The following is a 115,343-nucleotide window of genomic DNA, read 5'->3' as shown; positions in this document are numbered from 1 at the left end:
GGATACGGGCCGCCGGGAACATCGGGAAAATTCCCGCCCCATCTTCACTACGGCATGTATAAAGACAATGGAAGAACCGAATGGTCTTTTGACCCTTATCCTCATTTAAGGGCATGGGAACGGAAGGAGCTTCGAAAGAAAAAATAAAAGACATCCCTATTTCAAAAGAATAGGGATGTCTTGCTTTAAGAGGTTAGCCGGCCTGGCTTTTCTTGCTTTTCACAACCGCATTGATAATGCTTGCGGCCAATCCTCCCCAAATAATGACGATGCCGATCACCATCATTGCTATAGATGCGCCGTTCATGAGGAAACCTCCTTGTCATGTTGAAATGGCGTATAATTCAGTTCGTTCTTCCATTTTGAAAGCGAAAGGATAAATCCGGCTGCGATCGCTCCAAAAGCGACGCACCATCCCCATTTCAGGAGAAACTCTACCGGCAGATCACCGTAGGCTGTTGTGATATTCGTCTTGATATTATCAAACATCATATACCCCAGAACAATCGGGGTGACGACGCTCAGGCAGATTCTCCACCAGGCGCCGAGCTGAATGTCGGAAACCGAATTGGCGTGAGCCTGCAGAGCTTTCAGTTCTTTCGCAAACCATGCAATCGCAACGACTTCGATCAATCCGGCAAGCGCCACTCCGAAATTGTTGATAAAGTAATCTGCCGCATCGAGAAAGAACAGCCCGCCTTTCGTCGCAAATACGAGCGAACACAATGCAGCAGCCCCTCCGCCGAACAGAACGGCTTTCCGCCGCGGAACGTTGAATTTATCCTGAATCGCGGCAACATATGTTTCAGAGATAGAAATGAGAGATGTCAGACCTGCCAAAACGAGCGAGCCAAAGAATAAAAATCCGAAAAACGCATTAAACGCCGGAAACTCATTGATGATTTGCGGGAAGACGACGAACGCCAAACCGATTCCCGAAGAGACGACTTCTTTGACTGGAACGCCTTGCTGCGCCGCCATAAAGCCCAGCGCACTGAATACCCCGATTCCGGCCAGCAGTTCAAATGACGAGTTCCCAAAGCCGGTGATAAACGCATTGTTTGTAATATCCGATTTCTTCGGCAAATAGCTGGAATACGTAATCATGATGGCAAACGCAATCGACAGACTGAAGAAAATTTGGCCGTAGGCCGCCACCCACACTTTTCCGTTTGTAATCTGGCTCCAATCAGGCGTGAAAAAGGCATTCAGTCCTTGTGCAGCCCCGTCAAGTGTTATCGAATAAATGACAATGATTAAGAATAAGACCACAAGCAGCGGAATGAAAATGCGGTTCGCGATTTCGATTCCTTTTTTGACTCCGGCAAATAAAATCCCCAATGAAACAATCCAGACAATTGCGAGCGGAATCAGGACGCCCGGCACGAAGCCGCCGAATTGGCCGATGGCTCCTCCCCCGATATCAATTCTGTTTAAATATTCATTCATTAGGAAATTTTCTGTATTTTTCCCCCAGCCTAAATTGAAAGAAAAGACAGTGTAAGAAATGGCCCATGCCACGATAACGGCATAATACGTCGAGATGACAAATGAGATGGCGACCTGCCACCAGCCGATCCATTCCTTCCCTTTCCCCATCCGGGCATAGGACAGCGGGGCTGAGCCTCTGTATTTATGACCGATTGTAAATTCCATGATGAGAAGAGGGATTCCTGCTGTCAAGAGCGCGAACAAATATGGCAGAAAAAACGCGCCTCCTCCGTTTTCATAAGCTACAGCCGGGAACCTCCAAATATTCCCCAAACCGATCGCAGAACCGACAGCTGCTAAAATAAAACCCGCTCTTGTTCCCCATTGCGGACGATTATCCATAAGCTTCCTCCTTTATCTTTTCGAAACATCTGAAAACAGTGAATTTTCTAATAATTATTATTATTGAATAGTATATACAGTCTTTTTGCCTAAGTCAAAGTATTTTTTTAAGAAAATAGACGCATGCCGTTTCTAAGCCATGAAAAAAAGCATTCTGCCTGATGTTTGCAGAACGCCTGGAAATCATTGCTTATTTTGTTCCTTTTTTTGCTCTGTTTTTTCATCCTTTGAAGGAATTTGAATCGATGGCGCCGTCTGGCTGCCGCTGCCGCTGTAGAAGTCGGGTACTTCGCCGTGCACGGCTTGAATCGTTGCCGGAATCGTATTTTTGACAACCGCCGTTTTTGTCGCAAACGGTATGACGACACGGACCTTGACTTCGACAAGCACACCGACATTAATTAAAGCATTATTAATTCCATATGGTTCGACACTATGCTTAAAATCTGTAAAGACATCCCCCACAACATTAAGCCGTACAGGTATTTTCGGCCCTAGGTTTCCAAGAAGCGTGTTTCCAGTTGCCTGACCTAGTGGAATATTATAGATTACACCATCATTCTTACCTTCGGGAGTTTTCGCAGAAGAATTAAATTCTTCGGTTTCTGTTTCCTTCAGCTTTTCGTGAAGTTGTTTCGTAATTTTCGAATGCATACCACGAAGACCATGAGAGTTGAAATCAATTGTTGTTACTTTTCCATTTTCATTCGTCTTCATTTCTACTAGATTTTGCACATTTTCATCTTGGCTCATATAATCCTCGACGGCTTCCTGGATGACGTGCGTCGCAATCCGGTTCGTTTCCATTTCAGCAATGTTCAGAAGCGTCGGTTTGATGGATGAGTTGATGATCAACAGACTGACGGCCGTTGAAAAAATAAAAAATACAAACGAAAGCAGCATGACATATCGAAAAGGCAAAGGTCCTCTTTTTGACAGAGGGCCGCGAAATCTTCGCAAGCAAAATCCCCCCTTACATCACAAGTGTATGCTTGTAAGAGGGGATCTACGATTCAATCAGACAACTTTATTTCACCATTTTTAAAAGGGCTTCTTTTCCGCTCATTCCGGGATGGATGCCGAGCTCTCCGGCCGCATCGGTTACAGATTCGAGCGGGGCTTCGAGAAGCTGATCGATCGTCCGCACGCCGACGGCTCTGGCGGCGACGATCTTCCGTTCTTTTAATTTATCGTTCAGCAGGGCGACGTCAAGCGCTCCGCACATAATATATCCATGGTCATTGGTTACCGCCATAAAGTTCGTTTTCGGCAGTTTGACCGTTACAGCCGTAAACGGCTGATCTTCTATCATAATCGGAGTTAAATTTACCATCGCGATCCCTCCTTTACCATTAATGTATGATAAAGCGGGAGACATGTTCCGGTTTGCCCCGAATCTTAAACCATCTGTATTAGAACCGGTTTGCTTTTTTAAGCTTCCAGGCGAGCAGATCGCGCAGGAATTCAGGCATAAAGTACTCGATATCTTCCGCATCGCGGATCGCCGGAAACAGCGTTCCGAGTGTAAACATATCAATCGTGGCGATCGTGTAGAACACATCATCTTCAATGTCCGCTCCGTTGACAGAGAGCTTTTCCGGGTCAAGGCCGGCATACAGCATTTTTCCCATCACTTCGCCGCGAAAACCGAGCCCTTTAATGCGCAGTTTCTCGGTTTCTTCCGATGATGCATGAAGGATGACCTCTTTCAGCTCACGTCCCGTCAGCTTCAGTTTGACCGGATTAATCGGATGCGGACAGATGCGGTGAACATCCGCTTTCGTCACCGCGCCTTGTGAAAGAGATTCCAGTACAATGCCTGAGTTGACCATTCCGATTTCCGCCTCACACCATTCCTTTAAGGCGTCTGCCAGCATTTGCGGAAGGGCGCTTCTGCGGAACCAGGCGGTTTCAAGGGTGTTGTCCAATGTCGCAATTTCTTCTTCAAGGAGATGTCCGGCTTCTTTCTCTTTTTCCTTCAGAAAACGAATCGTCTCCTCTGATTCTTCGTTCCACTCTGCCGTCTTCATAACGGTTGCTGTGATGTTCTCAAGCGTTCCGTTATACGTCAGTTCAACATGACCGACATAGTTCCCATATTTTTCGGCGCAGGCCAGCATAACACCGTCTATCATCATCCCTTCTTCAAGCAGGTGATGGGTATGCGAGCCGAGGATCAGGTCGATTTCGGGAAAAGCCTCCGCGACGCGCTGATCATCCAAAATGCCGAGGTGTGAAAGAAGGATGACAGTATCGGCTTTTCCTTTGATTTCACTGAGCATCTCGCCGATGCTTTCAAATGCGTCTGCAACCGTCCAGCCAAGCTGTCGATAGATCGGATAATACGGGACTGTCACACCGAGAATGGCAAGAGTCGCGCCGTTCTTCACCTTTTTGAGCACATACGGCGCTGCCCAGCCGGGCCTCTTCCCTTTTTCGTCAAATAAATTGGAAACAACGACAGGAAACTGAGCGTTGTCATAAAGTGTATCCAGCTCCTGATGCGGCAGTGTAATTCCTTCATTATTTCCGATCGTTGCAGCATCATACTGCAGACGGTTCAACAGCTCCACATTCGCTTTTCCGAAGGTGGCCTCAGATATCGGATGGAATCTGTCGACATGATCGCCGAGGTCGAACAAAAGCACTTCCTCCCCCTGCTCTTCATGTTTTTGTCTTTGTGTCTGAATATAATCGACGATTTTCGGCCAGTTTTCAAAATGGCTGTGCAAATCGTTCGTATGGTAAATATGGAGCTTTTCCGTCATGCAAATCTCTCCCTAACGTTTAACTAAACACGCCTTGATAGATTAATCTGATTCCGATGATGATCAATACGAACCTCATGATCAATACGATCGTCTTTGTTTGCATCTTTTTATTAATGTAGGCGCCGAGCTGTCCGCCAAACCAGGCGCCCGGGATCAATGCGAGCGCATAAAGCCAGTTGACATGGCCCGCGATGACATGGCCGGCAGAGCCCGCGACAGATGAAAGGAAAATAATAAACATCGATGTCGCAACGGCGACCCTTGTCGGAAATAAAAACAGAAGAATCATCGCCGGCACCATCAGCGAGCCGCCCCCGATGCCGAAAAGCCCGCCGAGGAAGCCGACGACAAAGGCGATCGCGATTCCGGCTAAAGGATGATATGAATACGTATATTCCTGTCCTTCATCCCCTGTGAACGTTCTGATAACGCCCGTATGCTTTTTCTCGGCAGGTTTCACCCTTTTCTTTATCATTAAGGAAAGGGAAATGAGAATCATAAAAATCCCGAACCATAGAGAAAACGAGTCTGAGCTGAAATATGTCGATATATGGGCACCTGCGATGCTGCCCGGCCCCGAGCCGATGAAAAAAATAAGACCGCTTTTATAATCTACGGTTTTATACTTCATATACGCAATCGTTGAAGAAAGCCCTGTGAATATGATGACAACCAGCGACGTGCCGACCGCCATTTGCGGTGTCACATGGTCAAAGAGCGTCGGCAGCCCCGCCAGAAAAAGGAGCGAGGGAACGATGACGATCCCTCCGCCGAGCCCGACAAGACTGCCGATGGTTCCCGCGATAAATCCGAGTATGATCAAAATAAGATATTCCATAAAATAAGTCCTCTTTTCTAGCTGAATAAATCGAGCTGCCTTGGCGTAAGCCCTTTGTATTCAATATCAAGCAGCTCCTTCATTTGCTTTCCGTTTTGAGCCGCATCACCGCCTGAATTGTTATTAAACAGCACGTAAACGTTTTTCGACTGCTGTTCAAGCAGCTCAAGGTTTTTCTTCCAGTCTTTTAATTCTTGTTCATTATATAAATATAAATATCTGACCTCACGCCAATTTTGCCCGGAGGACGGCCTTAACCAGCCTTCCTTGTTGCGGCCGTGAAAACGGACGAGCGTTTTCCTGCTGTCAGTCGCATGAAGAACCGTCGGTATGCTGCCTTCGCCCGCCTGGGGTTCATCGCAAATGCTGTGAATCCATTGCTGTTCCTCCATAAAAGCGAGCGTTTTGTCGTAAAACTGGGGCATAAACCATGACCGATGCCTGAATTCAAGCGCACACGGTATATCTCCCATTTTCTCTTTTACCCATCTTAAATAATTGACGTTTTCTTTTTTGCAATCAAACCATGGCGGAAACTGAAAGAGGACCATCGCCAGCTTGCCCGCTTTTATGTATGGCGTTAACGAAAGCTTAAAAGCAGCAAACATGTCGTCTTTCGTTTCAAAGGGGATTTCCCCGCGCTGATGCCCCGTCATTCCCTGATATGCCTTAATGATAAACTGAAAGGTTTCCGGCGTCTCCTTCACCCATTTTTCATTGTTCCGCTCGGGCTGAATCGCGTAAAAGCTCGCATCAAGCTCGACGATCGGAAAATGCGCCGAATAGTGGATCAGCTTGTTTTGACTGCTTGTTTTGGGCGGATACAGGCTGTCATGATCCCCCCATCCTGTTAATCCAATATAAATCAATGCAGTTCACCTCTTCCTTTAGTTTATCACAGGTTTTTTTCGAAAACTTGATCCAGGTCTGCTTGTAGCATTTCCTTTTTCAGCGGCGGAATACTTGAACATGAAAAAGAAGCCGGATGTCCGGCTTCTTTTAACGGGCTTTCTTCGGAAAAAGGGTAAAGCTGAAACTGTACAGAAAATCGATGGCAAGGATGATCGACCATAAAGAAGCGATGTGGATTAACGGTTCCGTTCTTTCCGGGTCGCCGATGAACAGATGCATCCCGGCCAGCAGCGCCGCCCCGATCAGCCATGCGATAAAATGCCGCAACCAGCCTTTGCGCTCTTTTTTGGCGTGTTCCTTGCCGTACTGCGGGCCTTTGTCAGGCTTCGGACCGCCGGCAAAGCGATAGGCGAACCTTTCATCCGCCCATTTGATCATGCGGCTTCCGAACGCAATGCTGACGCCGATATAAACGGCGGCGAGGCCGTGCAAAACATCCGCTTGCGCCCCATTGTACAGATCAAGCGCCGTTGCAGCCAAAAGCAGCAAATCCAAAACCGGTGTGCATGCAAACATGATCAAACCAGCCTTTTTCCAGCCTGCCATATAGCGAAAAATAAGGCCAAGCAGAATAAAAATCCAAAAACCGATCTCACAAGCTATAATCAATAAACCAATCACCTTTTATCCGCCTCTCTTTTTAACACATTTGTACTAAAAAATTATAACACATATGTATTAAATAATACACCCGTGTTATAATGTGTGTATGCCAAAAATAGTTGATCACGAAAAACAAAAAGAAAAAATTGCCGAAGCGGTGTGGAATGTGATTCACAGAGATGGACTTGAACATTGCACCGTCAGAAATGTCGCTAAAGAAGCCGGACTTTCGGCCGGATCGATGCGCCATTATTTTCCCCAACAGTCTGAGCTTTTCATTTATTCAATGAGGCTTGTGGCAAACCGGGTCAAAACGCGGATTGAGAGCATGACATTTAACGGTACACCGGCTGAGAACGTCAAACAGCTTCTTTTTCAGCTTATGCCTCTTGATGAGGAGCGAAAACTGGAAATGGAGGCATGGTATGCATTTACGGCCAAATCGCTCAGCGATCCGGAGCTCAAACCGTTAAGAAAGGAGATGAATGAAGGCATTTATTCAGCCTGTAAATCGGCTGTTGAAATGCTGGTGAATACCGGTGCCAAACCGGGGATCGATGTTCTAAAGGAAACCGAGCACCTGTACGCCCTTGTCGACGGGCTGGCGCTTCATTTGATCATGGCCCCTGAAAGGCTGACGGCTGAAATGATCGATTCTGTATTGGCCGGTTATTTAAGATCGTTGGAATAGACACAGATCGATCGGATTGCACCAAAAGAGACTTACACAAAACCACGGAAAAGCAGGCCTCTCAGCCTGCTTTTTTTGATTAATTCTCTTGTTTTAGATTCTCACGGATGTCGCAAAATTGTTTTTTTCTGGTCATCCCACAAAAAACAGCCTGATCACAGGCTGCTTTTTGCGCTTCAGTGAACCGCTTTTGCTTCTCTTTCGTCTGCCTTAAAAATGTATTGACGCACTGCCGTCAAGCACGCCCAGCACAGCAATCAGCCCGCCGACGCCGATATCAGTTTTCCTTACGCCTTCCAGGCACACGACGGAAGCGCCTTTCAAAAGCAAGTCAAACGTTTTCATGAGATTAGCCTACTCATGATAGAAATCCAGAGCCGTCTGAAGCGCATTTCCCGGCGATACTGAAGCACCTGTGCGAATGAGAACCGCTTCGAGAGCAGCCAATGTAAAAAGAACATTTTCTTTTCGGCAGCTGTACCCCATTGTCCCGATTCTCCATATCTTTCCGGCCAGCGGTCCGAAAGAGCTGGCGATTTCGACGCAGAAGTCGTCAAGCATCATCTTCCTGACAAGGTCCGCGTCAACCCGATCAGGCACTTTCACACAAGTGACGGTCGGCAGCTTTTTCCGGCCTTCCGTAAACAATTCGAGACCCATCGCTTTGATGCCCTTGATTAGCGCTGCTTCATGCAGCCGGTGTCTTGAGAACCGCTCGCGGAGCCCCTCCTCAAGAACGACCCGCGCTCCTTCACGCAAACCGTACAGCATCGAAGTCGCTTCTGTATGATGATTGAGGCGCCTCGGGCTCCAATAATCCATCAGCATGCCGAGGTCAAAATAATTGCTGGAAATCGGCAAGCGTCCCGATTCAAGCTCAATATCTTCTCTTGTGGCGATGCCCCGTTCCACCTTTTTCCTTTCATTGATGCGCTTTTCTACCCGGCTGTTAAATGTGATCGGCGCCATACCGGAAGGAACGGATAAACACTTTTGCGTACCTCCGACGACCGCGTCAAGGCACCATTCATCCGTATTGACATCCGTGCCGCCGATTGTAGCCACCGCATCGACTACACAAAGCACATCAAGCTCCCGGCAGGCCCGGCCGATTTCTTCGAGCGGTTGAATGCATCCCGTCGATGTCTCACCGTGCACAACCGCAACAATCTCCGGTTTCGTCCGTTTGATTTCGGAGATGATCTCTTTTGGTTCAAAAACGTCTCCCCATGGGCATTCCATTGTATAAACATCAGCCCGGTACCGTTCACAAATCTCGGCAAGCAGATAGCCGAACCGTCCGAAAATGGGAATGAGCACCCGGTCCCCCGGTTTGATGAGACTGGCAAGGACGGCTTCAAGCCCGGCCCGCGATGTCCCGTCTATCGGAAATGCCCATTTATTTGTCGTCTTAAAAATTTGCCTGAGCAGCGCCATGACGTCGTTCATCATGTCTGTAAATGCAGGATCGAATTGTCCCAGTACAGGTGAGGAAAGCGCCCTCAGCACTCTCGGATGAACCTCGACAGGACCGGGAGTCATAATTGTCCGTTTCGGAATATTCATTTCGCCAATTGTCATGTGAAGAAACTTCCTTTCTTTTTTCTTGTTATATTTCTTTACAACTCTCTATATAAATACAAGTTTACTGGTAACATGAAAAATAAACATCGGCATAAATGTCACAAATCCGCTCATTTTTTGTTGATAATGACTAAAATGACAAAGGAGGTCTGTACAGATCAATGAATATCTATGACATGATGAAACTCCCCGTGTTTAAAGGCGCAACGCTTGCCGCCGGAAAAACGGGAGGGACCCGGAACATCGAACACATCAATATGATGGATGCGCCAGATATTGCCGATTATCTGCATCACGGCGAGCTCCTCGTCACGACCGCATACCATTTAAAGGACCGGCCTTTTTTATTGAAGGAATTGATTGAAAGGATGATCAGGCGGGGCTGCGCCGGACTCGGCATCAAAACGCGCTTTTTGCAGAAAATACCCGACGAGGTGATCAAGCTTGCCGACGAGCGGTCATTTCCGATCATCGAGCTAAATAAAGATGTCCGCCTCGGTGATATTGTCAATCATACACTGAGCCATATTTTGGACAAACGGACGGCAGAACTCGAACAGGCCATTACCGCCCAAAAAAAGTTCACAACCCATATTATGAGCGGAAAAAGCATTCAATCGCTCTTGCATAACGTCTCTGCTGTTTTGAAGCTTCCCGTTCTTCTTTTCAATCAGCATCTCAAGCCGATCGCCTCCTCAAAAGCGGATGCCGCCGGGACGCTGTCGCATTATGAAGGAATATTTCAAAAAGGAAACAGGACAGGGCTCACCTGTTTTTCAACGCTTCCCGACCAACAAACCTATTCGGTATTTCCGATCTATACTCATGAAAAAAAATGCGGCTTCCTCGTTGTCTGCGGGTTGATTTCCCCTTCAGACAAAGGCTTGCTGTTAACCCTCGAACAAGCCGCCAATGTCATCGCCTTTGAGCTGCTGAAGGAAAATGCGCTCAAACAATATTTGCGAAGAGCGCGGAACGAGTTTTTCAGCAATTTTTTGGACGGCGCCTTTTCCTCTGCTGAAGAAATTAAAAACCGGGCCAAAGAATTTCAGCTCAAGTGGGATCAAAAATATGTGTGCATTGCGGGCAAATTGGACCGGCGCGAAAAATCGCTCAGCTTCACGGAAAATCAGCTTGAATCAGATTCCGTGTTCGAACGCCTGGAAGAAGAGCTGGTTGACTTTCCGTTCCCTCCGCACCTTTTCACAAAGGGAAACGTCTGCTTCCTGCTGGCCGAAGCGACGGACAGCTGGGCTGAACTGAATGCAGACGTCGGCGGATTTTTAAAGACGTTTCAGCGTCATACAGCGGAGCACTTTCAGCGGACAATCTCTTTCGGAATCAGCAACCTCAGCCATCAGCTAAGCGACGTTCCGCACATTTGCAAAGAAGCCGTCGACGCGCTCCACTCCGGCCATTTGTCCGGCAGCACCGAGTTCATCCAGACGTACCATATGAAAGACGTCTCTGAGCTTTTACGCATGATTCCGGCTGATGATTTGAAGACATTTTACACGCATGCACTGCATCAGCTTGCCAGCCTGCCGAAGGATGACCAGGGGCTCCTGCAAACATTGTCCGTCTATCTGGAAACGCACTGTCAGATTTCTGAAACGGCCAAGCGCCTGTATGTCCACAGAAACACAGTCATCTACAGGCTTGAAAAATGCGAAGAATTGCTCGGGAAAAGCCTGAAAGATGCGGACACAACCCTGCGCTTGAGACTGGCGCTCAGAATTCAAATGCTGCTTGGATTGTGAGAAACTCCAACAGCAGCAACCGGAGAAAGTTAAGCCATACCGGCATTGCTGATGATTTGAAATTCACCATAGAAAAAAGCCGGCATATGTGCCGGCTCCCTTATACTTTTTCGGGAATTGCGCGCGTCTGCTGCTTCCGCCCCCAGCTGACTGCCGCCAAAAAGCTGAGCACGAGAACGACCGCACCAAAAATATATGGAATTTCCACGTTCACATCGAATAACAGACCGGCCACCGTCGGTCCGACAATGTTGGCAAGGCTCATAAACGCATTGTTCATGCCTGCGGCAAAGCCCTGTTCATCACCGGCCATTTTTGAAATCAGCGTATTAATCGCCGGACGGAGGATGGACGTCAGCATGAAGAAAACAATTGTTGCACCGAAAACGAGCCAGTACGAACCGGCAATCGAGCAGACGGCAAGCGCTGCGGCTGAACCGATCAGCGTCATGTTCATCAGCTTTTTTTCGCCGAAGCGGTTCGTCAGCATCCCGAGGGCCACCGCCTGGACGAACACGCCGATCAAGCTTGCCGCTGTAATGACAAAGGCAATGTCTCCCGGTGTAAAGCCGTGCTTATGATCGACATAAAGGCTGAATACCGCCTCAAAATTCATGATCCCGAAGTTCAGGATGAACACGAGGACAAACAGAAAAGCATACGGCGATCGCAGCGCGCGCGCCATTTGCTTAGGAAGCGGTTCGCGCTTTTGAGCGGAGCGGCGCTTTTCAAGCATCTTTTCTTGACTGAGCGTTTCCGGGAGGACAAAAAGCGATAAAACCGTCGCCAAGCCGGCTAATCCGGCTGACACGTAAAACGGAAAAGTGAGCCCGTACGCAGCCAAATATCCGCCGGCTCCCGGACCGATGACAAAGCCGAGAGACATCGCGGCGCTGATCAGCCCCATCCCTTTGCTTCGATCCTTTTCCGATGTGATGTCGGCGATGTAGGCAAACATGGCCGGCACCAAAAACGCCGCTCCCGCTCCGCCGAGAAGGCGGGAAACAAACAGCAGCCACATCTGGCTCGCCAAGGCGAAAAGCAACTGGGAAACCGCAAACGCACCGATGCCTAAAATGATCATTTTCCGTCTTCCGTATTTATCGGTCATTTCCCCGGCAACGGGCGAAAACAGCAGCTGGGTAATACCCGAAGCCGCAATCAGCAACCCGAGCGTGCTGCCTGACGCGCCGAATTCTTCTATAAACGTAGGCATGAGTGGAATAATCAAGCCTATACCAAGCATAACGATGAACACGTTCAGCATGAGAATATACAATCTGGCCATTTTTTTCATCCGCGGATACCTTCCTTAAAGCCCGATAATACCGGACAATCTTAAATTCGATCAATTACTAAATTAGTATATCCACAGATAGGTTCAAAGTCTAGTTTTTTCATATTTATGCATATTTTTTCTTCTGAAGGAATGATGGGAAATTAAAAAAGCGGAGGATTCCCCCGCCTTTTTATCCATTTACGACCAGCCGACAGCGTTAGCAAACATCAGGAAAAGCACGGCCGCTCCCATCCAGAGGCAAAACAGCGGAAGGATGAATCGCAGCCACTTGTTCCAGGCAATCCGGCTGATCGCAAGCGTCGCCATAAAGTAACCCGATGTCGGAAAGACGATGTTTGAAAAACCGTCGCCGAATTGGAAAGCCAGAATCGCCGTCTGCCGCGTAATTCCGACAATATCAGCCAAAGGCGCCATAATCGGCATCATTATTAAAGCCTGTCCGCTTCCGCTTGGAACAAAAAAGTTAAACAGCATCTGTGTGAAAAGCATCGCCGTAACCGTTAAATAAGAAGGAAGCTGTGAGACCGCATGAGACAAGCCGTAAACAATCGTATCCATGATCTGTCCGTCGGCCATAACGACCGCAGCAGCTCTTGCAATGCCGCAAATCATCGCCCCGACGAGCACTTCTTTAAAGCCCTCATTAAAGGACTCGGCAATGTCTCTCGAGCTCATGCCGGCAATGTAAGCAGGAATGATGCCGAGCGCGAGGAAATAGCCCGCCATTGTCAGCATATCCCACCTGAAATAAATGACACAGCCAATCAAGCCGGCAAACAACCCAAGCGCCGCGATACCGGCCCATTTCACCCGTCTGCCTGCTTTAAAAGCAGGCACCGCTTCTACTGCTTCTTTCCCCGTCAGGCTTTTTTCAGGATGCGCCCTGACCTTTTCCGCATATTTGAGCACATATACAGCGGCAATCGCCGTAATGACAACAAAGATGACCGCCCTGTACCCCATCCCTGAATAAAGCGGGAGACCGGAAATCATTTGTGAGGTTCCTACGGTAAAAGGGTTTGTCAAAGCGCTCGTAAAGCCGGCGATCGTCCCGCACAACGCAATTGCTGCTGCTGTCATCCGGTCATATCCGAAAGACAGCAGCAGAGGAAGAATGACAGGGACGTAAACGATGGAAAGCTCAGGCGTCCCGATAAAACAGGAAATGCCGGAAAAAACGAATATTAAGACAGGTGTAACGAAAACCGGTTTGTTCCTGAACTGATCCGCCAGCAGACGGACACCGAGCTCAATGACAGACGCTTTCCGCAGAACGGCAAAAGCGCCGCCAATCACAAATGTAAACACGATAATCGGGGCCGCTTCTGTCATCCCTTTCGGAACAGCCGTAAGCAACCCCAAGATATCAACCGGCGTCTGTTCGATCCGTTTGTAGGACGCCGGATCAATCATTTCCCTGCCGTCCGGACTTTCCACCCGTTCATATTCGCCTGCCGGAATCACATATGTCATAAGCGCCATTAGACCAATCATGACAGCCAGAATGACATAAATATGCGGAAATTCCTTTTTGCTTTTTTCTTTCTTGTTCACGTCTTCTGTTTTGTAAGCCGGCATTCCCATTTTCGATCATCCCCTTTTCCATGTTAACTTTTTTAACATATTAAATGATTACAGCATTAATCGCATTGAAAAACCCTCTAAATTTCAGCATGTTTTCAGTTAAAATACCTAAATCTACACGGCCAATCCAGAAAATCGTCATATTTTCTATCAAGTATTAAGCCGACAATCTCGACTGTTCCTTTTCTGCATTTTCATGTAAAGTCATAAGAAAGATCAGCATGTAAAGGAGAGAGTTCACATTGCAACAGTGGATTAAAGAAGTCGCAAGAGGAAAAAGGGGCGCCCGCGATTTAACTTATGAAGAGGCCAAACAGGCTGCAGAAGCGATCGTTACGGGAAATGCCAGCCCCGTCCAGACCGCCGCATTCTTAATAGCGGAGCGGATGAAAACAGAGTCCCCTGAGGAATTGCTCGCGTTTACCGAAGCATTGCGGAACAGCTCGAAAACACTGAACCTTTCCAAAGCTGTAAAAGATGCGGTCATCGATTTTGCGGGACCTTACACAGGAAGACATTCTTTTTTAGCAACCATTCCCGCCTCGCTCCTTCTCGCAGGAAACGGAGTCCCCGTGTTTCTCCACGGCAGTGATGCATTGCCGCCCAAATATGGAACGAGTGTAAAAAATGTCCTAGACAAACTCGGAATCCCCTCTGAGACTGATCCTGCGCAAATGGCACACTCACTGGAAGAGGCCTCAATCGGATTCGCAGCCGCCGAAACATTTTGCAAACCGTTTGTTCGGATGAGGAAAATTCGCGAAGAGATCGGCATCCGCACCGTGCTGAATACAGCTGAAAAACTGGTCAACTTCTCTGATGCCGACAAGCTCATGATGGGCGCGGTTCACCGGACGGCCATTCAGAAAATGCATCCCGTTTTTCAGCACTTGACGTACAAAGAAGTGTTCATTGTCCAGGGGGCGGAAGGCTCGGAAGACGTACCGATCCACAGAGGCAGCTTTGTGTTTACGATAAAAAACGGCGTGATCGATTCCTTTATATTAAAGCCGGAAAAATTCGGGCTTTACGCAGATGAAGCAAAGCTCAACAAACCGCTGTCTGCTGAGGAACAGGCGGAAAAAATAACGGCCGTTCTCGCCGGAGATGAATCGGCCGATACCGAATACGAAAGAAAACAAGTCATCATGAATACCGCATTGCGCTATTATTTGTTCGGACACTGCGCGGCCATTGAAGAAGGCGTCCGAACGGCGGAAAAACAGCTGAAAGAAAAAGCCGGCCTGGAAGCCCTCGAGAGGTGGAAAGCTTCATTTACAAGACCGTAAGAAAACCGTAACCAAAATGATATTTCCTTTTCATGAAAAGATTGGATAATGGAAGAAATGAAAAGGAGGGAATCGAAAGATGAACCGAAAGTGTCTCATACCGTTTATTTTGATGCTGTCAGCGATGTGCGCGCCCACCCAAAACGCAGAAGCCTTCCAGTTGTTTTCCTTACACGTCCAGCCCCATCAGTCCTCGGCTCCGGCGGATTACTATGAACAGGCGCAAGGCAAAACAGGCGAAGCTTTAAAACAAGCGCTTCACGACACAATCGACGATCATAGAGAGCTTTCTTACAGCGAGGTATGGGAAGCGCTGAAAGCAACGGACGAAGATCCGGCCAATCGAAATAACGTGATTCTCTTATATTCCAGAGAGTCGCGCTCTAAACAGGCGAACGGGGGGCAAACTGGCGATTGGAACCGCGAGCACGTATGGGCAAAATCGCACGGTGATTTCGGAACAAGCAAAGGACCCGGAACAGATTTGCATCATCTCAGGCCCAGCGATGTGCAAGTAAACGCCGCCCGCGGAAACCTTGATTTCGACGAAGGCGGCAGCCCCTATCCCGGTTCTCCCGGAAACCGCTATGACGGCGATTCCTGGGAACCTGACAAAAGCATTAAAGGCGATGTCGCCAGAATGATTTTCTATATGGCGGTCCGCTATGAAGGGGACGACGGCCAGCCGGATCTTGAAATGAACGACACAACGAACAACGGATCTAAACCGTACCACGGAAAAATGTCGGTTTTATTGAAATGGCACCATGAAGATCCTGTCGATGCCCTTGAAAGAAAGCGGAACGACATCATCTATCAGCAATACCAGCATAACCGCAATCCATTCATTGATCACCCTGAATGGGCGGAGGATATTTGGGGCTCAGGCGTTTTGAATTGAACAAAAAAAGCGCCTGCCCGGCGCTCTTTTTTTAAACCTCTCTTTTTTTGTTCAGCACACCGATTTTAGGGCCAGTTCAAATTCATGGTATCCCGCGCGCCTGCAAATATTGGATTCAAACGCTTGTCAAAACGTCTCCTTTTTCAGCATGTCGAGAATGTCAAACAGCGTATGTTTGATGACAAATTTGCGATACTCAGCGGAACCCTGCGCATCGTCCAAAACAGGGCCGGGAAAGCGGCTGATCGCCTTTTCCACCCTTTGATCTACAGGGAGCGATTCGTCATTCAACGCAGATTCCACTTCTGATGAACGAAACGGAAAAGGGCAGACACCGCTAAATGCACAGCGGACGCGTCCGTCTATTTCAAGAGCTGAAATCGTCGCCAAAGGATATCCCGTATCCCATTGCTGCCTCACTTTTATGCTTGCAAAAGGCTGATGAAGATAGCGTTCTTCAATCAAAAGGAAAATGAGGATTTCTCCCTTGTTCAGCTTCAGCTGCTGATCGAATACGTCGTGAATCAAATAGCGCTTTTCCCCCTTGTCTCCGATCGTCACCACTTTGCTGTCGGTTAATAAAAAAGGCAGCACTGCTTCGCGGTAAAAGATCTGCCCGCAAATATTGCCGCCAAGCGTAATCTTATTGCGCGCCGTATGGTCGGCCACTTCCCTTACCGCTTTGCTCAACAATGGAAAGCCGCCGTTTTCCGTGATCTCTGTCAATGTTAATGCTGAGCCTAAAGCGAGGTGGCGCCGTTCAAATTGCAGAGTTCTGCACTCAGGTATGTCTTTAATATCGATAACGGCATTTGGATGAATCACCCTCAGCCGTCCTGGTATTAAATGTTCTGTTCCGCCGGAAAAATAAGCCGGCTTTTTCCCCTTGCGCTCCAAGCTTTGAAAGAGCTTTACCGCTTCCTGCGCAGATTGGGGCCTGTAATACTCAAAGTCAAACTGGATCATGGCGACCCTCCTTTTACTTTCCAAATTTGTTCGGGAATCAGAGGCGGCCGATTGAACCGAACACCTGCCGTTCAAAAAAACCGGCATGCACTACGAAGAAAGTCATATGGTTTTCTCAAAATTTTCCTCCATGGATTTATATTGAAAAATTTTCTATTTTAAAACTGTAAACAAGAAAAAAGTTCACTCTAGCTTCGAGTGAACTTTTTTTTGCAACATGATTCAACTTTCAAGCGCGCCGGCCGGATCATATAAAGCGATATCAAGCTCAGGCTCTTCTCCCAAGGCGAGCCTTGCCAATTCCGCGCCAAGGTAAGGACCTGACGTGAGCCCTGAAGCGCCAAGGCCGTTGGCAACAAGCAGCCCGCAAATGTTCGGCAATGAGCCGATCACGGGGAGAAAGCCTGGTGTAAACGGCCTGAATCCTACACGCGTCTCAAGCAGCTCACTCAATTCCAAACCCGGCGCAACAGCAAGCGCCTTTGAGAAAATTTCGTGAAGGCCGCCAGCCGTTACCCGAAGATCATCAAGCTCCGCTTCATTTTCGTGAGTAGCGCCGGCAACGATCCGGCCGTCTTCAAATGCCAATATGTATTGGTCATTCGGAGGCATCACAACAGGCCAGCTGCCGGTATCCGCCTCCGGAAGACGAAGATGAACAATCTGCGCTTTTTGGTGGCTGACTGAAAAACGCACGCCGAGCGGCTTCAAAAGCTCGGCCGCCCAAGCGCCCGCTGTGACCAGCACCTGATCAGCGTATATTTTTTTGTCCGCTGTGGAGATCCCTGTTACCCGGTTTCCTTCATAGAGCAATGAAGCGTTTCCGGCAACAACTGAAGCTCCGTATTTCTGTGCGGCATTCACAAGTGAGCGGCGGAGCAAATTTCCGTTTACGCGCGCGGCGCCGCTGATATGAACCGAGCCGTACCCCTCTGCCAAAGGCGGAAATAAACGCTTCGTTTCCTCATGGGATAAACGGGTGATCTCGCCGATTTCAGGGGCATCCTTGCGCCTGAGATGCGCCCGTTCTTCCATTTTCTCCAGCTTTCGCTCGTCTGTATGCAAGCTGATAGCGCCTGTCCGTTTATACCCCGTATCCGATTCTCCGTCAGCTTCAAGCTGCTTGATTAAATCGGCGTAGTACGCCGCTCCGCCTTTTGCAAGCTTGTACCATGCCTGGTTTCTGCGCTGCGAAAGCCAGGGGCAGACGATACCCGCCGCGGCATCTGTAGCCCTTCCCCGCTCTCCGCGGTCAATCAAGGTCACTTCCGCGCCCTTTTTTGCAAGATGATAAGCGGCAGAAGCGCCGAGGACGCCCGCTCCGACTACAATAAAAGATTTCATGATTAACACCTTTTTCATTTCTGTTTATTTACAAATATAACGGATCACATCGATGGAACACAACCTAACCAACGGCTACCGATATCACGCCAAGCACCATAAAGACAGCCGCGACAATTCTAAGCCGTCCGAAACCTTCAGACAAAAGAACCGCCCCCATCACCGTTCCGATTAAAATGCTGATTTCCCGAACCGGTGCCACATAGCTGACCGGAGCAAATACCATGACACTCAGCGCCAAAATATAAGCCAAAGAGTTAAAAACCCCCACCCCGACAGCTTCCATCCGGTGATGCTTCCACTCAAAGCGGACTTCGCTCCAGCTTTTCGCGGCAAAAGGAGTCAATATGATCAGACGGCCGAGCGTATTGCAATAATCAAGCAGCAACGGCGGAATGAGAAACCGGCTGACCGCTGCTTTATCAAGGAGGGTATATGCGGCAATAATACCGCCGACCGCCAGCCCGTAAAGAACCGGTGTGAGCGAGCCTGATTCTTTTAACCGCTTGACTCCCCCTGTGAAAAAAAGAATGCTGATCACAATCAAAAGAATCCCTGTTATTGCGGGCAGCGTCAATGATTCGCCAAAAAAGGCGACCGCCAGCACACAGGTGAGCAGCGGGCCAGTTCCTCTCGCAATAGGGTAGACGAGGGAAAGGTCGCCCTTTTTGTACCCTTTTTGAAGAACAAGAAAAAAGCCCAAGTGTGCAAGGATGCTCGCCATGATAATGGCAAGCTGCCAGATGCCGATCTCAGGCTTTTCATATATGACAACACCTATGGCCAACGGCGTGTAGACAACGGCTGCAATCGCTGTGAACAGCCAGATAAATGGAACGCCTCCATCGGCTTTTTTTGAAAGGTAGTTCCATGATGCATGGATAAATGCAGAACATAATAATACACAAAAACCCACGGCAGTCATTACACAGCCCTCCGTTCATCATAATGGAGCTCAATGTTTGATGACAATGTAGCGCTTCAATTCCCCGTGCCATTTCTTCCCTTTGACGGCATCCACCCAGACGTCATACTTGCCCGGTTTCAGCTTTTTCGTCGGGAAGCTCACCCGAAAATGAGGTTTTCCGCGTGTTAAATGAACATCTCGATAGATCAGGACAGTTCCTTTTTTATTGATCAGCCTGACGGCAATCATCGTCCCCGTAACAGGACTTTTTCCCGTCACAACGATCGAAGTGGCTGATTTCGTATATGTATTGGCATCCGTCCTGAATTTCACCGCCCCTTTGGAAGGCATAGCAAAGGCTTCTGTACTCCCTGCAAATGCGGCCAGCAAGAAAATAACGGCTGTCAACACAGCCTTTTTCAACATTTTCACTGGTCATATCCTTTCTTATACAGTATGAATGTCACATGATATACTCTTCATTATACATGACAATATGATCTAATAAAGATATTTGACAAGAAGATCCTGTTCTTTTTTAATGGACAAATACCGTATAAGTGGGTGAAAGGGGATGATTTAAATGTATGAAGCTTAGGTAAAAAGATTAAGACAGGTATAAAAATTGTTGATGAAGATGGGTATTTTCATGATGATCTTTTTCTCGCAGGCAACCTTGTGGTAATGCTCGTCGATCGAATAGCAGCCCGATTTTTTTAACAAATTTGCTTTTGCCTGGAACACAAGGCGCGCTTCATTTTATACCCATTAAATGACAATATATTAAAGAAAAAAGTAATTTAATAATGTATTGCTAGTTCAAGTCGTGAATTCCAATAAAATAAAGCCCTTCTAGCAAAATGAGAAGGGCTGTTTTGACATGCTAATTTGCTGGAATGCGCACTGAATTTATATCAAAATTATTACATCAATAATCAGAGAGTGCTTAGGATTGTAGTCTATCAGCGACTTTAAATGTAGCGTTATCTGATTGTGCAACAGAAACACCTACTATACCTATAGTCCCTATAAACAAAACAACACAAAGCAATATTTTAGCCTTCATTTGCTATCCCACTCCTTTGAATTTGTCGTCTCGCATCATATGCAATACGGTAGAACTCAAGAGCGTCGTAAATCTTTTCTCTTTTCGTTAAAGCTTCAGCCACTATAACCCCGTAATCTTCCATATCTGCATACATGCCATTTTCCCTGAAAAACTTGAATGAATCTCTGATTAAATCTAAATCGAACGATAGGTATAACCCTTTAATCATTTCCAGCTTTGCAAGGATATCAAAATTCCTATTATTCTCAGCTACTTCCTTCCCTTCAAGGTATGCGTCTTCTGCGTTACCCAATTTACGAAGTTTTGCCATAACATAGGACAAATTAAACAGTGTTTTAGGCAAGAAACTCAGATATCCATCCCTATATAGATTCAGGGCTTCCTTCAAATGATTGGATGACTTTTCAAGTTCTTCAAGCTGATTATAACATATTCCGAGATTCAAATGCGATGAGCCAATTAAATGATCAGCACCGAGATTATTGGATTCCTCAAGCGCTTTATGTAAATTGACTAAGGCTTTTTCTGGATACATTTTGTCAATTAAATTCCCTGTAAGAATAAACTGACATTGAACTCTTCTCTCCCCATAAGTGTCATATTTTTTATATATGTTATATGCACGGTTCGCGTAATTCATCGAAAAGAATGTTTGTTTCATATGATAGTAAACTTCTGATGCCTTGAAATAAAATTCTGCTTTTTCCAACTCATCACAATCAAAAGAATCAAGCTGTTTCTCGGCATTCCTGTAAAAATTCAACGCAAGTATCAATTCTTTTTGTCTGAAATGATACATACCTGCGAAGAATTGATAGTAATATTCCAACATTCCTTCAAGGCTGTTCTGATCTCGAATTTTTTTGAACTCATCAAATCGACTCGCTAAATTACCTCCAGCATCAGAATACATATAATCAAATTGAAGGTTGTGCCGAAACAACAATAAGTTATAATAGACAATCACATCTTGATTTTGCTCCATTTGTTCTAATTCTCTTTCAACTTCTTTCCTAGTATCTTCTGCCTTGCCAGGCCAATTGTTTTTTAGGGCGGTGTACCAAAAATTCATTTTCGTCGCAACCAAATCATATGGTATTACGCTCACTTATCCTCTTCCTTTCTCGTAAGATTATAATTTTTCAGAAATATCAGCAGGTTTTTCCTTTTTCTTCATAGTAATCATTTTACATAAAAGAATAATTTTTCACAACAACATTCTAAGAAGTCTTTAAAAATTAGAGGTTTTTTGACCTAATCAATTTGATTCATTTTTCCTGTTGAATTTTAGGATTATAAAATTGGGATCAGAAAAGTAGTAGGATTATATATATCTGTTGGTATGATAAAAGGTAGTATAAAATGCGGTTTCTTTTGTTGAAACGTATCGTCACAGAATCGTTAAGAGAATATAAAATTGAGTCAGAGTTCTGACCGCACTTATCAAACCAGTGTTCCTCCGAACCGTATGATATTATAACTCAAAATTGAAACCGGCAAGCCGAAAAAAAACCGTAGATATACCCCCATCTTGTCAATAAAAATTGAAGACAGGCAATAGTTTATATCTACGGTGCACAAACACATAAAATGATGACGGGTAAACAAATCGAAATCTGCTATAACCGATGGACGACCCTACCACCTTGTTTAAAGTTGCTTAAAATAGTCTTAACCACAAATATTAGTCGCTCTGCTAATTAAGCTCCAAATCCGCGGAATAATTTGGTTTATCTTATTATAATCCGGACCTGCGACAACCACAATTTCATAAAATCGATATTGATCAATTCTTAAATGCATAATCACAACTGTGTGATCATCGGTTAAGCAGGTAACTGCACGGGCATGATTCACTACATTTGAGTAGTAATACCTTAACTCATTTGCTATGCATTCCTTGTGTCGTGCAATGTCTGAATAACTGTTGATGTTGGCTGAATAATTGACCGATGGATAAGCCATTTAATTTTCCCCCTCAGAAAATTTCCGAAAGTTATTATTTTCCAGTCATCAATTATATGCCTACTGCAAGTTAATTGTTACTTCTAAGAAATAAGTTATTCTCCCTGTTGTTGAATAAAAAAAGCAGGGTTTCCCCTGCCAATCCCCACTGTTGTAGAGAGATCAAACAAATACTTAGAAAAAAAGAAGAAGACGAACTTCAAAAGTTCGCCTCAACATTTTTTATATATTAACCAATAGACCCTTCCATTTCGAACTTGATCAAACGGTTCATCTCAACCGCGTATTCCATCGGCAGTTCTTTTGTGAACGGCTCGATGAAGCCCATGACGATCATTTCTGTTGCTTCTTCTTCAGAAATGCCACGGCTCATCAAGTAGAAGAGCTGCTCTTCAGATACTTTTGATACTTTCGCTTCGTGCTCCAATGAAATGTTGTCGTTCAAAATTTCATTGTATGGGATTGTATCAGAAGTTGATTTGTTGTCCATGATCAACGTGTCGCATTCGATGTTTGAGCGGGCGCCTTCGGCTTTGCGTCCGAAGTGGACGATTCCGCGGTATGTGACTTTTCCGCCTTGTTTTGAGATCGATTTTGAAACGATTGTGGATGACGTATTTGGTGCAAGGTGAATCATTTTCGCACCGGCATCCTGATGCTGTCCTTTTCCTGCGAGAGCGATAGAAAGCGTCATTCCGCGCGCGCCTTCGCCTTTCAGGATAACGGCAGGATATTTCATTGTCAGCTTGGAGCCGATGTTTCCGTCGATCCATTCCATTGTCGCGTTTTCTTCACAGACCGCACGCTTTGTCACAAGGTTGAAGACGTTGTTCGCCCAGTTTTGAATCGTTGTATAACGGCAGTATCCGCCTTTTTTAACGATGATCTCAACAACCGCGCTGTGAAGGGAGTTTGTTGTATAAACAGGTGCTGTACATCCCTCTACATAGTGAACGTGAGCGCCTTCGTCGACGATGATCAGCGTCCGTTCGAACTGTCCCATATTTTCTGAGTTGATGCGGAAGTATGCTTGCAGCGGAGTATCAACTTTTACGCCTTTTGGCACGTAGATGAATGATCCGCCGGACCATACCGCAGAGTTCAAGGCCGCAAACTTGTTGTCAGTCGGCGGGATGACTTTTGCCCAATGCTCGCGGAAAATGTCTTCATTTTCTTTGAGGGCGCTGTCTGTGTCTTTGAAGACGATCCCTTGAGACTCAAGGTCTTCTTTCATGTTATGGTAAACGACTTCTGACTCATATTGCGCGGATACACCGGCCAAATATTTTTGCTCAGCTTCTGGGATTCCGAGCTTGTCAAATGTCTGTTTGATTTCCTCAGGCACTTCGTCCCATGATCTTTCTGAACGCTCAGAAGGCTTTACATAGTATGTGATTTCATCAAAGTTTAATGAGTTTAAATCTCCGCCCCATTGCGGCATTGGCATATTGTAGAAGTGTTCAAGAGATTTCAAGCGAAAGTCGAGCATCCACTGTGGCTCTTCTTTCATGCGTGAAATTTCTTCAACGATTTCTTTTGTCAATCCCCGCTCTGAACGGAAAATGGAAACGTCTTTGTCGGCAAAACCGTATTTATATTCGCCGATATCCGGCATTTTCTTAGCCATCCATTTTCACTCCAATCTTTATTCGTTATCGCTGTTTTCTTTGGAAACGCCTTTTTCGAGGGCTTTCCATGACAATGTTGCGCATTTAATTCGGGCCGGAAATTTTGAAACGCCTTGCAGAGCTTCAATATCTCCTAAATCAATCGAATCGTCGTAGTCTTTGCCCTGCATCATATCTGAAAAGATCCGTGACATTTGAAGGGCGGTCTCCACGTCTTTCCCTTTGATCGCCTGTGTCATCATAGACGCAGAAGCCATTGAGATTGAGCATCCTTCGCCTTCAAATTTTGCATCTTCTACTTTACCGTCCGTTATCTTCATCGTCAGCCTGATCCGGTCACCGCATGTCGGGTTGTTCATGTCAACGACGATGCTGTCATTCAAAACCCCTTTATTTCTCGGGTTTTTATAGTGATCCATAATCACCTGGCGATACAGTGTATCCAAGTTCACATTAAAAGACATTTGTGAAATACTCCTTTGTCTTCTGAAGAGCTTCAATCAGTTTGTCGATGTCTTCTTCCGTATTATACAGATAAAAGCTCGCTCTTGCAGTGGCGGAGACGTTCAGCCATTTCATTAAAGGCTGCGCGCAGTGATGGCCGGCTCTGACGGCGACCCCTTCTGCATCCAGCACGGTTGCCACATCGTGCGGATGAACGTCTTCAAGGTTGAACGTCACGAGTCCTGCACGTTCGGCCGGACCATAGACAACAGCGCCTTCAAGCTCTTTAAAGCGCTCCAGCGCGTATGCCGCCAAACGGTGTTCATGCGCTAATATTTCATCAAGTCCGATGTCTTCAAGGAAGTCAATCGCCGCTCCCAATCCGATCGCGCCGGCAATGATCGGTGTGCCGGCTTCGAATTTCCAAGGCAGCTCCTTCCAAGTCGATTCGTAAAGACCGACAAAATCGATCATTTCTCCGCCGAATTCTGCGGGTTCCATGTTTTCAAGCAATGCTCTTTTTCCATACAATACCCCGATCCCGGTCGGACCACACATTTTGTGGGCTGAAAACGTGTAGAAATCGCAGTCCAAATCCTGGACGTCAATTTTCATGTGAGGCGTGCTTTGCGCACCGTCTACGACCATAACCGCGCCGTTGTCATGCGCGATTTTGGCTATTTCCTTAATCGGGTTGATTGTACCGAGAACGTTTGAAACATGCGCAGCCGAGACGATTTTTGTATTTTCCGTCACCGTTTCCCTGACATCGTCCAAGGAAATGGTTCCGTCTTCCTGAAGCGGAATGTACTTCAGCGTGGCGCCGGTTGCTTTGACAGCCTGCTGCCACGGAATAATATTCGCATGGTGCTCCATCGGTGTAATGACGATTTCATCACCGGGCTTGAGGTTTGCGCGGGCATAGCTGAGCGCAATCGTGTTCAGGGCCGTTGTCGTACCCCTTGTAAAAATAATTTCCTGCATCGATTTCGCGTTTATAAACTTCCTGACCTTCTCACGTGCTCCTTCATATCCATCCGTTGCTTTCGTTCCTAATGTATGGACGCCGCGATGGACATTGGAATTGTAAGAGTTGTAATACTCATCAAGCGTCTCAATGACGACGCGCGGCTTTTGCGAGGTGGCCGCGCTGTCCAAATAAACGAGATCGTGTCCGTTGACCTGTTGGCTGAGAATCGGAAACTGTTCGCGAATATCTTTAGCATTCATTATTTTACTTTCCTTTCAATCACAGAGACCAGCTGCTTCTTCACGCCTTCAATCGGAAGTTCATTGACAACCGGTGCGAGGAAGCCGTAAATGACGAGGCGCTCTGCTTCTTCTTTAGGAATTCCGCGGCTCATCAAATAGTAGAGCTGAACCGGATCGACGCGGCCGACAGATGCAGCGTGTCCTGCCGTTACATCGTCTTCATCGATTAATAGGATCGGGTTTGCGTCGCCGCGCGCTTTTTCACTCAGCATAAGAACGCGTGACTCCTGCTCTGCATTTGATTTTGACGCGCCGTGCTCGATTTTTCCGATACCGTTGAAGATCGAAGATGCGGAATCTTTCATAACGCCGTGTTTTAAAATATAGCCTTCTGAATGCTTTCCGTGATGAATGATTTGCGTTGTAAAGTTTTGAGTCTGTTCTCCTCTGCCGACGACAACCGTTTTCGTATCGCCGAATGTGCCGTCTCCATGCAGATTTGTCGTGTTTTCAGAAACGGTGTCTCCGTCATTCATCAAACCGAGCGCCCATTCAATTTTGCTGTCGCGTCCGAGTGCAGTTCCGCGGCGGCTGACATAAGCCGTCACCCCTGCGGAAAGGTTGTCGACCGCACCGTATTGCACGCGGGCATTCGCGCCTGTGATCACTTCTGACACGATGTTAAAGACCGCTTCCTTAGGGTTCACAGTGCTGATGTAGTTTTCTACATATGTGACTGCACTGTTGTCATCAGCAACAACAAGTACATGGTTGAAAAGCGTTGTATCATTGCTTTCATGGACATAAACAGCTTGCACAGGCGCTTCCAGTTCGACGTTTTTCGGAACGTAAAGGAAGGCTCCGCCGTTCAGGAGGGCTGCATGCAATGCCGTTAATTTATGCTCATCGACTTTAACGCCGTCTTTCATAAAGTATTTTTTGACTAGCTCGCCGTGTTCGCGGAACGCAGTATGAATATCTGTAAAGATGACGCCTTTATCCTGCAGCTCCTTTGAAAGAGAAAGGTAAGCCGGCGTCTGGTCTCTTTGGACATAAAGCGTTTTGTCTTCATTTCCAAGATCGATCAGCGATTTGACCTCATCTGAAAGATCATCCAAAGAATCAAGCGGTTTATTTTCTACAGTATGCTTATCAAACCGTGTAAAATTCCAATTTGTAATTTTCGTTTTATCAGGTTTCGGCAGCGGCAGATCTTCGGCTTTTTCAAGCGCTTCTAAGCGTAGATCTTGCAGCCATGCCGGTTCCTGGTGCTTCTCAGAGAAGCTTTTGACATATTCCCGATCTACAGATAGTTTTGTTTCCAATGTCATGTTTATCCCCCTAACGCTTACGCTTCTTGACCGACAGTTTCGTCTTCGATTCCAAGCTCATGCTTAATCCAGTCATATCCTTCAGCCTCAAGGCGCTGCGCCAGCTCAGGTCCGCCGGATTTCACAACGCGGCCCTGCATCATGACGTGCACGTGGTCAGGCGTAATGTAGTTCAAGAGGCGCTGATAGTGCGTGATGATCAGGCAGCCGAAGTCCTCGCCGCGCATTTTGTTGATTCCTTTTGAAACGACTTTAAGGGCGTCGATATCCAAACCTGAATCGATTTCGTCAAGAATCGCGATTTTCGGTTCGATCATCATCAGCTGAAGAATTTCGTTGCGTTTTTTCTCACCGCCTGAGAAACCTTCGTTCAGGTAGCGCTGCGCCATATCAGGGTCCATTTCAAGAAATTCCATGTTTTCGTCCATTTTGCGGATGAATTTCATTAAAGAAATCTCGTCGCCTTCTTCTCTGCGCGCGTTGATCGCTGAACGGAGAAAATCGGCGTTTGTAACACCGCTGATTTCACTCGGATACTGCATAGCCAAAAACAGGCCGGCCTGAGCGCGCTCGTCCACTTCCATTTCCAGAACGTCCTTGCCGTCAAGCGTGATGCTTCCTTTTGTTACTTCGTATTTAGGATGACCCATAATCGCCGCGGATAAAGTTGATTTACCCGTTCCGTTCGGTCCCATTACAGCGTGGAATTCCCCGCCTTTTATTTCAAGGTTTACACCTTTTAAAATCTCTTTTCCTTCAATCTCAACGTGAAGATCTTTGATTGTTAATGTCGAAGCAGCCATGAAATATACCTCCAATATATATAATCATCATTCTCAATTTATTCTCATTCTAATTTTATAACAAATGAAAAGTGAATACAACAATAGTCTTCCTATCTTTTCGTGTACATGTTCTCAAGTTTAACAAAAAACGTTTTGTTCTTAAAGAGATTGGGGTAAGAAAACTTCCCGGACGAGAGATGCGCACCTTGCAATCAACAAGCTATCGACAAACAGCGCGAATTACGAGCGGGAACGATTTGATCCCAGGCTGCACGATTCATGACGGGAACAGCGCTCCCCTTCTATTTGGACCGTCACATGCTCCACGTTGCATTCTTTCCTTAGATATTTTGATACTTGTTTTAAGATTCTATCCCTGTCACTGTTTTCGTCTGCCACGATATGGCAGCTTAATGACGGCATATCAGATGAGATCGACCAAATGTGGAGATCGTGAACCTCCTTTACTGACGGAATGGAAAGCAAGCCGTTTTTAAGCGCTTCCGCATCAATGTCTTTCGGTTTTCCTTCCATTAATATGTGCACCGAGTCTTTCGTCACCCGCCACCCGCTAACAAGAACCAAAGCCGCGACGGCGGTGCTTGCGATTGGATCGGCGATATTCCAATTGAAGAAAATCATGAGGAGGCCTGCGATAATCGCGCCGAAAGATCCCAGCATATCGCCGATGACGTGCAATAAAGCGCTCCGCATGTTTAAATTCCCGCTTGTGTCGCCTTTCATTAATATCCAGGCTGCAGCAATGTTGATGAACAGACCAACCGTTGCAATTGCGAGCATGCCACTGCCGGCGACTTCCGGCGGGCTGAAAAAGCGGTTGTACGCTTCCCAAAAAATATAAAGTGAAATCAAAAGCAAGGTGATCCCATTGATAAACGCAGCCAAAATTTCAAAGCGCCTGTAGCCGAATGTTTTGCTCGCAGTTGCAGCCTTTTCCCCAATTTTAAACGCCAAGAGGCTGAATCCAAGCGCTGCAGCGTCGCTGAGCATATGTCCCGCATCTGACAACAAAGCGAGGCTGTTCGTCAATATCCCGCCTATCACTTCAATTATCATAAAAGTAAAAATCAAACCGAAGCTGATGAACAGCGCTTTTTGATTTGCTGATCGGCTGCCATGGTGGCTGTGACCTGTATGTCCGTGAGAATGAGCCATTTTAAATCCCCCTCTTAAATCAGTATATGATCATGTATTCATATTTAAATTTTACCTTTTCCTTTAATTATGGTCAAGCGGCTTTTAAGAACATGGAGAAGGACGGATCGACACATCCGCCCCCCTCGCGTTTTATCCGATCATGGGTAAGTCTGATACGATCTGCTTGCTTTTTTGATACTGCTTTTCACGTCTTTTCTCAACTTCAAGCCGGTTCACATGGCTTCTGCTGTACTCTTCGTACCCCATTCCATGCGACTTGTGCATCGCTTTTTCCATTTCGGCCGTGAATTCAAGGTCAAGCTGATCTTGGCTTGAACAAATAATGAATCATCCTTTCAGAGATTTTCTTACATAGTACCAGTTATATACAAACTCTGCAAAAATGTGTGTGCTTTCAATATGCTTTCACGGACGAAAAATCAATGCTTCATTTGCTGGAATTCTTCCATCGCCTGCAGAACGAGTGTGACAGCTTGGCTCATGGCCGCGCCTCCGCCAAATGCCGCAGTTACGCCGACTGCTTCAAGAATTTCTTCCTCCGACGCTCCGCAATCCAGGCAGCCCTTGATATGATAAATAATGCAATATTCATCCTGAGTATTCACACTGATGCCCAGTGCGATCAGCTGCTTATCCTTTTCGCTGAGCGCGCCTTTTTTAAAGCATTCCTCGGTAAATTCGTTGTATTTGGCGGCAATTCCGGGCATTTTTTCGGAAAAGATGCCGATCCCTGCTTTATATTCATGCAGTGCAGATTCGATAATGCTTTCTGATTCATGCTGATTCACGTTTTGTTCCTCCATTTTCAGTTGGTAGTCTTTTTTTATTATGAGCCTCTTTTCAAAAAATACGCGAAAAAACCCCGGTTTTCTTCGAAACCGGGGTGTTCTTTCATTTACTCAGAAACAGAAATGACAGAGCCTTCATATTTTTTGTCGATGAACTTTTTGATGTCATCAGAGCGCAATACGTCCATCAGAGCTTTCACTTTGTCAGAATCTTCGTCGCCTTTTCGGACGGCGATGATGTTAGCGTAAGGATTGTCTTTTGGAGACTCAAGTTCGATTGAATCAGTTTTCGGATTCAGCTTGTTTTGGATCGCGTAGTTCACATTGATGAACACTGCGTCAGCTTCATTGGCTTCGTATGCTTTTGCTGTCATTTCAGGCGCCACATCATTTTTGATTTTGAGGTTTTTCTTATTTTCTGCAATGTCTTTTACTGTCGCATCCACTTTTTCAATGCCTGATTTCAGCTTGATCAGTCCGGCATTTTCAAGCATTGCAAGCATGCGGCCCTGTTCAGCCGCGTTGTTGCTCATAATAATTTTTGCACCGTCAGGAAGGTCTTTTAAAGATTTATACTTTTTAGAGTAAATGCCGAATGGCTCAAGGTGTACCGCGCCGACGTTAACAAGATCATAATCTTTATTTTCTTTCATTTCCTGTTCAAGATACGGGACGTGCTGGAAATAGTTCGCATCGAGATCTTTCGTTGCAAGCGCTTTGTTGATCAGTTTGTAGTCCGTGAAATTTTTGATTTTAAGCTCATAGCCTTTTTCTTTCAAAAGCGGCTTTGCTTCTTCAAGGATTTCAGCGTGAGGCGTCGGCGTCGCTCCGACTGTGATGACTTTGCTGTCTTTATCCCCTTCGCTGCTGGAAGATCCGCAAGCGGCCAAAACGCCTGCAAAAATGATGAATAAAGCTGTTAATAAACCTTTTTTCATGTTGATGTCCTCCCTAACGTTTGTCTAATTTATTTGTTATAAAATCCCCGATAAACTGGATGATGAACACAATAGCTAAGATGAAAATAGTGGCGATCAGTATAATATCGGGATTGTTCATCTGAAAGCCGTTTACATAGGCAAGGTTCCCGAGTCCGCCTGAACCGATTGCTCCGGCCATCGCCGTCGAACCGATCAGTGCAATCGCCGTAACCGTAATGCCAGAGATCAAGGCCGGCATCGATTCGGGCAGGAGCACTTTAAATATGATCGTCGATGTTTTGGCTCCCATCGATTTCGCCGCTTCAATCACGCCCTTATCAACTTCGCGCAAAGCGATTTCAACCAGGCGGGCATAGAAGGGAGCGGATGCGATAATCAAAGCCGGAAGTGCGGCATTCGGTCCCAGGATCGTGTTCATTAAAAACTTTGTGAAACCGAGCAGCAAAATAATCAATATGATAAAAGGAATAGACCTGAACACATTGACGATTGCCGAGATGACACCGTTCACGACCCGATTCTGCCAAATGTTTCCTTTTGAAGTCAAATACAGCAGCATACCGAGAATCACTCCGATGATAAAAGCAAACAATAGGGAAATTCCTGTCATATATATCGTTTCATACGTAGCTTCCCACAGCTGCTCCATATCTACGTTTGGAAACAGTTTTTCAAACATTCGTGATCACCTCTGCTTCTACTTGGCGGCTCTTGATGAAATCGACCACATCATTGACCTCGTTTTCATGTCCGTCGACATGAATGAACAATGAACCGTATGCGCCGTCCTGAGTTTGCGAGATTTTGCCTTGAAGGATGTTGACTTCAACATCGAACTTCCGAATGATCTGTGTGATCAGCGGCGATTCGGCCGCTTCACCGACGAAGGTGAGCTTGATCGTCCGCCCGGATGTCGTTTCTTCGAGGAAATGCTTCAGCGTTTCCTGTGTTTCCACCGGTTCTGTTACCTGCTGAACAAAGCGCTTTGTCATTTCTTCCTTCGGCTTGAGGAATACGTTCAGCACATCGCCTTCTTCCACGACTTTTCCGTTTTCCATGACGGCCACTCTGTGGCAGATTTTCCTGATGACATGCATTTCATGAGTGATCAGGACAATGGTCAGTCCGAGCCTTTCATTGATATCAGACAGAAGACCCAGGATCGAGTCAGTCGTCTGCGGATCAAGCGCTGATGTCGCTTCATCGCATAAGAGAACTTTCGGATTGTTTGCGAGCGCCCGCGCGATGCCGACGCGCTGCTTTTGGCCTCCGCTAAGCTGTGAAGGATAGGCGTTTTCCTTGCCTTCAAGACCGACAAGCTTTATCAGTTCAGCGACTCTTTTCAGACGTTTTGCTTTGCTGACACCGGCGATCTCCAGCGGAAACGCAATATTGTCGCGGACCGTTCTTGACCACAATAGGTTGAAATGCTGGAAAATCATGCTGATTTCCTGCCTTGCATTCCTCAACTTCTTCCCTTTGATCTCACTGATTGTTCTGCCGGCTACTTCAACCGTGCCTGAAGTCGGCTGTTCAAGTCCGTTCAAAAGACGGATCAAGGAGCTTTTTCCAGCTCCGCTATATCCAATAATTCCGAAGATTTCACCTTTTTTAATCGTAAGGGTGACATCCTGGACAGCATTGACATCTCCATGCTTTGACCGATAAATCTTTGAAACATTTTGAAGATTTATCAAAAGCCATCACCTGCTTTCTTGCTCAATTCTCATAGTTGTCTAAATTCCTGATCAAACAATGAAAAAAGCCTTTCTGCACACATGAGCAGAAAGGCTTTTGAATAGTCTGGGCCTTTCTCTCATCTTTCAAAGCATAACGCTTCGCGTGAATTGGCACCATTTCAACACGTGTTGATGGTTGCCGGGTTTCATAGGGCACTTCCCTCCACCTCTCTGGATAAGAGAAACATATATTTATTTTTTGATTATTATGATCGGAATTCTTAAAGTAGGATATCATGCGAAAAAATAGTTGTCAACTATTTTTCGTAAGACAATCGGCCTACGGCGAAAAGAGACGAACGTAAACGCCCGTCCCTGTCTGACTTATACACGGAATGTGCCGATTTTTCAAATTTTTAAAATGTCTCTGAATAAAGATCGCTGTTTTTAAAAAAGCCGTCCGTCAGCCATAAAATCGCTTCAAGCTTCAATAAAGCTCTGAAAGAGCCTTTTACTTGAACAGTGCCGCGCTGTACGAGATGCTGCAATGAAATATCGCCGTGAAGAAGGTCAATAATCTCGCTTTGCTCTCCAAAAAAGGTCAAATGAGCTTTTTCTGCAAGAGAAGATTTCTCCATTTCCCCTTTTTCGTTGATCGCTAACGTAAAAGCTTCTTTCTCGCCTTGAAACGTAATCAGCAAAGCCGTTGTAGATAATAGAGGTTTTAAAAAAAGAGCCTTGTCCTCTCTTTCTATCAATCCCATTTTCTCCAACTGTATAACCTCCTGTAAATTGGTCATACTTACAGATTCTCTGTCTTCCGCAGGAGTTCCTTTAGGAATTGCTCGACAAGTTTTTGCTGGTTATTTCCCGAGAAATATGTCAAAACCGCCCTTAATCCACAACATTTTGTTTAATCGTATCGTATAAGTAGGAAACGGAGTGAAAAGCGTATTCTTTTTTGACGACTTGCCCGTTTTTGTAAAGGATAAAGCACGGAACGCTTTCTATTTCCTGCTGCTTGGCAAATGCCGGGGAATAATTGAGATTGTTTTTATAAAAAGGAATGTCCTTTATCATTTCATCAACGACTTCCAGCATTCTTCCGGCCAGCTGACACGTTCCGCAGAACGGCGTGTATACATATAGAAGACAGGTCTCATGTTCAAGCCGTGTCAGCTCTTTTTCTTGAAGTTCTTGCATCTGTTAAACCGCACCTCAATACGTTTTATAATAAATATTTTGTATGTACCCGGATGTTTGAACGAAATAATACTTCTGCAACATGCTGACTCGGGGCGGAAGCGACTTCTTTGTATACCCTATCGATGTATAGATGCGAAGCTTGGGGGAGCTCCCTCATCAGCTGACGGCGGAGCTTTTCCCCTGATTCATCGGCATCCACCAGGATATAAACGTCTTTATCAAACAGCGTCTCGGCGAATTCATCGAGTTTTGCCTGGCTGATCGTTCCGTTTGTGCAAATGATGTCCACGGGCTCTTCGATGACATGCTTCACTTTTTGCTTATCTGATTTCCCTTCGACGATCATGACTTTTTCATTTTCCGGCATATGATCACCTTTAATGATTTACTTGTAAAAAAAGGCAGTGAATATTCACCGCCTGACTCGATTAACACCAGCCTTGGTGGTCATCACAGTCTACATATTTAGCATCCGGACCGCTTACGGTATCCGCCGTTTTGTAAAATCTTTCGTCTTGGAATGAATATCCAGATTTCAACTCGTATTGATCCTTGCCGGTCATTCGGCCGATCAGCTCATTCTCATGGTACAGCTGCATTCCGCCGTTTTTCAATCGGCTTTCCACATGTTCTGTAATATCAATACGTTCTTTTTTCAGCGTCAATTTGGACACCCCCTCTTGATATAGAGTATCCAAACGACACATGGCTATCCTGAATAATCCTTAGTCTTCTTTTATCATGTCCTCATATTGCTCGGCTGTCATCAGATTTTCGATTTCAGAAGCATCGGACGGCTCGACGATAATCATCCAAGCCTTTTCATACGGAGACTCGTTGACGAATTCAGGGCTGTCTTCCAGATCTTCGTTCACTTCGACCACTTTTCCGTTGATCGGGGCATACAGCTCAGAAACGGTCTTTACGGATTCAACGCTGCCAAAAGGCTCGTCCGCTTTGATTTCGTCTCCCACTTCAGGAAGCTCGACAAATACGATGTCTCCAAGTTCGGATTGGGCGAAGTCTGTAATGCCGATTCTGACTTTATCTCCTTCTGTTTTCACCCATTCGTGTTCTTCTGAATAACGCAACTCTTTCGGTGTGCTCATGCTAACCCCTCCATAAAGTGTTTTAATCGATCCTACATTGAAGATATCATATTTTGATGGGTTATAACCAGTATGTCTTAAACTGATCTTCTTTAAAACCGACCGTTACTTTACTGCCGTCTGTCGCAATCGGGCGTTTGATCAGCATACCGTCCGAAGCCAGCAGTTCCAGCTGCTCATCTTCAGACATGTTTTGCAGCTTGTCTTTTAAGCCGAGTTCACGGTATTTTTGTCCGCTCGTGTTGAAAAACTTCTTCAATTCAAGCCCGCTTTTCTCGTAGAGCTCTTTCAGTTTTTCCTTGCTTGGCGGCTCTTCTGCGATATGTATCCCATTGATTTCTTTGCCATGGTCTTCAAGCCATTTTTTCGCTTTACGGCATGTCCCGCATTTCGGATACCAGTAAAAATCCAAAGCCATACATACACACCCCTCTCATTTAATCGAGGTAATTTTAACACAGATCGAATGAAAAACCTAAAACCGTGCTCCATTCTATAACAGCTAAAAACCCCGCCTAAGCAGGGCTTTTCGTTTAAACGATATATTTCTCAGCTTCAAAGACTCCCTTGGCTGCCTGGCGCTTTTTCTCAATGACATTGACAGGCGTAAAGCGCGTCAATTTGCGGAGCGCGGACAGCATCATCCGCAGCGAATCACCTGATTCCATCGCAATGAGCGATTCCTTGGCATGGCTTTCAATTTCCTGAAAGGCAACTTGTGCAAAAATCTGCGTATAAAGAATTTTCTGGGCGTTTTTGTCTTCCCCGGTTGCCTGGATGGCTTTTTCAGTACGCAAAATAGCTGCTTCCATCGCGTAGACCTGGCTGACAATGTCGGCGATGTTAACGAGGATTTCCTGCTCATGGTCGAGCGCTTTTCCGTATTTTTGCGCGGCGAGTCCCGCGATCATGAGCGCGGTCTTTTTGGCGTTTCTCAGCAGATACTTTTCCTGTTCGAGAACGCCGTCACCTGGTTCTTCAGGCATGAGCATCATCAGTTCTTCCTGAAGCGCCTTTGCTTTCCCAAACAGAGGAAGCTCGCCTTTCATCGCTTTTTTCAAGTAGGTGCCCGGGACGATGAGACGATTGATTTCGTTTGTGCCTTCAAAAATCCGGTTGATCCGTGAATCGCGGTAAGCCCGCTCCACTTCGTATTCCTGCATGAATCCGTAACCGCCATGGATTTGGACGCCTTCATCAACGATATAATCAAGCGTTTCAGATCCGAATACTTTGTTAAGGGAGCATTCGATTGCATATTCAGCGATCGATTTTGCGACCTGGCGCCCGTCTTTTTGCTCTTCTTCGCTCAAGGTGCCCATTTTGTCTTCAAACAGCCCGACCGTACGATAGACAGAGCTTTCCATCGCATAAAGTTTGGCTGACATATTGGCGATTTTTTCCCCGATTAAGCTGAACTTTGAGATCGGCGTCTTAAATTGCTGGCGCTGATTGGCGTATGAAGCGGACAGCTCGATGACCCGTTTGGAAGCGCCGATTGTCCCGACAGCGAGCTTATAGCGGCCGATATTTAAAATATTGAAGGCGATGACATGCCCTTTTCCCGGTTCGCCTAAAAGGTTTTCTTTCGGAACTTGAACCTGGTCTAAGATGAGCGTGCGGGTCGAAGAGCCTTTGATGCCCATCTTTTTCTCTTCAGGCCCTGTGGAAACACCTGCGTAATCTTTTTCCACAATGAAGGCCGAAAAATGTTCGCCGTCTATTTTCGCATAGACGATGAAAACATCGGCAAAAGCTGAGTTTGTAATCCATTGCTTTTCACCGTTTAATATATAGTGGGTTCCCGCCTCATTCAAAACGGCCGTTGTTTTTGCCCCTAATGCATCAGATCCGGAGCCCGGCTCTGTTAAGGCATAGGCTGCAAATTTTTCCCCTGTTGCAAGGGACGGCAGATACTTTTTCTTTTGCTCCTCGGTTCCGAAAAATACGATAGGAAGCGTGCCGATCCCGACGTGCGCCCCGTACGATAACGAAAAGCTTCCCGCTCTTGAGAATTTTTCGGTGATCAGCGCCGAGCTGATTTTATCGAGCCCGAGTCCGCCATACTCTTCAGGAACGTCAGCACCGAGAAGCCCGAGTTCGCCGGCTTTTTTCAGAAGCCTGACAGAGTGTTCGAAATTGTGCTCTTCAATTTCGTCGATGTATGGCAAAACATCTCCGAGAATATAATCTTCAGTCGTTTTGGCGATCATTTTATGTTCATCCGTGAAATCTTCCGGTGTAAACAGCTGATCAGCCGTCACCTCTTCGATCAGAAAGGCTCCGCCTTTTTTCATATGATCTTTTGTTTGTTCCATTGTTCCATCCCCCTTGTGATTAAACTAATTCGAATACCCCTGCTGCTCCCATGCCTCCGCCGATGCACATCGTCACAACGCCGAATTGCTCGCTTCTCCGCCGCATTTCGTGGATCAATGTCAGCGTCAGCTTTGTTCCCGTGCAGCCGAGCGGATGTCCGAGCGCAATCGCTCCGCCGTTGACATTGACTTTCTCTTCATCGATTCCAAGCGACCTGATAACCTGGATCGCTTGCGATGCAAACGCCTCATTTAATTCGAATAAACCGATATCCGAGAGCTCAAGTCCCGCCATCTTCAGCGCCCTTGGGACAGCTTCAACAGGACCGATGCCCATCACCTCCGGCGGAACGCCGCCGACTGCGAACGAACGGAACCTTGCCAGAGGCTTTAACCCGAGCGCATCCGCTTTTTCTCTGTCCATGATCATCACTGCAGCCGCCCCGTCGCTCGTCTGCGAGGAATTCCCTGCCGTAACAGAACCGTCCGCCGAAAACGCCGGTTTTAACGTTGACAGAACGTCTTTAGTTGTCCCCGGGCGCACACCTTCATCGGCGGAGAAAGTAAACGTCCGCTCCTTCAGCTTGTGATGTTCATCCACTTCTCTGACGGTGACGTCCACCGGGACGATTTCATCTTCGAACTTTCCTTCCGCGACCGCTTTGGCGGCTTTTTGATGGCTGCTGACGGCAAATGCATCCTGATCCTCCCTGGAAACGCCGTATTTAACGGCAACCTGTTCAGCCGTATGGCCCATCCCCATATAATATTCAGGAGCTGTTTCCGCGAGGGCCGCGTTCGGTCTGACGATATGCCCCATCATCGGCACGATGCTCATCGATTCAGCGCCGCCGGCAATGATCGTGTCGGCAGCTCCAAGCATGATTTTTTCGGCCCCGTAAGCGATTGATTGAAGTCCTGAAGAACAATATCTGTTGATCGTAACGGCCGGAACTGTGTGCGGCAGACCGGCAAGCGCCCCGATATTGCGCGCCATATTCAACCCTTGTTCGGCTTCCGGCGTAGCGCAGCCGATGATTAAATCATCGATATTCCCTTCATAACCGCCAGCTCTTTTCAGCGTCTCTCTCACGGCATATGCGCCTAAATCATCGGGACGGACAGTCCTCAATGAGCCTTTTTTTGCTTTTCCGATCGGGGTTCTCGCCCCCGATACAATAACTGCCTCTTTCATTATTTTCCCTCCTTAATTACGCAAAGGTTTGCCTTTTACAAGCATATGCTGCATTCTCGCCTGCGTTTTCGGTTCGCTCACAAGGCTCAGGAAAGCTTCTCTTTCCAAATTGAGCAAGTATTCTTCCGTTACTTCAGCGCCGAATGGAACCCTCCCGCCCGCGATGACAAACGCCAGCTTTTTCGCTATCTTCATGTCGTGTTCAGAGATGGCGCCGGACAGCTTTAACGATTCCGCACCGAGCAGGAGCGCCGCATAGCCGGTTTCGCCCGTCACTGGAACTTTCTTTTTAACCGGCGGACGGTAGCCGCTTTCGGAAAGCGTCAGGACGAGTTTTTTAGCATCGTATAACAAGTGATCCTGGTTGATGCTGATTTGATCCTCTGCGGTTAAGATGTTCAGCTCTTTCGCTTCTTGAGCCGAAGTCGACGTTTTTGCAAGGGCAATTGTCTCAAACGTCTTGATGGCGGCCTCCTGGATATCCGGTTTAACGCCTTCAGGCAGCCCCTTCAAGTAGTTTAAATAAAGCTCTTTATTGCCTCCGCCGCCCGGAATCAGACCGACGCCTGTTTCAACAAGGCCCATGTATGATTCACTTGAAGCTTGAACACGGGCTGCAGGCAGGCAAAGCTCAGTCCCCCCGCCAAGCGTCATCCCGAACGGAGCGGCGACGACCGGCTTGGTACTGTATTTCACTTTCATCATCGTCTCCTGGAACTGACGGATGATCATGTCAATTTCCATATAGTTGTCGTCTTGGGCTTCCATCAGCATCATCGCAAGATTGGCTCCGACGCAGAAATTTTTGCCCTGGTTGCCGATCACAAGTCCTTTATAATTGGCGTCTACTTCCTCTAGAGCGAATTTCAGCATTTGGATGATGTCGAGTCCGATTGCATTGCTTTTCGAATGAAATTCGAGCAGGGCGACATCGTCGCCTAAATCGATCAAACTTGCCCCGCTGTTTTTCTTGATAACGCCTTTTGTTTCTTTGAGTGACGACAAATGGATCGTTTTTTTGTTTTCTTGAAGCGCCCTGTATTCGCCGCTTTCAAAACAGTAGCAGAACGTCTTTCCGTTTTCCTTAAGGTAGAAGGTCTCATGTCCTTTTGCGAGCATTTCCTTCACCCAGTCCGCGACTTTCCAGCCCTCTGCTTCAAGCTTTTGCACCGCGTTTTTCACACCGATGCTGTCCCACATTTCAAACGGCCCTTCCGACCAGCCGAACCCCCATTTCATCGCCTGATCAATCGCCGATATGCTGTCAGCGATTTCCCCTGTCAGCTCAGCCGAATAGACAAGCGTCGGAGCTGTCATGTTCCAAAGAAGGCTTCCCGCTCTGTCATCTGAATAAATAAGCGCTTTCAATCTCGCTCCTGCGCCTTTCATTTGCTTGGCCGCTTCAAGTCCCGATGTTTTTAATGTTTGGCGTTTGCTGTAGGTCATCGTCATCGGATCAAGCTCAAGGATGTCTTTTCCTTCTTTTTTGTAAAAACCTTGTTTCGCTTTGCTTCCGATCCAGCCTCTTTCGAGCATTTGTTCAATAAATTCAGGCAGCCGGAAAACGTTTTTTTCTTCACCAGTGACTTGGTTATAGACATTTTTGGCAACGTGCGAAAATGTATCAAGCCCGACGACATCGAGCGTTCTGAAAGTTGCGCTTTTCGGGCGCCCGATCAGCGGACCTGTAATCGAATCGACTTCGCCTATCGTGTAGCCGCCTTTCAGCATTTCCTGAACCGTCACAAGCAAGCCGTATGTTCCGATGCGGTTGGCGATAAAGTTTGGCGTGTCTTTCGCTTCAACAACCCCTTTGCCAAGTACGTCTTCGCCGAATTTCTTCATAAAGTCCAGCACCCCGGGATCCGTTTCATCAATCGGAATCACCTCAAGCAGCTTTAAATAGCGGGCCGGGTTAAAAAAGTGCGTTCCTAAAAAGTGCTTTTTAAAATCAGCGGACCTTCCCTCCGCCATCTGCCTGACGGAGATGCCTGATGTATTGCTGCTGACGATGCTTCCGTGTTTTCTGTATTGATCGACTTTTGAAAACACTTGCTTCTTGATCTCCAGGTTTTCGACAACAACTTCAATAATCCAGTCGGCATCTTTAATTTTTTCAAAATCGTCTTCTGTGTTCCCTGTGGTGATACGGCTGATATTCTTCTTCGAAGTAAGCGGAGCCGGTTTTTGCTTTAGCAGCTTTTGTACGGCTGACTGTGCCAGCCGGTTGCGCACATCCGGGTCTTCAAGGGTGCGGCTTTTTTTTCTTTCCTCATCTGTTAATTCACGCGGCACCATATCGAGCAGTAACACAGGAATCCCGATATTGGCTAAGTGAGCCGCGATTCCGGAACCCATTACACCGGAACCGATAACGGCGGCTTTACGAATATGCTTGACCATGAAAGATCCTCCCCCACTTTGAATGAATACTCATTCATTTTTGCTCCAAAAAAATAAACTCTCCTGTCTTCTTTCATCTTAAAAGATTTTGGAAGCGAGTTCAATAACTTGGTGCAAAATTTCTGAAATTTTTTCAGCGGGTATTTTGCCGCGGTTACATGTTTCCCCGCTTTTGGGACAAACCAATAGAGAGGAGGTGAAGGCCTTGGTACGTGAAAGAAAAAATCCATCTTCAGCCGCAGTCAGCGCCGCAAGCATAAAAGGCAATGCAGGTCCGGATTATAAAAAGGCGGATGCGGGCGGAAAACGGACAAGCCAAAACCAGCAATATAAAAAGCATAATATGGATGTTCCTGAAGATCACTAAGCCCCCTTTAAGCATCCGGTATAAATTTCCGATGTGTTAGGAAATCTAAAACTAAACGCTAAAAGGAGGCAGACGCATGCAGCAACAGCAAGAAATGACAACACCGCCGCCGGTCATTTCAACAAAGGATCATCTGTATTTGACGGATATGCTGAACTGGAACTTGCTCGCGATGAAAAAAGCACATTTTATGGCGGACCAGTGCCAGGATCAGTCTCTTAAAACAGAACTCGACAGGGTCGGACAAATGCACCATCACCATTACAATGTGATATTGGAGCAGCTTCGTCAAAATCAAACGCAAAACCCGTCAGCATACATGCAATAGGAGGTCAATGATGAATCAGCAAAACCAACAGAAAATCGGCAATCAGGAAACTCCTGTCCCGAAAACGAGCGCGATGAATGACAGGGATTTTGTCAACGAACTGCTGACAACCGAAAAATACATGACGGCAGCATACTCGACAGCGCTTAATGAATTAAGCCATGAGTCGCTTTACCAGGCCGTTCAGCCGCTGTTTAACGAGGCGCAAAACGTACAGCGCAGATTGTATCAGGTGATGTTTCAAAACGGATGGTACAAGGTGGAGGCAGAAGATGCCCAGAAAATCCAGCAGTCCTATCAACAGTTCCATTCTACATTGCAAGACCAGTCGCCATATCAGCAAAACCAATAAACAAAAAATAAGCAGAGGAGTCTCCCTGCTTATTTTTTTTGATTAGCCGCTCGGTGCGCTTCATTTCGTTCTTTAATCTGGCGGATCACTTCTTTTATCTCCTGCTTCGCATCCGGATACGCTCCGTTCCAATGCTTGGCGAGAGGCGGCATGCTTTTGGCGATATGGCTGTAGATGATCCACATCTTCACCTGTTCTTTCAGTTCTTCGTCCGTTTCACCTAAAAGCAGCTCCGTATATTTCTCAACAAGTCCATCCAGCTGCTCCTTTAGTTTTTCCACTCACGACACCCTTTCTTTACGTTTATTTCTCGGGCATGTCCTGCATTTGACGCCGTTGTTGTCTGTTGCATAATACAGACAGCAAGTCGTGCGTGTCCGATCCTCCGCATGCTGTCCGGGATAAAACCTTTTGAGAGGATTTTCGTCCGCCCCTTCTTCAAAAAGGCCTGGCTCAGCTTCAAAAAGAAGAAAATGAAAATCTTGCGCCGCCCGCGCCTTGAGTTTCGGATCTTCCAGAAGCGTGTCATACATCCAATACAGATAAACGGCAATATTTTCCCAAAGAATATGCTTTGAAATCGAAAATACCCGCCGACAGGCCGCGATCAGGCCGCCAAGGTGGCACCTGAAGATATCCTCAGTCAATCTTTTCAGTTCTTCGGTGCGATCCGCTTCGATAAGCTCAGCACCTTTGTGAAAATAAAACGACGGCGTCCACCCTCGATCATCGGCTTCTATCTCCCATGACACGGAAGCAGGAGCGGTTGGCAAGCGCTTTCCCCAAACCGTAAACAGATAGAAATGCAGCGCAGCCAGCATCCCGCTGCGCTTGACGAGCATTGAAGCCGCAACTTTTTGATTCGGAGCGTTCAGCCTGTCTTTAATATCTTCTACATAACGTTCTAAAAAATCCTCATCAAGGAGCTTGTTTCCTTTAACAGAGAATAAGGAGCCGGTCTGCTTCGTTCCAAGGCGAAAACGAAGCAATGACTCAAGCTCCTCTTTTGTTAAATTAAGCATGGGACTGAACCACCTGCTGGACGATGCATCTTCCTCTTCCGTACGGAATGCAGTGCGGCGTGCCGAAAAGCGGATCTTTCGTCACTTCGCAGTCCATTTCAAAAACGTCCTGCACAAGCTTGCAGTTGATAATGGATTCAGGCCGGCCTTCGGCATATATCTTTTTATCTTTAATCGCGACGAGGTGGTGAGCGTAGCGGCAGGCAAGGTTCAAATCGTGCAGCACCATCACGATCGTGCGCTTTTCGTGTTCATTTAATTCAAACAAAAGGTCCAGAATTTCAATTTGATGCGTCATATCCAAGTATGTCGTCGGTTCATCCAGTAATATGATATCCGTTTCCTGGGCGAGCGTCATCGCGATCCAGGCGCGCTGCCGCTGGCCTCCTGACAAGGAATCGACTGTGCGCTCGGCCAGTTCTTCCATTCTTGTCGCTTTCAAAGCCTTTTGCACAGCCTCTTCATCTTCCGCCGACCATTGCTTCAGCCAGTTTTGGTAAGGGTACCGCCCCTGCTTAACGAGCTGGAGAACGGTCAGGCCTTCCGGAGCCGAAGGGCCTTGAGGCAGAATGGCCAGCTCCTTTGCCACTTCTTTCGTGGGAAGTTTGGCGATGGAGCTGCCTTCGAGAAGCACTGAACCGCCCTTTGGCTTCATCAAACGTGCGAGAGACCGAAGGAGAGTCGACTTACCGCAGCCGTTGCTGCCGATAAATACGGTGATTTCACCTTTTGGGATCGTTAAGTTTAACTCATCAATAATGATTGTTTCTCCATAACCTAAGCTTAACGTTTCTGTTGAAATGGCACTCATAAATGAAATCTCTCCTTTTATTGGTTTCTGCTTTTATACAGCAAGTAGATAAAGTAAGGGGCGCCGATCGCTGCAGTAAACACACCGGCAGGCACTTCAACGGGAGAAAAAAGCGTGCGTCCGATGATGTCGGCAATCAGCACAAGCAATCCTCCGATCAGCGCTGCAACCGGCAAGAGGGCGCCGAATGATGAACCGACAAGCCTTCTTGCGATATGCGGGGCCATCAAACCGACAAATCCGACGGTTCCGGCAAAGGCAACGGCAATTCCGGCAAAAGCCGTGCTCAGCAGAAGGAGCAAAAAGCGGTTCCGCTGAACCGAGCTGCCCGCTCCTGTCGCCAGTTCTTCACCAAGCGTCTGAATGTTGACGTTTCTGGCGGCGGCTGCGGATATCAGCAAAAGGACAAGCGCAGCCGGCATTAAAATATTCACATCCTGCCAGTTCGATCCATATACTGATCCGGTAATCCAGACGTTCGCCTGAGACATTCTGTATATCGGTCCTTTTATCATAAACAATGTCGTCAGCGACTGGGCAAGCATCGAAAATCCGATTCCGATCAAAACGAGCCTGAAAGTCGAAGAGCCGTTTTTATATGAAAGAAAATAAACGAGCATTCCGGCGAGAGCCGCGCCGATAAATGCGGCAACCGGGAGCCAGCTGATGCTGACCGTAAGCGCATTGTTTTTATTGGAAAACAGCATTAAAAACAAGACAACGGCGACTGAAGCCCCGCCGGTCACACCGATAATATCCGGCGAAGCGAGCGGATTGCGGATCAGACCCTGAAGGATCGATCCGGCTGCCGCCAGACAGATTCCGGCAAACAGAGCGACCAAAATCCGCGGCATCCTGAAGGACATGATGATCAGGTCATCGCCCGGATCCCCCATGCCCAAAAACGTTTTCGCGACGGCGCCCGGAGAAATAAAACGTTCACCGATGCCGGCGCTGAGGATGACTGCACAAGCCGTCAACACCAATAGGATCACGAACGAAAACAGTGCTTTTCTGCCGATCAACAATGAAATGCCGCCTTTTCCGATTCTCAGCGTGCGGTAATTTTTCATTTTTGGAACCCCCTTCTCGCGATATAGACAAAAATGGGTGTCCCAATGATGGCTGTCATGACGCCGACAGGCACTTCTTCAGGCATAATCAGGTACCTTGCGCCAATATCTGCGGTTACAAGCAGGATGGCTCCCAGCACGGCACAGTACGGAAGAACCCAGCGATGGTCGTGGCCGACGATAAATTTTGCAAAATGCGGGATAACAATACCGATAAAACCGATCGGCCCGGCGACGGCGACAGATCCCCCGGCAAGCAGGATAATCGAAACCGCCATCAACGCTTTGATCAGCCACGTTTTCTGGCCGAGGCTTTTTGCCACTTCCTCCCCCATCGTTAAGACATTGATTTTCGACCCGAGTAAAAAGCTGATGATGAATGCCGGCACGATATATGGAAGGACGGAGACCAAGAGGCTGAGGTCGCGCCCCTGGACAGAGCCCGCAAGCCAAAACAGCGCCTGCTCAAGAGCTGCTTCATTAACGGAAAGCATGCCTTGCGTCAATGATGAGAACAGCGCTGACATCGCCGCCCCTGCAAGCGTCAGCTTGACCGGCGTCAGCCCTTCCCTTCCGAGAGAGCCGACAAAATAGACGACAAGCGCGGCAAACGCTGCACCAAAAAACGAGATCCATGCAATCGTCTGAAGCGAACTGACGTGATAGAAAAACAGCGCTCCAACAACAAAGAAACCGGCACCCGCGTTCACGCCGAAAATTCCCGGGGAAGCAAGCGGGTTTTTTGTCATCGCCTGCATTAAAGCGCCGGCAACTCCGAGGGAAGCGCCGACAGTTGCAGCAATCAGCGCGCGCGGCAAACGCACGTTTTTGATGACAAGATGTTCATTAGAGCCGCTGAAGCCCGTAAAAGCCTTGTAGGCCATCGACCATGACGTATTCGTATAACCGTATACGATACTAGCGCAAACGGCGGCAACCAGCACCAAAATAAAAGACAGTAGTGCGATTGTTCTATATTTATTCGTTCTTAAGAGCATAAATTAAAATTCTCCTAGTTTGACTGAAACATCTACTGGTTATTGTATCAGATAACATTGATCTTGAAAATCATTTTCAATTAACAATTGACAAAATTCTGATCAAAAATTATGATCAGGATGAATGACTTACATACCTAAGGAGGACACACATGAAGAGATGGTCAATTGTTGGATTTATCGCTTTGTTAGCGATTTCAATTCTTGCAGCCTGCGGCGGAGGCAAGGATGACTCTGCAAAGGGCGGAGAGAATAAAGATACGATCACCGTTAAACACGCAATGGGTACGGAAGAACGAGTGCCTGCAGACCCAAAAAGAGTCGTCGTCCTGACAAATGAAGGAACCGAAGCGCTTTTGGAACTCGGAATCAAACCTGTGGGTGCAGTCAAATCCTGGACAGGCGATCCTTGGTATAAGCATATTCAAGCCGATATGAAAGGCGTTAAGCAAGTCGGGCTCGAAGGCGAACCGAATATCGAAGCGATAGCCGAGCTAAAGCCTGATTTAATCATCGGGAATAAAATGAGACATGAAAAAATCTACGACAAGCTTGAAAAAATTGCTCCGACTGTCTTCTCTGAAACGCTGCGCGGCGAATGGAAAGACAACTTCTCCCTCTACGCGAAAGCGGTAAACAAAGAGGAAAAGGGCAAAGAAGTTTTAGAAGATTTCGATAAAAAAGTCAGCGAATTAAGCGACAAGCTCGGCGACCAGAAAAAGAAACGGGTGTCGGTTGTCAGATTTATGGCCGGCCAATCAAGGATTTACTATAAAGATTCTTTCCCGGGAATCATCTTGGATCAGCTCGGTTTTAAGTATCCGGAAAAACAGGAAAAACTGTTTGAAAAACAAGACGACAAATTTGTTTTTATGACGGAAAATAAAGAATCGATCCCTGAAATGGATGGGGATGTCCTGTTCTATTTCACATATAAACCTGCCGAAAGCAAAACAGAGGCCGAAACATGGCAAAACGATTGGACAAGCGATCCGCTTTGGAAAAAATTGAACGCTGTCAAAACCGGAAACGCCCACGAAGTCGACGATGCGATCTGGACGACGGCCGGCGGTGTCAAAGCAGCGTATCTGTTCCTTGATGACATCGAAAAATACTTTTTAAAATCGTAAGCAAAAAAGAGCATTTCCGCCGTTGGAAATGCTCTTTTGTTTATTTTCCGTGATAGATTCTTGACGTACCATCCGGCCATTTCACCCGCAGATGAAACAGGTCATATCGCTCATCAAGATTGAAAGCCTCGAGCACATTGCTGATCACGTCCTGCTTTGAATCGGATTTGGCGATCGAAAGCTCGCTTAAAACCATTTTCATTTCGTTTAAAGCTTCTTCCCCTTCGCGGTCCGCTCCGTTCAGGTGGTCTTTAATCGATGCTTCTTCCCGCTCCTGTTTGTCGTATACGGCTGTAAACGAATTGTGCTTTCCACGGCCATAGTTCACTTCCAATGCAAATGCAGCGTAAGGCACGCTTTCCACATCTGAAACAGGAGCGTTATCGGGAACGGCCTCCTTGCCTTCGGCATGTTCTTCCGCTATTGAACGGCAGCCGGTCATCAGGATCATGACGAGAGCGATAACGGCCATCCGAAATAGGTTCATACCGTTCATCTCCTCTATGCACATTATCCTTAGCTATGTCCACTTTGCGGAAACTCATTCAATCTCTCAGCGGAAGCCTTTATATCATCTCTAACAATGCTTCTGCATCACGGACAGCCGGCTGAATGGCCGCTTCCCAGAAATCCCGCTTCGTCAGATCGGCGCCGAGATGCTTCATCGCCAGTTCCTCAACAGACATGGAGGCTGTATCTTTTAAGAGCGCGATATATTTTTCTTCAAACGCCGCCCCCTCTTTCAGCGCTTGCGCGTAAATGCCAAGCGAAAACAAGTAGCCGAACGTATAAGGAAAATTGTAGAACGGGACAGACGTAATATAAAAATGAAGCTTTGATGCCCAAAAATACGGATGATACTCGCCAAGCGCGCCGCAAAACGCTTCTTTCTGAGCTTCTTCCATCAGCTCGTTCAGTCTTCCGGCGGATACGACGCCGTTTTTTCGTTCATCGTAAAAGCGGGTTTCAAATAGAAACCTCGCGTGAATGTTCATAAAAAAGGCGACGCTTCGCTGGACTTTATCTTCCAGAAGGACGAGTTTTTCTTCGTCTGAACCGGCTTGTTTTAATGCCGCATCAGCCACGATCATTTCTGCAAAAGTAGACGCGGTTTCCGCCACGTTCATCGCGTACGCCCTGTTTAGCGGTCTGACGTCCAGCATGGATTCCTGATGAAAGGCATGGCCAAGCTCATGCGCCAGCGTGGAAACGTTTGACTGGCTTCCTGCAAATGTCATAAATATTCTCGATTCCCCGCTGTCAGGAAAATTGGCGCAAAAGCCGCCCGGGCGTTTGCCTCCCCTGTCCTCAGCTTCAACCCATCTGTCTCTGAGCGCTTTTTCAGCAAAGGAGGAGAGCTTTTCTCCAAACGTTTTAAACTGCCCGGTAATAAAAGCGGCTGCCTCTTGATACGAATATTCCTTTGCCGCTGAACCGATCGGCGCTTCGACGTCATACCAGCTCAGTTTATCCAGCTCAAAGATAGACGCCTTCCGGGAAAGATAGTCTGCAAACGGCTTTTTATGATCAATAATGACCTGCCACATGACATCAAGGGTTTCCTGCTTCATGCGATTGATGTCCAGGGGTTCTTTTAATACATTGTCCCAGCCTCTCGCCTCATAGACGTTCAGTCTGAAACCGGCGAGGTGATTCAGCGTGCTGCTGAGCAAATCAGCGTGCTGTTCCCAGCCGTGGTCCAAATTTTCCGATACGGAGCGGCGGATCTTTCTGTCAGGTTTAGATGTCAGGTTCTGCGCCTGTCCGACAGACAGAATTTTCGTCTCGCCATCTTCTTCATACGGGATTTGAATTTGGTCGACGATGCTGTCGTACATATCGCCCCAAGCATGATATCCGTCAACAGACAAACCTTGAATCAATGTTTCCTGTTCGGAACCAAGCTTTTCCGTTACCCGCTCCCTTCTCTCATTCAAAATATAAGCGATATTGGAAATGCCTTCTTCTTGAAGGATCGCTTCCCATTCTTCATTTGAGACAACGGCAAATTTGCTGTCAAGCACGACCAGCGCCTTCTGAGCATCGGCAGCGAGCTGGGTGACCTCAAAATTAAGGGCATTCGCCTTTAAATCCGCAGTGTCCTGCGCTTGGAGACATCCGACAAAAGCGTCTGCTTCGCGGATTTTAACATCAATTGTTTCAAAAAGCGCCAGTGTTTCCTTCAATTCATCAAGACCGCTTTTTGAGACGGTAAGAGCCTCGGCAGAGCGTTTAAAAGTTGAAAGCAGTGCTTTAATTTCATTTAAATATTGACGGAACTCGACGGAGCCGCTCCCGCCTTTAAAGAAAACCTCGAGATCCCACGTATCTTTAAGTTGATGAAATGTCATTGTTCCCGTCCCCTTTCATTGGCTTGTTTCCATTATAAGATAAATTTGGCTTTTCAGGGCAAATAAAAAACGGCCGGCTTGTGAGCCGGCACGCCTCTTCCCTGATCATATTACAGCTGCCTCATCCGTTTGACCGCATAGCTGGCCGTCAATAAACCGATTAGGCCGAACACAAATAAATACAATCCGCCTTTACTTTGCGGCGGGCCTTGAACAGCATCTGTGCCGCTTGATATTTCCGCGCTGAATGGTTCTGCGATTTGCAGGGCCTGAAGCAGCCTGCCGTCCTCTCCTTTAATGTTCAGAATTCCGTCGCTGTCTACATTTTCACTCAGGGCTTCGCCTTTCTTTTTCGTCACGTATAAAGGGTTTTTCAGTTCATGGCTTGTCCCGTTCTGGTCGGTAAACGCCTCTCCCTTTTTGAGTTCTTGTGTCTCGTAATTGTGAAATCCTTCATCCAGAAGCGTTTTTGTATCGCTGTACATCATTTTCTTGCTATCGGCCTTCATGATGACGGCGATTAAATTAAGGCTGCCCCGTGTTGCCGTTGTGACAAGGGTATGCTTTGATTCATCCACAAATCCTGTTTTGCCGCCGGTTATTCCTTTGTAAGGAATCTCACCTGTCAGCATTCGGTGATGGTTTTTCAGCGTCGTGTCCCACGTCTGTCCGTGCCATGACGTTTGCTTTTCCGAAAAAAGCGCTCGAAACGTTTTGTTTTTCATTGCGTACTCGGTAATTCTCGCCATGTCAGCGGACGTCGTATAATGATTTTTGTCAAACAGTCCGTGAGGATTCACAAAATGAGTGTCATGCACTCCGGCATGCTCAGCAATAAACGCGTTCAAATCATCCGCAAACTGTTTCACGCTTCCGCTGACATGTTCGGCGATCGCCGTTCCGGCGTCATTTCCCGAATTCATCAGCAGCCCTTGGAGCAGCCGTTTTAATGGAACCGACTCCCCCGCTTCCAGATATACGCTTGATCCTTCCGTTTGAGCAGCATTTTTGCTGACTTTCACACGATCTTCTAGATCTCCGTTTTCTATTGCATAAATCGCCGTGGCAATTTTTGTAATGCTGGCCGGGTACATTTTTTTGCGGCTGTTTTTTTCATAGAGGACCTGCCCCGATTTCCCATCGATCAATATGGCGGAAACGCTTTTAATTTCCGGTTTATTTTTTTCTCCTGCTTGAGCCGAGCTATGAAAAAACAGCGTCAGACATAGTACAATAATGAACAGGAGGGATCGTTTAACATTCATCGTGTCACCCTGCCTTCTTTCTCTCTTGCGTTTTTTTATAAAAAAATAGGTCTTTTAGCACTTTTTAAATTTTATCAATGATAAACTGCCGCTGACAAGCCTTTTTTTGTCAACAAGCCAAAATTTTGAATGGAGGAAACTCATTGAATAATAAAATCGCCATCGTAACAGGCGCGACGAGCGGGTTTGGTTTATTGACCGCTTTAAAACTCGCCGGCACTCATTTCGTCATCGCAACGGCGCGCCATACAGAAAAAGCTGAAGCTTTGCGGAACCGCATAGCGGAGCTTTCGATCGATTCATCGATTGCCGTCGCCGAACTAGATGTCACAAACGAACAATCGATTTCATCATTTACCGAAGAGCTGAAACGGTACGGACAGATAGACGTTCTCGTCAATAATGCAGGAACGGCATACGGCGGATTTGCTGAAGAGCTTTCTCTTGACGACTACAGAAAACAGTATGAGACAAATGTTTTCGGCCTGATGGCGGTAACGAAAGCGATCCTTCCTTATATGAAGAAACACAGCGGCGCCAAAATCATCAATCTGAGCAGCATCAGCGGGCGGATCGCTTTCCCCGCTTTTTCGGCATATGCTTCATCAAAGCATGCGGTTGAAGGCTTTTCAGAAAGCCTCCGCCTCGAACTCCGTCCATTCGGGATCGATGTGGCCGTCGTCCAGCCGGGTTCGTATCAGACGGCGATTTGGGAGACATCGTTTGCCGCCCAGGTCACTGCACCTGAAGCCGAATCACGGTACAGTACATATTTTGAGCGGATCTCCGCCTACATTGCGGCGAGCCGCCAACATTACGGAAACCCTGATGATGTGGCTGAACTGATCTGCCGCCTCGCGGTAAAAAAGCGGCTGAACAGGCTGCGCTATCCGATCGGCAGGGGCGTCCGCCTCCTGATTCTCCTCCACAACGCCCTGCCATGGCGGATTTGGGAACGCGCGGTCATAAAAAATTTGTTTAAATAAGGTTATTTAAAATAATTATAATTTAGTATTGATTTTAATTTTATATTTGTTATAATATAATTAACAAATGAAAACACGAGGAGGAAATATCACATGATCTCTCAACAATTAAAACAGCAAAATCCTGTACTTGAAAACTCAATGAATACGAATTTGTCCAACTGGTTCATTCTCTACACGAAGCTTCACCGTTTTCACTGGTATGTAAAAGGGCCGCAGTTCTTTACCCTTCATGAAAAATTCGAAGAGCTTTACAACCATGCCGCAGAAACGGCAGATGTGGTCGCGGAACGCTTGCTGGCCATCGGCGGACAGCCGCTTGCCACAATGAAAGAATACCTTGACCACGGCACAATCGAGGAAAACGGATCCGAAAAAACGGCCGAAGAAATGGTTTCCGCACTTGTCAGCGATTACCGTCAAATCCGCGATGAAATTCAGCATACCATAGAACTGGCGGAAGAAAAATCAGACCATTCTACCGCTGACCTTTATATCGCCCTGACAGAGGAAATTGATAAGCAAATTTGGATGCTTAGTTCATTTTTGGACAAGTAATATGAAAAAGCCATGGCAGACGCCATGGCTTCAGATTGTTGACAAAATCCCAAAACTAAAAGCCGTTTTGGGATTTTGTCATACTTTCAGCGTGACCCTCAACCCTTGCAGTCTAGGAAAGCCGAGCATCGGAAGCTGACTTTCACAGGATGTGATGACGGCGGCGTTTAGGCAGGACGCCTAGGCGGTTAGCCGCCGATCCTTCCTCTATTCGTGAGCACCGACGCGCAGGCTTGACAACGAATGCGAGGGTTTGGCGACACGCTGAAAGCCATGGCAGACGCCATGGCTTTTATTTATGATTTGCTTTTCGCAAGCTTTGCTTTCATTGTTGTTTGCTTTCCGTTTCTCAGCACCTCAAATGTGACGGTATCTCCTGCTTTTGCTTCAGTATAAAGAATTTTTCTGAGATCTGAAGTGGTTTCGACGTTTTTGCCGTTCATTTTGGTGATGACGTCGCCGGCTTTCATACCCGCGTCTGCCGCAGGCGATTTCGGCGATACTTTATCGATGTACACGCCTTTATTAAGCTGGTCTCCGAATAGGCCGAGCGTATTTTGCTGGTACTGTTCAGGCACCTGCTGCATATCGATCATTTGCACGCCGAGGAAAGGCCGTTCCACTTTCCCTTTTTCCAAAAGCTCGTCAACGATCGGCTGAACATCGTTGCTCGGAATCGCGAAGCCAAGCGATTCAACACCGCTTTGGCTGATCTTCAGGCTGTTGATGCCGATGACCTGCCCGCTGCTGTTAATCAGAGGCCCGCCGCTGTTTCCAGGGTTGATCGCCGCATCTGTCTGAAGGACGTTCATATCCCAATTCCCTTCAGATGTTGAGACTTCAATCGTCCGGTTGACACCGCTGATGATGCCTTCTGTAACCGTTCTTGAAAATTGAAGGCCGAGAGGGTTCCCGATCGCAATTACTTTTTCGCCGGCGCGCAGTTTTGCGGAGTCTCCGAAACTTGCAACCTTATCAACGCCTTTGCTGCTGATCTCTAAAACAGCCAGATCAGTCAAAGCGTCGCTGCCGATAATCTTGGCATCCGCGGTCTTTCCGTTGTATAAGGAGATGGTCACCTTCGAGGCGCCTTCAACGACATGGTTGTTTGTGATAATGTAGGCCTTGCCGCCGTCTTTCTTAAAGATGACGCCTGATCCCGTGCCGCTCTCCTCCACGTCGTCTTCAGAGAAGCCGAAGCTCGTTTGAATATTTGAAACTCCGACGATCGCAGGCTCCAAATCTTCCACCATATCAGGTACGTTATCTGCGTTTGTGACAGGTTTTGTGGTGAAATTCTGCGACTGCTTTGGCTCTGTCTGTCCGGTTCCGGCAGTTTCGCTCGGATGATCGCCCGGCAGATACGGGGAGATTCCAAGCACCAAGCCGCCTCCGATGATCCCGCCCAAAATCGGGCTCAGCCACGAAGCCTTGCGCCGCTTTTCTTTTGCCGCTCTCGTTTCCCTGGCATCTTCCAGGGCTGCAGCGGTTTCTTTATTCGTAAGATCTGACTGATCGTCTGTATCCTTCTTTAAAATCAGCTCGGGCTCCTTTGCCGGCTGTTCTGACTGCTGCTCCTCAGAACCTGCCGTTTGCGGCGTCTGCGCTTCTTCGTGAAACTGCTCTTCATTTGCATGTTTTTGTTCGTCATCGCGTCTAAAATCCATAAGCGTACACTTCCTTTATTTTTCTTGTCTTCAACTATCGCAAATGGCATTAAAGCTTTAACATCCACAAAAAAAGAGACCCGGCCATCGTTCACTCTGTTTTCATTCCCTTTCTTCCCTGATGAATATGTTACGAAAACATTGTGGGATAAAAATGAAAAGAATATGTGAAATTATGAAAATTGACCAGACTTATGTTAAAACTAGTATAATGACGTAGAAAGGATGTGAACCGCCCTTGTCATACTCCATTTATCTAGTTGAAGATGAAGAGAATTTAAATGAATTGCTGACAAAATACTTAGAGAGTGAAGGCTGGCACGTCACTTCTTTTCTAAACGGTGAAAGCGCCAGGCAAAAAATAGGCCAGTCACCTCATTTATGGATTCTCGATATCATGTTACCAGATATCGACGGGTATACGCTAATAAAAGAAATAAAAAATCAAGATCCGGAAGTCCCCGTCATTTTTATTTCTGCGCGCGATGCCGACATTGACAGAGTGCTGGGGCTTGAACTGGGCAGCAGCGACTATATATCTAAGCCGTTTCTCCCCAGGGAGCTGATCATCCGCGTGCAAAAGCTGCTCAAGCTGATTTATAAAGAAGAACCGCCTGAGAAGAAAAAAGGAACGCCGGTTTCCTGCTATGAAGTCTATGAAGACTTGAGAGAAGTCTATGAAAATGGCAGCATGATCAATTTGACGTCAAAGGAATTTGATCTTCTGCTTCTATTTATAAACAACCAGGGCCGCGCCTTTTCAAGGGAGGATATTCTCACCAGCGTCTGGGGAGACGATTACTTCGGAACCGACCGCGTCGTCGACGATCTTGTCAGAAGGCTGCGCAAGAAAATGCCCGAACTGAAAGTGGAAACCATCTACGGGTTTGGCTACAGGATGTTGAAATCATGAAGAACAGGTCGCTCGCCTTTCAAATTTGGAGTGTCATTTGCGGCATCCTGTTAACGGTCTCGATTTTGCTGACGTTTCTATTCTCGACGACACTGCAGAACTTTTTCACTGATGAAATTTATACAAACATTGAAAATGAGCAGCATGTTCTGACGGAATACGGATTTTCCGATTCACCGGAAAGAGGCTTCGGCGGAAGCAGCGGCTCGCGAAGCACAAACCGCCACGTTCAGCACGTCCTGCTGCCTGAGAAAGGAACCGTCTATCAGAGCCCGCAGATTCTCCCCGATTCATTTATCGAGAAGGTGCAGAAGCTCGGGAAAAGGCAGGACGAGTCATCGAAAAGGTATTCGGAGAATGTCAACGGAGAGCACGTTTTCTTTGTGCTCAAAAAAATCCAGACCCAGGACCAGACGTTTCTGTTGTTATCCTATGCGCTTGATTCATACAGGGACGATTTGTCTCATACGCTGTTTAAGCAGCTGCTGTTTATTTTGATCGTCGTCATTTTGCTGAGCTGGATTCCTTCTATTTGGCTGGCGAAATATTTATCAAGACCGCTCGTCACGCTTGAAAAGCACGTCAAACAAATCTCTAAACAGGATTGGGATGATCCCGTGATTGTCGACAGGGAAGACGAAATCGGCAAGCTGGGGCACACCATTGAAGACATGCGGCAAAAGCTCATCCAGAAAGATGAGACAGAACGCACGCTCCTGCAAAACATCTCCCACGACCTGAAAACGCCGGTCATGGTCATCCGCGGGTATACCCAGTCGATCAAAGACGGCATCTACCCTAAAGGAGATTTGGAAAACACGATTGAAGTCATTGAAGGCGAAGCTGAAAAACTTGAAAAGAAAATCAAGGATCTTCTTTATCTGACAAAGCTTGATTATTTGCTGAGACAAGAAAGACAGTACGGAACTTTTGATATACAAGAGGTCATTAAAGAAGTTGTTGAACGCTTGAGATGGTCCAAAAAAGAATTGAACTGGAAGATTGATCTTGAAGAGGAAACAATGTTGACGGGCGATCAAGAACAATGGAGCAAGCTGTTGGAAAACGTTCTTGAAAACCAGATCCGCTATGCGGAGACATTCATTGACATCAGCGTCAGGTCGACGAAAGAACATACGTTGATCACCATTAAAAATGACGGACCGCACATTGAAGAAGAGATGCTTTCCAGCCTGTATGAGCCTTTTAATAAAGGGAAGAAAGGCGAATTCGGCATTGGACTCAGCATCGTTAAACGAATCTTAACGCTCCACCATGCTGACATGACCATTCGGAATGATCAAACCGGTGTGTGCTACTCAATATCCGTTCCGAGAAATTAGACTGTAGACGCTGCAGTCTTTTTTCATATAAACGAATAGCCGTTGAAATCCCGGTAGCTCGGCTTCACTGTGTTTTTTGGCTTTTTCATCCATTTCTTTTCGCACAGGACGTGCTTTGGATATTTAACTTTGTCCACCTTAATTCCCCTGCTGCGCAGGCGCCTGATCATGTCATCGATTTCTTTCATCAACCTTCACCCTTTCTCCGCAAATTTTGACCACTCGGTCACCTTACTTTATAATATAAATAATATCAAACAAAAAAACAAGTTACAATCTAGTTAAAAATATAACGGAGCAAAAAAAGTGACCCGCCAGTCACCCCGGTCCGCCGAAAGCCGCTTTTGGGTTCGATCTTTCAGGAAGGTGAAAGCTATGAAACAAAAAGAGAAAGTCATTATTGAAACAGCCATCAAACTTTTCGCTAAAAAAGGATACAGTTCTACTTCAGTTCAAGAGATTGCAAAAGAGTGCCAAATGTCAAAAGGCGCTTTCTACATTTATTTTAAATCAAAAGAAGCGCTCCTCCTTTCAGTCCTTCACTACTACTATGAAAGAATCTTTACCCGAATCCAGAAAATCAAAACGGAGCATGACCATCCGCGCGATGTGTACCGGATGCAGCTCGTCGTTTTTTTCGAAAACATTTTGGAGCATAAAGAGTTTATCACGATGCAGTTTAATGAGCGGTCGATGCCGATCAATGAAGAAATTGAGGCGTTTGCGAAAAAAATGCGGAGAACCACGCTCAGGCTGCACATCGAAAACATCCAGAACATTTACGGCAAAGACATTGAACCGTACAGCGCCGAACTGTGCTTTATGATCAACGGAATGAGCGATGTCTACCTTGAGCTGATGATTTTGCTGCACCATTCGTTCGACCTGCAGTCTCTCGCCGACCACATGCTGAACCGCCTCGACGATTTGGCGAAGGGGATGATCAAGCGCAATGACCAGCCGCTGATCCCATTCGAAAAAGCAGACGAGTGGTTCGGCCCATTTTACACATTTGATCCGCTGAAGGACGCCCTGCTCAATGAAATGCGCGTCAAAGCGAACAAGCAGTACAACGGCGCTCCTCCTGCAGACCTTGCCGAAAGCCTGGATATTCTGGAGAAAGAGCTGAGAAAAGAAAAACGCAAAAACGCCATTATCAAAGGCATGATAGCCAACTTGAAGGAATATCCCGCGATTCGAAAAGAAACGGACAAACTCGCCGAATTGCTCAAAAAAGACATGCACCATCCGCACGGATGATCCGCAAAACAAAACCGGCTGCAATGCATGCAGCCGGTTTGTTGATTATGCTTTCGGTTTCACCATTTCTTCAGGTTTAACAACTTCGTCGAACTGCTCCTCTGTCAAAAGGTTCAGCTTGAGAGCCGCTTCTTTCAGCGTCAGCCCCTCTTTATGAGCCAGCTTCGCGATTTTCGCAGCATTTTCGTATCCGATATGCGGGTTTAGAGCCGTAACCAGCATGAGAGAGTTGGTCAGGTTCTTCTCAATTGTTTCCCGATTAGGTTCGATTCCTACAGCACACTTGTCATGGAATGAATTCATGCCGTCGGCAAGAAGCTGAACGGATTGGAGGAAGTTGTAAATAATCACAGGTTTAAAGACGTTCAGTTCAAAGTTCCCCTGGCTCGCGGCAAAGCCGATCGTTGCGTCATTCCCCATGATCTGGGATGCGACCATTGTCAGCGCTTCGCTTTGCGTAGGGTTTACTTTTCCAGGCATGATCGAGCTTCCCGGCTCATTTTCCGGGATAAGCAGCTCGCCGATTCCGCAGCGAGGTCCGCTCGCAAGCCATCTGACATCATTGGCGATTTTCATGAGATCTGCCGCAAGCGCTTTAAGCGCCCCATGCACGTGTGTCAGTTCATCATGGCTTGTCAGCGCATGAAACTTATTAGGCGAGCTTTTGAATGTCTGCCCGGTCAGAGCGCTGATCTCTTCGGCAACGGTGCTGCCGAATTCAGGGTGGGCATTAATGCCTGTTCCGACGGCAGTTCCGCCGATGGCAAGATCGCGGATTTTTTCAGCAGCTTCAAGAATCATCTCTTTAGAGCGGTCCAGCATGTATACCCAGCCGCTGATTTCCTGTCCCAATGTCAGCGGTGTCGCATCCTGCAAATGAGTGCGGCCGATTTTGACAATGTCTTTGAAAGCTTCAGCTTTTTCATGCAGCGTGCTTCTCAACCGGTCAATCGCCGGAATCAGTTTATCGTGAATCGCGAGGACAGCTGCCACGTGCATAGCTGTCGGGAATGTGTCGTTAGAGCTTTGGCTGCGGTTGACATCATCATTCGGGTGGATTTTCAGGCTTGATCCTTTTTCCTGCAAATAAGCCGTTCCCCTGTTTGCCACAACTTCATTCATATTCATGTTGCTCTGTGTTCCGCTGCCGGTCTGCCAGACGACCAGCGGAAAATGGCTGTCATACTTTCCTTCTAAAATATCATCGCATACGGAAACAATCGCTTCCTTTTTTTCCGCCTCAAGATTTCCAAGCTTTTCATTGGCAATCGCAGCGCTTCTTTTCAAGATTGCAAACGCATACACAATTTCCTGCGGCATTTTCTCGGAACCGATTTTAAAGTTCTCCTTGCTTCTTTGGGTTTGAGCTCCCCAAAACTTATCGGCGGGAACCTTGACTTCACCCATCGTATCTTTTTCAATTCTGTAATCCACTTTCGAATCCCTTCCTTCTCTCAATCTGCAATAATCTATATTTCGATAAAAATCGATAAAACCCTTCCATTTAAATTTTATCTTTATTTTAATTTTAGCTCAATATAAACCCGGGTATCTTTTGCATATTTATATTTCGGATTTGATTTACCGTATTCTTTCGATACATATGAAACCTCATAATGCTTAGAAAAAGATTGAATAATGCGTTCAATCTCCTCCGGTTTCCCCGTAAGCCTGATTTGCGCCAACTTTCTCACTCCGTCTCTGTTCAATGAAAATTTCGCCAAACACTACTGTAACACAGTATATTGTTTTTTTAACAGGAAAAGATAACCTATACAACTCCAGAAACACCAGGGCAGGTGACGATCATGACTCAATCGGAATTCAAGGAACACATCCATGAAAATCTCGCAATGCTCCTTCCCCATCTCGAGCATAACGATGATCTGATTCAAAATAAAAAAATGCTGAAAAACGGAATCATTTTTTACTTTTTGTACTTTAAAGATTTGAATGATGACAAGAAAATCCAGAAGGCTGCGAAATTGCTTGTCTCCGATGACAGCTCCTATTCATTGGAGGATGTCCGGCTCCGCTTAAACAAGCTGAATGCGGAACCCGTTACAGCAAAAAAGGACGCGATTAACGCAATCTTCAAAGGAAAATGTCTGCTGTTGATCAACGGTTTGAATACTGTATTTGCACTGCCGACAGCTGAGAAAAAGAAAAGAAGCCTTGGAGAAGTGAATACAGAAAACGTCGTCAGAGGCCCGAAAGTCGGTTTTATCGAGGATGTCGATACAAATGTGGCTCTAGTCAGGCAGCGTGTCCCGGATAAAGAACTGACCGTGGAAAAAATCCCGCTCGGCAAGAGCAAGTTTAAAGACGCGACCATTCTCTATATCCAGGGCAAAGCGGACGATTCGATCATCAAAGATCTTAAAAAGCGCCTGAAAAAAGTTCAGCTGGATGATATTCAAGATACCGGCGTTCTTGAAGAATTAATCGAAGATAATAAGTACTCGCCGTTTCCGCAGATCCAGAATACCGAAAGACCTGACAAGGTTTCTTCAGCGCTGTTTAATGGACGGATCGCAATTTTTGTTGATTACTCGCCATTTGCCCTGATCGTGCCGGCTTCTTTCGGAATGGTGATGCAGTCCCCGGACGATTTTTACGAAAGATGGATCGCCACGACCTTGATCAGATTTCTTCGGTTCAGTTCGATTTTCATCACCCTGTTCCTATCGGCGTTTTATATTTCGCTTGTATCTTTTCATCAAGGCATGCTGCCGACGGCTCTCGCTGTTACGATTGCGAGCACGCGCGAAAATGTGCCGTTTCCGCCGCTCCTTGAAGCGCTGATTATGGAAGTGACGATCGAGCTCTTACGGGAAGCGGGACTGCGGCTTCCCAGCCCGCTAGGCCAGACGATCGGCCTCGTGGGAGGCGTCGTCATCGGCCAGGCGGCGGTCGAAGCAAATATCGTCAGCTCTGTGATGGTGATCATCGTCAGCATTATCGCCCTTGCTTCATTTACTGTGCCGCAGTACGGCATGGGCCTGTCGTTTCGCGTGCTTCGTTTTATTTCCATGGTGGCTGCAGCCGTGTTCGGGCTTTACGGGATCATATTGTGCATGCTCGCCATCTTCACCCATTTGGCTAGGCAAAGAAGCTTCGGCATCCCGTATTTTAACCCGAACCATTTATTCAGCTTAAAACATACGGATGAAGCCATTATTCGTCTGCCAACAAAAGCTCGGGAGGTGAACCGTAAAAATGGATCCAAAAAATCAGCACGATCGGATTAGCACGTATGAAGCCGCTTCGATCATAACCAGCACAATGCTCGGCGCAGGCCTGCTGACGCTGCCCAGGGCGCTGACGCAAAAAACGCTGTCGCCGGACGGATGGATCGTATTAATCTTTGAGGGGCTTGTCTTTTTTCTCATTATCTACATCAATGCAAAAATCGTTAAAAAACACAACGTCCTGTCTTTTTTTGATTACACAAGAGAAGGCTGCGGCTTTATAATCGGGAATATTCTCAACCTGTTAATCGTTTTATACTTCATGGGCGTGGCCAGCTTTGAAGCCAGGTCGATGGCTGAAATGGCAAAGTTTTTCCTTCTTCAGTTCACGCCGATGAGCGTGACGATTTTCGCTTTTATCGTCTGTGCAATTTATTTGGTTGTCGGGGGTATCAGCGATATGTCAAAGATATTCCCGTTCTTCCTGTCCGTTACCATTGTCATTCTTCTGATCGTCTGCGGACTGAGCCTGAATATGTTTCAGCTGAACCATTTGCGGCCGGTTCTCGGCCTTGGTTTGGAGCCGGTCAGCAGAGCTTTGACGGTCGTTTCCATTTCATTTTTAGGGGTGGAGCTGATGATGTTTCTGCCGAAATACGTCAAAAACAAAGAAAAGCTTTTTAAGGCATCGGCGATTGGATTTGGGATACCGCTCTTCTTATATATCCTCACCTTTGCGGTCGTTGTCGGGGCGCTGACCGCGACTGAGGTCATGACGTTGACATGGCCGACGATCTCGTTGTTTCAGTCTTTTGAGATAAGAGGGATTTTCATCGAAAGGTTCGAATCGTTTTTGCTCGTCATTTGGACGATCCAGTTTTTCACAACGTTTGTCGTCTATACGTACTTTGCCGCTTCAGGACTTGAAAACGTATTCGGATGGCCTGTGAAAAAAAACGTCCTCTTCATCGGCGTTGTCATCTATCTAGCATCCCTTGTCCCGCGGGACGCCAACCAGGTCAGCGCCTTCAGCGACTACCTTGGATATATCTTTATCGTTGTCTTCTGTGCACTTCCGCTTATGATCTTTTTGCTCGTGTCCATCAAAAGGAGGTTTACTTCTTCATGAAAAAAAAGGGAATGTTAGCAGCCCTTTCTCTGCTTCTCCTTTTAACAGGCTGCTGGGACAGCAGGCAGATCGAAAAGCTTAGCATCGCCATCGGCCTTGCCCTCGATAAAGGCGAGGACGATAAAAACGTGAAATTGACGTATCAGTTTCTTGTTCCTAAAAAGATCGGACAAGACGGCAGCGCTCAGGATCCGCCTAAAGTGGTGTCCACCTCCGGAAACACGGTCCATCAAACCATCCGTTCCACCGCTTTGAAAAATTTCCCGGTATTCTCGCAGCATCTGCAAGTCCTGATTTTCTCAGAGGAGCTTGTATCCGATATTTCTCTGGAAGCATTGATCAATCAATTTATTAGGGACAACAGCATCAGAAGGAGCAGCGAGGTCTATATGACGCCCGGAGCTGCCGACAGCATACTGAAGGTTGATGGTGCAAGTGACCCTGCGTCCGACGTGATCCACAGCATCTCTGAAAACAGAGCTTCGACGATCAAGCTGCTCAAGCCCGTCACATTGAACGATATTTCGATTAAAATGCAGTCTGATTTATCTTATATCATGCCGAAGGTTGTGATCGAAAAAGGACAGCTTCAGCTTGAAGGCGGCGCCGTGATCAAAAACAACAAATACCATGCAAACCTTTCGCCGTCTCAGATCGAAGCGCTGAATTTATTAACTGGCAATGCCATCGGCGGAGTGATCGACTCAAGGCATGATGGACATTTGTTCTCGTATGAAGTGTTTTCGATGACCCACCGCGTGCGGGCGATGAGGCAGAACGGAAAGTACAAATTCGTCGTAAATGCCAATATTAAAGGAAGGCTGTCAGAGGACTGGTATCTTGGAGAGGATTCTTTTAATGACCAATATATAAAAAACATAGAGAAATCGGTTCAAAAAGACATCAAAAAGCGGGTTGAGCAGCTGATCCATGTCCTGCAGCACGATATCAAAACGGACGTCACCGATTTTTCCGACAATGCGCGGATCAATTTTCCGAAGGAGTGGGAAAAAGACAGATTCAATTGGGACAAACACTTCAGCGAAGCCTATATCGACTATCATATTAAAGCGACGATTCAGGACTTTGGAACAAAAGGTGCGACAAAAAGCAGATAGCGCCCCGTTTTTCTGATAGAATGTGTTTGAAAGGGTGATGAGCTTGAAGCGGATATTGCACATGACAGGCATTTTTTTGATTGCAGCGGCAGTCATTCTGTCCGGATTCATTATCAGTGATGTCGCCTATGATCCGTTTATGGAGGATTCGCAGTCGATGCTTTTCTTCACGATCGGCACATACCTCACCACTCCGTTTTTTTGCTTCATCGGCGGATTCATTTTGCTAGGCATCGGCAAGTTGATCGACTTGCAGGAGAAACACAATGCCATAGTGGCCGAGCGGCTCGACATCATTTGCCAAAACGGTACAGCGGGCGAACATGCACGCGAAGAAAACGAGGCCGCCCAACTTACCGCCCGCACGGTTGAAACAGATTCATTCACTCTTCCTGCAGCCGAGGATCGAAAATATTGGAACGGCTGAAAAACGGCTTTCTTGAGAAAGCTGTTTTTTGTTTGATCAGTCGACAAGTTTGTTTCGGTGGGCGTAGATTGCGGCTTGTGTCCGGTCGTCGACTTCAAGCTTGGAAAGGATGTTCGTCACATGCGTTTTAACTGTTTTAATGGTGATATATAATTCTTCGGCAATACCTTTGTTTGTCTTGCCCTCTGCTACAAGTTTGAGGATTTCCAATTCTCTTGCTGTCAGCGATTGATGAAGGGGCTGTTCGCCGGCTGAATGTCTCAGCTTGGACAACACTTTTCCTGCGACTTTGGCTTCAAGCTTTGGTTCTCCGACGCTCGCAGCCCTGATCGCATCGGCGATTTCACTCGCTTTCGACGTTTTCAGCAAATAGCTGAGCGCTCCGGCTTCGATGACCGGATAGACCTTGTCATCATCAACGAAGCTCGTCAGAACGATGATTTTCGGATCGGCAAGCTGCCGGCATATTTGTTTCGTGGCCTCAATTCCGTCCATCCCTTCCATCACAAGATCCATCAAAATCACGTCGGGTTTGGTTTCAAGCGCCAATTCAACGCCGCGCTTTCCGTCTGATGCCTCCCCAATCACTTCAATATCAGGCTGGGATTCCAGGAAAGCGGCCAGCCCCATTCTCACCATTTCATGATCATCAATTAACAATACTCGAATCACCTTTTAAGCCTCTCCTTTTTGTTGTTCAAAAATCGGAACCTTTACATCAACCTGTGTTCCTTTTCCCGTAAATGAAATGATTTCTGCCACTCCGCCGACTTCGCTGGCTCTTTCCTTGATCGAGTTCAGCCCGTACGAAGATGTTTTGACGGCATCCATCTTAAATCCTTCGCCATTGTCAATGACTTTCAACTGGAGCTGTTTGTTCCTGAGCAGCAGTCTGACGGTGACTTTTGTCGCTTTTGAATGCCGGAACACGTTTGAGAGCGCTTCTTGAACGATCCTGAACAGGTGGTCTTCCACACCTTTCGGAAGTTTGCCCGCATCCTCAATCTCCCAATCGATGTCGATCGACTGTTTCGCTTTAAATTCTTTCAAAAGGTCTGCAAGCCCTTCTTGTAGACCTTTCCCTTCAAGGGTAACAGGTCGTAAATGCAAAAGCAGCGCCCTCATTTCATTCTGGGCATCGGCCGCCATTTTTTCGACCATTTTCAGCCTTTGAGCGAGCTTTTCATCAGCCGCAGCATCGATTCCCTCCAAAACAGCTGAAGTCATCATGGAAATCGCAAACAGCTGCTGGCTCACCGCATCATGCAATTCGCGCGCGAGACGCTGCCGCTCTTCGGAGATCACCGATTTTTTCATTTGATCCTGCCATTCCGCTCTCTCATTGGACAGCTTTTGCAAAGAGGCAACCTGTCTTTCGATCCGTTCGGCCATCTCATTGAGCTGGTCGGCGGCCAGCCCGATCTCATCGTCTCCAAGCGATGGAATCCGGTAGGCAAAGTTGCCGTTTTCGTACTTTAGAATAGACTCGATCAGCTTTTCAAGCCGTTTTTTCAGCTGATTGCCGAACATATAGCCTGAGCCGAACCCGACAGCTGTGCTGATCAATGCGAGAAGTGCGATAAACGGAATCCCGAACCACCTGGAAACGATGAGCACCCTCGGATCCAGCTGGTAATAAAACAGCATAAAGCCCAATACAGCAAGAAAAATCGTAAAGCTGACACCAAGGGATAAGCGGACGGCGCGCCATTGAATGTTTGCAAGCCTGTTCGTTCTCATATGAACCGCACATCCACATCGCCGATAAACAGCGAAATCGAAATTTTGACCCGTCGTGCCGACTGCTCGTAATTCTCTGTCTCGGTATAGATTTGATTGCCGATGCCGCTTTTTCGGCCGCCGATAACGTCAATGTCTCCAATGAACGCAGAGGAGCTGATGGACACTTCAAGGTCGGACGGGATGTAAATATCGACATCTCCGATCAACCCCGTGATGACGATGGTGTTTTCTCCCTCTGAAATAATCGCTTTTGACAAATCGATTTTCACGTCACCGATAAACCCGGAGATATTCAATTCATTTAAGTCAAAAGGTGTTTTCATCAATTTTACATCACCGAAAAAGAAGCTGCGCTGTCCCGGGCTGTTCTTCTCCTGAAGCGGCTTGGAATCCGTCTTTTCCTTCTCCCTGCCTTTCGGCTTATGGCGGTCAAATACCGGCTGGTTTGTCACCAGCCGGTATCCCGCATAAATTAAGAAAGCGGCAAAGAAGAAGCCGAACAGGCTGAATGTAATGCTGAAGATGTCTTTCAGCAGCAGAAAGCCTGCAAAAATATACATGACAGACCCGAGCCAGCGGCGGGAATATTTGTGGAGAAAATACCCGGCAAAAAGAAAAGCGAGCGGCCAGAATAACGCGTCTCCAAGCCCGCTGTTTTGCAAAAATATGCTGATTCCGAAGAGTACGATGATCAGTCCGATCAGCTGGTTTTTTGTAAGACGCATGCTGACTCGAGCCCCCTTTCTTCTTGTCGATTACTCAATTGAGACATTCCCGCTCGTAATTGAGATGTCGATTTTATTTTTTCCATTTCCTTTTTTTCCAGTCAGCGTCCGCTTCTCATTGGCGACTTGGTCAAATGAATAGGAATGACTGATGTTTCCGCTTGTCGACTCGGCTTCAAGCCTGATGTCGGCATCATCGGGCAGGCTGAGCTTGGTGTTTCCGGATGTCTGTTTGATGCTCAGAGAATCGTTGATCTCTGTAAAGGAAGCGCGCAAATTGCCCGAAGTCTGTTTGATGCTGAGTTTGCCGGTGACATTTTCAAGTTTTGTATTACCGGATGTGGAGCGGATATCAGCAGCTGCCGTTTGAACGTTTTCCAGCCTGACCGATCCTGACGTCCCTTTTACAGAAAGGTCTTCCGCCTGAAGGTCATCGGCCTTGAGGCTGCCGCTTCCCGACTTTAAGGCTACATTTCGCAAATGCAGACCGCCGCCGGACAGTTTGACATTTCCGCTTCCAGAAGAAATCGACAGATCATCTTTATATTCAGAAGGGATCTTGACAATCAGCTCATTTTTCTTCCAGAAAAACGGCCAAAAGCCTTTCGAATGAGCGGAAAGCTGAAGAGTACGCCCCTGTTCGGACGAATCAAGCCGGACGTTTTTTCCTGAAATCTCGGCTTTTATATCATCGCGGTTTTCAGCTTGAATGTTGACTGTTATACTCTTTGCATCAATGTCAATTTTATCGATGTCTTCCGCCTGTGCATGATATGTGCGGGCTGACTCTTCATCGAAGCCGAAGAAAGAAAAGCCTTCACGCCCATTAAACATCATGCCTGCAAGGATGAGAATGCCGGCGATGATCAGCAGTTTTCCAACCGTTTTTTTCATTTAGAAAACCCTTTCGGCTAGTAAGTGTATGCTCCTTATTATAAGGAAAATGGTCTTTGAAAGAAATCAAAAATTGCATAAGGGGCTGTGAGAGCCCCTATTCGTTTATGCATTTCCCGCAGGTGTCTGCTTTTCCAAGCCTGTCTTTTTAGCCCTCATTTTTTCCAGCTCTTCTTCCACTTCTTTTGCATATTCAAGGCGGCCGAATGGGCTGCTTGATGAAGCTGATAATTCAGCATAGCTGTTCACCCTTGTTTCCATCTCTTCAATCCGGTTTTCCATTCTCATAAATTCCCGGTAGGCGCTTTCGCTGTCGATTTTATTAAATGATGCATTCATATGTTCTTTCGCTTTCACCGCGTTTGCCCTGGCGATCAGCGCATGCTTGCGGTCTTTGATATCGCGCAGTTTAACCTCAAGTGTCTCCAGCTGTTCCTTTAATTCAGCAAGCTGCTTTTTCGCGTGCTGGTGAGCGTCCTTGTATTCAGCAGCTTTTTCTTCAAAATACTTCATTTCTGAGAGCGCCTTTTTAGCAAGTTCTTCTTCACCCGCATCAAAAGCGAGCTGAGCCTGGTTTCTTCGCTTGACAGCAAGCTTTTCGGCTTCTTCCACTTTTCCTTTAAAACTATGTTCAATTGTCTGCTGCTTGACGATGGTATGCTTCGCCTTGGCGATATCGCTTTCCATGTCGCGTACGTATTGATTCAGCATCACCCGTGGGTTCTCCAGTTTATCCAATCCTTCATTTACTGATGCGACAAACATGTCTCTGATTCTTTTTAAAGCCATGATCTCGTCCTCCTAAAATATTATTTATTCTTTTTCAAAAAGTCTTCCCACTCTGCATCAAAGCCTGTGTCATATGAAGCTGCGGAAGGCTCCGTTTTCTCTGAATAAAGGATGTCATCCTGTTTGTCATCTTGCTTCATCATTTTCCATCCGAAATAAACCATGGCTGCAGCAACCGCGATGCCGATCAGAAACGGCAATGACCCTCCCAAAAACATGATGCCGAAGATCGCGGCCAGTACCGCGGCAAACTGGCGTCCTTCCTTCCATTTTTTCACGGAATAGAATAGAAGCAATGCTCCAATAGCACCTGTAACCAATCCGCCGAAATGGCCTCCGCCGAAGAACAGGGAGACGCCAAAAAGGATTAGAAAAAAGCCGATGATGGACTTCCCATTTATATTCATATTTGCTCCTCCTTTCTCGTTCATGTCTTTACTATAGTCAATTTCAGGCTTCGACAAAACGAGTCACAGATTGATTTTGCCGTACGACCAGGGTCGTATGGCACATCGGACCCGCTCGCATAAAAAGACCGCTCATCTCAGCGAGAGAGCGGTCTTTCTGCAGGTTGCCTTGCTATGATTCAACTTTAGGATTCCAGCCGTCCAATACGTTTTCAATTGTCCATTTCTCAGCCTCATGATCGGCAAGCTGCCTTCGGGCCTCATGCGAAATCGCACCCGGACCCGTATTCCCGTATTCGTACAATCTGGCATCGGCCGCAGAAAAGCCCGACATATCCGTCCATCCTTCAGGCTTGATGTGTGCGCCTAAATCGCAGCGGTGATATAGCACACTGGCGATGGCGTCGGGGTCTCCTCCCGGATGCCATGGGCGCCCGAGGTATACCGTTCCATCTGCGGCATCGCTTGTCACTCTGCAGTTTGTTATCAATAAACCGAACGGCTTTGCGATATGCGTGCTCGCAGCTGTCACATAACCGTTGTTTGTAGCGGACCCGCGGTCAGCGCTATGGATCTGGCACTCTTCAAACACAGCTCTTGCTCCTCCGAAAATGAAATCGACATCGCCTTCTATATAGCATTGATAAAAATATTGTGTACCGTCATTGACAAACAGTGTATCTTGTCTGCCTATAAACCTGACATATTTGAACGTCATCCTGTTTCCTTTCGCATAAACCGCCACCGCTTGCGTATCGGTCGTGTCGACTTTCGTGCGGTCGAACGAGTTTTCAAACGTCAAATTTTCGGCTTCAACATGATCCGCATAAATAAACACGCTTGAACTTCCGGTCGTGCCGTATTTCCCTCCTCCTTCCTTTTCTTTTCCGGCATAGTTGTCATACGTAATCACAGTCTCGTAACGATTTTCGCCGATCAGCTTCACAAACGGCTTTGTAGCCGGAATATGAACGACTTCTTTGTAAACTCCTTTTTTGATGAATATCACTTTCTGTTCCCGACTGTACTCAGGCAAAGCATCGATCGCCTCTTGAACGGTTTGAAATTCGCCGTCTCCATCCTTCGAAACCGTCAGCCGTATAGCAGCTGCCTCCCGATTGACCACTTGAACACTCCCTCTATTTGAAAACGCTTACTTAAAATTTACGACAAAAAGCCGTTTTCCCCTGCCGGAAAACGGCTTGATTTGATCAATCGGCCCCTTTTCTGTTCGATCACGATTGGTGGATGGCTCAATCATGATTTTTTCTTTGTCCGGAATACATCAGCGCTTCGTTCATATTCGACATCCACTTCCCCGAGCCGGTGGTTGACAATGCGCGCCGCCGCAAATAAATAATCGGACAGCCGGTTGACGTATGGCAGCGCAAGCGGCGGAATGTCTTCTTCTTTGGCCAAAGCGACAATCTTTCGTTCAGCTCTTCTGATGACCGTTCTCGCCGCATGCAAAAATGATGCCGGTTCTGTTCCGCCCGGAAGAATAAACTTGGTCAGCCGCGGCGCTTCCTCGACATAGGCATCAATTCGTTTTTCAAGAATCGTGATCGATTCAGCCTTGAGCTTGCCTTCTTCCTGAACATTGACATGCGCCAAATCAGTGCCGCAGTCGAACAGCTCATGCTGGATGGCGGTCAACTCTGACAGAACATCTCGAAACAGCGCTTCTTCCGCTTTTAAATAAGACTGGGCCAGCCCGATGAAACTGTTTGCTGCATCCAATGTGCCGTACGCTTCCACTCTAAGATGATCTTTATCCGCCTTTCCGCCAATTAAACTCGTTTTTCCCTTATCGCCTGTTTTTGTGTATAGTTTCATTTCATTCTCCCTTCTTTATTACTTGTTTCTATAGTATACCCTGTTTCTAACTACTGCAGGAATTGTTCCATTATGAAACAAAAAAACGAATAGCAATCATCAAAATAAAGTTTTGTTGAATAAAGAAACACTCAATTTTATAATAGACATGAAAACGGTTTTATTCAAAGACAGGTGGGATGAGGATGGAATTGAATCAGCAAACGGCGATTATTACCGGTGCAAGCCGCGGCATCGGCAAAGCTGTTGCAGAGACGCTTGCGGATAAAGGGGCAAATGTCGTCATCAACGGGACAAACGAAGAATTGCTCAAGTCCCTGTGCACACAATTGAATACTGAGAGAAAGCGCGCTTCTTATGTTGCAGGTGATGCCAGTTTGCCAGAAACAGCCTCGCACCTCATAGCTGAAGCAAAACAGCAGTTTGGGCGGATCGATATTTTGGTCAACAATGCGGGCATTAATTTGCGGAAAACGACCATTGATACATCGCTTGAAGAGTGGAAAAGAGTGATAGATTTAAATTTAACCGGCACCTTTCTCATGTGTCAGGCTGTCATCCCGGAGATGATCATGCAGGGCGGCGGAAAAATTGTAAACATGAGCTCAACGACGAGCAAAACACCGCATCACAATGCCTCTCCTGCTTACGGTGCATCGAAAGCAGGCATCAACTATTTAACGATGCATTTGGCAAAGGAGCTCGCTGCACACCGCATTTATGTCAACGCCGTCTGCCCGGGACCGATTGAAACGGATATGAGCAAGCAGTGGAGCGAGGAGTATCGCGCAGCTGTCATGGAGCGGATTCCGCTGAAAATGATCGGCTCACCCGAGCATGTCGCAAACGTTGTCGCCTTCCTAGCCTCTGATCAATCTGATTTTATAACGGGCGAAACCATTAATATTAACGGCGGCACCTACATGAACTAAAAAGAAGAGCCTCCTTAACTGGAAGGCTCTTCTTTTATATATATGCCGCTCAAGCGTACCGGACGGACAGCACGATTGCTTGTCTCACTGCTTCTTCTAAACTCGCAGGATCAGCTTTGCCGGTTCCCTCATTATCAAAGGCTGTTCCATGGTCAACACTCGTACGGATCATCGGCAGGCCGACTGTAATGCTCACACCGGCTTTAAGGCCAAGCGGACCGAATGCCTGCGTTCAACGCTAGGAACAATTTTCTCTTCTCCTTCTCCATGTCCAAACAAACCATTCTCACTGCCATGGGGGGTAATACCGCATACGGCGATTTTCGGCTGCGGAATGCCTGCGCGAATGAGCGTGTCATACGCCAATTGAATTGTCGTGTACACCCGTTTCACATCACGAGGGAGTCCCTTCAAACGATTGGGACAGCCTCTCGAACTTAAATCATAAATGATATACCCTTCATTCCATCAAGTGCCGCGCGCTCAAACGGCTTTATTCTTGGCTGGCAAAGGCCCATGTTTGCGGAACACGTACATATTTAATCGCCTGACGGTAGTACGTAAAGGCAATATGCAGATCACCGTCTTTCCCCTGCTTGATCGACGGATAGGAAAATTCGCGGTTGAGCTTGTCTTTTGAGTTGTTCGTCATCGCATAACCATCGCCGACTTCGATGTTTCTTTTGACAGGCCATGTGATGCCGCCGTCCTGTGAAAGGGCCAATGTCATCGGCGCCCTCGGAGCTCCCCAAAAGGCAGGCCGCGCTTCTGTGTCAACACCTGTTTTTGTATCATCATCCTCCTCAATTTCATCGTATAAAGATGCTCTTCTTTCGGTCGTTTCATTCGCATTCATATGATTGTATACGAGAGCAAGCGTCCCATCTTGAAGCGCTGTAAATTGAATGGAGGAGTTGTTGTTCGGCAGCTCCGTCGGCTCAGGCTCTGACCAGGTGCGGCCGTTATCAATAGAGCGGCTCAAATAAATCGAGTCTGCAAAACGGCTTCTAAACAGCGCAAGCAATGTGCCGTCGCGCAGTTTTTCAATATTCATATGAACACAGCCCGTACTGCCCGGCACCTTCACTTCCTCCCACGTCTTGCCTTTATCAGACGAAATTTTCACCGCGCTGATGTCACGGTTTCCAGTCCATTTCACGCCCGGCAAGGTGATGCAGTAAAAGACAGGCAGCAGCCAATCGCCGTTATCCAGAACAATGAGCGGCTGGCGGATAAAAGTCCCGGCTTCGGCAAACAATGTGTCAATCTTACTCCATGTCCGGCCTCTATCGTCTGAAGTCCGGTATCTGACAATCGCTGTATCCTGATTGCCGGAAAGCTGTGCCGTATACATAAGCCAAAGCCGGCCGTCAGGCTCTTGAAAAAGCACAGGATTTTGTTCGGAGCGGGAAGGATCATCTGACAGCTTTTCTGCCTGTATCCACTCATCGCTTCCTCTTTCAAGCCTTGACATGTAAATCGATATATCAGGGATGCCTTCCTGCGTTCCCCCAAACCAGACGCACAACAGATCACCATTATCCAGCTCCAGCAGGTTGGCTGCATGGTTTTGCGGGCAGTCTGTCGGCAAAAACGCATCCTTTCTGGCCGGGTCAGTTTTATTTTCTCTGATGCGCCCATCTATCGGCAGGGAAGTTTCACTTTGTTTCATCACAATTCCTCCTCCACATTTGACTCTTTTTTCGCAGGCGAGCTGATCAGACGGTTTAATACGAGCACAATAAACGGGACAATGATGGCGATGTACATGTTATCGATGCCAAACGGATTGTCCAGCAAATACCATACCGTCGTCGTAATACCTGAAAGCGTCAGACCAATTGTTGCTCCGCGGTTTGAATTGAAATATGGCAAATAAAAGCCCATCGCCGCCACAACGGCAATTGATGTCCGAAGCGCCCTCGTAAAGAAAGAAAGCGTTAACAATTCAGGCGCCAGCGCAACGCCGAGCAGCGGAATAAAACCGATGATAATCGAAACATATCTCGTGATTTTCATGCGCTGTTCCGGTGTCGGGTTTGCTTTCGGCACATAAAAATCATCAATGATCAGCGTCGTTGTCGCCAGCGCAACCGTCGAAACGCCGACGAAAATAGACGCCACAAGGGATGTCGCCACAACCGCGCTCAGCACAGGATTCATGTGCTGCATAAACACCGGGAATGCGTAAATTGGATCAATATCCGGGTACAAATACCGTGCAGCAACGCCGATGACTCCAATGGCAATCGCAAGCGGCAGACAAAGCAGCGCTGCATACAGCGTCGACTTCTTTGCATCTTTCTCACTTTTCGATGATGTAATAGCCTGTATAATAAACTGAGTCGCGAAAATCGCCCCCATGTTGCCGATAAACCAGGCGCCGATTGTCCCCCATCCGATGCTGCCGTCCCAAGTGAAGAAATGCTCCGGCAACTGCTGCGTCATCGGCTCCCAGCCTTTTGTCAAATAGAGGGCAACCCCTAAAGTGATCAGAACCCCAGCATATTTAACAAGAGAATGCAAAATCGTCACCCAGGCAACGCCCTTCATTCCGCCAAACGTAAAATAAAAGGTGCTGACAATCGCTGTAATGATCGCACACGTCATCAGCGGCAAACCTAAAATAGACGAAATTGCCGCCGATCCGCTTAAATAGTTTCCAAGATTCACAAGTAAAAGGGCTACAATCATAATGATAGAAACGACTAGCTTGGTCGAACGGCCAAACTTTTCACTAATAATGCCGGAGATCGTATATTGGCCTGTTTTATAAAATTTCCCGGCTAAGAAGTAGGAAAAAATAAAAAATGCAATCGAGACCGTTACAATCGACCATGAAGCCGCCAAACCATGTGTATAAGCTGATTCAGCGGTCCCAATTGTCGATTTGGTGCCGATGAATTCACTCATCAGCAGAATGCCGACAACAATCGCCGGCAGCGTTTTGGCAGCATTGTTGAATTCCGAACTTGATTTACTGCGAAACCGCATCGTCAGCCACGTCGTAAAAAGAATGTAAACCACAATCACTGCCAAAATAAACGTTATGATCGAACCGCTTAAGACATCCACCCAAACTCCCCCTTTGTTTGTGAGCCATATACAGGCTCATGGTGAAAACCATGTACAGATCCCGGCACCTACATATCCAGCAATTTCAAATAGACGGCTTCAATCTCCGCAATGGACATCGGCTTTGGATTGTTATCCATGAGCCGTTTGACGTCGGCTGCCGCCTCTGCAAGCGATGGAACATCCTCTTTTGATACCCCGAATGTCTTTAAATTTTGCGGAATGTTCAAATCAGCGGTCCACTCTTCAATTTTCCGTATGACCCGCTCTGCTTGACTTGCCTTCGAACCCTTTGGTTCAATTCCAATCACGCCAGCCACATCCGAAAGACGGTCAATCACATGATCCGCATTGAAGGCCGTTACATGCGGAAGCAGCATTGAATTGGCCACCCCGTGCGAAATTTTGTATTTTCCCCCGAGCGGGTAAGCCATCGCATGAACCGCCGCTGTTCCTGCGCTTGTCAAGGCCATTCCGCCATACATGGCGCCAATGAGCATTTTTTCTCTCGCTTCCAGATTATCTCCATGATGGTAGGCCTCCTGAATACTGGAGGAAATCAGTCTCATAGATTCAAGCGCAAACATGTCGCTGAATGGGTTTGCTTTGTTGGAAATATAGGATTCGAGTGCGTGTGTAAATGCATCCATTCCAGTTGCAGCTGTGATCGCTTTTGGAAGACCGGTCGTCAAAACCGGATCTAAAATCACAACCGACGGCAGCAGATAGGGAATGACCATACCAATCTTTAATTCTTTCTCCGGGAACGTCACAATCGCATTCGGCGTCACCTCTGACCCTGTTCCGGATGTTGTCGGAATCAGCACAAGCGGAACGCCGGGCTTTTCAACAAGATTCGTGCCAATCAAAGCAGAAATCGGTTTTTCATTTGTTTTCAGAACAGAGAGGATTTTAGCCGCATCTAGCACACTGCCTCCGCCAATTCCTAGAATCGCGTCATGGCCTCCTTCAGAAAAAAGCTGAAAAACCTCTTCGATATTTTGTTCCGTCGGCTCCGGCTGTATATCGGTGTTAATTTCACTTGAGATGCCTTTTTCGGCCAGCACCTCTTTCATTTGGTCTGCATAGCCGAGAGAAACGATCGACGGCTGAGTTAAAATAAACACCGAACGAATCTGATTCAAGCCGGTCTGATCTAAGTGATCGCCAAGCAAATTGAGTGAATGTGCACCAGCCTCAATTCGGGCGGCCGTTTGAAAATGATAAAGCGTCTTCATAACCTCACTGCTCCTTTGCCATTTTTACTTCAATTCCGTAGCCTTCGAGCATCTTTTTTACTTTTAGCAGCGGCTCTCCCGACAGCTCTGCAATCGGACTTTTAGGCGGCCCGACGGCAATGCCGGCAAGCTCTGCTGCTTTTTTTAGCGGTGCCGGCAGTGAACCGAGTGAAAACGTATCACGAAGCGGTTGCAGCTGCTGTTGATAGCGCTCGCTCTCTTCAATGTTTCCTTGTTTAAAAGATTCATAGATTGAAACAACGGTTTGCGGAAGCACATTGGCTGTGGCAGCTACAGCACCTGTTCCACCCGCCTTCAATGTGTCTAAAATCAATGAATCAGTTCCTGCCAGGACGGAAAAGGACTGTTCTTTTGTACGCTCAAGATACGCCTTAATATTGGCGAAGCTGCCGCTGCTGTCCTTAATGCCGATAATGTTCGGCAATGCCGCAAGCCTTTCAACCGTTTCGGGCTCCAATGATACGCCTGTTCTCGACGGAATGTTGTAGAGCAGGACAGGAAGCGTGACATTTTCAGAGACCGTGCGGAAGTGCTGATACAATTCCTCCTGCGAAGGTGCGACAAAGTATGGCGTAATAATCGAAAGAACATCCGCTCCGATATCCGCCATTTGATTGGATAAGGAAATGGTCGCCTCAGTACTGTTTTCTCCTGCCCCGATGAAAACAGGCACTCGTTTATTAACCGCTTTTACAACTGTTTCAGCAATTTGAAGCTTTTCCTCTTGCGAGAATAAATGAAATTCGCCATTTGTCCCTAAAGCAAAAATGCCATGGACGCCTGAATCAATAAGATCATTCACCAGCTTTTCGGCTGCGCCCGCATGAAAAGCCTGTTCTTTTGTAAGCGGTGTCAGTATGGCAGGGATAATCCCCTCTACTTTCAAGTGATCTCGCCTCCTCTGTTGCATTTTTAAACATTTAAATAGTAAAACGCTTTCACAAATTTTATTATAAAGGTGTTATGATTCATTTAACAACACATTTTTTCGAATTCGGGACAAAAGAATGAAACCTCACCTTCAGCTGATGCGTTTTAAAACAATAAAAAAACCTGTCCAAAGACAGGCCCAAATCTAACCTTTTAAAACTTTCACACAAGCCGCTGTTTTATTTTGAATTTCTGTAAAAAAGGCAGTTTGATACGCTGACCGGCCGGATTGAGTGGCCGCTACAAGCACATCGCTGCACGGAATATGGTGCTCGGCTGCGGCATTTGCTGCAGCACTTATCGCCGTTACAAATTGACCATCTTGCAAACAGCCGTCAACTAACACCCATATGATCAAACGCCCCGCCGTATCTTTCATACCGACGATGCAAAGATCACCCTTTTCCGACACAATATGACAGTCAGCCAATTCAGCATCATGTTGGATAAACAGCGTTTCCTGTTCATAGGCTGACAGGTCATGCGGCAATCCAGAGTTGTTTCCGCTTGCGAAGACAAGCTTTCGTCTCCATGCAAAGCCTGTTTCAGAGGACAGAAGACGCAGCGGGCGGTCTGCCGAAAATGCGATGCCATGCGGCAAATATTGTTCAATCCGCTCTTTTAAAAAGAGGGGCTCGGTTTTCTCCGGGATGGTTTTCGCCTTGATCGTAAACTGCGGATTTGCACGCTGAGGATGGTCCAGCGCTGTGATGCCCGTATCATACACTCTTCCGATACCCTCGGCAGAAAGGGCGGCTTCCGGGCGGTCAAGAACTTCCGCCTTTCCATCTTTCAACAACAGCAGGCGGTCACAGTATAAACTCGCAATATTCACATCATGAAACACCCCGACCACTGCGAGTTTGGATGCAGCCGTTTCTTGTTTCATTAAATCAAGCAGACTCTTTTGAAATGACAAATCGAGAAAACTCGTCGGTTCATCAAGCAGCAAATATTCGGGTTCCTGGGCAAGTGCCTGTGCTAAATACACCCGCTGCTGCTCTCCGCCGCTCAGCTCATGAATGGATTTTTGAGCGAAACGAAGCGTGTCTGTCTGCTTCATCACCCTCTTCACGATATCATGGTCTTCCGCTGTCAGCTGCCGAAAAAGGCCTGATTGATACGCGTAGCGGCCAAACTGTACCGTTTCCTCCACCGTAAAGGAAAAGGCCTGCTCCGTTTTTTGAGGAAGGACCGCCATTTTGCGAGCGAGCTCTTTCGTTTGGTACGCCCCGACTGAACGGTATTCAAGCAGCACCTCGCCGCTTCGAGGCGCGATTGTTCCCGACAACATTTTCAGCAAAGTAGTTTTTCCGCTGCCGTTCGGACCAAGAATTCCTAAAAATTCACCCGGCTTTACAGCAAAGCTGATGTCCTGTAAGACATCCGTTTTTCCGTAGCCGCCGGACACACGGATGACATCAATCATGAATTCGCCCTCCCCGGTAGCGCCGAATCAAAATAAACCCGAAAACAGGCGCTCCTATCAGTGCGGTAATAATACCGATCGGCAGCTCGGACGGCTCAATGATGGTTCTCGACAAAAGATCTGACAGCACAAGGAACGAAGCACCGTTCAGCATCGAGAGCGGCAGAAGATGACGGTGATCCGTAATAGAGAAAAGCCGGATAAAATGCGGAATGACGAGACCGACAAAGCCAATGGTTCCAGACACAGCAACCGCACTGCCAGTTAAAATAGCTCCCGCCAACAGAACGACATACTTACTTCGCTTCACATTCACACCGAGGAGCCTCGCTTTTTCCTCGCCATAAGTCATCACATTCAGTTCTCTCCCGCTGATCAAAAGCGCGGCAGCACCAACCGCAAAAAAGGGCAGAAACAGCGCGATATAACCCCAGCCTCTCATCGATACACTGCCGAGCAGCCAGTGGACGATCGGTTTTAAATCATCGCCGGTCAATGCGATCATGAGAGAAATAAGCGCACCCAAAAAAGAACTGAAGATGATTCCTGTCAAAATCAAAGCAGACAGGGTCAATGAAGGGTGTACGAGCCGCGCAAAGAACAAAACCAAAAAAATCACGACAACGGCCGCGGCAACGCTTAAAAACGGCAGTGTAAAACTTCCGATCACCGGCAGCTGAATCCCAAAAAACAGCGTGACCACTGCACCGACGGCCGCGCCTGACGAAATGCCGAGCGTATACGGATCTGCGAGCGGGTTTTTCAAGAGCCCCTGAAACCCGGCTCCCGCAGCAGCAAGCCCCGCGCCGACAAGAGCGGCCAGCACCACCCTCGGCAGTCTGATTTTCATGATGATGTTCGCCTCTGTCGTATCGGGATTTAACCCTTGAATACCAAACCATTCGTTCAAAAAAACCTTGATAATAGAAGGAATGGGAATCTCCAAAGATCCGATAGAGATTCCCATAAGAACAGATGCCGACAGAAACATCAGGCTGAAGGCATATGCCGCGAAGCGGTTATTTTTTAAAAACGTCAGGGTAAATATGTTCAGCAAGCTCTTCGACCCCTTTGATCAATCGCGGCCCCGGACGGGTCACGAGGTCAGGGTCCACGTCGTATACTTCGTTATTTTTGACCGCTTTTACACCGTTCCAGCCGCTTCGTTTTTTAATTTCGCTGACTGCGGATTTACCGTTTGTCGTCACGATCGCATCGGGATTCAGCTTGACGATCGCTTCTTCCGTTATTTTGGTCCAGCCTTTCTGCGCGGAAGCGGCATTTTCCGCATGGATCGCTTCAAGCATTTCATCCATAAAGGTGCCTTTTCCGGTCGTATAAATGTCCGGAGCCGGAGACACTTCGACAAATACTTTCTTTTGATCGTCTTTAGATATGCCGGCAGCTTTTTCTTTTATGTCAGCCAGGTCAGATTTCATGCCCTTGATCAGGCTTGCCGCTTGATCCTCTGCACCGGCAGCTTTTCCGATCATTTCGATGGACTGGTACGCCTCTTTAAAAGAGGCCGCATCATTCACGGTCACCACCGTAATTCCTGCATCCTCCAGCTGCTTTAGCCCTTCTTTGGCACTCTGCATGCTCGATGCGTGGGCCAAGACCAAGTCGGGATTTAACGAAATGATTTTTTCTGTGTTGAATTCCATGCCCCCGATTTTTTCAACGTTTTTCACTTCTTTTGGATATGTATCAAAATCCGTCACGCCGACGACTTTCTTCCCCAGGCCAAGGGCGTATGTAATTTCGGTATTGCTCGGCATCAGAGAGACGATTTTCTTCGGTTCTTTTTCAATTTTGACCTCTTGTCCTGAAGCATCTTTTATGGTGACCGGAAACGCTTCAGCCGCCTTCTCCTGTTTTTGCTGTTCTACCGGCTTTTGCGCTTGACCGCAGCCGCTAAGAACCCCGGCGGCCAACAGCAGTGACAGCAATAAAAGCCCTAACTTCTTCATTCTGCTTCCTCCTCGGGATAAAATAAAAACATCTCTACTCAGTAAAGATGCAGTAAACCAGGAACGTACAAAAAAAGAGCACATCGCTTATACCGCATCTGTCTTCGCAGATAACGCGGTCATCATCCAGGCGGTTATTCCGGCTTGCGGTTGATCGCTCCCGGCCCGCCGAACTGCTCGCGGGGGGCTCTCTCGCCGGCTCCCCTATTAGCCGCTTCTGGGCAGCGCCTTTCTGACTCATTCGTGTCCTAATTTCGGAATTATTATACTATAATCGACACAGGTCTGTATATGAGATTCTGAAAAGGAGATTTTCAACTGAAAAACGTTGTTTTTGCTAAAGTATTTACGATATATTGCATATAGAGAAAGGGTGGTTTTATGCCGATACCGAAAAACTATACGCCGCAGGTCAGACTTTCAGCAAAGGAAAAAGCGTTTCATCAATTGCAGCGCTGGATTGTCGACGGAACCCTTGAACCCGGCGAAAAAGTCACGGACGTCGATCTGGCCGAAGCGCTCGGCGTCAGCCGCACACCGGTCAGAGAAGCGCTTCAGCTCCTCGAATCTCAAGGTTTTGTGGAAATGAAGCCGGGAAAAGAAACAAAGATCACGCTTATTCATCCCGATGATGCGCTGGCCGTCTATCCCCCGCTCGCACATCTTCAGGCTCTGGCGGCAGAACTGGCAACGCCGCTTTTGACTGAAGAAGAGATCGCCGAGCTCAAAAAACTCGCGGCTCAATACGAAGCCGCTTTTAAAGAGGAGCGGAACCACGATGCAGCTGAACTGGACGAACAGTTCCACCATTTGATTATAGAAGCGGCTAAAAACCCGTATGTTCTTCAGTTTTCCGCCGTTCTGCAGCTTCATGTCAGACGGATGAAGTATGTGTTTTTCAATCGGCCGTCTGCTCCGAAACTGCAGTCCGCCGCCGAGCATTGGGAAATCATCGCCGCTTTTGAAAAAAACGATCCGAAATTGGCGGCTGAAGTGATGAAAAAGAATTGGCTCCGTCCGATGGAAGATATTCATAAGATTTTAAAAGACAAGGAACAATAAAACGACAAGCACGATTTTCGACCGAGGTATCCAGCTGCGATATACTGTTCATTAGATGTTTTTTCATCTTAACTCTTAAAACAAGGATTGATGGCATATGGATTTACAGCTGAAAGACAAACTCGTACTCGTGACAGGTTCTACTGCAGGTATTGGAAAAGCAACGGCGGAAGCCTTCTTGGCGGAAGGGGCCGAAGTCATCGTGAACGGACGGACAGAAGAAAAAGTCCAGTCAGTCGTTGAGGAACTTTCCCGGCACGGAAACGTTCACGGCATTGCCGCTGATTTATCCGCTCCTGAAGAAAGCATGGCATTGGTCGAAAAAACCGCTAAAATCGGGGAGCTTGATGTCCTCGTCAATAATATGGGCTTCTTTGAAGTGAAGGATTTCACAGAGGTGACAGACGAAGAGTGGCTCAAATATTTTGAAGTAAACGTTTTAAGTGCAGTCAGGCTTTGCCGCGCGTTTCTGCCGGCCATGCTGAAGCGTAATAAGGGAAGGATTCTCAATTTGGCAAGCGAAGCCGGCATCAAACCGCTTCCGCAGATGATCCCTTATTCAATGACGAAAACCGCTCTGATCAGTTTATCAAGAGGTTTGGCCGAAATGACGAAAGGGACAAATGTGACGGTCAACTCCGTCCTTCCGGGACCTACCTGGACGGAAGGCGTCGCCAATTATATGGAGGGTGCCGCAGCTCAGGAGAAAACCGATTTAGACACTTTTGTCAAAGACTATTTCAAAGTGAATGAGCCGACTTCTTTGATTCAGCGCTATGCAAAACCGGAAGAAGTGGCGAGTACGATCGTCTATCTCGCTTCCGAAAAAGCTGCGGCCATCAACGGTTCCGCTCAAAGAGTGGAAGGCGGAATTATCCGCTCCATTTAACAGAAATCCTCTGCCGATCGGCAGAGGATTTTTTCCTTTTGGGTTAAGATCTCTTCTCCAGACCTCCCGTCAGCCTTTCGCGGTCATCCGGCTCAAAACCGTTAAGCCGCTTTAAACATGATGCCCGCCAATTTGCCGACAGTTCCTCCACCTCGAGAAGTTTTTTGATGCCCTCAATATTGTTCTTTTCATGATGCTTGATGCGATTTGCGTAAGAAATCGTGATGCCTTTAGGGTGGCGTGAGATTCGTTTCAGACCACGATCCTTACAGACGAACCCTTCTTTCAGCACGCGAAAGTAAAAACCCGTAAATCCGGTGTTCTGTACCTTCAGTATCATATCGGGCATACCGTACCTTACGGTTAGTTTATAGCAAGGCTGCCTTGGCTGGCTCACCTGTACAACAGCTTCACCCAGCTGAAAGATATCGCCGATATGAACGTCATCCTCCAGCAGACCCTTGATCGTTAAATTTTCGCCAAATGCTCCGTATTCCAGCTTTCTTTGCAGTTCCTTTTCCCAAAAGAGATAATGTTCATACGGATAGACACACACTGCTTTTTCCGCGCCACCATGATGAACGAGATCCCCCTGCCCGTCCCCCGCAAAATTAGTAGATGACAGGAAGATAGGGCCGCTTGCCGGCTTCTTGTATATTCCGGTAGACACAGCTTTATTTTGAAACTGAATTGCCTCTGGCTTCCCTACATTGATCGAAAGGATATCGGCATATTCCATTCATATCACCTCTTACATTCAAATGTCCTGCAGACGGCAGCGGCCGAACAGCAACGCTGCACATCTCTTTTGAGATTTAAGTATAATCGACCTCTTATCATAAAACCATTCAATCGTTATTATAAAAACAATAGGTTAAACCTATCGTTGAGTTTCGTCTGTTTTTTATAATGGAGAGAGGGAAAAAGCATTGGAGCTAAAGCAATTGGAATATTTCATGGCATTGTGCCGGGAGCTTCATTTTACCCGTGCTGCCGAAAAACTGAATATCGCTCAGCCCTCGCTGAGCCAGCAAATCCGTTTGCTTGAACATGAAATCGGAACGCCTTTGTTTAATCGTTCAGGCAAACGCACCGTAATGACGGAAGCGGGAAAGATTCTGCTTCAGCACTGTTACAATATCTTTCATGAACTGTCACAGGCGCAAGACGCAATCAGCGAGCTCCAAGGTTTAAAGAGGGGAACGCTAAAAATCGGGGCGCTGTTGACCGTGGTTAATTATTTGCTTCCCCGGACCGTGATCGACTTTCACCGCAGCTACCCCAATATTGAATTGTCTGTTTTAGGGCTGAGAACCGGAGATATTTACGACCGGCTGCTGCAAAATGAGCTCGACTTGGGCATTGTAGCCCAGCGGGTGGAACACAGTGATCTGGAAACCGTTCCATTCCTTACCCAGCAGCTCGCCCTCGCAGTGCCTATTGACAATCCGGTTGCAAAACGGCAGTTTGTCACACTTGACGTGTTAAGGGAGATTCCATCTATCTTGCTGCCTGAGACGTATTTTTTGCGGCAGCTGATCAACGAAAAGTGCCGCACGTTTGGATTCGAACCTCGGCCGGTCATGGAAATGACAACGATGGAATCGATCATGAACATGGTTGGTAAAGGCATTGGCGCCACCATTTTGCCGAAAGGCTATCTCGATGATATTGGAAATAAATCCATTCAGACGATTCCGATTCAAATGCCGGATTTGACGACGGAAATCAGCATCGTTTACCGTAAAAACAAGCATATGTGCGCTGCAAGCCGGGTGTTTATGGAACTGCTGATTTCCTCGGTCAAAAACGAAACCGCTGATGCGCCGCTGCGTTAAAAGAAAGATCCTCTGCATGTCTGCAGAGGATCTCTGTTTAGACTTCGTGTGAATCATAGCGTTTTCCGTTAATATACAGATTCGAAAAAACAGGGTCTTTCACATGTTTCAGTTCCATCGGAATATCGACGCCGTCGATCTCGGAATCAGTCACTTTCAGACCGGTGACTGGAGAATGATCGTACGCCAGCACCCTGATCCCGTATTGTCCGCCCATGCTTTTCAGCTGCTCAACATCAATGTTGCGGACGACGGGCTTGAAATCTCCGGCGTCCCCTTCTTCATATTCCATATCGATGGCGATCACTTCGCGCTTCAAGCTTTTGACCGTATTTTTGTGAAAGTAGATGTTTTCAAGAACACCGCCGCGCACCGAATTCGTTTTAATGCGGAGGGCTCTGTCCAAGTTCGGGCTGTCCATGAGGTTTCCCTCGGCGATGACATTCTTCACGCCGCCGGAAATTTCGCTTCCGATCGTGACCCCTCCATGCCCGTCTTTCATTTCGTTATGTTCAATGACAATGTTCTCCGATGGCATGTTGATCCTTCGGCCGTCGGCGTTCCTTCCCGATTTGACGGCGATGCAGTCATCTCCATTATCAAAATGGCAGCCCTTGATCACCACGTTTTTGCACGATTCCGGGTTGACTCCGTCGGTATTCGGACCGTGTCCGATGACCTTGATTCCGTCCACTGTCACATTCTCGCAAAGCACGGGATGAACTTGCCACATCGGCGAATTCAAAACGGTGACACCTTGAATCAAAATATCTTTGCAGCGATACGGCTGAATGAAGTTCGGCCGCAAATAATGCCCTTTTCCAAACTGCCGCTCAGTGACCGGGACACCGCGCTCAGCCATTTCAAACAAAGCATTTCGGTCTTTTTCCTGTGAAGACTGGCCGTTCGTTCCCCTTTTCCACGGCCACCAATGTTCGTCATCACCTTGGCCGTCAAGCGTGCCCTTTCCGGTTATTGCAATATTTTCGGCTTCGTAAGCATAGATGAGCGGTGAATAATTATAAAGCTCGACGCCTTCGAACCTCGTCAGCACAACGGGGAGATAATCTTCCGGGTTCTGACTGAATTTGATCACCGCTCCTTGTGCAAGATGAAGCTCCACATTGCTTTTCAGTCTGAGTGCACCGGAAAGAAACACGCCTTCAGGAACTGCTACTCTTCCACCGCCTGCTTTGTGGGCTTGATCAATCGCCTTTTGTATCGCTCCCGTCGCATCCTTTTTTCCGCTTCCGTCAGCCCCAAACGCTGTAACATCAAATGATCGATCAGGAAATACCGGAACCTTCAGCGTCTTTAGAATCTCGTCTTTTATTTTCTGCATACTCACGTTACCTCCCCCTTTACAATGTAACGCCTGTTTTAAATATCGCAAGCTCCCTGAAATCGTTTATCTCATTGTTTAGCTGCCTGCCGCCCGCGACTTCGATCAAATATGCTGTCAGCTCTTTCAAAACGTCATCTTCTGACTGATTTTCGAGCACCCTTCCCGCATTAAAATCGATCCAGTGGCGCTTCGCCTCATAAATCGCTGTATTTGTCGAAATTTTCATCGTCGGCACAAAGGTGCCAAAAGGCGTGCCCCGCCCTGTCGTAAATAAAACGATTTGACACCCTGCAGCGGCCAGTGCGGATGAAGCAACAAGGTCATTTCCCGGAGCGCTCAGCAGGTTCAACCCGTTCTTTTTCAAAACGCCCCCGTATTCCAGAACATCCGTCACCTTTGAAGTGCCGGCTTTTTGCGTACAACCGAGCGACTTATCTTCCAATGTCGTAATGCCGCCTGCTTTGTTGCCCGGAGACGGGTTTTCATAGACAGGCTGCCTGTGATCGATAAAGTACTGTTTAAAATCGTTGATTAAGCGGACGATTTTATGAAACACTTCCTCATTTTCAGCCCGCTCCATCAAAAGCGTTTCCGCTCCAAACATTTCAGGCACTTCTGTCAAAACCGCCGTTCCCCCTTGGGCGATCAGAAAATCGGAGAGCCGGCCGAGCAGCGGATTCGCGGTAATGCCGGAAAATCCATCAGATCCGCCGCACTTCAAACCAATTTTCAGTTCAGAAAGCGGAACATCTTCACGCCGGTCACCTTTTGCATACTCGTAAATTTCTTTTAACAGTTTGACGCCTTCCGTGACTTCGTCTGATACTTCTTGGGAAAGCAGGAACTTGACCCGGCTGTGATCATAATCGCCGAGCGCTTCGCGGAATTCATGGATGCTGTTGTTTTCACAGCCGAGTCCCAGCACAAGGACACCGCCTGCATTCGGGTGTTTGACGGCATTCGCCAAAATCGTTCTCGTGTTGATATGATCATCGCCAAGCTGTGAACAGCCGTACTGGTGCTTTAATACGTGAACGCTTTCAAAAGGGGCGATAGAGCCGACCTCAGCTTTAAATTCTTTGATGATCAGCTCTGCAATGCCATTTACACAGCCGACAGTCGGTACGATCCACAGCTCGTTTCTGATTCCCGTTTTTCCGTCTTTTCGTTTAAAGCCTTTAAATGTGAGCGGTTCTTTTTGATAGCGGTTTTCCGTAAATTTCGGCTTGTAGCTGTATTCTTCGACACCGCCCAAATTCGTTTTCACATTTTTTGTATGCACCCACTCCCCCGTCTGAATCATGTCAGTCGCGTGCCCGATCGGAAAGCCGTATTTGATGACGTCTTCATTTTCAGCGATGTCTTTTAAAGCAAACTTATGGCCTTTCAAAATCGTTTCCTTGATCACGATGGTCCGTTCTCCTGCAGTGACCGTTTCACCGGTCTGCAATTCTCTTAACGCAATGCCGACATTATCTTGAGGATTGATCATCAAGCAGTCTTTCATCACATGTCCCCCAGCTCAGCCATTTGGCTGTTCATCATTTTTTTCAGCGCCTTTCTCATTCCCGTTTGTTTCATGTCCCTTAAATATTCGGTCGTCTTGTCCGTCAATCCGGGCATGTCGTTCAGGTTTTGCCCCCATACTTTTTCAAACCCGAGAACATGGAACGCGATGTTCGAAACGTCTGTCACTTCTGTCCAGAGCCGTTTGAGGAAAGCCAGCACCTCATCGTCGTCAGACAGCGGAATGGCCTCATCTTCCCGTTTTCCTTGGTAAAAATAAATTAAAGCGCTTAAAGCAAATACGGTTCGAGCCGGAAGTTTGCCAGTTCGTTCCGCATATTCCATTAAGACGGGCAAATTTCTGACTTTGAATTTTGCAAAGGAATTTAAGGAAATATCGATCAGCTTGTGACGGATAAACGGGTTTTTAAAGCGGTCGAGAATCTCTTCCGCATAGGCGTCAAGCTCATTGCCGGGCATATCGATCGTCTCGAGCACTTCCCGCTGAATCAGCTCTTTCACAAATGATCCGATAAGCTCGTCTTCAGCCGCTTCACGAACCGTCTCAAGGCCTGCCAAATAAGCGACCGGCGTCATCGCGGTATGGGCGCCGTTTAAGATTCTCACTTTTCTCACCCTGTACGGTGTCACATCTTTGACAAACTCGACATTCAGACCGGCCTCATGAAGCGGAAGCTCGTCTGGAAGCCATTTCGGCCCTTCAATCACGAACAAATGATACGGCTCCGCTGTCACCATCAGGGAATCGCGATAGCCGGCCGCCTCTTCAAGCCGGTGTGCATTTTCTTGCGGGAATCCCGGTACGATCCTGTCCACAAGCGTATTGCAAAACACATTCGCCTCCTCAAGCCAATCGATGAACCCTTGTTCAAGCGCCCATTCGTTCGTATAGCGCATCACAATGTCTTTCAATTTTTTTCCGTTATCTTCAAGCAGCTCACACGGGAGGATGACCAGACCTTTTTCCTTGCTTCCCTGAAAAGTCAGATATCGTCTGTATAACAGTGCAGTCAGCTTCCCCGGATAGCTTTTCTGCGGACGGTCGGACAGCCGGTCTTCCTCGATATAAATGATGCCGGCCTCTGTCGTATTTGAAAAGACAAAGCGCAAATCCGGCAGATCGGCCAGCTCCATAAATTCATCATAGTGTTCATAGCTGCTGACGACTCTGCTGATTGTTGTAATGACAGCAGAATCGCGAACCTCCCGTCCTTCCCGGAAACCTTCAAGATAAAGCGTGTAAAGCCCATCCTGCTCTTGAAAGGCCGTTACTGAACCGCGGCGCGGAGGCACGACGACGGCGCTGCCGTTAAAATCGGTTTCTTCATTCAATCTATGAATCTGCCAGTCAATAAACCCCCTCATAAAATTACCTTCCCCGATTTGCAAAATCCGTTCGGGACGGCTCGGCTTAGACCTTATCCGTTTGGACAGCCTCTCCATTTCAATTCCCTCCTCATTTTTGCACACGTTCACATTTTATAGCGCATCAAAAATGATGCTATAGATGCTTAACTGAATTGCGAATGATCAGCTCCGTGCCGATGAGCGTCTGCCTGCCTTCTACCTGCGGATTTTCGATCAGTGACAACAGGCTTTCCGCACCAAGCATGCTGATTTTTTCCGTCGGTTTTTTTACCGTCGTCAATGACGGTGTCGTATACGCCGAAAATCCGCTATCGTCAAAACCGATGATCGACATATCGTCAGGACAGCGTTTCCCGTTTGCATAAAGGGCGTTCATCGCGCCGATCGCCATATCATCATTGGCGCAAAACAGGGCTGTCGGAGGGTTCTTCAGTTTCAGCAGCGTTTCAGCCGCGCGAAAGCCGCTTTGCATCGTATAATCACCTTGAACGAGGTATTCGCCGGGCATGTCAAGATTTGAGTCGCGAAGCGCGCGAAGAAAGCCTCCTTTTCTTTCTTGAGACGATTTAAAACCTTCTTTCCCCTGCACCATGGCGATCCGTCTGTGGCCGTTTTTGATCAAGTATGAAGCAGCGAGGAAAGCGCCCTCGTGTTCATTCGCCAAAATATTGACGACGGAGTGCCCTTCGATTTTTCTGTTCAGCACGACGACCGGAATATTCTGTTTGAGGACATGCTCAATAAAAGCCTGGTCCTGTTCGCTTTGGCTGATTAAAATCATGCCGTCATAGCGGTTGCGGTGAATGGATGACAAATCATGATAATCGTCAATCCCCCTGACAACCATATTATAGTTTTCATCGATCACCTTGTTGACGCCGCGCAAGATGTCTGCAAAGAAGCTCGAAGACGTCCCGTCTGTCAGGCTTGTTAAAAACAGGCCGATCGTAAAAGACTTTTGCGTAACAAGGCTTTTCGCATTAAAATTCGGTTTATAATTCATTTCGGCTGCGATGTCGAGTATTTTCTTTTTCGTGTTCTCTTTTATCAGCGGACTGTTGTTCAGCGCTCTAGATACTGTGGTGTGCGATACATTCGCCAGCCTGGCGATATCTTTAATCGTTACTGACATTGTTTTTTTACCCGCCTTTTCCTGCTGTTGTTACCATCAGTTTACCATATCAAAAGCGCTTTTTAGAAAGTGAAATTCCGCTATGGTCTCGCTTCGATTTCCGCGATCATTTCGGCGTGCTTCTGATCTGTCAGACGGTACAGGTAGCCGAGAACAAGAATGGCCGCCGTCAGCGCCGCTGCTGGATACAAAAGGAGTATTGCTTTAATGCCGAGCAGCGTCCCCGCTTTTTGGGTCGCATTCGGCACATAGCCGATAATGCTGAGACCGATCCCTGACAGGAAGCCGGAGAGCGACTGAGCCAGCTTTCTCGAAAAGTTAAACAGCGAGTATACCGTTCCTTCTTTCCGTTCCCCTGTTCTCCACTCGCCGTAATCGATCGCGTCTGATACGAATGCCCAGGTGATACCGTTCGGAATGCTGATGTCGATGAAGGCGATGCTTGCGAGAATCGTAAAAACAAAGACATTGCCCGGTACGAAAAAATTGATCAGATCCGCACAGACAGAAACCGCGAGCCCCAAAATAGCGGTATGCTTTTTCCCGAACAGCTTCACGAGCTTCGGCAGCATGATGACGCCGATAAAGGATGAGCCGATGATGATAAAGTTCATGTAGGCCATCAGTTCGGCGTTGCCGAGGTTATACTGCGCGAAATAAATCAGCATCGCGGATTTAAGGTTATAGGCTGAAATCGTAAAAATGGTCATGAATATAAGCGTAAGGAGCGGTTTATTCGTAAAAAACGTCTTTGATATTGCTTTGAATGTCACTTTTTCCTGTTTGTACTTCTCATCTTTTACGACAATCCGTTCCTGGCAGTTTCTATAGCAAATGTAGAAAAACAACACACCGAGAAAAGACATCAGCCCCATGACGACCGGATAGGCAACCGCAGGATTGTCAAACCTGACGATCATCGGAATGACAACAATGCTCGTCACAAACAGGGCGCCCAGTGAGCCGGCCTGTCGAAAGGAAGCAAGTGAAGTTCTTTCCACCGAGTTTTGCGTCATGGCCGCCCCGAGCGAGCCATAAGGGATGTTGACAAAGGAATAGCCGAGGCCCCAAAGCATGTATGACGCATAAGCGTATATGAGTTTGCCCGTCGGTGACAGATTCGGCGAGATGAAAGTCAATATCGTCAAAATCGCGAGCACAAAGCTTCCGTAAAGCAAATACGGCCTGAATTTGCCTTTCGGCCCGATATTCTTCCTGTAGTCGATCGATGTTCCCACAATCGGATCGACAAAAGCGGCGAAAAGTTTGCTCACAAGAAAAATGCCTCCGGCTGCCGCCGCCGGAATACCGGCAACATCCGTAAAAAACTTCAGAAGATAGAGCTGTCCAAGGTCAAACATAAATCCGTTCCCAAAATCTCCAAAACCGTAAGAAATCTTTTCTTTTAAACTTAATTTCTCTTGAGTGACGGCGACTGTTTCGGTTTGTTTGTTCGTCGATATTTCCATGAAAAAGCAGCTCCTCTGCTAGCCAATTTGTGAATCTAAGCTTTCAAACGATCTTTCACTTCAAACTGGAAATAGTGTTTTGCATTTTCGTAGCAGATCCCTTTGACGATCCGGCCCAGCAGCTCGATATCATCCGGCGCTTCGCCGTTTTCAACCCATGTGCCGATGACATCGCAGAGCAGGCGCCTGAAATATTCATGTCTTGTGTAGGAAAGAAAGCTGCGCGAATCAGTCAGCATACCGATAAAACGGCTCAATAGTCCGATGTTGGCGAGCGATTTCATTTGTTCGAGCATGCCGTCTTTCGTATCGTTGAACCACCAGGCGGTGCCATGCTGGATTTTCCCCGGTATCCGGCCGTCCTGGAAGCTTCCGCAAAGGCTTGAAATCACGACGTTGTCTCGCGGATTTAAAGAATACAAGATCGTTTTTGGCAGCGCGTCTTTTCGGTCAAGAGAATCGAGAAAGCTGCACAAAGGCTTTGCGATGTCCTGATCATTAATCGCATCATATCCCGTATCAGGCCCGAGCTTCAGGTACATTTTGCTGCTGTTGTTTCGGAGGGTGTTAATGTGAAGCTGCATCGCCCAGCCCTTCTCCGCATAGCATGTTCCCAAATAGTGCAGGGTGAAGGATTTAAATTTGCACTCTTCCTCAGGCGAGGCGGCTTCTCCGTTCATCACCTTTGCAAAAATCGGGCGCACTTCGCTTTCATCTGTTTCCGTGTACATCATTTGATTGATGGCATGATCCGATATCCGTCCGCCTGCTTCATGGAAAAAGTCAATTCTGTTTTTAAGCGCTTTCAAAAAATCGTCGTAATTTCCTATCTTCATAGCGCTTGCTGCTTCAAGCTTGCTCACCCAGGCGGCAAAGCCTTCTTGATTGATTTCCAGCGCCTTGTCTGGCCTAAATCCGGGTAAAACGCTTACATTAAAGTCTTCATCTTTCAGCTTCACATGATATTCAAGACTGTCTGCCGGGTCATCTGTCGTGACAACCGTTTCAACGTTTGATTTTTCAATCAAGTCTCTGGCGCCGAATCCTTCTCCGGTCAGCTGTTCGTTCACCCGCTCCCAAATATGCGGCGCGCTCTTTTCGTCAAGCCGTTCATCGATGCCGAAAAACCTCCTCAGTTCCAAATGGGTCCAATGATAAAGCGGGTTTCCGATCGTCATCGGAACCGTTCTTGCCCAGGCGCTGAATTTCTCTTCGTCTGATGCATCTCCTGTAATAAACTCTTCGGATATTCCATTGGCCCGCATTGCTCTCCACTTGTAATGATCCCCGTACAGCCACACTTCGGTCAGGTTTTTAAACGTTTTGTTTTCGTAAATTTCCTTTGGACTCAAGTGGCAGTGGTAGTCGATGATCGGCATCCCTTTAGCATACTGGTGGTACAACACTTTCGACGTTTCATTCGTTAAAAGAAAATCGTCATTCAAAAACGGCTTCATAAAATCCCCACCTTTCTTTATTTAATGTTAACGTTAACATTTTCATTGGCAAATATGATGTGAACGTTAACATTTAATCTTATTTTATACTAACCTCGCCTTCTTTTCCATTATTTTCTCAACATAAAAGAAGCCTAAAGGCAATAACCTTTGGCTTCTTCTTTTTCATACCGCTTATTTTGCGGCTTTAGGGTTTTTCTTAAATTCCATCGTAATTTCCGTCCCGCGTCCTGTCCGGCTGTCAACTGCGATGCAGCCGTCGTGCAGGTGAACAAGTTCCAAAGAAATGGCAAGGCCGAGACCGCTTCCTTCTGTCGCATCTTTTGTATGCGTTCCCCTGTAGTAGCGGTTGAATAAATTTGAGACGGTTTCAGAGTCCATGCCTCTTCCGTTGTCTTGAATTTTAAGAATAATATATTGCTTGGTTTCTTCAAGGATCACCTTGATGTCAGTGCCTTTTTTGTTATGCTTGACGGCGTTGGCGAGGAGGTTTTCCAAGACTCTTCTGAACCAGCCTCTGTCTATCGCAAACTCGGTATCTTCTTGCGTATATTCAAAAGAAACGTTGTACCCTTCCGAAAACGAATGGCGCTTAAACTCCTCAACGAAGCTTTTTAAAAACGGCACGAGCCTCACTGTCTGGCGTTTAATCGGCAAGGCGTCGTTTTTCAGCCTGTACGTCAAGTTCAAGTCTTCGATTAGCTGTGACATGTAGTCCGACTTTTCTTTCATCGCCTGGCCGATTTCGCGGATTTCCTCTTTTGACCACTCATAGTTTGGAGACTCCAGCATCATGCTGTAGCCGTAAATCGTGCTGAGCGGCGTTTTTAAGTCATGGGAGAGCCCTGCGATCCATTCCTCCCGGGTCGTTTGGATTTTCTTGCGGTTTTGCTCGTCTTTTTTCAGCGTTTCCGTCAGCTGCTCCATCGATTCAAACACTTCTGTGAACAGCCGGTACGGCTGTTTTCGCTTCCCTTTTTTGTTCCGGCTTCGCGGGCGGCCTTTCCGGTTTCTCGGTTCTTCAAATCGCCCTTTTGAAAGGTTGACGATCCATTTAATCGTATGGATGATCGGCATGCCGAATCTGAAAGAATACCAAATGGTCATAGAAGACATCAGTAAGATCAGAACGCCGATCACGATGAGAACGATTTTTAAAGCGAGCCCGATCATCGTCCTGTTGAACTCATGATCCGGATTAAAAATCGGGTTCGGCGTAGCGGCGATCAGCCATTCTGTCGCGCTTAATCGCCTGTATGAAAACTCGTGCTCGTAGTTCCACGGCTTTGATCCGTATTTTAAAAGCTCCAGCTCAGTGATGCCCTGGCTGTAATCTATGTCCTGATAGAGCGAGTTCAACATTTTCCCTTTTTCGCTGAACAGATAAACCGATCCTTTGTTTTTCTTAATGAAATCAAGCGTGCTTTTTTTATAGGAAGAAAGGTCCGCCATATCCTTTTCTTCCTTTTCCAAATAGGACAGGATCGTATCGCTTTTCGATTCCCAGCCGAATAAAATCACATAGTCTTCATCATTGAAATTGGCAGACCAGAAATTGACTTGATATTTTTTGATTCTTTTTTTGTCAAAAACTGATACGAGGTCTTCCCTGTGGTACTGCCTCTGAATTTCCGGAGGAAGACGGTAGGAATAAACGGTCTTCTCCTTGCCGTCTAATATTTGAAGCCAGCCTCCCTGTTTGTCGATCGCCGATTTCAAGATATCTTCAATCTGCCAATTGTTATTGTCATCCACACTGACCCAGCTTTCAAACGTGTCTGATGTGGCTTTTGCCAAGCCTGTATCCGCCTCGCTCTCGCTTAACCGGAGAGCGAAAAAGATGAAGGATAACAGCAGCGTGGCAAGGACAAGACCGAGAATCAGGAAAATCTGGCTGACAAAATGGAGGACGAGCTTTCCTCTCAGCTTCATCCTTCGCTCTCTTTTCTTGCAGGATTGGGAACGAACTTATAGCCAAGACCGCGAATCGTGACGATATATTCGGGGCTGCTCGGGTCTTTTTCGATTTTCTCCCTCAGTTTTCTGATATGTACCATAACGGTGTTGCTGTCTCCGTAAGATGGAACGCCCCACACTTTTTCATAAATTTGGTCCTTGGAAAGCACCCTGTTCGGATGATCGCAAAAATATTGCAGAAGCTGGAGAAGCTGCGCGGAGCAGCTGACCGTTTCTCCGTCCACGATCAGCTCCGCAAAATCGGGATGAAATGTAAACCGTTCATATTCGTAGGCTGAAGATACCGAAGCAGCCGCGACTTCTTTATGTATATACGTTCTTTTTAAATGCGCTTTAATCCTGGCGATTAATTCCAGAGGATTAAAAGGTTTTGTAATATAATCATCGGCTCCGTAGGCAAAACCTGACAGTTTATCGAGGTCGGATGTCTTCGCCGTCAAAAAGAAGATCGGGGCGTTGGTGTGCCGCCTGATTTCAGGGGATACGTCAAATCCTGTCTGTCCCGGCATCATGACATCGAGAAGTATTAAGTGCACGGTATCCTTTTTCACGATGTCGAGCGCTTCTTCTGCGCTGCTCGCGGTCAGTACTTCTGAAAATCCTTCCTTCGTGAGGACGCGCTTGACCATTTGAACAATGGCGTCTTCGTCATCCACAATCAAAATTGTCGCATTTTCCAAAATCCTTCTTTCCTTTCTGTCTATATCATGTTTTGATATCCTCATCTTACCATCTATTATATCTTTATCGGCACCAGTTTTCTGATTTTAAAGTAAAAATAAACTTTTTTAGAAATGATTTTTTACTTTACGAAATCATGGAATAAAAAAACAGACATCGTCTGATGTCTGTCAGCCGGTTGCCAGCCTCTGATCCTCTTCTTTTTTCAATAGATCATAAGTCAGGCACACCGGTTTTCCTGTTCGCGGGTCTAAAATAATTTCAGCATCAATCTGAAACACCTTTTTCAATACCTCTGATGTCATGACTTCATGAGGAGCGCCCTCTTTGACAATCGCACCGGAGTTCAGCGCCACCATGTGATGGGCAAAGCGGGAGGCATGGTTGAGGTCGTGAATGACCATCAAAATCGTTCGGCCTTCTTCTTTGTTGAGCTTTTCCAGCAGTTGCAGAATTTCAAGCTGGTGCGCCAAATCCAAATAGGTTGTCGGTTCGTCGAGCAGCAAGAGCTCCGTTTCCTGGGCAAGAGCCATCGCAATCCAGACGCGCTGGCGCTGTCCCCCGGAAAGGGCTTCGATCGGCCGGTCATAAAAAGGCAGCATACCTGTCACTTCGAGAGACCATTCAACCATGCGGCGGTCATCGGCCGAGAGCCTGCCCATTCCCTTTTGATGAGGAAAACGGCCGTAAGAAACGAGCTCATATACGGTCAGACCGCCTGGCGCCTCAGGGGTCTGCGGAAGAATCGCCATCTGTTTGGCTATATCTTTCGTCGACATTTGGTGGATCGCTTTGCCGTTTAAATAAACGGCGCCCGTTCTCGAACGCTGTATGCGTGCCATCGTTTTTAATATGGTTGACTTGCCGCACCCGTTCGGACCGATCATGGTCGTCACTTTTCCTTTTGGTATGTGGAGGTTTAAGTTTTCGACTATCATCTGTTCTCCGTAGCCGATCCCCAGGTTGTTTGTTGAAAGAGACACCTTGCACCCTTCCCTTCTTTAATTTGTTTTCATGAGCAAATAGATAAAGTACGGCGCGCCTAAAGCGGCAATGACTAACCCTACGGGAATTTCCGAAGGCGCCAGTATCATTCTTCCGATTAAGTCCGCCAGCAAAAAGAGCAATGCTCCGGTCAACGCGGAAGCCGGGATTAAAAGCTGATGCTTCGGCCCGACAAGCCTTCTGGCAATATGCGGAGCCACAAGACCGAGAAACGTAATATTCCCTCCAGCCGCTACACACGCGCCGCTCAGCGCCGCTGCCGACAGAAGCAGTGTGCGCCGCTCCTTTTCAACTGCCGTTCCAAGCCCTGTTGCGAGCTGATCGCCGAGACTCAGCACGTTTAAATAGCGCGCTTTGTAAAGGATAAAAGGAAGCAGCACGACAATCCAGGGCAGCACGGCCGAGACAAAACTCCAGTTCGAACTCCATATATTTCCTGACAGCCAAACAGCCGCCTGCATAAAGTCATTCGGGTCCATTTTCAGCTGCAGCATTAAGATGGCCGCCGAGAAAGCCGCATTCACTCCGATGCCGACCAGAACGAGGCGTATGGGACTCAAGCCTTTTTTCCACGCCAGCAAATAGATGGAAACGACTGCAAAGCAGGCTCCCAAAAATGCGAAAATCGGCAGGGAAAAAACGAATCCTTTTTGCAGATTGCCAACATCTCCCTGAAAATAGAAGATGAACAGCACAACGGCAAAACCTGCTCCCGTATTGATGCCCAATATCCCCGGATCGGCCAGGTCATTCCGCGATATCCCCTGCCAGACGGCTCCGGAGACAGCAACTCCCGCACCGATCAGCATGGCGAGGACCATGCGCGGCAAACGGAATTCAAATAATACAAGTTCATCCTGCGGCGTTCCGAAGCCGAACAGTGTTTTCAATGTATCAAGCGGGGCGATGCGGATTTCTCCCATGTTCATGCTTAGTAAAAACACGGCGACCGTCAGCACGGCCATGACGAGCATCACCGCAGCCGCCCGTCTGTTGTTTTTCTTGAGCATTACAGTCCACTCCTTTCCCTGCGGGCCAGATAGAGAAAGAATGGTACGCCGACAAGCGCCGTGACTGCTCCGACAGGTGTTTCGAACGGCGGGTTGACCAGCCTCGCCGCAATATCCGCATAGATCAGCAGGACGGCGCCAAGCACCGCTGAGCATGGAATGATCCAGCGGTAATCAACCCCGACCAGAAAGCGGGTAATATGCGGAATGATCAATCCGATAAAACCGATTGCCCCGGCAACGGACACAGCGGCACCCGTCAGCAGAACAACCGACACGATTCCGATCGCTTTAACCGTCTTCGTATATTGACCGAGCCCTTTCGCCAGCTCCTCTCCCAAGCTTAGAACCGTAATGGAACGGGCGATGACAAAAACGACGGCCAAACCGAGCGCTGCCGCCGGAACCAACAACTGAATGCTGATCCATTTCGTGCCAGCGACACCTCCGGCATACCAAAAACTGACGTCGCGCGCCACATCAAAATGGATCGCGATGCTCGTAGAAAGAGCGCTCAGAAACGTGCCGACAGCCGTACCGGCCAAAGCCAGCTTTACAGGCGTAAGACCGCCTTTTGAAAACATTCCGATCGCAAAAACGAGCCCCGCTCCAAGACCCGCTCCGGCAAACGACCAGATCATCAGCCCGACCGATGAGGTTCCCGGAAAAAAAGCAAACGCGACAGCAATTGCGAAAGCTGACCCGTGCGTGACGCTCATAATTTCCGGCGATGCGAGTGGGTTTCTCGTCATCCCCTGCATCACGGCTCCGGAAACCGCCAAGCAGGCGCCCACAAGAGCCGCACTTACCGTCCTTGGCAGTCTGAGTTCCTGAATAATTTGATGGGCCGTATTTTTCGCATCAAAATGAAAAATGGCGTCCCAAACAGTTCCAAGCTTTATATCAGCCGCACCGAGCGCAATCGATAATGCGGCGCCAAACAGCAGCAGCATGATTCCGCCGGCCAGGACAAAAACAGCTCCGAGCGGACGGCTGATCGGTCTCTGTTCCTCATCACGGCCATCCGTGCTGTTGATACGATGTATGTTTTTGTAAGAACTCACTCGATGCCATTCCTTTCGATCTTTTTAACCGATAACGATTATCATTTTCATTTTATAGTATAACAGGCCTAAGCGGAAATTTTAATCAAAAATTTCGGCGGGAATCAAAAAGCCAGCCGATCTTCTGCTAAAAGACCCGACTGGCAAAGAACTTTATCACACTTGATTATTTTTGAACTTTTTGTAGACGAACGGGTATATCGCAAGACCGACGAAAAACAGCCCGATTCCCAAGATAAAGGTGGTCAAGTCAGAGGTACCTGAAACGATGACCCATAAAGAATACGCCAGAGCAGCCAAAGCGATGATGCCGTCCCCTGTTCTTGAACCTTTCAGTTCGCCGTATGTCTCCCCTTTGAGGATGAGCTTCAAGCTGAAAACAGCCGCCACAAGATAAGGCACAAGGTAAGCGAGCGTCGCCGACGTTGTTAAAAACGTAAAGGCCTCGCTGATCGTTCCCGAAACCGTTGAGAAAATAAAGATCTGCGACATCACGTTTGTGACGATCAATGAATTGACCGGGCTTCCCTTTTTGTTCGTTTTCGCAAAGAAAGCAGGAAAATCACCGGCCTTTGCCGCCTGATACGGAACCTCTGCGCCGATTAAAATCCAGCCGAGCATCGATCCGAACAAAGAAACGATTGCCAAGACCGCCATAATCACGCTGCCAAAGCTGCCGATGATCACGTGCAGCACATCAACGAACGGTTTATCCGATGCCTGGAGCTGATCGTGCGGGATGACGCCCATCGTTATTAAAGTGATGACCATATAAATGCCGAGCGCAATTAACAGTCCGGTAATCGTCGCGCGTTTGACATCGCGCTGGGATGATGCGCGCCCTGATAAGATCACCGCAGACTCGATGCCGACAAACGCCCACAGCGTTGAAATCGCCGCATTGTGAACCTGTCCGCCCAGCCCAATACTTTTGCCTTCTGATTCGATAGGAAAATAAAATGATTCGAATAAAGCCGTCTGAAAAACGAACAAACCTGCAACAATAAACAGGACAAACCCAAGCACTTTGGAAAAAGTCGCTAAAAAGTTCAGTTTGCCCGCTCCATTTATGCTGGAGACTAAGATGAAATGCGTCCCCCATAACAAAATTGTACATACGATAAATGTCAAGAGCTGGCCGAGTGTAACGGGGTGGCCGCCGAGTTCAATCAGCTCGCGTCCGTCAGTTAAGATCGGCAGGAAAGTCGTCAAATAGCCTGCAAGGCTTGTAATGATGGCGACGTTGCTGATCCAGCTTGCCACCCAATACCCCCATACCATTGTAAAACCTGCCGCATTCCCTTTTTTAGGGGCTGAGAATAAAGCTCTTGCATAGCTTTGCGGACCTGCTTTAAGATCCGGGCGGCGAATGGATAAATGACCGAATACAAGGGCGATCATCAGCACCCCCGCACCCGTCACCAGCCATGCCGCCGTTACGCCGAACGGGCTTGCCGTCTGGGCGAGTGTGCTGGGGAGCATAAAAATCCCTGAGCCGACCATATTGCCGACAACAAAAGCGGTAAGAAGCCAGAAGCCCCATTTTTTTGTCTGTTCCATAAGATATAACCTCCGAGCATTTTATAAAAAATATGCCGGACCAGACCGTGAGATCATTCAAAATAAAAAAAGCATGAACAAAAGTCCATGCTTTGGTTAAACATACACTCTTGATCTCCGGATAGCCCTCCGCGGGAAAACCCGCGGCAGTCCTGCACTTATTCAATGCAGACCCAGCATAAAGAATGAATGGCTTCCTTATGCTTCGGCGCTGATGCCTTTTGCATATGATCATCGGCCCCATCAGCCTCACACATGCGACTCATCATCCGCGCAACCTCTACCTCACTAAGAGTTAAGAGTGAGGATTTATCACATATTCTGAAAAGAGGTTACCAGAGAAATTTTAATCTGTCAAAGGGAAGTGATGGAAAAACGGACAGCCGCGCCAAAAGGCCGCCTGTTTCGGCAGCCTTCTGCAGAATGGAAGACGGCGCTTCCATCTGTCATTTATCGGTTGTTTTTCTTTTTGTTGACCGCCTCTTGCAAAGGGTCTCCTTTCAGCGCTTGTCCTGCATCTTCAAGCGCCCCCCGAACGGCGTTTTGGTCCTTTTCCTTATTTCCTCTATCTTTATTGAAGAAAATACCCAAATGAATCACCTCTTTAAAAATGTGGTACAATTTTAATTTGGCTTATCACTTTAAAATTATGCAGAACCTTGAATGTGTTTTTTAACTGAAAACACCATATTCTAGATGTAAACATGCTGATTGCCTCAGGAAAATGCGTTTTTTGCCTGACAAGTTGCCACCATCTGTCTTGAAGGCCGCCAGAACTCTTGATATAGTTTTCATTAGGAAATTGTTATAGGTCTTAAAGGAGAAGCGATATGACAGGAAAAACACACATCATGGGAGGGGTCGCTTCTTGCACGGCTGCTGCTTATTTTTACGGATATGATCCAGTGTTCATGACAGCTTCGGGCGTTATCGGAGCATTGATTCCGGATATTTGCCATACAAAGAGCAAGATCGGCAGAAGGCTACCGATTTTATCAGCAGTGGTCAGTTCTGTCTTCGGGCACAGGACGTTTACACACAGCCTGCTCTTTTTGCTCATCACGGCATTTGCGGCACATTTATATTTTACAGATCAGAGCATTTTTGTCGGATTGATGGCCGGAATGGCGAGCCATCTGCTCCTTGATGCCGGGACTGTAAATGGCATCAAACTTTTCTTTCCGTCCGCCATTAAGGTTCGGCTGCCCCTTTATATTAAAACCGGCGGGAAGGCGGAACAAGGCGTTCTGGCTGTGCTCACCGTTGTTTCGTGCTATTTTATTGCGAACTTGATCGCCTGACGAAAGGGACGGTTTGACCGATTGCTGTATTATGCTTTGTTCAGTCGTTTTATCTTGGTGTTCTTTACCTGCGGGGATTATATGTGAGGAGCTATTTATATGAAAGAACAATTTTTTAAAAAGCAGTGGTTTTTATGCCTATCCATATTTTTTATGTGGATGAAAACGTACTTCATCTACAAGCTGGGCTTTAATTTACAAATTGACAACGCACTTCAGGAATTGATCCTGTTTATCAACCCGCTTAGCTTTCTCATCCCTGTACTCGGCATCAGCCTCTTTTTTCGCGAAAAAACGCAGCGCCTCTATTTAATCGGGGCTAATGTCGTCCTGACGGGCATCTTGATTGCAAACAGTATTTTCTATGGTTTCTACATCGATTTCATCACTGTTCCCGTCCTGTTCCAGGCAAAAAACCTCGGGGGGCTTGGGAGCAGTTTTCAGGAGCTGTTCAATCCGGTTTTCATCGCGCTTTTTCTGGATTTGGCTCTTTTAGTCTGGCTGGCAAAAACGCGCACAAGAACCGGCAAAAAGCTTTCCGCTAAAGCCGTTAAGATCTACTACGCGGCAGCCGCCGGCACGGTACTGTTTAATCTCGCCCTGTCGGAGCTGGATCAGCCGAAGTTTTTAAGCTACTCCTACGACAGGGAAGTGCTTGTAAAAAACATCGGCTTATATCAGTTTCATCTGTTGGACGGCATTTCACAGACTTTTAATTTGACACAAAAAGCGGTCGCTGATGAAAACAGCCTGGCAACGATCGAGAACTACACAAACGCTGACTACAGCAAACCGAACCAAGATATGTTCGGGATTGCCGAAGGACGAAACGTCATCTTTGTAACGCTTGAATCCACTCAGACATTTGTCATTAATGAAAAGGTGAACGGCCAGGAAATCACACCGTTCTTAAACAAATTCATTCAAAAAAGCTATTATTTCGACCATTTTTATCAGCAGACCGAACAGGGAAAAACGTCCGATTCGGAATTCATTGTCGCCAATTCGCTCTATCCGTCTCTGAGCGGTTCGGTGTTTTTTACGAAGAGCGAAAATGCGTACAATTCGATGTATAAAACACTGGCAAACCACGATTACAGAACATCGGTTTTCCATGCCAACCATAAAAAATTCTGGAACAGGGACGTCATGTACAAAGCCCTTGGCATCGACAGCTTTTATGACGTCTCCCATTTTCATGTGACACCTGAAAATTCAACGGGCTGGGGGCTGAAGGATAAGGAGTTTTTAACGCAATCGGCCGACTTGATGAAAGACTTGCCGCAGCCCTTTTACAGCAACCTGATCACATTGACGAACCACTTTCCGTTTCAAATTGATGATAAGGATAAGCTGATCGATGAATACGACTCGGACAGTGAGATTTTAAACCGGTATGTCACGACGGTACGCTATGAAGACGAATCATTGAAGCATTTCATTGCAAAATTGAAGAAAAACGGCCTTTACGACAATTCCGTGATCGTCTTCATGGGAGATCACTACGGCATATCAGAAGCGCACAACGATGCGCTGGCTCAATTTTTGGGCAAAGACGAAATCACCCCTTACGATACCGTTCAGCTGCAGCGTGTGCCGCTGATTATCCACATTCCGGGGGTAACGGATCAAGACCCGAAAACGATATCTGAAACAGGCGGCCAAATTGATGTCAAACCGACATTGCTCCATTTGCTCGGAATTGATACAAAAGGCATGATTCAATTCGGTAATGACCTGTTTTCGAAAGAAAGAATGCCTTTCGCTGTGTTAAGAAACGGCAGCTTTATAACAGATGATTATATCTACACGAAAAATACGTGCTACAGCAAAAAAACCGGGGACATGATCAACGACAGTGAGGACAAATGCGGTCCGCTCATAGAGAAGGCGAATCAAGAGCTTTCCCTTTCCGATAAGATTATTAACGGTGATTTGCTGAGATTTTATAAAAAATAATCCGTCCCCTTTAAGCCGGATTCCCCCGGCTTAAAGGGGCTGTTTAAATTGAGGGACAGCTGGGTATTATATACCGAATGTTAAAAATGAACTTGCGGTTTTGCAGTTCCTTCGTTACCCTAAATAAAAAGAGAAGTTATTTCGAGTACCGATTATTTCATAAAGTGTTATAAAAAATGATAAATAAGAAGGTTTTAATATGAGTGAAACACAGCATAAGACAAATCAATTGCCGATTGTTGCCGTCTTGATTATGGGGACTTTTATCGCCATTTTGAATCAGACGCTATTGACGACGGCTTTGCCTCCGATCATGAGGGACTTAAACATTACGCCGGGGCTTGCCCAATGGCTGACGACCGTTTTTATGCTCGTGAATGGGATCATGATTCCAGTTACGGCTTTTTTAATTGAAAAATTCACGACGAGAAAGCTGTTCATGGCGGCAATGTCTTTATTTACGGCTGGGACTCTGATCTGCGCCTTGTCATTCAGCTTTCCGGCGCTGATTGCAGGACGCGTCGTCCAGGCGGCCGGCGCGGGCATTATGATGCCATTGATGCAGACGGTGCTTTTATTGATTTTTCCAAAAGAAAAGCGTGGATCAGCGATGGGAATGGTCGGGCTTGTGATTGCCTTCGCTCCCGCTGTCGGACCGACCCTGTCAGGCTGGATCGTCGACCGCTACCCTTGGGAAGTATTGTTTTATCTGTTGCTTCCGTTTGCCGTTATCGACATGATTGCCGCACACTTTATTTTAAAAAATGTCACCGAACAGACGTCACCTAAGATGGATGTTACTTCCATCATCTTGTCTTCACTTGGCTTCGGCGGCATTTTGTACGCCTTCAGCAGCGCCGGTGTTGCGGGCTGGACGGGTGCGGACGTGCTGGCTGGCTTCGCGGTCGGCAGCGTTACGCTGTTTTGGTTCATTTGGAGGCAGCTCCATTTGGAAGAACCGATTTTGGAATTCAGGGTATTTAAATATCCGATGTTTACACTTGCGACGATTATCGGGATGGTCGTCTTTATGTCGATGATCGGAGCGGCGACGATCGTGCCGATGTATATGCAGGATATGCGCCATTTCACGGCGATGGAATCGGGAATGATGCTGTTTCCGGGAGCTGTCGTGATGGGGCTGATGTCTCCGATTACCGGAAGAATTTTTGACAAAATCGGCGCGCGGATCTTGAGCATCACCGGTTTGACGGCGATCTTCGTGACCACATTGCTCTTGACCCATCTGACAAAGACGACGCCTTTTGCGTATTTGTCTGTCGTCTATGCGATTCGGATGGTCGGCATGGGGATGGTGCTCATGCCTGTTACAACAGCCGGCTTGAACCAGCTCCCGCGCCATTTGATTCCTCACGGAACGGCCATGAACAATACGATGAGACAGATGTCCGGATCGATCGGGACGGCTGTTCTCATCACCATCATGACACAGCGTGCGCTGGCCGATCCTGCCGGTCCGTCTTCGGATACGGCGATGATTCACGGCGTCAATCTGGCGTTTATGACCGCGGCCGCATTGTCGGGAATCGGATTGGTTCTCTCATTCTTTATTAAGCAGCACCGCCGCGGACGGCTCGACGGCAGCAGAAGGAAACAAGCGAAAGGCCGCTTGGCCATTCATGAAAAATAATAAATCCCGGGTTTTTATGAACCCGGGATTTTCTTATGCTTATTCGAATCCGTGAACCATTGTGTCAGGATCGGGACCGACGCGCTCATCTTTGTTAAGAGCGTTGATTTTTTCGATATCTTCCGCTGTTAATTCAAAGTCAAATATGTCGGCATTTTCAATAATGCGGTGTTCTTTGATTGACTTCGGAATGGTAATGACTTCATTTTGCAAATCCCAGCGCAGGATGACTTGAGCGACGGATTTGTTGTATTTTTTAGCGATGTCAGTCAGCACTTGATCATCGAGGAGTTTTCCCTGCATGAGCGGAGACCATGCTTCCACCTGAATGCCCTGCTTTTTGCAGTAGTCCCTGAGCTCAGCCTGAGTCAGCCGCGGATGGAACTCAACCTGATTGACCATCGGTTTAATTTCCGCATCTTCCAATAAGCTTTCCAAATGGTGCACATTGAAGTTGCTGACGCCGATCGCTTTTACTCTGCCGTCTTTGTACAGCTTTTCAAGCGCGCGCCACGTATCTTTATATTTGTCTTTTCCAGGCCAATGAATCAAATATAAATCAAGGTAGTCAAGGCCGAGTTTTCGAAGGGTTTCATCAAAAGCCGCCAATGTTTTTTCATATCCCTGATCGCTGTTCCAAACCTTTGACGTGATGAAAAGCTCTTCGCGGGGAACGCCTGCTTCTTTAATCCCTTTGCCGACGCCTTCTTCGTTTTGATAGATAGCGGCTGTGTCAATGCTCCGGTATCCGTTTTTAATGGCTGCTTTCACAGATTCTACAACTTGGCTGCCTTCTTCCACTTTGAAAACTCCAAGTCCGAACCATGGCATTTTCACACCGTTATGTAATGTCACAGTATCCTTTAAACTGCTTACCATTTTGAACGACCACCTTTCTTTTTTTCATGCTTTTAAACGCACCGCTGTTATTATCTCACACTGGGTGGATTTTACAAAACAACTTGCTCAACCGGCTTCATAAGCCAAAGCGAGCGCACCGGTGATTCCCTGATCGTCGCCGAGACCCGGCGGTACGATGTATCCTTCAAGATCAGGCAGGTCAACATATCCGTTCATATATTCGGCAAGCTTTTTGCGAATCAGCGGGAACAGCTGCTGCTGCTTCATGACACCGCCGCCCATGATGATTTTTTCAGGGCACAGGATCAAGATATATTGCATGAGAGCCTGCGCTAAGTAGTCGGCTTCAATCTCCCAAACTTCCTCGTTTTCAGCCAAATCATTGCCCTTTTTCCCCCAGCGCTTTTCAAGCGCCGGACCCGATGCCATTCCTTCAAGGCAGTCCTTGTGATACGGACAGATTCCTTCAAACGTATCGTGCGGATGCCGTCTAATGAGAAGGTGACCCATTTCAGGATGGAGCGTGCTCTGCACAAGCCGGCCGCCGACAATCGCTCCTGCTCCGATTCCTGTACCGACTGTAATATACAAGCAGCTTTCCAATCCTTGCGCCGCTCCTTTTGTCAGTTCGCCAAGCGCGGCAGCGTTTACATCAGTCGTAAACGAAACCGGTATGCCGAGCCTTTTTTTCAACTCGGGAATAAACGGGTACCCCTTCCAGGCTAATTTCGGCGTATTGGTTATGTATCCGTAATCCTCTTTATCTTTTGCAACGGATATAGGTCCAAAAGAGCCCACTCCCATTGATGTGAGCTGATACTTGCTGAAGAAATCAGTCAGTTTTCCAATAGTCTCTTCAGGAGTCTCCGTCGGGATCGTCAGCCTGTCAATGATTTCTCCTTTTTCTGTTCCAACTGCACAAACAAACTTTGTGCCTCCTGCTTCTATTGCACCGTAATGTTTCATCCTCTCGGCTCCTTTTCATCTGTTTGAATTGCTTTAATTGAATCATAAATCAGACGATGAAAGAAAGCAATCGCACTGAACAATGATTCACCAGAGCATGGGAGCTTTTGATGCTGACGGAAGAAAGCTTCCCGAAAATGTGACAGTTTTCAAACAGCTGCAGCAGTTGTTCTTTCGCTTAAAGAGGCTTCTGCCCGCTTAATTTCAACTGTGAAAAAGAGGATTTTTTCAGGCCCGCTCGAAGCTTTAATGAGGAGGGATATCATGAAGCATCCATTCCACACTTACCGTTCTTTATTTCCGATATTGTCTGGTCATGTTCACCTTGCCGCATGCTCCGGAAGCGCGTTGGCTCTGCCTGTTGCCAAAGCGGTTGATGAGTATCAGAACGGCCTTTTAACAGCCGGCGCAGACTGGAAAGCGCATCTCGACAAGATGGATGAAGCCAAGGAAAAATTCGCCCGGCTGATCGGTGCCGAAAAAGAAGAGATAGCCGTTTTGCCGTCAGTATCTGACGCAGTGGCGGCTGTCGCTGCTTCATTGCCGCAGCCACCACACCGAAGGCAGATCGCCTTCACGGATATCGATTTTCCTGCCGTCGGCCAAATTTGGCTTGCGCAAGACCGCTTCAAAGATCACCTCATCATCATTCAGAGCGAAGACGGGATGATTGACTTGGAACAATACGAAAAAGACGTTACCGATCAGACGCTCTTGACTTGTGTACCCCATGCCGGCTATCGGAACGGGTTTAAACAAGATGTAAAACAGATTGCCGAGATTGTTCATCAAAAAGGATCGCTTTTATTTGTCGACGCCTATCAAACCGCCGGACACATTCCGATTCATGTCAAAGACATGGATATCGACATCCTTGCGGCGGGGACGCGCAAGTACATGCTCGGCATTCCCGGAACGGCTTTTTTGTATATGAAACGCGAACTTTGCGGACAATTTGAGCCGAAGACGGCCGGCTGGTTCGGCAGGAACAAACCATTTGCCTTAGATTCATGCTTTGCGGAAGGTGCGAAACGCTTCGAGTCGGGGACACCGTCATTTATCAGCATTTACGCGGCAGACGCGGCACTGAGGCTGCTGCTTGAAGCAGAGCCCGACAGGATCGAGCCCTACCTGCGGGAGCTCGCGGCATTCTCTTTGCAATACGGGGCGGAAAAAGGCCTGAAGATCATAGGCCCCGAGACCGTACATAACAGAACAAGCCTGATCTCGGTGTATGCCGAAGAGGCTGGCCGTATGGAAGCTCTCTTGCGTGAAAAGCATATCATCGTCTCAGCGCGAAACAACGTCATCAGAATAGCCCCGCATTTTTACAATACAAAGGAGGAAATCGGGTTTGTGATGGATGAGATGGCGGCGCTCTTTGGTTAACCCTGCTTCAAAATAGACAGAATACGATTTTTTCCTTAAACTATAAAAAACAATTTTCACCAAGGAATGAGACAAATTGGAGCTTTATATTGACGGAGAAATAGAAGAGCAGAGGAAGCCACCGTGCCGAAGCGTCTTGTTTGCTATTTTGGCTGTTTTGCTTGCGTCAGGCATTCCCATCGGATATATCGTGTATACGCATTTTTACTCGATGAATCATCTGCCGAAAGGAAATTGGATTCAGTCTTCCGCTTCGCCGAATCAAGCATACAACCTGAATTTGTATAGCGTGAATAAAGGCGGGGGAACGAACTCCCCTTCCGTCAGAGGGGAATTGACAACGGTTGCCACCGGTGAACGAAAAAACATCTATTGGGGATACGAAGAAGAACATGTCAAAATCGAATGGCAGGACAAATACCATGTGTCCATCAACAACAACGTGCTGGATGTCAGAACTGATATATATGATGGAAGAAGAGAGTGACAGCGTCACTCTCAGCCTTTGAAAAAAGTTTGTATGACCGCTCGTATAAGCCGCTGCATCTCCATGAAATGGACAACAAAACTGTGGTTTATTTACTGAAAAAACGTAATATACGTTCATTTACGTATTGAGGCTTTTCCATTGATAAAACGTGACCTGCCTGTTTTATGATTTCCGCTTTAATACCTGGAACTAATGTTGAGGCGCGATGTAAGGCTGATTGCGGGTCATAGATGACTTCATGTTCACCCAGCAATAATAGAATAGGGACTTTTACTGATTTTAATTCGTCGTCAGTGAAAACATACGGAAATCCGTCAGCGTTAGGCCTTGGCTGTCTTAATCCATCCTGCCACATTACGCCTGCATGAAACTGCTCTGCAAAAACCGGGTGTAACACATTACGATCTGTCATCATCCAATTTAAGAAATTCTCTACTCCATCAGGCTCTGTGAGGCTAAGAGCGTATTGATAAAAATCGTGATGAAACGGCAAAAATGTTTCCGCGGGACTAAGGATCGCTGCGCTCTCTACTCTCTCTGGCGCACGTAAAGCGAAATTCATCGTATGAAGCCCGCCAAGCGAAAGACCAACCATGTGCGACTTCTCTATCCCCAAAGCGTCGAACACTTCGAGAAGCCAATCAGCGTAACCCGCCCTCGTACCGCATAAATCTGCAGGGATGCTTTTGTTCTTATCACCTATGATATCAATTGCGTATGTTCGGTATTTGCTGCTCCAATCCTCGATATTGGGGTACCACATAGTGGAACTGAATAATGCGCCGTGAAGCAATACAAGCGGCGGGGCATCTTCAGGTCCGCTTGCAATAATATGCGTTTGGCCGAAACGGGTAGATACGTAGAAAGTTTTGTAATGAACTGGCCAAAGACCAAGGCTTTCCTTATAAGCCCGAAAATAGCGAATGCCGCTGTCACTTAAATCAGGGGTAATCGGTGAATGGTTTGACATGAAATATTTCCCTCCCAATAAATCCTCTTCAAATGAATATGCCGTTTCGTGCAGGGGAGTTTGTCATTATATATAACAGACTCTATATATAATATATTACAGAATAAATTAATCATCAAATTCCAATTTTAAAAAGCTTTATATTATGATACAGAACTATAAAATTTAATATAACAGATTTTAATTAACGATTTCGATTTCGTAATCTCCTGCATGTAAAATGAAAATAGAAAATATGTTATATATCCTCAAGAAAAAGAGAAGCGATTTGATGAATAAAAGCTTTTATATTATTTAGCCAGACCACTTTCCTCTATATACGCTGGAAATCATTTCATTTTTGTTTAAGATGACAAACTCTTTAACCTGCCAGAATATGAAGAAGATTGCCACAGACTCAGCCTAGTGTAGAAAAGTTTGTAAATAAAAAAACTTATGGAAACAATGGTTTCTCCAAAAAAGAGAGTGACACCGTCACTCTCTTTTCGTATACATATCATTTGAAACACCGTTTAAAAAATGCGTTTCCTTTCCAAGGGAAAAGAGATGGAGCTCATGCATCGCCCTCGTGCACGCCGTATAAAACAGAGTCCGCTCTCTCTCTTTTTTGTATTGTTTTTCAGAAGCGTCATAAATGACGACGGCATCAAATTCGATCCCTTTCGCCAAATAGACGGGAATGACGATCACGCCTTTTTGAAACGTTCTCGTTTCTTTATCGATCAGTTTAAGCTCTGTATGCTGCTGAAGATGCCGGAACGCATCCCTGCATTCCCGGACTGTTTTACAGATGACTGCAATCGTCTCAAGTCCTTCTTTTTGAAGGGCGGTTATAAGGGAAGCCATCTGTTTATGGTGTGCATGAAGGTCGGCCAATATTGTCAAAGTCGGTTTTTTGCCGTTCCTGTTAAAGGCTTCGATCTCTTCGCCTCCCTCGATAATGCGCTTTGTCAATTCAACAATTTCTTTCGTCGACCTGTAGCTGCGCTTCAAGGTGATGATCTCCGTTTTTTCGCCTTCAAACACGCCTCCCGACAGGAGCGTCTTATCGTGATACGCATGGGCAAGAATCGCCTGGTTTAAGTCTCCCAGCATTGTGATGCTGCACGCGGGAAACAGGCTCTTCAAAAAAGCAAGCTGAAAAGGCGTGTAATCCTGGGCTTCATCAATGAATAAATGGCGGATTGCCCTGTTTTTTCTCCCGCCTGTCAGCTGGTTTTTCATATATAAAAAAGGGACGGCATCTTCATAAGGCAGCTTCTCAAAACGAAAGCTTTTCCGGGTGAATGTGCAAGTGCTTTGCCAGTCATCAGGACGGGTTTGCGGGGTATAGCGCCCGGAAAAAAGCTGAAGGTACGTTCCTTTAAAATCAATAAAGCCGAACGCTTTTACCGCTTGCTTGAGCGGTTTGAACTCCCTTTCGGCAATGATAGCGGCAAGGAGGTTTTGTTCCCTTTCATAATCGTCAAACGTATTCTCCGTAAATCGCTGTTCTTCCTGAAGACGTTTATAGGCCTTTAAATATTCCTCTTTATCCAGCAGCTCGCTTTCCTCGATGACCCAGTCTTTTTTTCTTTCTTGGCGTTCGTATTTGTTCAGCAGCTGTAACAGCCATTTCCCCGTTTTTTCAATCCGGTTGGACAGCGTATCTGCATGATCAAGGGCCGCGAAAAATTCCCGCACCTGATCGCTTGTAATGATCCTTTTTCCGCGAAAGGCGATATGTTTAAACACCAGATCCAGACGCCCTTTTGCCAAACATTTGACATAATCATCGATAATGCCTTTGAAGGCCAGACCTGATTTCAATTCGATTGATTTCATCCGGATGCGCTGCTCCTCATCGTCTGAAGCCGTTAAACAATATTCGAGCTGATCGAACGGAGTCTCGCACGAAACCTGCTTTCCAAGGCGGCGCGCCACAAATTCCTGGAATGTCGTCTGCTGGATGTTTTCCTCTCCGAGCTCAGGCAGAACATTGGCGACATAGCTGTTAAAAAGCAGGTTTGGCGAGAATAGCAGCATCTGGCTCGACTCGATCTGCCCGCGGCCGCGGTACAGCAAATACGCAGCCCGCTGCAATGCCGCCGACGTTTTTCCGCTGCCAGCCGCTCCCCGAACAATTAAAAAGCGGCTCCTTTCGTTCCGAATAATCTGATTCTGTTCTTTTTGAATCGTGGCGACGATGCTTTTCATCTGAATATCTGCCTGCTGCCCCAGGACTTCCTGAAGGACTTCATCTCCAATCGCCATATCCGTATTAAACATCGCTTTCAGCCGGCCGTTTTTGAAGAGAAATTGCCTTTTCAGCTCAATCGTTCCCCTGACTGTCTCGTCCGGAACTTCGTATTGAGCCGCACCGGGACCATAGTTGTAAAACAGACTTGAAATCGGCGCTCTCCAATCATAAATCAAAAACCGCTCTTCTTTTTCGTCCATTAAAGAGGCGAGTCCGATGTAGACGGATTCAGCGTTTTCTTCGCCGTCCTCCAAAAAATCTACGCGGCCGAAATAAGGCGATTCTTTCACTTTTAACAAGTTTTTCAACTCGTTGTAAAACTGCTTATGGCTCCTTTCCCTTTCAGCCAAAAACTCAGCCTGCTGTTTAATGCTAAAAAATGTTTCAACCGCTTCATTTTCATCGGCCAAGTTTACGGTGACATCGCTCCAGAAATGTTTCCGTAAATCGATGATATCCTCCTTCAATCCGCCGGTCTTTCCCTTTAGAGAATGAAGCTTCTGATCCAATTCCTTTAAAACAAGCCGGATTCGTTTTTCCTCTTCCAGCCATTCCTGACCGTTTTCCTGCACGCTGACCACTCCCTAAAAAGATTTGACATCAAAAAATATTCATGATAAAATAAAAATGGATAATACTATAATATTTGAAATTTTATGTTAAAATACACTTCATCTTATCATATAACCTTTGGTCAAATCAATATAAAAAGCCGATTTTTCAATCAACGAAAAATCGGCTTTTTTCTATTCAGCTGTGGGATCGCAGCGAACGATTCGGCAGCTTCCAGTTAAACATGTACGAACATACGCGGCATGCGACCAGCAAAGCAAACAGGATATACAGCGTGAGCGGTTTCTCCGCCCAGCCCATGCCGATAATGAATCCGCCCAAAGCGGCCCAAACGGCGTAGATCTCGGTTTTCAGCACGAGCGGCTTTCTTCCGGCCAAAAGGTCCCGGATCATTCCGCCGCCGCTTCCTGTTAAGACCGCCGCAACGATCACCGCGCTGACCGGATGGTTCATGTGAACGGCATAAAGCGCTCCTTGTATCGCAAATGCGGCAAGACCGATCGCGTCTGAAAAGCTCCCCCAGATGCTCCAGTGCTTTAACAGGAGCTTCGGAAACAAAAAAACGATCGTGATCGAAACAAGAGCGATTAGAAACAGGCTCCCCTGCTCCCATAAGGCGGACACCGGAACTCCGATGAGCAGGTTTCTGATCGCCCCTCCGCCGAACGCTGTCACAATCCCCAATATATAAACTCCTAAAATATCATACTCTTCTTCCATTGCAACGATCGCTCCGCTGATCGCAAAAGCGACGGTGCCGATGATGCTCAACACTTCCCAAGCCATCTAAGGTGTCCTCCATACTAAACTTCAATCTTTTTGATTTTATAACTTCTCCAACCTTTAAATCAACCCTCTCTGAATCAAAATATCTTATAATATAAAAAGACGTTTTTAAAGGGGTGAAAACATGGAACAGGAGATCATCATCGAAAAAGCGAAAGCCGGGTGGGTCCAGGAATTTGAATCTGAAAAACAGCGGCTCACGGATGCCCTCGGAAAAAAAGTTATCGCTGTCGAACATATCGGCAGCACCTCTGTTCCCGGCCTTGCGGCAAAACCGGTGCTCGATCTGATGGCCGGCGTCAACAGTCTCAGCGAAGCTTCAGCGTGGATCGAACCGCTTGAGCAGCTCGGTTATGAGCACGTATTTCACGAAGCCTTCCCGGCCAGGCGCTTTTTTCGAAAGGGGATGTGGAGGGCGGGCACACACCATCTGCACGTATATGTTTTTCAAAGCGAAGAATGGAAAAACCAGCTGAGATTCCGAAATTATTTAAGAAAGCACTCCGCCGAGCGGCAAGAATATGAAACATTGAAAAAAACCTTGGCGCAGCGCTTTCCATATGACCGCACCTCCTACACAAAGGGAAAAGAATCGTTCATTAAAGCCGTGATTGAGAAAGCAAAACATTTGGAAAGGAGCGGCCCGGCATGCTGAAAAAGACAAAACATAAATTGCTTACAATAGCCATCGCCTTCATTATGGCGGTTTTGTTATACTACTATGTCCAAGTCACGAAGTGAAAGCGGGCATTATACGCGCAAGGCCATTCGGACCGTTTTGAGGATATGCCCTTCAAAGTCTTCATCATATTCGGAGACATCCTCAAAACCCCTCGCCTTGTAAAAGTTTTTTCCGGTGCGGTTTTCCGTTTCAACCTCTACAAAGATCTTTTTTACTCCCTCCAAATGTTTTAGCCCCTCTTCCAATAATGCGGTTCCGATGCCTTTTCCTTGGTGTTCCGGGGCTAAATAAATGGCAGCGAGATAGGCCTCCCCTCCTTCTCTGACAAAGGAGTAGTTAGCAAAGCCGACGATTTTTCCGTCCGCTTCTGAAACGAGCATTAACGAGTGTTCCAAACGCTGCTGCATTCTCTCATCATTGTACGCTTTCTGCAAGAATTTCTCTTGAATATCGAAAGGGATTATCCCTTCATAAGTGTGATTCCAGCTTGTTTTGGCAATCTGCTGCACTTGTCGGATGTCTTGCTTTTTCATTTTACGAATCTTAATTTCCATCCTCATCATCCTTATCCATTTGATAATTTCCAAATATTATAGCATTTATTTTGTTGAACATGTAAAAAAAAAGAGCATTGTCAGACAATGCTCTTTTTACTCGTCTTTCCCCTTGAGAAAGCACATAAAAATGATAATCAAAATAAATGCGATAAGGGCGAGAAACGGAATCGTGATGAAACCGAACCAATTGATATACTGCCCTGAGCAAGGCACTCCTGTGACACACGGTTTAATACCGTTGAATCCGGGAATTTTTTGTTCCATGTAATGCATCAGGGAAATGCCTGCGCCGATCACCGCCATCGGCAGCACGTATTTTTTCACGCGGGCATCGCCCTGAAATGTCGCAATTCCAAGGATCAGCACGAGCGGATACATCATAATCCGCTGATACCAGCACAGTTCGCAAGGAATGAATTTACGGATTTCGCTGAAGTACAGGCTGCCTAGCGTCGCCGTTAATGAGACGATCCAGGCGCCGTACAGAAAAAACAGTTTATTTTTCATCAGACTGGCCTTTCAGCTCTTTGTCGATCGTTTCTTTGATTTTGTCATAATCAAACGGTTTGTCGATTTTTACGCCGTTGACAAAGATTGTCGGCGTCGAGTCTACTTCGTATTTGCTGATGAGCGAATTGTCCGTTTTTAATTGCTCAGCGAACGTTTTGTCATTTAAGCTGCTGACGAGCTTATCGCGTTTGATTTTCGTATTCGCTTCCGTGATGTCCGCCAATTTTGCCGGCGTCGCCCACTCGTTTTCCATCGTGTCATTGTCAGGCTGCGCTTTGTACAACGCTTCATGGAATTTCCAGAATGAAGCCGGATCTTCCTTCCATACTTGCTCGGAAGCGAGGGCGCTCAATTCAGAGCCTCTGCCGTGCTGTTCATTGACGAAGTTAATATATGAAAAATTAACTTGATCTTTATCGATGTAATCCTTTTTCAAATCCGGAAAGACGGTCTCAGTCCACTGTTTGCAGCTGGGACACTTGTAATCCCCGAATTCTGTGATCGTTACAGTCGCATCTTTGTTGCCAAGAAGCGGCTGTCCTTCAATTGAAGGCTTGTCATCAAAGGTTTGCGAAGCATTTTGGGTTTGATTGTTGATTACGACAAGTGCGCCGATCAGAAAAACGACCATGACTGTCATAATCACTGCAAATTTCATCGGTGACTGCTGTTTCTTCTTCACTTAGACACCTCATTATTCTTATTTTTTAGTATGCCAGTTTGATAACCTCTTTCATTTTAACAAGACAAGCCGCATTCGTGAAGATGCTAAAAAAGGAATTTCCAGTTCATTAGGTGGTAAAAAAGTTACATTTCTTTCACTTTTAAAACCCTCATCGCATTTAAAACGGCTAAAAGGGTAACACCGACGTCTGAAAAGACGGCTTCCCACATCGTCGCGATGCCGAAAGCACCCAAGATGAGAAAAACACTTTTAACGCCGAGCGCAAAGATAATATTCTGCCAGACAATCGCCCTCGTCCGCTTGGCAATGCTGACGGCTTCCGCAATTTTTGAAGGCTGATCCGTCATGATCACAATATCAGCCGCTTCGACTGCCGCATCAGAGCCAAGGCCTCCCATGGCAACCCCGATATCCGCTCTCGCCAAGACCGGCGTATCGTTGATGCCGTCTCCTGCGAATAGCAGCTTTTCTTTTGGAAGCTTTTGCTTGTCAAATGCTTCAATGCGGTCCACCTTATGCTGCGGAAGAAGCTCCGCATGCACTTCATCAATGGACAGTTCCGCGCCGACCGCCTCACCGGTCTCTTTCGCGTCGCCCGTCAGCATCACCGTTTTTTTAATCCCCGCTTTTTTCAAAGCAGAGATCGCACGCTTGGCATCCTCTTTGATTTCGTCTGCGATAACAATCGAGCCGATAAACGTATCGCCGGCGGCTACATAAACAACGGTACCGATTTCGCTTTCCTCTTGATACTCTATGCCGAATTTCTTCATGAGCTTGGCATTGCCGGCCAAAATGACGGCTCCGTCTACAACCGCTCTGACGCCGAAGCCGGCCGTCTCGCTGTAATCCTTGATGCGATCCGCTTGGACTTCCTTCCCGTATGCTTCACGGATCGACTCGGCGATCGGGTGGCCTGAGAAATGTTCGGCAAGCGCCGCATATTCAAGCAGTTCATCTTCTTTGACACGGCCTGCCGGCGAGAGCTTAACAACGGCAAATTCGCCTTTTGTTAAAGTGCCTGTTTTGTCAAAAACGGCGTATTTGACATCATTGAGCGCTTCTAAATAATTGCCGCCTTTTACGAGTATACCCGTTTTTGACGCTGCTCCGATGCCGCCGAAAAAGCCGAGCGGAATGGAAACGACGAGGGCGCACGGACAAGAAATGACCAAAAAGACGAGGGCCCGGTACACCCAATCCGACAGCGCGGCTCCGGAAATGATCAGCGGCGGGACAAAAGCGAGAAGAAGCGCGACTATGACAACAAAAGGCGTGTAGTACTTGGCGAATTTGGTGATAAAGTTCTCTGTTTTTGCTTTTCTGCTGCTGGCATTCTGGACGAGGTCAAGAATCTTTGAAACGGTTGATTCACTGTATTCTTTGTCCACTTTCACTTCAAGCACGCCGTTTTTGTTGACAAATCCGCTCAGCACCTCTTCGCCCGGCACGGCTTCTCGCGGAACGGATTCCCCGGTTAATGCGGACGTATCGACAAGCGATTTGCCCGCTCGCACTTTGCCGTCA

At 47.0% G+C, this 115,343-nt stretch carries 116 protein-coding genes, 1 pseudogene and 2 riboswitches (2 of these 119 cut by a window edge); of the genes and pseudogenes, 28 read left to right on the top strand and 89 right to left on the bottom strand.

The window, feature by feature from the left end; genetic code table 11:
- Nucleotides 1-147 carry the end of a M23 family metallopeptidase gene (locus ACH97_RS01435; protein ID WP_020452846.1) on the top strand. It extends 834 nt beyond the left edge of the window, so the window shows 147 of its 981 coding nt (coding positions 835-981); its start codon lies off the left edge, out of view; its stop codon occupies nt 145-147.
- Between the two features lie 46 nt (nt 148-193).
- Here the strand turns inward: ACH97_RS01435 and ACH97_RS22635 are convergent, their stop codons facing one another.
- From ACH97_RS22635 to ACH97_RS01400, 8 genes are all read right to left on the bottom strand, one after another.
- Nucleotides 194-307, bottom strand: coding sequence for a methionine/alanine import family NSS transporter small subunit (locus ACH97_RS22635; protein WP_003184985.1), 114 nt, complete (start codon nt 305-307; stop codon nt 194-196).
- Entirely contained in the window at nt 304-1,833 is a 1,530-nt protein-coding gene (locus ACH97_RS01430) for a sodium-dependent transporter (protein ID WP_020452847.1), read from the bottom strand. Before ACH97_RS01430 ends, ACH97_RS22635 begins: the two co-directional genes overlap by 4 nt.
- A gap of 183 nt (nt 1,834-2,016) precedes the next feature.
- Complete coding sequence (gene yunB / locus ACH97_RS01425) at nt 2,017-2,793, bottom strand: sporulation protein YunB (RefSeq protein ID WP_020452848.1); 777 nt, start codon at nt 2,791-2,793, stop codon at nt 2,017-2,019.
- Between the two features lie 67 nt (nt 2,794-2,860).
- Complete coding sequence (locus ACH97_RS01420; protein ID WP_003184991.1) at nt 2,861-3,166, bottom strand: YunC family protein; 306 nt, start codon at nt 3,164-3,166, stop codon at nt 2,861-2,863.
- A gap of 79 nt (nt 3,167-3,245) precedes the next feature.
- The gene (locus tag ACH97_RS01415) at nt 3,246-4,601 is read right to left on the bottom strand and encodes a bifunctional metallophosphatase/5'-nucleotidase (RefSeq protein WP_020452849.1); all 1,356 of its coding nucleotides are present in this window, start codon (nt 4,599-4,601) and stop codon (nt 3,246-3,248) included.
- A 19-nt stretch (nt 4,602-4,620) separates the two neighbouring features.
- Nucleotides 4,621-5,442, bottom strand: a complete 822-nt coding sequence (locus ACH97_RS01410) for a sulfite exporter TauE/SafE family protein (RefSeq protein WP_020452850.1) — start codon at nt 5,440-5,442, stop codon at nt 4,621-4,623.
- Between the two features lie 17 nt (nt 5,443-5,459).
- Nucleotides 5,460-6,311, bottom strand: a complete 852-nt coding sequence (locus ACH97_RS01405) for a DUF72 domain-containing protein (protein WP_020452851.1) — start codon at nt 6,309-6,311, stop codon at nt 5,460-5,462.
- A 130-nt stretch (nt 6,312-6,441) separates the two neighbouring features.
- Complete coding sequence (locus ACH97_RS01400) at nt 6,442-6,975, bottom strand: membrane protein (RefSeq protein WP_041817309.1); 534 nt, start codon at nt 6,973-6,975, stop codon at nt 6,442-6,444.
- A gap of 88 nt (nt 6,976-7,063) precedes the next feature.
- On the opposite strand from ACH97_RS01400, the gene ACH97_RS01395 reads away from it, so the two are divergent.
- Complete coding sequence (locus ACH97_RS01395; RefSeq protein WP_020452853.1) at nt 7,064-7,648, top strand: TetR/AcrR family transcriptional regulator; 585 nt, start codon at nt 7,064-7,066, stop codon at nt 7,646-7,648.
- 210 nt (nt 7,649-7,858) lie between these two features.
- On the opposite strand, the gene ACH97_RS24175 is transcribed toward ACH97_RS01395, so the two are convergent.
- On the bottom strand, nt 7,859-7,993 hold the full coding sequence (locus ACH97_RS24175; RefSeq protein WP_256379618.1) for a hypothetical protein: 135 nt from the start codon (nt 7,991-7,993) through the stop codon (nt 7,859-7,861).
- A gap of 9 nt (nt 7,994-8,002) precedes the next feature.
- The gene (locus tag ACH97_RS01390) at nt 8,003-9,229 is read right to left on the bottom strand and encodes a pyridoxal-phosphate-dependent aminotransferase family protein (protein ID WP_020452854.1); all 1,227 of its coding nucleotides are present in this window, start codon (nt 9,227-9,229) and stop codon (nt 8,003-8,005) included.
- A 164-nt stretch (nt 9,230-9,393) separates the two neighbouring features.
- Between ACH97_RS01390 and ACH97_RS01385 the strand changes: the two genes are divergently transcribed.
- The gene (locus ACH97_RS01385) at nt 9,394-10,992 is read left to right on the top strand and encodes a PucR family transcriptional regulator (RefSeq protein WP_020452855.1); all 1,599 of its coding nucleotides are present in this window, start codon (nt 9,394-9,396) and stop codon (nt 10,990-10,992) included.
- Between the two features lie 100 nt (nt 10,993-11,092).
- On the opposite strand, the gene ACH97_RS01380 is transcribed toward ACH97_RS01385, so the two are convergent.
- Together ACH97_RS01380 and ACH97_RS01375 are read right to left on the bottom strand one after the other, a co-directional pair.
- Nucleotides 11,093-12,289 (bottom strand): MFS transporter, encoded by a 1,197-nt coding sequence (locus ACH97_RS01380; protein WP_020452856.1) that lies wholly within the window; start codon nt 12,287-12,289, stop codon nt 11,093-11,095.
- A gap of 180 nt (nt 12,290-12,469) precedes the next feature.
- Entirely contained in the window at nt 12,470-13,876 is a 1,407-nt protein-coding gene (locus tag ACH97_RS01375; protein WP_020452857.1) for a YfcC family protein, read from the bottom strand.
- A 242-nt stretch (nt 13,877-14,118) separates the two neighbouring features.
- On the opposite strand from ACH97_RS01375, the gene ACH97_RS01370 reads away from it, so the two are divergent.
- Together ACH97_RS01370 and ACH97_RS01365 are read left to right on the top strand one after the other, a co-directional pair.
- Nucleotides 14,119-15,165 carry an anthranilate phosphoribosyltransferase gene (locus tag ACH97_RS01370; RefSeq protein WP_048349999.1) on the top strand — a complete coding sequence of 349 codons (1,047 nt, stop codon included), beginning with the start codon at nt 14,119-14,121 and terminating at the stop codon, nt 15,163-15,165.
- A 79-nt stretch (nt 15,166-15,244) separates the two neighbouring features.
- Nucleotides 15,245-16,066, top strand: coding sequence for an endonuclease I family protein (locus ACH97_RS01365; protein WP_020452859.1), 822 nt, complete (start codon nt 15,245-15,247; stop codon nt 16,064-16,066).
- A gap of 126 nt (nt 16,067-16,192) precedes the next feature.
- On the opposite strand, the gene ACH97_RS01360 is transcribed toward ACH97_RS01365, so the two are convergent.
- From ACH97_RS01360 to ACH97_RS01240, 26 genes are all read right to left on the bottom strand, one after another.
- On the bottom strand, nt 16,193-17,032 hold the full coding sequence (locus ACH97_RS01360; RefSeq protein ID WP_020452860.1) for an FAD binding domain-containing protein: 840 nt from the start codon (nt 17,030-17,032) through the stop codon (nt 16,193-16,195).
- Nucleotides 17,033-17,254: 222 nt separating this feature from the next.
- Nucleotides 17,255-18,376 carry an NAD(P)/FAD-dependent oxidoreductase gene (locus tag ACH97_RS01355; protein ID WP_020452861.1) on the bottom strand — a complete coding sequence of 374 codons (1,122 nt, stop codon included), beginning with the start codon at nt 18,374-18,376 and terminating at the stop codon, nt 17,255-17,257.
- A 64-nt stretch (nt 18,377-18,440) separates the two neighbouring features.
- A complete protein-coding gene (locus tag ACH97_RS01350; protein WP_020452862.1) occupies nt 18,441-19,301 on the bottom strand; it encodes a DMT family transporter in 861 nt (286 codons plus the stop codon).
- 30 nt (nt 19,302-19,331) lie between these two features.
- Nucleotides 19,332-19,715, bottom strand: coding sequence for a hypothetical protein (locus ACH97_RS01345; RefSeq protein WP_020452863.1), 384 nt, complete (start codon nt 19,713-19,715; stop codon nt 19,332-19,334).
- A 623-nt stretch (nt 19,716-20,338) separates the two neighbouring features.
- On the bottom strand, nt 20,339-21,460 hold the full coding sequence (locus tag ACH97_RS01340) for a Rap family tetratricopeptide repeat protein (protein ID WP_020452864.1): 1,122 nt from the start codon (nt 21,458-21,460) through the stop codon (nt 20,339-20,341).
- A 563-nt stretch (nt 21,461-22,023) separates the two neighbouring features.
- Nucleotides 22,024-22,317, bottom strand: coding sequence for a hypothetical protein (locus ACH97_RS01335; protein WP_025809825.1), 294 nt, complete (start codon nt 22,315-22,317; stop codon nt 22,024-22,026).
- Between the two features lie 229 nt (nt 22,318-22,546).
- Nucleotides 22,547-23,944 (bottom strand): Fe-S cluster assembly protein SufB, encoded by a 1,398-nt coding sequence (gene sufB, locus ACH97_RS01330; RefSeq protein WP_003185037.1) that lies wholly within the window; start codon nt 23,942-23,944, stop codon nt 22,547-22,549.
- Between the two features lie 18 nt (nt 23,945-23,962).
- The gene (gene sufU, locus ACH97_RS01325; RefSeq protein ID WP_003185039.1) at nt 23,963-24,409 is read right to left on the bottom strand and encodes a Fe-S cluster assembly sulfur transfer protein SufU; all 447 of its coding nucleotides are present in this window, start codon (nt 24,407-24,409) and stop codon (nt 23,963-23,965) included.
- Nucleotides 24,399-25,619, bottom strand: coding sequence for a cysteine desulfurase SufS (gene sufS / locus ACH97_RS01320; protein WP_048350180.1), 1,221 nt, complete (start codon nt 25,617-25,619; stop codon nt 24,399-24,401). The genes sufU and sufS overlap by 11 nt, the downstream gene beginning before the upstream one ends.
- A complete protein-coding gene (sufD, locus tag ACH97_RS01315) occupies nt 25,619-26,932 on the bottom strand; it encodes a Fe-S cluster assembly protein SufD (RefSeq protein ID WP_048350181.1) in 1,314 nt (437 codons plus the stop codon). The genes sufS and sufD overlap by 1 nt, the downstream gene beginning before the upstream one ends.
- A gap of 17 nt (nt 26,933-26,949) precedes the next feature.
- Complete coding sequence (gene sufC, locus ACH97_RS01310; protein WP_020452869.1) at nt 26,950-27,735, bottom strand: Fe-S cluster assembly ATPase SufC; 786 nt, start codon at nt 27,733-27,735, stop codon at nt 26,950-26,952.
- Nucleotides 27,736-27,957: 222 nt separating this feature from the next.
- Nucleotides 27,958-28,893: a cation diffusion facilitator family transporter gene (locus tag ACH97_RS01305; protein ID WP_048350182.1), complete on the bottom strand. Its 936-nt coding sequence runs from the start codon at nt 28,891-28,893 to the stop codon at nt 27,958-27,960.
- Between the two features lie 132 nt (nt 28,894-29,025).
- Entirely contained in the window at nt 29,026-29,172 is a 147-nt protein-coding gene (locus ACH97_RS23670) for a YuzK family famiily protein (protein ID WP_020452871.1), read from the bottom strand.
- Between the two features lie 143 nt (nt 29,173-29,315).
- Nucleotides 29,316-29,699: a carboxymuconolactone decarboxylase family protein gene (locus tag ACH97_RS01300; protein WP_031305044.1), complete on the bottom strand. Its 384-nt coding sequence runs from the start codon at nt 29,697-29,699 to the stop codon at nt 29,316-29,318.
- Nucleotides 29,700-29,791: 92 nt separating this feature from the next.
- Nucleotides 29,792-30,622 (bottom strand): methionine ABC transporter substrate-binding lipoprotein MetQ, encoded by an 831-nt coding sequence (gene metQ / locus ACH97_RS01295; protein WP_020452873.1) that lies wholly within the window; start codon nt 30,620-30,622, stop codon nt 29,792-29,794.
- Nucleotides 30,623-30,635: 13 nt separating this feature from the next.
- Nucleotides 30,636-31,304: a methionine ABC transporter permease gene (locus tag ACH97_RS01290; protein ID WP_003185053.1), complete on the bottom strand. Its 669-nt coding sequence runs from the start codon at nt 31,302-31,304 to the stop codon at nt 30,636-30,638.
- The gene (gene metN, locus ACH97_RS01285) at nt 31,297-32,322 is read right to left on the bottom strand and encodes a methionine ABC transporter ATP-binding protein MetN (RefSeq protein ID WP_020452874.1); all 1,026 of its coding nucleotides are present in this window, start codon (nt 32,320-32,322) and stop codon (nt 31,297-31,299) included. Before metN ends, ACH97_RS01290 begins: the two co-directional genes overlap by 8 nt.
- A gap of 116 nt (nt 32,323-32,438) precedes the next feature.
- Nucleotides 32,439-32,546, bottom strand: a riboswitch (SAM riboswitch).
- 174 nt (nt 32,547-32,720) lie between these two features.
- Nucleotides 32,721-33,077: an SCP2 sterol-binding domain-containing protein gene (locus ACH97_RS01280; protein WP_020452875.1), complete on the bottom strand. Its 357-nt coding sequence runs from the start codon at nt 33,075-33,077 to the stop codon at nt 32,721-32,723.
- Between the two features lie 121 nt (nt 33,078-33,198).
- The gene (locus tag ACH97_RS01275; RefSeq protein WP_020452876.1) at nt 33,199-33,507 is read right to left on the bottom strand and encodes a thioredoxin family protein; all 309 of its coding nucleotides are present in this window, start codon (nt 33,505-33,507) and stop codon (nt 33,199-33,201) included.
- Between the two features lie 25 nt (nt 33,508-33,532).
- Nucleotides 33,533-33,877: a toprim domain-containing protein gene (locus ACH97_RS01270; protein WP_020452877.1), complete on the bottom strand. Its 345-nt coding sequence runs from the start codon at nt 33,875-33,877 to the stop codon at nt 33,533-33,535.
- A gap of 61 nt (nt 33,878-33,938) precedes the next feature.
- A complete protein-coding gene (locus ACH97_RS01265) occupies nt 33,939-34,175 on the bottom strand; it encodes a YusG family protein (RefSeq protein ID WP_020452878.1) in 237 nt (78 codons plus the stop codon).
- 60 nt (nt 34,176-34,235) lie between these two features.
- Nucleotides 34,236-34,619, bottom strand: coding sequence for a glycine cleavage system protein GcvH (gcvH, locus tag ACH97_RS01260; protein ID WP_020452879.1), 384 nt, complete (start codon nt 34,617-34,619; stop codon nt 34,236-34,238).
- A 61-nt stretch (nt 34,620-34,680) separates the two neighbouring features.
- Nucleotides 34,681-35,037 carry an arsenate reductase family protein gene (locus tag ACH97_RS01255; protein ID WP_020452880.1) on the bottom strand — a complete coding sequence of 119 codons (357 nt, stop codon included), beginning with the start codon at nt 35,035-35,037 and terminating at the stop codon, nt 34,681-34,683.
- Between the two features lie 115 nt (nt 35,038-35,152).
- Entirely contained in the window at nt 35,153-36,937 is a 1,785-nt protein-coding gene (locus tag ACH97_RS01250) for an acyl-CoA dehydrogenase family protein (protein ID WP_020452881.1), read from the bottom strand.
- 19 nt (nt 36,938-36,956) lie between these two features.
- Complete coding sequence (locus ACH97_RS01245; RefSeq protein WP_020452882.1) at nt 36,957-38,132, bottom strand: acetyl-CoA C-acetyltransferase; 1,176 nt, start codon at nt 38,130-38,132, stop codon at nt 36,957-36,959.
- A 12-nt stretch (nt 38,133-38,144) separates the two neighbouring features.
- Complete coding sequence (locus tag ACH97_RS01240; protein WP_020452883.1) at nt 38,145-40,535, bottom strand: 3-hydroxyacyl-CoA dehydrogenase/enoyl-CoA hydratase family protein; 2,391 nt, start codon at nt 40,533-40,535, stop codon at nt 38,145-38,147.
- A 205-nt stretch (nt 40,536-40,740) separates the two neighbouring features.
- Here ACH97_RS01240 and ACH97_RS22625 point away from each other — a divergent pair, with 205 nt between their 5' ends.
- The 3 genes from ACH97_RS22625 (at nt 40,741) to ACH97_RS01230 (ending at nt 41,582) form a co-directional block, all read left to right on the top strand.
- Nucleotides 40,741-40,902 (top strand): YuzL family protein, encoded by a 162-nt coding sequence (locus tag ACH97_RS22625; RefSeq protein ID WP_020452884.1) that lies wholly within the window; start codon nt 40,741-40,743, stop codon nt 40,900-40,902.
- 76 nt (nt 40,903-40,978) lie between these two features.
- The gene (locus ACH97_RS01235; protein WP_020452885.1) at nt 40,979-41,230 is read left to right on the top strand and encodes a hypothetical protein; all 252 of its coding nucleotides are present in this window, start codon (nt 40,979-40,981) and stop codon (nt 41,228-41,230) included.
- Between the two features lie 10 nt (nt 41,231-41,240).
- Complete coding sequence (locus tag ACH97_RS01230) at nt 41,241-41,582, top strand: spore coat protein (protein ID WP_009329552.1); 342 nt, start codon at nt 41,241-41,243, stop codon at nt 41,580-41,582.
- A 29-nt stretch (nt 41,583-41,611) separates the two neighbouring features.
- Here ACH97_RS01230 and ACH97_RS01225 read toward each other — a convergent pair whose 3' ends face one another.
- Genes ACH97_RS01225 through ACH97_RS01205 form a run of 5 tightly spaced genes read right to left on the bottom strand, consistent with a single transcriptional unit; the run spans nt 41,612 to nt 45,486 of the window.
- Nucleotides 41,612-41,863, bottom strand: a complete 252-nt coding sequence (locus ACH97_RS01225) for a YusU family protein (RefSeq protein WP_020452886.1) — start codon at nt 41,861-41,863, stop codon at nt 41,612-41,614.
- On the bottom strand, nt 41,864-42,604 hold the full coding sequence (locus ACH97_RS01220) for an IucA/IucC family C-terminal-domain containing protein (RefSeq protein WP_020452887.1): 741 nt from the start codon (nt 42,602-42,604) through the stop codon (nt 41,864-41,866). It abuts the gene before it with no gap.
- Nucleotides 42,597-43,415 carry an ABC transporter ATP-binding protein gene (locus tag ACH97_RS01215; protein WP_020452888.1) on the bottom strand — a complete coding sequence of 273 codons (819 nt, stop codon included), beginning with the start codon at nt 43,413-43,415 and terminating at the stop codon, nt 42,597-42,599. Before ACH97_RS01215 ends, ACH97_RS01220 begins: the two co-directional genes overlap by 8 nt.
- Before the next feature lie 17 nt (nt 43,416-43,432).
- Nucleotides 43,433-44,488 carry a FecCD family ABC transporter permease gene (locus ACH97_RS01210; RefSeq protein WP_020452889.1) on the bottom strand — a complete coding sequence of 352 codons (1,056 nt, stop codon included), beginning with the start codon at nt 44,486-44,488 and terminating at the stop codon, nt 43,433-43,435.
- On the bottom strand, nt 44,485-45,486 hold the full coding sequence (locus tag ACH97_RS01205; RefSeq protein ID WP_020452890.1) for a FecCD family ABC transporter permease: 1,002 nt from the start codon (nt 45,484-45,486) through the stop codon (nt 44,485-44,487). The genes ACH97_RS01210 and ACH97_RS01205 overlap by 4 nt, the downstream gene beginning before the upstream one ends.
- Before the next feature lie 152 nt (nt 45,487-45,638).
- On the opposite strand from ACH97_RS01205, the gene ACH97_RS01200 reads away from it, so the two are divergent.
- Nucleotides 45,639-46,616, top strand: coding sequence for an ABC transporter substrate-binding protein (locus ACH97_RS01200; RefSeq protein ID WP_020452891.1), 978 nt, complete (start codon nt 45,639-45,641; stop codon nt 46,614-46,616).
- 40 nt (nt 46,617-46,656) lie between these two features.
- Here the strand turns inward: ACH97_RS01200 and ACH97_RS01195 are convergent, their stop codons facing one another.
- The 3 genes from ACH97_RS01195 to ACH97_RS01185 form a co-directional block, all read right to left on the bottom strand.
- Entirely contained in the window at nt 46,657-47,103 is a 447-nt protein-coding gene (locus ACH97_RS01195) for a YusW family protein (RefSeq protein ID WP_020452892.1), read from the bottom strand.
- A 79-nt stretch (nt 47,104-47,182) separates the two neighbouring features.
- Nucleotides 47,183-48,967: a M3 family oligoendopeptidase gene (locus ACH97_RS01190; RefSeq protein WP_020452893.1), complete on the bottom strand. Its 1,785-nt coding sequence runs from the start codon at nt 48,965-48,967 to the stop codon at nt 47,183-47,185.
- 110 nt (nt 48,968-49,077) lie between these two features.
- On the bottom strand, nt 49,078-50,232 hold the full coding sequence (locus ACH97_RS01185) for a D-alanyl-D-alanine carboxypeptidase family protein (protein WP_020452894.1): 1,155 nt from the start codon (nt 50,230-50,232) through the stop codon (nt 49,078-49,080).
- Nucleotides 50,233-50,375: 143 nt separating this feature from the next.
- Between ACH97_RS01185 and ACH97_RS01180 the strand changes: the two genes are divergently transcribed.
- Both ACH97_RS01180 and ACH97_RS01175 read left to right on the top strand, forming a co-directional pair.
- Nucleotides 50,376-51,218 carry an oxidoreductase gene (locus ACH97_RS01180; RefSeq protein WP_048350822.1) on the top strand — a complete coding sequence of 281 codons (843 nt, stop codon included), beginning with the start codon at nt 50,376-50,378 and terminating at the stop codon, nt 51,216-51,218.
- A 93-nt stretch (nt 51,219-51,311) separates the two neighbouring features.
- Nucleotides 51,312-51,776, top strand: coding sequence for a Dps family protein (locus ACH97_RS01175; RefSeq protein WP_020452896.1), 465 nt, complete (start codon nt 51,312-51,314; stop codon nt 51,774-51,776).
- A 296-nt stretch (nt 51,777-52,072) separates the two neighbouring features.
- Here the strand turns inward: ACH97_RS01175 and ACH97_RS01170 are convergent, their stop codons facing one another.
- A complete protein-coding gene (locus ACH97_RS01170; protein WP_003185101.1) occupies nt 52,073-53,443 on the bottom strand; it encodes a S1C family serine protease in 1,371 nt (456 codons plus the stop codon).
- Nucleotides 53,444-53,681: 238 nt separating this feature from the next.
- Between ACH97_RS01170 and cssR the strand changes: the two genes are divergently transcribed.
- Complete coding sequence (gene cssR / locus ACH97_RS01165; protein WP_009329557.1) at nt 53,682-54,356, top strand: two-component system response regulator CssR; 675 nt, start codon at nt 53,682-53,684, stop codon at nt 54,354-54,356.
- The gene (gene cssS, locus ACH97_RS01160; RefSeq protein WP_003185106.1) at nt 54,353-55,699 is read left to right on the top strand and encodes a two-component system sensor histidine kinase CssS; all 1,347 of its coding nucleotides are present in this window, start codon (nt 54,353-54,355) and stop codon (nt 55,697-55,699) included. Before cssR ends, cssS begins: the two co-directional genes overlap by 4 nt.
- A gap of 23 nt (nt 55,700-55,722) precedes the next feature.
- Here cssS and spxO read toward each other — a convergent pair whose 3' ends face one another.
- Complete coding sequence (spxO, locus tag ACH97_RS23665) at nt 55,723-55,887, bottom strand: anti-adapter protein SpxO (protein WP_009329558.1); 165 nt, start codon at nt 55,885-55,887, stop codon at nt 55,723-55,725.
- Nucleotides 55,888-56,074: 187 nt separating this feature from the next.
- On the opposite strand from spxO, the gene ACH97_RS01155 reads away from it, so the two are divergent.
- Entirely contained in the window at nt 56,075-56,959 is an 885-nt protein-coding gene (locus ACH97_RS01155; RefSeq protein ID WP_020452897.1) for a TetR/AcrR family transcriptional regulator, read from the top strand.
- Nucleotides 56,960-57,004: 45 nt separating this feature from the next.
- On the opposite strand, the gene fumC is transcribed toward ACH97_RS01155, so the two are convergent.
- Both fumC and ACH97_RS22620 read right to left on the bottom strand, forming a co-directional pair.
- Complete coding sequence (gene fumC, locus ACH97_RS01150; protein ID WP_003185111.1) at nt 57,005-58,393, bottom strand: class II fumarate hydratase; 1,389 nt, start codon at nt 58,391-58,393, stop codon at nt 57,005-57,007.
- A gap of 83 nt (nt 58,394-58,476) precedes the next feature.
- Nucleotides 58,477-58,644, bottom strand: a complete 168-nt coding sequence (locus ACH97_RS22620) for a YvzF family protein (RefSeq protein ID WP_081043970.1) — start codon at nt 58,642-58,644, stop codon at nt 58,477-58,479.
- 123 nt (nt 58,645-58,767) lie between these two features.
- Between ACH97_RS22620 and ACH97_RS01145 the strand changes: the two genes are divergently transcribed.
- The 4 genes from ACH97_RS01145 to ACH97_RS01130 are packed head-to-tail and all read left to right on the top strand — an operon-like array spanning nt 58,768 to nt 62,824.
- Complete coding sequence (locus ACH97_RS01145; RefSeq protein ID WP_048349996.1) at nt 58,768-60,210, top strand: spore germination protein; 1,443 nt, start codon at nt 58,768-58,770, stop codon at nt 60,208-60,210.
- Nucleotides 60,179-61,279, top strand: a complete 1,101-nt coding sequence (locus tag ACH97_RS01140) for an endospore germination permease (RefSeq protein ID WP_048349997.1) — start codon at nt 60,179-60,181, stop codon at nt 61,277-61,279. The genes ACH97_RS01145 and ACH97_RS01140 overlap by 32 nt, the downstream gene beginning before the upstream one ends.
- Entirely contained in the window at nt 61,276-62,397 is a 1,122-nt protein-coding gene (locus ACH97_RS01135) for a Ger(x)C family spore germination protein (RefSeq protein ID WP_048349998.1), read from the top strand. Before ACH97_RS01140 ends, ACH97_RS01135 begins: the two co-directional genes overlap by 4 nt.
- A gap of 43 nt (nt 62,398-62,440) precedes the next feature.
- Nucleotides 62,441-62,824, top strand: coding sequence for a hypothetical protein (locus ACH97_RS01130; RefSeq protein WP_003185122.1), 384 nt, complete (start codon nt 62,441-62,443; stop codon nt 62,822-62,824).
- Between the two features lie 36 nt (nt 62,825-62,860).
- Here the strand turns inward: ACH97_RS01130 and liaR are convergent, their stop codons facing one another.
- From liaR to ACH97_RS01090, 8 genes are all read right to left on the bottom strand, one after another.
- A complete protein-coding gene (gene liaR / locus ACH97_RS01125; protein WP_003185124.1) occupies nt 62,861-63,496 on the bottom strand; it encodes a two-component system response regulator LiaR in 636 nt (211 codons plus the stop codon).
- Between the two features lie 3 nt (nt 63,497-63,499).
- Entirely contained in the window at nt 63,500-64,564 is a 1,065-nt protein-coding gene (liaS, locus tag ACH97_RS01120) for a two-component system sensor histidine kinase LiaS (protein WP_003185128.1), read from the bottom strand.
- Nucleotides 64,561-65,292 carry a cell wall-active antibiotics response protein LiaF gene (gene liaF, locus ACH97_RS01115; RefSeq protein WP_048350404.1) on the bottom strand — a complete coding sequence of 244 codons (732 nt, stop codon included), beginning with the start codon at nt 65,290-65,292 and terminating at the stop codon, nt 64,561-64,563. Before liaF ends, liaS begins: the two co-directional genes overlap by 4 nt.
- A gap of 30 nt (nt 65,293-65,322) precedes the next feature.
- Nucleotides 65,323-66,186, bottom strand: coding sequence for a LiaG family protein (gene liaG / locus ACH97_RS01110; protein WP_025807519.1), 864 nt, complete (start codon nt 66,184-66,186; stop codon nt 65,323-65,325).
- A gap of 105 nt (nt 66,187-66,291) precedes the next feature.
- The gene (liaH, locus tag ACH97_RS01105) at nt 66,292-66,975 is read right to left on the bottom strand and encodes a stress responsive protein LiaH (protein WP_009329563.1); all 684 of its coding nucleotides are present in this window, start codon (nt 66,973-66,975) and stop codon (nt 66,292-66,294) included.
- A 20-nt stretch (nt 66,976-66,995) separates the two neighbouring features.
- Nucleotides 66,996-67,382: a protein liaI gene (locus tag ACH97_RS01100; RefSeq protein ID WP_003185133.1), complete on the bottom strand. Its 387-nt coding sequence runs from the start codon at nt 67,380-67,382 to the stop codon at nt 66,996-66,998.
- A gap of 172 nt (nt 67,383-67,554) precedes the next feature.
- Nucleotides 67,555-68,508, bottom strand: a complete 954-nt coding sequence (locus ACH97_RS01095; RefSeq protein WP_003185134.1) for a pectinesterase family protein — start codon at nt 68,506-68,508, stop codon at nt 67,555-67,557.
- Nucleotides 68,509-68,639: 131 nt separating this feature from the next.
- Entirely contained in the window at nt 68,640-69,218 is a 579-nt protein-coding gene (locus tag ACH97_RS01090) for a cob(I)yrinic acid a,c-diamide adenosyltransferase (protein WP_048350403.1), read from the bottom strand.
- Nucleotides 69,219-69,403: 185 nt separating this feature from the next.
- Between ACH97_RS01090 and ACH97_RS01085 the strand changes: the two genes are divergently transcribed.
- The gene (locus ACH97_RS01085; RefSeq protein WP_048350402.1) at nt 69,404-70,150 is read left to right on the top strand and encodes an SDR family NAD(P)-dependent oxidoreductase; all 747 of its coding nucleotides are present in this window, start codon (nt 69,404-69,406) and stop codon (nt 70,148-70,150) included.
- Between the two features lie 49 nt (nt 70,151-70,199).
- On the opposite strand, the pseudogene ACH97_RS23315 reads toward ACH97_RS01085, so the two are convergent.
- From ACH97_RS23315 to ACH97_RS01045, 8 genes and pseudogenes are all read right to left on the bottom strand, one after another.
- Nucleotides 70,200-70,540: pseudogene (locus tag ACH97_RS23315) on the bottom strand (4-hydroxythreonine-4-phosphate dehydrogenase PdxA); the annotation flags it as partial.
- Between the two features lie 103 nt (nt 70,541-70,643).
- Nucleotides 70,644-71,822: a sialidase family protein gene (locus tag ACH97_RS01075; protein ID WP_048350401.1), complete on the bottom strand. Its 1,179-nt coding sequence runs from the start codon at nt 71,820-71,822 to the stop codon at nt 70,644-70,646.
- A complete protein-coding gene (locus tag ACH97_RS01070; protein ID WP_020452906.1) occupies nt 71,822-73,225 on the bottom strand; it encodes a sodium:solute symporter family protein in 1,404 nt (467 codons plus the stop codon). Before ACH97_RS01070 ends, ACH97_RS01075 begins: the two co-directional genes overlap by 1 nt.
- A 68-nt stretch (nt 73,226-73,293) precedes the next feature.
- Nucleotides 73,294-74,463: an iron-containing alcohol dehydrogenase gene (locus ACH97_RS01065; RefSeq protein WP_020452907.1), complete on the bottom strand. Its 1,170-nt coding sequence runs from the start codon at nt 74,461-74,463 to the stop codon at nt 73,294-73,296.
- A 4-nt stretch (nt 74,464-74,467) separates the two neighbouring features.
- Entirely contained in the window at nt 74,468-75,370 is a 903-nt protein-coding gene (dapA, locus tag ACH97_RS01060) for a 4-hydroxy-tetrahydrodipicolinate synthase (protein ID WP_020452908.1), read from the bottom strand.
- A gap of 189 nt (nt 75,371-75,559) precedes the next feature.
- The gene (locus ACH97_RS01055) at nt 75,560-76,843 is read right to left on the bottom strand and encodes an ABC transporter ATP-binding protein (protein WP_048350400.1); all 1,284 of its coding nucleotides are present in this window, start codon (nt 76,841-76,843) and stop codon (nt 75,560-75,562) included.
- Nucleotides 76,836-77,900, bottom strand: a complete 1,065-nt coding sequence (locus tag ACH97_RS01050) for a FecCD family ABC transporter permease (RefSeq protein WP_020452910.1) — start codon at nt 77,898-77,900, stop codon at nt 76,836-76,838. Before ACH97_RS01050 ends, ACH97_RS01055 begins: the two co-directional genes overlap by 8 nt.
- Entirely contained in the window at nt 77,863-78,813 is a 951-nt protein-coding gene (locus ACH97_RS01045) for an ABC transporter substrate-binding protein (protein ID WP_041817314.1), read from the bottom strand. Before ACH97_RS01045 ends, ACH97_RS01050 begins: the two co-directional genes overlap by 38 nt.
- A 381-nt stretch (nt 78,814-79,194) precedes the next feature.
- Between ACH97_RS01045 and ACH97_RS01040 the strand changes: the two genes are divergently transcribed.
- Both ACH97_RS01040 and ACH97_RS01035 read left to right on the top strand, forming a co-directional pair.
- Complete coding sequence (locus tag ACH97_RS01040) at nt 79,195-79,875, top strand: GntR family transcriptional regulator (protein ID WP_020452912.1); 681 nt, start codon at nt 79,195-79,197, stop codon at nt 79,873-79,875.
- 97 nt (nt 79,876-79,972) lie between these two features.
- Nucleotides 79,973-80,764: an SDR family NAD(P)-dependent oxidoreductase gene (locus ACH97_RS01035; protein WP_020452913.1), complete on the top strand. Its 792-nt coding sequence runs from the start codon at nt 79,973-79,975 to the stop codon at nt 80,762-80,764.
- A 43-nt stretch (nt 80,765-80,807) separates the two neighbouring features.
- Here ACH97_RS01035 and ACH97_RS01030 read toward each other — a convergent pair whose 3' ends face one another.
- Complete coding sequence (locus ACH97_RS01030) at nt 80,808-81,503, bottom strand: MOSC domain-containing protein (protein ID WP_020452914.1); 696 nt, start codon at nt 81,501-81,503, stop codon at nt 80,808-80,810.
- A gap of 190 nt (nt 81,504-81,693) precedes the next feature.
- Between ACH97_RS01030 and ACH97_RS01025 the strand changes: the two genes are divergently transcribed.
- Nucleotides 81,694-82,602 (top strand): LysR family transcriptional regulator, encoded by a 909-nt coding sequence (locus ACH97_RS01025; protein WP_020452915.1) that lies wholly within the window; start codon nt 81,694-81,696, stop codon nt 82,600-82,602.
- Between the two features lie 37 nt (nt 82,603-82,639).
- On the opposite strand, the gene ACH97_RS01020 is transcribed toward ACH97_RS01025, so the two are convergent.
- The 13 genes from ACH97_RS01020 to sspJ all read right to left on the bottom strand — a co-directional run bounded on the left by ACH97_RS01020 (nt 82,640) and on the right by sspJ (nt 98,788).
- Entirely contained in the window at nt 82,640-83,950 is a 1,311-nt protein-coding gene (locus ACH97_RS01020) for a glycoside hydrolase family 28 protein (RefSeq protein ID WP_020452916.1), read from the bottom strand.
- Nucleotides 83,951-83,963: 13 nt separating this feature from the next.
- Complete coding sequence (locus ACH97_RS01015) at nt 83,964-85,454, bottom strand: UxaA family hydrolase (RefSeq protein ID WP_048350399.1); 1,491 nt, start codon at nt 85,452-85,454, stop codon at nt 83,964-83,966.
- Entirely contained in the window at nt 85,454-86,917 is a 1,464-nt protein-coding gene (locus ACH97_RS01010; RefSeq protein WP_048350398.1) for a tagaturonate reductase, read from the bottom strand. The genes ACH97_RS01015 and ACH97_RS01010 overlap by 1 nt, the downstream gene beginning before the upstream one ends.
- A gap of 58 nt (nt 86,918-86,975) precedes the next feature.
- The gene (locus tag ACH97_RS01005; RefSeq protein WP_048350397.1) at nt 86,976-87,974 is read right to left on the bottom strand and encodes a LacI family DNA-binding transcriptional regulator; all 999 of its coding nucleotides are present in this window, start codon (nt 87,972-87,974) and stop codon (nt 86,976-86,978) included.
- A gap of 80 nt (nt 87,975-88,054) precedes the next feature.
- Nucleotides 88,055-89,437: a glycoside-pentoside-hexuronide (GPH):cation symporter gene (locus ACH97_RS01000; protein WP_422851016.1), complete on the bottom strand. Its 1,383-nt coding sequence runs from the start codon at nt 89,435-89,437 to the stop codon at nt 88,055-88,057.
- Nucleotides 89,438-89,478: 41 nt separating this feature from the next.
- Nucleotides 89,479-90,900 carry a glucuronate isomerase gene (uxaC, locus tag ACH97_RS00995; protein ID WP_048350395.1) on the bottom strand — a complete coding sequence of 474 codons (1,422 nt, stop codon included), beginning with the start codon at nt 90,898-90,900 and terminating at the stop codon, nt 89,479-89,481.
- A 174-nt stretch (nt 90,901-91,074) separates the two neighbouring features.
- Nucleotides 91,075-92,832, bottom strand: a complete 1,758-nt coding sequence (locus ACH97_RS00990; RefSeq protein ID WP_048350394.1) for a sensor histidine kinase — start codon at nt 92,830-92,832, stop codon at nt 91,075-91,077.
- Nucleotides 92,829-93,557 carry a response regulator transcription factor gene (locus ACH97_RS00985; protein WP_020452923.1) on the bottom strand — a complete coding sequence of 243 codons (729 nt, stop codon included), beginning with the start codon at nt 93,555-93,557 and terminating at the stop codon, nt 92,829-92,831. Before ACH97_RS00985 ends, ACH97_RS00990 begins: the two co-directional genes overlap by 4 nt.
- A gap of 171 nt (nt 93,558-93,728) precedes the next feature.
- Nucleotides 93,729-94,496, bottom strand: coding sequence for an ABC transporter ATP-binding protein (locus ACH97_RS00980; protein WP_048350405.1), 768 nt, complete (start codon nt 94,494-94,496; stop codon nt 93,729-93,731).
- A gap of 63 nt (nt 94,497-94,559) precedes the next feature.
- On the bottom strand, nt 94,560-95,573 hold the full coding sequence (locus ACH97_RS00975) for a FecCD family ABC transporter permease (RefSeq protein ID WP_057957803.1): 1,014 nt from the start codon (nt 95,571-95,573) through the stop codon (nt 94,560-94,562).
- Nucleotides 95,573-96,637: a FecCD family ABC transporter permease gene (locus ACH97_RS00970; RefSeq protein ID WP_048350393.1), complete on the bottom strand. Its 1,065-nt coding sequence runs from the start codon at nt 96,635-96,637 to the stop codon at nt 95,573-95,575. The genes ACH97_RS00975 and ACH97_RS00970 overlap by 1 nt, the downstream gene beginning before the upstream one ends.
- 156 nt (nt 96,638-96,793) lie before the next feature.
- Nucleotides 96,794-98,197, bottom strand: a complete 1,404-nt coding sequence (locus ACH97_RS00965; protein WP_048350392.1) for an amino acid permease — start codon at nt 98,195-98,197, stop codon at nt 96,794-96,796.
- A 114-nt stretch (nt 98,198-98,311) separates the two neighbouring features.
- A riboswitch (Lysine riboswitch) is annotated at nt 98,312-98,488 on the bottom strand.
- 159 nt (nt 98,489-98,647) lie between these two features.
- Nucleotides 98,648-98,788: a small acid-soluble spore protein SspJ gene (gene sspJ / locus ACH97_RS00960; protein ID WP_003185183.1), complete on the bottom strand. Its 141-nt coding sequence runs from the start codon at nt 98,786-98,788 to the stop codon at nt 98,648-98,650.
- Nucleotides 98,789-99,027: 239 nt separating this feature from the next.
- Here sspJ and ACH97_RS00955 point away from each other — a divergent pair, with 239 nt between their 5' ends.
- The 3 genes from ACH97_RS00955 to ACH97_RS00945 all read left to right on the top strand — a co-directional run bounded on the left by ACH97_RS00955 (nt 99,028) and on the right by ACH97_RS00945 (nt 103,108).
- Nucleotides 99,028-99,498: a metal-dependent hydrolase gene (locus ACH97_RS00955; protein WP_020452928.1), complete on the top strand. Its 471-nt coding sequence runs from the start codon at nt 99,028-99,030 to the stop codon at nt 99,496-99,498.
- A gap of 99 nt (nt 99,499-99,597) precedes the next feature.
- Complete coding sequence (locus ACH97_RS00950; protein WP_020452929.1) at nt 99,598-101,457, top strand: LTA synthase family protein; 1,860 nt, start codon at nt 99,598-99,600, stop codon at nt 101,455-101,457.
- Between the two features lie 199 nt (nt 101,458-101,656).
- Nucleotides 101,657-103,108 (top strand): MDR family MFS transporter, encoded by a 1,452-nt coding sequence (locus ACH97_RS00945; protein ID WP_023856264.1) that lies wholly within the window; start codon nt 101,657-101,659, stop codon nt 103,106-103,108.
- Between the two features lie 39 nt (nt 103,109-103,147).
- Here ACH97_RS00945 and ACH97_RS00940 read toward each other — a convergent pair whose 3' ends face one another.
- Both ACH97_RS00940 and ACH97_RS00935 read right to left on the bottom strand, forming a co-directional pair.
- Nucleotides 103,148-103,987: an aldo/keto reductase gene (locus ACH97_RS00940; protein WP_020452931.1), complete on the bottom strand. Its 840-nt coding sequence runs from the start codon at nt 103,985-103,987 to the stop codon at nt 103,148-103,150.
- 87 nt (nt 103,988-104,074) lie between these two features.
- Nucleotides 104,075-104,935 carry an ROK family protein gene (locus ACH97_RS00935; RefSeq protein WP_020452932.1) on the bottom strand — a complete coding sequence of 287 codons (861 nt, stop codon included), beginning with the start codon at nt 104,933-104,935 and terminating at the stop codon, nt 104,075-104,077.
- A gap of 264 nt (nt 104,936-105,199) precedes the next feature.
- Between ACH97_RS00935 and ACH97_RS00930 the strand changes: the two genes are divergently transcribed.
- A complete protein-coding gene (locus ACH97_RS00930; RefSeq protein WP_020452933.1) occupies nt 105,200-106,324 on the top strand; it encodes an aminotransferase class V-fold PLP-dependent enzyme in 1,125 nt (374 codons plus the stop codon).
- A gap of 76 nt (nt 106,325-106,400) precedes the next feature.
- Nucleotides 106,401-106,811, top strand: coding sequence for a DUF5412 domain-containing protein (locus ACH97_RS00925; protein ID WP_020452934.1), 411 nt, complete (start codon nt 106,401-106,403; stop codon nt 106,809-106,811).
- Between the two features lie 88 nt (nt 106,812-106,899).
- Here ACH97_RS00925 and ACH97_RS00920 read toward each other — a convergent pair whose 3' ends face one another.
- The 3 genes from ACH97_RS00920 to ACH97_RS00910 form a co-directional block, all read right to left on the bottom strand.
- The gene (locus tag ACH97_RS00920; RefSeq protein ID WP_020452935.1) at nt 106,900-107,784 is read right to left on the bottom strand and encodes a carboxylesterase; all 885 of its coding nucleotides are present in this window, start codon (nt 107,782-107,784) and stop codon (nt 106,900-106,902) included.
- 474 nt (nt 107,785-108,258) lie between these two features.
- Complete coding sequence (gene helD / locus ACH97_RS00915; RefSeq protein ID WP_048350391.1) at nt 108,259-110,595, bottom strand: RNA polymerase recycling motor HelD; 2,337 nt, start codon at nt 110,593-110,595, stop codon at nt 108,259-108,261.
- Nucleotides 110,596-110,773: 178 nt separating this feature from the next.
- Nucleotides 110,774-111,382 (bottom strand): trimeric intracellular cation channel family protein, encoded by a 609-nt coding sequence (locus tag ACH97_RS00910; RefSeq protein WP_003185205.1) that lies wholly within the window; start codon nt 111,380-111,382, stop codon nt 110,774-110,776.
- A gap of 124 nt (nt 111,383-111,506) precedes the next feature.
- Here ACH97_RS00910 and ACH97_RS00905 point away from each other — a divergent pair, with 124 nt between their 5' ends.
- Nucleotides 111,507-112,037: a GrpB family protein gene (locus ACH97_RS00905; RefSeq protein WP_048350390.1), complete on the top strand. Its 531-nt coding sequence runs from the start codon at nt 111,507-111,509 to the stop codon at nt 112,035-112,037.
- 95 nt (nt 112,038-112,132) lie between these two features.
- Here ACH97_RS00905 and ACH97_RS00900 read toward each other — a convergent pair whose 3' ends face one another.
- From ACH97_RS00900 to ACH97_RS00885, 4 genes are all read right to left on the bottom strand, one after another.
- Nucleotides 112,133-112,618, bottom strand: a complete 486-nt coding sequence (locus ACH97_RS00900) for a GNAT family N-acetyltransferase (protein ID WP_048350389.1) — start codon at nt 112,616-112,618, stop codon at nt 112,133-112,135.
- A 96-nt stretch (nt 112,619-112,714) separates the two neighbouring features.
- Complete coding sequence (locus tag ACH97_RS00895) at nt 112,715-113,128, bottom strand: disulfide oxidoreductase (protein ID WP_048350388.1); 414 nt, start codon at nt 113,126-113,128, stop codon at nt 112,715-112,717.
- Entirely contained in the window at nt 113,118-113,813 is a 696-nt protein-coding gene (locus ACH97_RS00890; RefSeq protein ID WP_048350387.1) for a thioredoxin domain-containing protein, read from the bottom strand. Before ACH97_RS00890 ends, ACH97_RS00895 begins: the two co-directional genes overlap by 11 nt.
- Before the next feature lie 125 nt (nt 113,814-113,938).
- Nucleotides 113,939-115,343: the 3' portion of a heavy metal translocating P-type ATPase gene (locus ACH97_RS00885; RefSeq protein WP_048350386.1), read on the bottom strand. Its footprint extends 707 nt past the window's final position; 1,405 of the gene's 2,112 nt are visible here — the last part of the coding sequence; its start codon lies beyond the right edge, outside the window; its stop codon occupies nt 113,939-113,941.

It is taken from the genome of Bacillus paralicheniformis, from assembly GCF_001042485.2.
Lineage (GTDB): Bacteria > Bacillota > Bacilli > Bacillales > Bacillaceae > Bacillus > Bacillus paralicheniformis.
Note: the sequence above shows the minus strand (reverse complement) of the source record. Positions and strands in the feature narration are given on the sequence as shown.

Bases quoted from the DNA above. Each gene is read 5' to 3' on its own strand.
- ACH97_RS00975 (WP_057957803.1), bottom strand. From the start codon at position 95,573: ATGCTCAAGAAAAACAACAGACGGGCGGCTGCGGTGATGCTCGTCATG.
- gcvH (WP_020452879.1), bottom strand. From the start codon at position 34,619: ATGAGCACACCGAAAGAGTTGCGTTATTCAGAAGAACACGAATGGGTG.
- ACH97_RS00905 (WP_048350390.1), top strand. From the start codon at position 111,507: ATGGAACAGGAGATCATCATCGAAAAAGCGAAAGCCGGGTGGGTCCAG.
- ACH97_RS01030 (WP_020452914.1), bottom strand. From the start codon at position 81,503: ATGGAATATGCCGATATCCTTTCGATCAATGTAGGGAAGCCAGAGGCA.
- ACH97_RS01240 (WP_020452883.1), bottom strand. From the start codon at position 40,535: ATGGTCAAGCATATTCGTAAAGCCGCCGTTATCGGTTCCGGTGTAATG.
- ACH97_RS01040 (WP_020452912.1), top strand. From the start codon at position 79,195: ATGCCGATACCGAAAAACTATACGCCGCAGGTCAGACTTTCAGCAAAG.
- metQ (WP_020452873.1), bottom strand. From the start codon at position 30,622: ATGAAAAAAGGTTTATTAACAGCTTTATTCATCATTTTTGCAGGCGTT.
- ACH97_RS01390 (WP_020452854.1), bottom strand. From the start codon at position 9,229: ATGACAATTGGCGAAATGAATATTCCGAAACGGACAATTATGACTCCC.
- ACH97_RS01290 (WP_003185053.1), bottom strand. From the start codon at position 31,304: ATGTTTGAAAAACTGTTTCCAAACGTAGATATGGAGCAGCTGTGGGAA.
- ACH97_RS00990 (WP_048350394.1), bottom strand. From the start codon at position 92,832: ATGAAGCTGAGAGGAAAGCTCGTCCTCCATTTTGTCAGCCAGATTTTC.
- spxO (WP_009329558.1), bottom strand. From the start codon at position 55,887: ATGAAAGAAATCGATGACATGATCAGGCGCCTGCGCAGCAGGGGAATT.
- ACH97_RS01205 (WP_020452890.1), bottom strand. From the start codon at position 45,486: ATGCTCTTAAGAACGAATAAATATAGAACAATCGCACTACTGTCTTTT.
- ACH97_RS01415 (WP_020452849.1), bottom strand. From the start codon at position 4,601: ATGACGGAAAAGCTCCATATTTACCATACGAACGATTTGCACAGCCAT.
- ACH97_RS24175 (WP_256379618.1), bottom strand. From the start codon at position 7,993: ATGAAAACGTTTGACTTGCTTTTGAAAGGCGCTTCCGTCGTGTGCCTG.
- ACH97_RS01185 (WP_020452894.1), bottom strand. From the start codon at position 50,232: ATGAATGTTAAACGATCCCTCCTGTTCATTATTGTACTATGTCTGACG.
- sufD (WP_048350181.1), bottom strand. From the start codon at position 26,932: ATGACATTGGAAACAAAACTATCTGTAGATCGGGAATATGTCAAAAGC.
- ACH97_RS00950 (WP_020452929.1), top strand. From the start codon at position 99,598: ATGAAAGAACAATTTTTTAAAAAGCAGTGGTTTTTATGCCTATCCATA.
- ACH97_RS01100 (WP_003185133.1), bottom strand. From the start codon at position 67,382: ATGAATATAAATGGGAAGTCCATCATCGGCTTTTTTCTAATCCTTTTT.
- ACH97_RS01065 (WP_020452907.1), bottom strand. From the start codon at position 74,463: ATGAAGACGCTTTATCATTTTCAAACGGCCGCCCGAATTGAGGCTGGT.
- ACH97_RS01210 (WP_020452889.1), bottom strand. From the start codon at position 44,488: ATGAAAAATTACCGCACGCTGAGAATCGGAAAAGGCGGCATTTCATTG.
- ACH97_RS01215 (WP_020452888.1), bottom strand. From the start codon at position 43,415: ATGAGTGCCATTTCAACAGAAACGTTAAGCTTAGGTTATGGAGAAACA.
- ACH97_RS01200 (WP_020452891.1), top strand. From the start codon at position 45,639: ATGAAGAGATGGTCAATTGTTGGATTTATCGCTTTGTTAGCGATTTCA.
- ACH97_RS01085 (WP_048350402.1), top strand. From the start codon at position 69,404: ATGGAATTGAATCAGCAAACGGCGATTATTACCGGTGCAAGCCGCGGC.
- ACH97_RS01380 (WP_020452856.1), bottom strand. From the start codon at position 12,289: ATGAAAAAAATGGCCAGATTGTATATTCTCATGCTGAACGTGTTCATC.
- ACH97_RS01385 (WP_020452855.1), top strand. From the start codon at position 9,394: ATGAATATCTATGACATGATGAAACTCCCCGTGTTTAAAGGCGCAACG.
- ACH97_RS01255 (WP_020452880.1), bottom strand. From the start codon at position 35,037: ATGGCTTTGGATTTTTACTGGTATCCGAAATGCGGGACATGCCGTAAA.
- ACH97_RS01355 (WP_020452861.1), bottom strand. From the start codon at position 18,376: ATGAAATCTTTTATTGTAGTCGGAGCGGGCGTCCTCGGCGCTTCTGCC.
- ACH97_RS01090 (WP_048350403.1), bottom strand. From the start codon at position 69,218: ATGAAACTATACACAAAAACAGGCGATAAGGGAAAAACGAGTTTAATT.
- ACH97_RS01010 (WP_048350398.1), bottom strand. From the start codon at position 86,917: ATGGAGAGGCTGTCCAAACGGATAAGGTCTAAGCCGAGCCGTCCCGAA.
- ACH97_RS01360 (WP_020452860.1), bottom strand. From the start codon at position 17,032: ATGATCCAGTTTGACTTTGAGTATTACAGGCCCCAATCTGCGCAGGAA.
- ACH97_RS00920 (WP_020452935.1), bottom strand. From the start codon at position 107,784: ATGTCAAACCATTCACCGATTACCCCTGATTTAAGTGACAGCGGCATT.
- ACH97_RS01300 (WP_031305044.1), bottom strand. From the start codon at position 29,699: ATGGAGGAACAAAACGTGAATCAGCATGAATCAGAAAGCATTATCGAA.
- ACH97_RS01140 (WP_048349997.1), top strand. From the start codon at position 60,179: ATGGATCCAAAAAATCAGCACGATCGGATTAGCACGTATGAAGCCGCT.
- cssS (WP_003185106.1), top strand. From the start codon at position 54,353: ATGAAGAACAGGTCGCTCGCCTTTCAAATTTGGAGTGTCATTTGCGGC.
- ACH97_RS01430 (WP_020452847.1), bottom strand. From the start codon at position 1,833: ATGGATAATCGTCCGCAATGGGGAACAAGAGCGGGTTTTATTTTAGCA.
- ACH97_RS01175 (WP_020452896.1), top strand. From the start codon at position 51,312: ATGATCTCTCAACAATTAAAACAGCAAAATCCTGTACTTGAAAACTCA.
- ACH97_RS01410 (WP_020452850.1), bottom strand. From the start codon at position 5,442: ATGGAATATCTTATTTTGATCATACTCGGATTTATCGCGGGAACCATC.
- sufU (WP_003185039.1), bottom strand. From the start codon at position 24,409: ATGTCTTTTAATGTGAACTTGGATACACTGTATCGCCAGGTGATTATG.
- ACH97_RS01365 (WP_020452859.1), top strand. From the start codon at position 15,245: ATGAACCGAAAGTGTCTCATACCGTTTATTTTGATGCTGTCAGCGATG.
- ACH97_RS01075 (WP_048350401.1), bottom strand. From the start codon at position 71,822: ATGAAACAAAGTGAAACTTCCCTGCCGATAGATGGGCGCATCAGAGAA.
- ACH97_RS00965 (WP_048350392.1), bottom strand. From the start codon at position 98,197: ATGGAACAGACAAAAAAATGGGGCTTCTGGCTTCTTACCGCTTTTGTT.
- ACH97_RS01270 (WP_020452877.1), bottom strand. From the start codon at position 33,877: ATGCCGGAAAATGAAAAAGTCATGATCGTCGAAGGGAAATCAGATAAG.
- ACH97_RS01220 (WP_020452887.1), bottom strand. From the start codon at position 42,604: ATGCTTAATTTAACAAAAGAGGAGCTTGAGTCATTGCTTCGTTTTCGC.
- ACH97_RS01275 (WP_020452876.1), bottom strand. From the start codon at position 33,507: ATGCAAGAACTTCAAGAAAAAGAGCTGACACGGCTTGAACATGAGACC.
- ACH97_RS00910 (WP_003185205.1), bottom strand. From the start codon at position 111,382: ATGGCTTGGGAAGTGTTGAGCATCATCGGCACCGTCGCTTTTGCGATC.
- ACH97_RS01395 (WP_020452853.1), top strand. From the start codon at position 7,064: ATGCCAAAAATAGTTGATCACGAAAAACAAAAAGAAAAAATTGCCGAA.
- ACH97_RS01005 (WP_048350397.1), bottom strand. From the start codon at position 87,974: ATGTCAGTAACGATTAAAGATATCGCCAGGCTGGCGAATGTATCGCAC.
- ACH97_RS01375 (WP_020452857.1), bottom strand. From the start codon at position 13,876: ATGGGAATGCCGGCTTACAAAACAGAAGACGTGAACAAGAAAGAAAAA.
- sufB (WP_003185037.1), bottom strand. From the start codon at position 23,944: ATGGCTAAGAAAATGCCGGATATCGGCGAATATAAATACGGTTTTGCC.
- sufC (WP_020452869.1), bottom strand. From the start codon at position 27,735: ATGGCTGCTTCGACATTAACAATCAAAGATCTTCACGTTGAGATTGAA.
- ACH97_RS01195 (WP_020452892.1), bottom strand. From the start codon at position 47,103: ATGAACCTATTTCGGATGGCCGTTATCGCTCTCGTCATGATCCTGATG.
- ACH97_RS01230 (WP_009329552.1), top strand. From the start codon at position 41,241: ATGAATCAGCAAAACCAACAGAAAATCGGCAATCAGGAAACTCCTGTC.
- ACH97_RS01155 (WP_020452897.1), top strand. From the start codon at position 56,075: ATGAAACAAAAAGAGAAAGTCATTATTGAAACAGCCATCAAACTTTTC.
- sufS (WP_048350180.1), bottom strand. From the start codon at position 25,619: ATGAATGCTAAAGATATTCGCGAACAGTTTCCGATTCTCAGCCAACAG.
- ACH97_RS00935 (WP_020452932.1), bottom strand. From the start codon at position 104,935: ATGAAACATTACGGTGCAATAGAAGCAGGAGGCACAAAGTTTGTTTGT.
- ACH97_RS01350 (WP_020452862.1), bottom strand. From the start codon at position 19,301: ATGACTGCCGTGGGTTTTTGTGTATTATTATGTTCTGCATTTATCCAT.
- ACH97_RS01170 (WP_003185101.1), bottom strand. From the start codon at position 53,443: ATGGATTTTAGACGCGATGACGAACAAAAACATGCAAATGAAGAGCAG.
- ACH97_RS00895 (WP_048350388.1), bottom strand. From the start codon at position 113,128: ATGAAAAATAAACTGTTTTTTCTGTACGGCGCCTGGATCGTCTCATTA.
- ACH97_RS01235 (WP_020452885.1), top strand. From the start codon at position 40,979: ATGCAGCAACAGCAAGAAATGACAACACCGCCGCCGGTCATTTCAACA.
- ACH97_RS00940 (WP_020452931.1), bottom strand. From the start codon at position 103,987: ATGGTAAGCAGTTTAAAGGATACTGTGACATTACATAACGGTGTGAAA.
- liaS (WP_003185128.1), bottom strand. From the start codon at position 64,564: ATGAGAACGAACAGGCTTGCAAACATTCAATGGCGCGCCGTCCGCTTA.
- ACH97_RS00955 (WP_020452928.1), top strand. From the start codon at position 99,028: ATGACAGGAAAAACACACATCATGGGAGGGGTCGCTTCTTGCACGGCT.
- ACH97_RS01055 (WP_048350400.1), bottom strand. From the start codon at position 76,843: ATGATTGATGTCATCCGTGTGTCCGGCGGCTACGGAAAAACGGATGTC.
- ACH97_RS01420 (WP_003184991.1), bottom strand. From the start codon at position 3,166: ATGGTAAATTTAACTCCGATTATGATAGAAGATCAGCCGTTTACGGCT.
- ACH97_RS01045 (WP_041817314.1), bottom strand. From the start codon at position 78,813: ATGAAGAAGTTAGGGCTTTTATTGCTGTCACTGCTGTTGGCCGCCGGG.
- ACH97_RS01335 (WP_025809825.1), bottom strand. From the start codon at position 22,317: ATGGCTTATCCATCGGTCAATTATTCAGCCAACATCAACAGTTATTCA.
- ACH97_RS01245 (WP_020452882.1), bottom strand. From the start codon at position 38,132: ATGAAAGAGGCAGTTATTGTATCGGGGGCGAGAACCCCGATCGGAAAA.
- liaF (WP_048350404.1), bottom strand. From the start codon at position 65,292: ATGCGTCTTACAAAAAACCAGCTGATCGGACTGATCATCGTACTCTTC.
- liaG (WP_025807519.1), bottom strand. From the start codon at position 66,186: ATGAAAAAAACGGTTGGAAAACTGCTGATCATCGCCGGCATTCTCATC.
- ACH97_RS23670 (WP_020452871.1), bottom strand. From the start codon at position 29,172: ATGGAAAAAGCGATGCACAAGTCGCATGGAATGGGGTACGAAGAGTAC.
- ACH97_RS00980 (WP_048350405.1), bottom strand. From the start codon at position 94,496: ATGATAGTCGAAAACTTAAACCTCCACATACCAAAAGGAAAAGTGACG.
- ACH97_RS01135 (WP_048349998.1), top strand. From the start codon at position 61,276: ATGAAAAAAAAGGGAATGTTAGCAGCCCTTTCTCTGCTTCTCCTTTTA.
- ACH97_RS00930 (WP_020452933.1), top strand. From the start codon at position 105,200: ATGAAGCATCCATTCCACACTTACCGTTCTTTATTTCCGATATTGTCT.
- ACH97_RS01035 (WP_020452913.1), top strand. From the start codon at position 79,973: ATGGATTTACAGCTGAAAGACAAACTCGTACTCGTGACAGGTTCTACT.
- ACH97_RS01145 (WP_048349996.1), top strand. From the start codon at position 58,768: ATGACTCAATCGGAATTCAAGGAACACATCCATGAAAATCTCGCAATG.
- uxaC (WP_048350395.1), bottom strand. From the start codon at position 90,900: ATGAAGCCGTTTTTGAATGACGATTTTCTTTTAACGAATGAAACGTCG.
- ACH97_RS01250 (WP_020452881.1), bottom strand. From the start codon at position 36,937: ATGGAACAAACAAAAGATCATATGAAAAAAGGCGGAGCCTTTCTGATC.
- ACH97_RS01305 (WP_048350182.1), bottom strand. From the start codon at position 28,893: ATGGCTCATTCTCACGGACATACAGGTCACAGCCACCATGGCAGCCGA.
- ACH97_RS00900 (WP_048350389.1), bottom strand. From the start codon at position 112,618: ATGGAAATTAAGATTCGTAAAATGAAAAAGCAAGACATCCGACAAGTG.
- ACH97_RS01190 (WP_020452893.1), bottom strand. From the start codon at position 48,967: ATGACATTTCATCAACTTAAAGATACGTGGGATCTCGAGGTTTTCTTT.
- ACH97_RS00945 (WP_023856264.1), top strand. From the start codon at position 101,657: ATGAGTGAAACACAGCATAAGACAAATCAATTGCCGATTGTTGCCGTC.
- ACH97_RS01015 (WP_048350399.1), bottom strand. From the start codon at position 85,454: ATGAAAGACTGCTTGATGATCAATCCTCAAGATAATGTCGGCATTGCG.
- ACH97_RS22635 (WP_003184985.1), bottom strand. From the start codon at position 307: ATGAACGGCGCATCTATAGCAATGATGGTGATCGGCATCGTCATTATT.
- liaH (WP_009329563.1), bottom strand. From the start codon at position 66,975: ATGGCTTTAAAAAGAATCAGAGACATGTTTGTCGCATCAGTAAATGAA.